This is a genomic window from Pleomorphochaeta sp. (assembly GCF_050031695.1).
Lineage (GTDB): Bacteria > Spirochaetota > Spirochaetia > Sphaerochaetales > Sphaerochaetaceae > Pleomorphochaeta.
Genome location: NZ_JBNAIC010000024.1, coordinates 1 through 107,806 on the forward strand (window position 1 = coordinate 1; position 107,806 = coordinate 107,806).

The following is a 107,806-nucleotide window of genomic DNA, read 5'->3' on the forward strand; positions in this document are numbered from 1 at the left end:
ACAAAAATAAACAGTCTTAATTTAGGCTGTTTATTTTTGTGTTAATTATAACTTAATATAATCAAAGAAAATAAATTAATATTTTTTAATTAAAAGTTATCCTTTATATCAAATAAATGTATATAAAACATTAAATATAGATTTAATAATAAATATAAGAACAAAGAATTTTATTAAAATAGGATAGGGGAAAGAAAAATATATGATTTGTAAGTGTCTAAAACTTTTAGTAAAATGATAATACTAATAATTTTTATCTCTACAAGGAATTATATTTATTTTTTGATCTATTAAGTTGAAAAGTGAATCTCATTAATGAAAAGAGTTGGTAAAAAATTATATATGATTTGTAAGTGTCTAAAACTTTTAGTAAAATGATAATACTAATAAGTTTTGTATATACAAGGAATTATATTTATTTTTTGATCTATTAAGTTAAAAATTGAATTTTAATAATGAAAAGAGTTGGTAAAAAATTATATATGATTTGTAAGTGTCTAAAACTTTTAGTAAAATGATAATACTAATAAGTTTTGTTTATACAAGGAATTAGGTTTATTTATTGATTAAGTTAGTTGAAAATTGAATCTAAAAAAATGTTGTATTATTCTTAAATTAAATATATTGAAATTCTATTGATTTAATTTATTTATAATTACAATCTAGTTTGAAAAACATTTGCTTTTATCTCTATAGATTAAATAAAAAAGGATTGACTTCTTTTATTAAGAAATCAATCCTTTTTATTTTATATTTTTAATATAAGTATTTAGTTAAAGAATAAATCAATATCATCTTCTACAGTGCCAATACCAGCAATGTTAAAATTATCAACTAATACTTGAGTTACGTTAGGAGATAAGAAAGCAGGTAGAGTTGGTCCTAAGTGAATATTTTTTACACCTAAGTATAATAAAGCTAATAATACAATAACAGCTTTTTGTTCGTACCATGCAATATTATAAACAATAGGTAAATCATTAATATCATCTAAGTTAAATACTTCTTTTAACTTTAAAGCAATTAATGCTAATGAATAAGAATCATTACATTGACCAGCATCTAATACTCTAGGAACTCCACCGATATCACCTAAATTTAATTTATTATATTTAAATTTAGCACAACCTGCTGTTAAGATTACAGCATCTTTAGGAAGAGCCTTTGCAAAATCTGTGTAGTAATTTCTACTTTTTGCTCTACCATCACAACCTGCCATAACTACAAATTTCTTAATAGCACCAGATTTTACTGCATCTACAACTGTATCAGCTAATTTAAATACTTGATCGTGTGCAAAGCCACCTACAATCTCACCTGTTTCAAGTTCTGTTGGAGGATCACATTTTTTTGCTTGTTCAATTATTTCACTAAAATCTTTAGTAGTAGCAAATTCGCCTTCAATATGTTTAACACCACCAAAACCAGCAGCACCTGTTGTATAAATTCTATCAACATATGAACCTTTAGGAGGTACAATACAGTTAGTAGTCATTAAGATAGGACCATTAAATTTTTCAAATTCTTCTTTTTGTTTCCACCATGCATTACCATAGTTACCAACAAGATTGTCATATTTCTTTAATTCTGGATAATAGTGAGCTGGAAGCATTTCACCGTGAGTATATACATCAACACCAGTACCTTGAGTTTGTTTTAGAAGTTCTTCAATATCTCCTAAATCGTGACCAGATACTAAAATACCAGGACGATTTTTTACTCCTAGATTAACTTTAGTGATTTCAGGATTACCATAAGTTTCTGTATTTGCAGAATCTAATAATGCCATTCCATCAACACCAAACTTACCAGTTTCTAAAGTTAAGGCAACTAATTCATCAACACTTAATGAATTATCTAATAATTTTGCCATTGCACTTTGCATAAAGATATCAACATCTTCATTTTCATGACCTAATGCATTAGCATGTTTTACATAAGCTGCTAAACCTTTTAAACCATAAGTGATTAATTCTCTTAAACTTCTAATATCTTCATTTTTAGTAGCTAATACACCAACTTCATCGCTTTTTGCTTTAACATCCATTTCTTCATTAGAAGAAACTGCGAAAGTAGCTGCATCGCTTAAGTTGTTTTTCTCTGTTAAATCTTTTACTAAAGAATTTCTAAAATTAATAGTTTCTGCAACTCTTGAATAAAATACGTCATCATCAAAATTAGCATTAGTGATTGTTGTAAATAAATTAATACTAATGTAATGATTGATAATTTTATCTACACTTTTACCTTCACTTCTTAATTTTGTTGTTACTTCACTTAAACCTTTTGTTGCATAAATTAATAAATCTTGTAGACCTGCAGTTGTAGAAGTTTTTCCACATACGCCTTTTTTTGTACAACCTGTACAACCGATAGTTTCTTGACACTGATAACAAAACATATCAAAATCCATAATTTTTTTCTCCTAATATTTATTAGATATTAATATAATATACTAAATAAGAAGATGTTTACGTTGCAAATACAACGAAAGTAAAGAAAATAATATAGAATAATTAAAAAGCTAAAAATAGTATTTATAATTAATATCTGTTATAATTGTATCATAGATAATGAAAAATATCTAAAAACTCTTTTTATTAGGAATATTAATGGAAAAGTGTAAAAAAATGTTTAGCTTATTTAATAAGAGAATTAAATTACTTTACCAAAATGGGTATACAAAATATCAGATTCTTAATGAACTGAAAGATTTTTATAATCTGCAAGATAAAGATATTTCAACAATAGATAATTCAAATAATATATTTGATAAACAATCGAAGCTTCAATTAGATAGAAAAATAGGTCAACATTTTTCAAAAGTAATTTATGTAAATGAAGCATTTGATGATAAATTTATAGAAATTAATGAGATTTGTAATAAAGTTAAATTTGATAAGCTATTAGAGTTTCAAATATTAGATGAAATGTTAGATAATCCTCGATTATCATTTACTAAAGATATAACACTCTCAAGTGCAATATCTATTTATGAAAAGCCTTTTAATGGAAAACCTATTAGTAAAAAAAATTATTTAGATTTAATAGCAGAAATAGGTAAGGACTGTAAAAATAGTAAAGAAGAGAATAATTTTGATGATAATTTATTATTATTTGAAAATGCTTTTAAGTATTTAGATTATTCAATTATAGAAATTAAAAATCGAATAGAAATATATCAAGAATTAACTCTTTTATTAGACAAAATTGCACAAATCTATGATTTTTCTGATGATGTATTAATTAAGTATTTCAACTTGTTTAGTGTTAACTTTTTAAAAGATTTAATTCAAATTAGTGATTATAATTATATACATGAAGTAATGAGAACTATATATTCTAATGTTTCATATAATACTTTTATTAATATTTTACCCATATTTTTAGAAAATTTCCCATTAGAATCAATTAATGATATTATAAATTGTTTTTATCAAGATGTTTTTATAAATAGCAGTGAAAAGTTCAGTGCTATATTAAATATAATTATTAGTAATAGTGGGAATAAGAGTTTGTTTTTAGAGAATTTAAATTCTCGAGATTTAATTAGTGACTTTGAAAAAGACTTATCAACTTTAGAATTTTCAATCAATTTTGAGGATATAAATAGTATTAATTATTATTTTGAGAAGATTAAATTAGATAAAGAATACAATTTATATTATGATATATTAGAAGATTTAAGAATAATAGTTAAAAATTTTGATAGAATAGAAAGACTACAGAAGAAAATTAATAATATAAATGAAAATAATTATAAAGAATTATTAATTGAAGTAGAACAATTAAATTATTTTAACAGAAAAGTTTATTCATGTTGTTTAAATAGAGTTTGCTATAATTTTTTAGATAAAAAAGAGTTTAACTTTTATTACTTATTATTATTAATTAATCTTGATTTAAAAGAAAAAGCAACAATATATTTTTATAACAATATTAAATATATTAATTATGAAAAAGCAGATGAATTATTTATTTATGCTAATATGTTCTTTGTATTAAATTATTTCAATTTTGCTTGTGAAATATTAATTAATTTAGAAAAATATATTAAACTTAATAAATCTAATAAAACATTGTCATTATATTCATATATTATTATAGAATTAGATTTAATAAATGAATTATTTATTTCAATTTCTAATAATAAAAAAATTGATGAAATATTAAATGAAATAGATATGAAGGAAATAATATGATTATAGATAGAATAGCAACTGTAAAAGATATAAAAATTGGGAAAGGTTATCCTATATCCATTCAAACAATGTATGATAGTCCTATTCCTTCTTCTACTAAAGAGTTAGATGAACTTTTAAAGAGAATGAATAATCTAAAGTTAATGGGTTGTGATATTATGAGATTTTCATACCCAAGTGATAATGATAGAAAAGCTTTTACATATTTAAATCAAAAGTCAAATATGCCATTAGTTGCGGATATACACTTTGATTTTAAATTAGCAATTGCTGCCTTAGAGTGCGGTTTTAGTAAAATTAGGATTAATCCTGGTAATATTGGAGCTAGATGGAAAGTTGATGAGGTTGTAAGAGCTGCTAAAGATCATGGTGCTGCTATTAGAATTGGATTAAACAGTGGATCTCTTCCTAAAGGAATAGGAGATCATACTTCTATTATGGTTGATAATGCTTTAAAATATATAGAATGGTTTGAAGAATTAGATTTTTACAATACTGTTGTATCTTTAAAATCAACAAATCTAGAAGAAACTAGAATTTCTAATGAACTTTTTGCACAAAAAAGTAATTATCCTTTACACATTGGTGTTACTGAAGCAGGTTCAGTTGTTTCATCTGTAGCTCGTTCAACTTGGGTTTTAGGTAATTTATTGAAACAAGATATCGGGAATACTATGAGGATATCAATTACTGGTGAAATTGAAGATGAAGTATTTGCAGGAGTTGAAATATTAAGAACTTTAGGGTTAAGAGAAAAAGGAATTAGGATAGTTAGCTGTCCACGTTGTGGTAGAAATTCTTTTGATTCTATTGGTTTTTTAAGAAGTGTTGAATCTGATTTATTAACTATAAACAAAGATATTAGTGTTGCAATTATGGGATGCCAAGTTAATGGACCTGGAGAAGCTAAAGAAGCTGATTTTGCTATAACTGGAATCGGGAAGAAAGTATTTTTGTATAAAAAAGGTAAATTAAGTTTAGAAGTTGATGTTAATGATGCTAAAAAAGCATTGTTAGAGGCGATTAATGGGGAATAATAAATTAATAATAAAAGGTGCTAGTGAGCATAATTTAAAATCAATAGATTTAACATTAGAAAAAGAGAAACTGATTGTAATAAGTGGTTTAAGTGGTAGTGGCAAAAGTTCTTTAGCTTTTGACACTATTTTTGCAGAAGGGCAGAGAAGATATGTAGAAAGTTTATCTGCTTATGCTAGACAATTTTTAGGGAGACTAGAGAAACCTCAGGTAGATTATATAGAAGGGCTATCTCCATCTATTGCTATTGAACAAAAATCAACTAGTAATAATCCAAGGTCTATAGTTGGAACAATAACAGAAATATATGATTACTATAGATTATTATGGGCAAGGGTAGGTATACCATATTGCCCTAAATGTGGTAGAGAAATAACTGAAATGAGCATTGACCAAATAATTAGTGCTATATTTCACTATGAAATAAATACCAAACTAATTATTAGTGCTCCTATTGCAAGAGGAAGAAAAGGCGAATATAAGAAAGTTTTTGAAGATGCACGAAATTCAGGTTTTCAAAGAGCTAAAATTGATAATAAAATGTGCTTTTTAGAAGATGTTGATCAACTTGATAAGAATTATAAACATGATATTGATATTGTAGTAGATAGATTAGTTTTAAAAAAAGAAAATAGATCTAGACTATCTGATTCTTTAGAAACTGCAATCGAAATGACAAATGGTTTAGTAAAAGTAACATATCTAGTTGAAGAAGATGGTGTAAAAAAAGAACACGAAGAGATATATTCACAAAAGAATAGTTGTCCACATTGTGGAATAACTTTTGCAGATTTAGAACCTAGATTATTTTCATTCAATAATCCTTATGGCGCATGTCCAACCTGTAAAGGGATTGGAATAGTTAGCGAATTTGATATCGATTTGATAATACCAAACTCAAATTTAAGTATTAATGAACATGCTATTAAAACACATAACCCTGAAGCTAATTGGAATAAATCAATGTTTTTAGCATTGTCTAAAAAATTGAACTTTTCTCTTGATACACCAATAAACAAATTACCAAAAAAAATCTATGATATTTTATTATATGGTTATAATAAAAAAATAATGGTTACATACAATAATGGTATAGATGGGGAGCAAACTTTTAGTCGTAAATATGAAGGGATAATAAACGAATTACAGAGAAGATATTATCAAACAGGTAGTATGAATATGAAATCTTGGTATGATTCATATAAATCTCATAAAACCTGTCCCACTTGTAAGGGGCATAGATTAAAAGAAGAAGCTCTTCATGTTTTAGTCGGTGATAAAAATATAATGGAAGTAACTTCGTATTCTATAAAAGATAGTATAATCTTTTTTAAAAACTTAAAGTTTAATGAAACTAAACAAAAGATTTCTCAAGAAATATTAAAAGAGATTAATAATAGACTTTCTTTTTTAGATAATGTTGGATTATCTTATCTAACTTTAGATAGAAATAGTGGAACATTAAGTGGTGGTGAAGCTCAAAGAATAAGATTAGCAACCCAAATTGGATCTGCATTAACTGGAGTTATGTATGTTTTAGATGAGCCATCCATTGGTTTGCATCAAAAAGATAATGAGAAGTTAATTAATTCTTTAAAAAAACTAAGAGATATAGGTAATACTTTAATAGTTGTTGAGCATGATGAAGCAACAATTAGGGAAGCTGATTATGTTGTAGATTTGGGGCCTGGTGCTGGAGTTCATGGTGGAGAAATTATAGCAGAAGGTACACCTAAAGAGATTGAAGAAAATCCATTATCAATAACTGGCCAATTTTTATCTAAGACACAAGAGATTTTAGTACCTAAAGAAAGACGTAAAGGAAATGGTAATAAAATAAGAGTTGAAGGGGCTAGCAAGAATAACTTATTAAGTATTGATGTTGATATACCACTTGGAAAATTAGTTGTAATTACTGGTGTTTCAGGAAGTGGTAAATCTACTTTATTAAATGAAGTTGTGGCTCCTGCACTTAGAAGAACTTTAAGTGGAAAGGGACATAAATATGATGGATATACTAAAATAAGTGGTTTTGAAAATATTGATAAACTAATTAATATTGATCAAAGTCCTATTGGAAGGACTCCTAGATCAAATCCAGCAACTTATGTTGGTGCTTTTACACCGATTAGAGAGTTGTTTGCATCTTTACCAGAATCTAAAGCTAGAGGTTATAAAAGTGGAAGATTTTCATTTAATGTGAGTGGAGGAAGATGCGAAAATTGTAATGGTGATGGTAAATTAAAAATAGAAATGCACTTTTTGCCTGATGTATATGTTAAATGTGATGTTTGTCATGGTAAAAGGTATAATAAAGAGACTTTAGCTATAAGATATAAGGGGAAAAACATTTACGATGTTTTAGATATGACTGTTGAAGAAGCTAAAGAGTTCTTTAAACCTTTTAATAAGATAAGAAGAAAATTAGACACATTAGATAGTGTAGGTCTTGGTTATTTAAAGCTTGGACAAAGTGCCCTAACTTTAAGTGGTGGTGAAGCTCAAAGAGTTAAATTATCACTAGAGCTTTCTAAAACAAATACAGGAAAGACTTTATACATACTAGATGAACCAACTACAGGTCTTCATTTTGCTGATGTTAAATTATTAGTAGATGTAATAAATAGACTAGTAGAAAATGGAAATACTGTTATTTTAATTGAACATAATTTAGATGTAATTAAAGCTGCAGATTATATAATTGATTTAGGTCCTGATGGTGGAGATGGTGGTGGAATGGTTGTCGCTACAGGAACTCCTGAAGAAGTTGCTAAAAATGAGAAATCATATACTGGGCAGTTTCTTAAAGATGTGTTGAAGAATTAGATTATGAAAAAAATATTAGCTTTTCTATCTATAATATTTATTTTTATTCAAAGTATATTAGCTACTAATTTAGCAGTTATATCACTTTCTGATGCAAGTGATGATGAGTTAGCTATGATGTGTGAAATAAGAGGTCTTGAAAGTAATCTTTCAAGATCAGAGATGATTTCACAATTAGAAAAGTTATTTATTGATGAATTTGGACAAGCTAGTGAAGAATTAGATATAAAAACAATTGAAAACTCTTTATCATTTACAATAAAAAATGCAAATACTTTAAAACTAATAAATGATAATAATTCAATTATTATTTTAGAAGGCAATGTTGAATTACTTTTTCAAGAAAAAGATGAAAGAAATAATACCATATATGCACAGAAAGTAATTATTGATAAAGAGAATACCAAATTAGTTGCTTTAATTAATGTATCATATGAGAGTGATCAATCTACAATAGGTTCCTTTTCCCAAGAAATTTATGGTGATATTATATCTTATGATTGGGATAAAGAAAAATTAATTGTAAATAGTGGGAGTATAACAACAGAGAAAGAAAATAGTGAAGGAGAAGCTGTAACCTTTTATGCTACATCTTCTACTATGAATATAGATACAGTTAACAGCTCTTTAGTTTTAAATGATGGTTTTATTTCTACAAATCAAAATACTGCTTACTTTTCTATTTCTGCAAAGAAAATTGCGATTCTAAATCATGGAGACATGTATTTTGAGGATGCCAAAATATCATTAGGCAGAATTGATGTACTGTATCTACCATATTTTTATTCTCCTGGTGCGACAATGCTAGGTAACCCTGCAATAGGTTATGAGTCTTCAAGAGGTGCTTTTGTTAATACTACTTTTGAAATTTTTGGATCATATCCAAATTTTTCATCAACAAGTTCTAATAGTTTTAATACATTTTTAGAAAGTGATGAAAATTCAAATGATTATGTTGATGGCCCTATTTATAGTGAGAGTGAAACTGAAGATGATTTAGAATTATGGGCAAAGAAAACAAGTAGTTATTTTGCCTTAATGTTAGACTCTTATGAAAATAATCCATATGCTATTGAAGATGAAGATAATGGTAGTGTTGCTCTATCCTATGCTACTGAATTGAACTTAATAAATAATTCTCTAAAAATACAATCAACTGCAATAACATCTATTGCAAGTGATGGAGTTGATGTTATTGATGATTCTTCTGATTATCCAATATTTAGATATGATATTGATTTTAAAACAACATTTGATTTTGAAAATGGAGAGATAGAGTTTTATATTCCTTTAATATCAGACCCTCAAGTTATGAAAACTTATGGCAATAGATTATCAACCTTTTCTATAGATGCTTTGTGGGATACAGATCAAACTTTTCCAACAACTTATAGTTCTGATATCAGTGATTATACAATGTATCTTACAGGTGAATATACATATACACCTAAAACTCTAAATTCTATTATTTCTGAAATTAAGATAAATGAAATAACTGTAGAAGTAGATTATGAATGGACAAGTGAAGATGATGTATATTCTTATTATATAGATGAAGTCACATTACCCGATATTGATTTTGATATGTCTGGCACCTTAATAGATATAAGTAATGAAAATATAGTAGATAATGAAAAAGATAATACAAGTGAAGAGGGAAAAGAAGATGATGGGGATGATACTTCATTATTAGATAATTTGTATGCTTCAACATATTCAACTAATGATGAGGATATAGATCCTTCTAGTTTTAGTATTGAATATGATTTAGACAATGATTTTTCTTCAACTTATGATAGTGATGATAATAAAGATATATATAATCAAACAACCTTAGATTTTGATATAGAAGGGAATTTAGAACCAGATATAATAGCCATTGATTCTGAATTAGAATTTGAATATATATATGATGAAGAAGATGATGATAGTGATTATGAAATAGAAACATCAGTTGATTTAGAAACTTCAAATATAATTTCATTTGAAAAAATAAACCTAAATTATTATTTTGATGCAATTTTATACGAATATGAATACACAGAAGATTCTGATGAAAGTTCAACAGAAATTACAGAATTTGAATTTAGTGAAGATTGTATAACAAAACATGAAATAGAGTTAATTGATACTTATGAAATTTATGATTTAGAAATAAGTCCTTCAATCAGCTTAGATTTGCCTCCATTAGATTGGGCACTAAAACCTTCAATCTTATTTGAAATTGATGATTTTTCAAATCAAACAACATTAACATTTGATATTTCATCTTCTTCTTTTGATTTTACTGAAATCGATAATGAATTAGAGTTTAAAATTGATAATGTAAGTTTTGATTTTGATATTAATTATGATGTTGAAGAGAGTGAAACCTCTACAAGAGTTATTGATCCATTAGAGCTTGATACAAGTATTGTTTATTATAATAAAGATAAAAATCAATATTTTTCACATACTAATAAATATTATGGCTTGTATGATGATAGTGATAATGATTATTTTAGTAAATTTAACTTTACATATAAAAACTCATATTTGATGACAAAATTAAATTTTTATAGTGAAGATGATACTTTAACTTTGGACTATCTAAAAAATACGATTTCATTCGAAAATTTAGAAAAATATTGGTGGAAAAACCGAATCGGATTAAATATTGATTTAGATATGACATTTAATTATAGTTATTCAGATATTTATTCTACTTATTTTAGTTTAGAAACTTCAATCTCTTATAGAATTGCAGAATTCTTACAAATAGATTTTAATGTAGAAACATCTAATTATAGTTTTTACCAATATTATGATGATGATGGAGTATTTAGTTTTAGTGATATGTTTAGTGATTTAATTAGTAGTTTTGATTTTATTAATGGAGGAGTTTATTCTACTCAATTTAATTTAGAAAGTATATCATTAGATATAACTCATATGATGGAAGATTGGGATTTACATTGCACATATGAGGGATCCGTTGTATTATCTAGTTATACTTATCAATGGGTTCCTAGTGTATCAGTTTACCTACAATGGAAGGCATTACCTGAGTTAACCGTTGATCAAAGTTTTTCTAACGATGGAGATGGTTGGGAATAAAATCATAGATGGACAAAAGATGGTAAAAAATATAGTAGTAGATGATTTATCAAAATTAAGAGTTATTTGTGGAGTTAATGATAGAAATTTAACATATATAGAAATATTGTTAGGAATAGAGATATTAACAAAAGGTAATTCATTATTTGTCGAAGATTTTGATGAAAAAAAATTAATAATTTTTGAAGCATTAATAAAAAAATTAGAATCATTAATAGTAAATAATAATCAAGAGATTAGTGAAAATGAAATCTTTATGGAATATCAAAGTTTAATTAATTCTCCAAGTATTGAAGACTTAGTTGAAGAAGGTTCATTGTTTGATGATTATAATTATATAAGTGTTAATAATAAAACTATTTTTTCTAAATCAATAAATCAGAGTAAGATGATAAAATCTATGTTTGAAAATCAAATTACATTTGCAATTGGTCCAGCTGGAACAGGGAAAACTTTTTTAGCAATTGCTTATGCACTTTCACAAATTACTAGTGGTAAAAAACAAAAGATAATTTTAAGTAGACCGGTAGTTGAAGCAGGAGAAAATTTAGGATTTCTTCCTGGAACTTTGAGTGAAAAATTGAATCCTTATGTTAGACCATTATATGATGCAATGGAATGGATGTTACCACCGTCTATTATAGAAAAGTTAGAATCCAATAAAGTGATAGAAATAGCACCTTTAGCATATATGCGGGGTAGATCATTACACAATAGTATAATTATTTTAGACGAAGCACAAAATACTAGTATTGAACAGATGAAAATGTTTTTAACTAGGATAGGTGAAAATTCGAAATCAATCATCACTGGAGATATTACACAAATTGATTTACCAAGAAATCATAAAAGTGGTTTAGTTCATGCGAATAATATTCTCCAAAATATAAGTGGACTAGATTTTGTTAATTTTTCTTCAAAAGATGTTGTAAGAGCTAAAATTGTTCAAAAAATAATTGATGCTTATAGTAAGGATAGTAATAGTGAGTAAGAAAAATCCAATTTTTCGTAACATAAAAGTAAAAGACAATGAATTTAATGTTAAAACAATAGTGGGCTTTAGTTTTTTATTTATATTAATTGTTGTTATATTAATCATCATGCCTTATGTAGTTTCAGGTAATTTAATAGGTTCTCATATTAGTTCTGATTCTTTGCAGGTTAAACAATTAGCCCCTGAAGATTTGTATGTAAAGAGAAGCTTTGAATATATAGATGTTGATAGAACACTTGAAAAAAAAGAAGCAGCTTTAGAGAAAGTGTATCCAATCTTTACTTATGATTTATCTAAAACTTATGGGATATTAGATAAAGTTGAAAACTTTACTTATAATATTCAAGAAGATGATATACAAGGGATGATTGATAATTTATCATCTTTAACTACAGAAGAGAAAGAGACTTTTAAAAATTATTATTTACAACTTAATAATAGTCAAAAAAGCATGTTATCTTCTTGGGTCTTTGAAATAAGTAGAAAAATCCTCAAATCAGGATATTTTAATAAAGACGAATTGGATTTGGTTATTGATGAGAATGAAAATAAGATATCTATATTAGGTGTATTATCAGATGGATTTAACATTGAGCAAATAAATATTTCGAATGTTTATGTGATTGAGAATTTAGTCAAAGAGAATAATCTAGTAAATATAATTAATGATAATATAAAAAATAGTAGTATTGTAAGTTCTATTCCAATTAAAATATTATATCTTTCAATTCAAGGTTTATTAGAACCTAATGTTCATTATGATTTATTATTAAGTGAAAAAGCAAAAGAAACCGCAGTTAATAATGTTAAAAATGTAACAGTATTTGTTCCAGCTAATACTAGAGTTTTAACAAAAGATTCAATTATTTCTGAGTCTGATTTAGAATTATTAAAGCAGGTTGAAGATCATAATGCTATCTTTTCTAATATTCAAATTTTTGCAAGGGTAATATTAATATTACTAATAACTATGTTTTCTTTATATTGGTTTTTATCTAGAACAGCATATACTTTTAGACGTGTACAATTTACTTATATATATTTAATAGTAATGAGTTTAACTTTAGTTTTCTCTGTTTTTATAACTAGATATTTCTCTAATTGTGAAATTAGAGTATTATCTCCCTTTCTACCAGTTTTATTTGGTACTTTCTTCTTAAAAAATACTACAAATAAAAAACGGTTTGGTTTTTTATTTACAATACAATATGCTCTTTACTCGACACTTTTCCCAGGTTCAACATTTTTTACGTTTTTTTATTTATCGGCAATAGGTGTTAGTTTTTTATATATCATACAATATAATAGTGATAGGATTTCTAGGATAATTAGTATATTTAAAGGTTGTGTAATTGCTATATTTATGACATTTATTTCTTATGCTATTCAAGGTTATCCATTTAGTGATTTATATTTATCAATTTCAATTGTATTAATTAATATTTTATTATGTTTTGTTTTAGAAAGATTTTTTCTACCCTTCGTTGATAATAAATTAAATATTCCAACTATATTTAGATTAGATGAACTTGGAAGAACCGATAATAAATTATTGCAAAGATTAAAAGCTAATGCTCAAGGTACTTATACTCATAGTGTAAATGTAGCAGATTTAGCTTATGAAGCTGCAAAAACAATAGGTGTTAATGCTGATTTATGTAAAGTAGCAGCGTTATATCATGATGTTGGTAAATTAGAACACCCTGAATATTTTACAGAGAATCAAGATGATAATTATAATAAACATGATGAATTAACTCCATCAATGAGTGGTTCTATAATTAGATCTCATGTAAAATTAGGAGTTGATTTATGTAAGGATGAAGGACTTCCTAAAGAGCTTATTGATATAATAAGTGAACATCACGGTAATGATGTTATTCAATATTTTTACAATGAGGCCGTAAAAGACAGTGAAAAAAATTATAATCGTGTAGAATTATTAGATTATACTTATAATGGAAATCCTCCAAGATCTAAAGAAAGTGCAATTGTGATGATTGCTGATAGTGTAGAAGCTGCTTCTCATTCACAAAAAACAAGTGCTCAAAAAGTTGGAAGATTAATTGAGACTATAGTGAATCAAAAACTAGATAGAGGTCAGTTAAATTCTAGCCATTTAGATTTAACTGAATTAGTACAAATTGAGAAAGCATTAGAGCAATCATTAGTTGGTAAACTTCATACAAGAGTTAAGTATCAAAATGATGCTGAAAAAACAAATAATAAAGAATAGTAATTGACTAATACCTATAGAATTATTAATAATTAAGAAGAGATAAAAATAGAAAATGAATAATATAATTGATATAGAATATAATTTAAAAAATTACGAAGAAGAAGCACCTATTCCATTAGTCGAGAAAATGGTTAATGATGTCCTATCTTATTTCTCAAAAACTAACGTTGAATTGTCAATTTCTTTTGTAAGTGATGATGAAATTCAAGAATTAAATAAAGTTTGGCGCAACAAAGATATGCCAACAGATATTTTATCTTTTGTTCAAGCTGATAATGTAGAAGAAATCGAATTTTGGCCATCTGTAGAAAATGATTCTACAGTTTTAGGTGATTTGATTATTTCTTTAGAAGCAATTAAACGAAATTGCATAAATTTTAACGTGCAATTTGATGAAGAATTAGATAGAATATTAATTCATGGTGTTTTGCATCTATTAGGATATGATCATAAAACAAATGATAGTTTAGAACCTATGTTATTATTACAAGAAAAAATTTTATCTAATATTAGGGAGCAATAAATTGGGGTTTTTTAACGAATTATTCAAAAAAAAGGATAATCAAAAAGAAGAATTAACCCAGGAGGCCGAGCGGGCTGAGCGGGAAACAATGATTAAGGGTATTGGGGAACTTGATGACATGACTGTTAAAGAAGTTATGGTTCCTCGTGTTGATGTAACTTTTGTAGATAGTGAAATTAAGTTGGAAGATTTTTATGACATTATTGCAAGAGATGGTTATTCAAGATATCCCGTTTCTGAAGATAATACTGATAACGTTATTGGTGTTTTATATACTAAAGATTTATTAACAAAAGATATTAAAAATAATTTTAATGTTAAAGAATTAATGCGTGAAGCTTTCTTTGTTCCAGATAGCAAACATTTAGATGATTTACTTAGAGAATTTAAGTTAAAAAAAATCCATATTGCTGTAGCTGTTGATGAATATGGTGGTGTTTCTGGTATTGTTTGTCTTGAAGATATTTTAGAAGTTATTGTTGGTGAAATCCAAGATGAATTCGATGAAGAAGAAGAAGAAATTAAACAAATTAATGAATCTCAATATTTGGTAGATGCAAGAGCTAGTATTGAAGATGTAAATGAACTTTTAAAATTAGATCTTGAGGATGAAGATTTTGAAACAATCGGTGGTTTAGTTTTTGAAAATTTTGGTAGAATCCCTGAAGATGGAGAAAGTATCGAAATTGAAGAAAATATATTTAAAGTTGAACAAATCGATGGACATAAAATTGAGAAGATTTTAATTTCTTTAAAACAAAATTAATAAATTTTTTTAATTGTTTTATAAACTTTATACACTTAAATTATTGTGAGTTATATAATTTCTTTTTATGTTCTTTTTTGAATATTAATTAGTAAAATTAGAATATAAAAATAATAAATTAGATATATTTTTATTTTTATGATAAATGATGTGTTGCGATTTGTTGCATTGTTGTCTTTTTTAACTAATTTATGCTTTTTTTCTGTTACTTCGTTGACCAATTTTGCAGATATTAGTATTATCTAGTCTATAAACTAACAATAAAATCTGGAGGATTTTCCATGAAGATTGCAATTAACGGTTTTGGTAGAATTGGACGTAACGTTTTTAAAATTGCTTCCAAGAACCCAAGTATTGAAATTGTCGGAATTAACGACTTAACTGACCCAAAAACTTTAGCTCACTTACTAAAGTACGATTCAACTTATGGTGTATATGACCATGAAGTAAAAGCTGGTGAACAATCAATTAGTGTTGACGGCAAAGAAATTCGTATTTATAAAGAACGTGATCCTAAAAATTTACCTTGGGGTGAATTAGAAGTTGACGTTGTAATTGAATCAACAGGTGTATTTAGAACTGCTGAAGGCCCAAGAGGCGGTTATAAAGATCATATCGTAGCTGGTGCAAAAAAAGTAATTTTAACTGTTCCTGCAAAAGATGAAATTGACCAAACTATTGTTTGTGGTGTTAATGATGATGAATTAGATTTAAACAACACTGCTTTCTCTAATGCTTCTTGTACAACTAACTGTTTAGCTCCATTAGCAAAAGTATTAAATGACTCATTCGGTATTGAAAAAGGTTTAATGACAACTATTCACTCATACACAAATGACCAAGTTATGTTAGACCAACCACACCCAGACCTACGTCGTGCAAGAGCTGGTGCTGTTTCAATCATTCCTACTACTACTGGTGCTGCTAAAGCTGTTGCAAAAGTAATTCCAGAATTAGATGGTAAATTAAACGGTTTAGCAATGCGTGTTCCTACTCCTACTGGTTCTTTAGTAGACTTAGTTGTTGAATTAGAAAAAGATTGTACTGTAGAAGAATTAAACGCTGCTGTTAAAGCTGCTGCTGATGGTCCTTTAAAAGGTATCTTAGAATACACAGAAGATCCAATCGTATCACACGATATCGTTGCTAACAATCACTCATCAATCTTTGATGCATTATTAACTATGAAAATGGGCGAAAAAATGTTTAAAGTAATGAGCTGGTATGACAATGAAATGGGTTATTCAACACGTGTTGTTGATTTAGCTCTTAAACTAGCTAAATAGTTTTAATTTCCCTAACACGGAGATAGCCTGCCTGTCATTATGCTAGGGCAGGCTTATTTTTTGAGGAGTAAAAAATGGTATTAAATACAATTAGAGATGCTAATTTAGATAATAAGAAAGTAGTTATTCGTGTAGATTTTAATGTACCTATCAAAGATGGTGTAGTAACAGATGATACTCGTATAAAAGCTGCTTTACCTACAATAAAATATTTATTAGAACAAGGTGCTACTCTTGTAGTAATGAGCCACAGAGGACGTCCTAAAGGTGAAAAGAAACCAGAATTTTCTATGGCTCCAATTGCAAAACGTTTTAGTGAATTATTAGAAAAAGAAGTTAAATTAGCTCCAGATGTTATTGGTAGTGAAGTTGAAGCTATGGTAGCTTCTCTTAATAAAGGTGAAGTTTTATTATTAGAAAACTGTAGATATTATAATGAAGAAACAAATAATGATGCAGATTTTGCAAAGAAATTAGCTTCATATGGTGATCTTTTTGTTAATGATGCATTTGGTACAGCTCACAGAGCTCATGCTTCAACAGAAGGTGTTTCTCATTTCTTACCTTCTTTTGCAGGTTTCTTAATTGAAAAAGAAGTTAAATACATGGGACCTTTATTAACTAATCCTGAAAAACCATTCGTTGCAATTATTGGTGGTTCTAAAGTTTCATCTAAAATTACAGTTTTAGAAAGCTTAGTAAACACTTGTGATACTATCGTAATTGGTGGTGGTATGGCTTATACATTCTTACAAGTTAAAGGTCATACAATTGGTAAAAGTTTATTAGAAGAAGATTATATCGAAACAGCAAAAAGTTTCTTATTAAAAGCTGAAGAAAAAGGTGTAAAAGTTATTTTACCTGTTGACCATGTTTGTGGCGCTTCTTTCAGTGAAGATGCTGAAGCTGTTGCAGTAGATAATGCTTCTATTGAAGGTGATCTAATCGGTATGGATATTGGTCCAAAGACAATTGAAGCTATTGTTAGTGAATTAAAAGTAGCTAAGAGTGTTGTTTGGAATGGTCCAATGGGTGTATTCGAATTTGATGCATTTAGTAAAGGAACATTAGAAGTTGCAAAAACATTAGCAGAATGTGATGGTATTACAGTTGTTGGTGGTGGTGATAGTGTTGCTGCTATTAATAAATTTGATTTAGCAAGTAAAATTAGCCACGTTTCAACAGGTGGTGGTGCTTCTTTAGAATTCTTAGAAGGTAAAACTCTTCCTGGAATTAAAGCTTTAGAAAAATAAAAGAGAGGAAATATATTATGAGAACCCCTTATATCGCAGGTAACTGGAAAATGAATTTAACTCCAAGTGAAGGTGTTAAATTAGCAAAAGAATTAGCTGAAGCAACAAAAGGTTGTAGTGCAAAAGTTATGGTAGCTCCAAACTTTGTTACTATTCCTGGTGTTATGGAAGTATTAAAAGATACTCATATCTTAGTTGCAGCTCAAAATATGAATGATAACGTAAAAGGTGCATTCACAGGTGAAGTTTCACCAGCTATGTTAAAAGATTTAGGAATTACTAATGTAATTTTAGGCCATAGTGAAAGAAGAGCAATTTATGGTGAAAGTGATGAATTAATCAACAAAAAAGTTCTATTAGCTTTAGCTGAAGGTATGGATGTTGATTTATGTATCGGTGAAACTTTAGAAGAAAGAGAAAGTGGTAAACTAGAAGAAGTATTAACTAGACAAGTTACAGAAGGTTTAAAAAATGTTTCAAAAGAAATGATGAGTCATATTACTTTAGCTTATGAACCTGTTTGGGCAATTGGTACTGGTAAAACAGCTACTCCTGAAGATGCAGACAGTGCTCATGCTTTTGTTAGAAGCATTATTGAAAAACTTTTTGATAAAACTGTTGCAGAAGATACAATAATACAGTATGGTGGTTCAGTAAAGGCAGCAAATGTTAAAGAATTAATGTCTAAAGAAAACATTGACGGAGCATTAGTTGGTGGTGCTTCACTTTCTGTAGAACAATTCTTACCTATTGTTTGTTTTGATAAGTAATTTTTCGGAGTAGAAAATATGGGTGTTTTAAACGTTATTCTGATGGTACTTTTTATCATCGTGAGTATTTTATTAGTATTTATTGTAGCAATTCAAGATGAACAAAGCGACGGTTTAGGCGGCGTATTTGGATCAGCGGCACAAAGTTCTTTTGGTTCTTATACAAGTCGTGTTGTAACTAAAGTTACAGCTATTTTAGGCGGAGTTTTCTTGGTTTTAGCACTATGCATCGCACTAGTTAATAAAGCTCCATCTGACTCAAATTTACTAGATTCAGTTGAAACTGAACAAGTTCAACAATCAGAATCATGGTGGACAGATGCACCTGCTGAATAAAGTGTTACATTACTAATACAGATAACCGATCGCCAACCGTGCGATCGGTTTCTACTTAAAAGTGAGGACAAAAATTATGAAAGTATGTGTTTTATATGCAGCAAAATCAAATAATACAAATCATATAAAAAATATAGCAAACGCAATTGCAAAAGGCATCGAACAGCAAAATCATATAGTTGATGTATTTGATATGAAACTTGAAGAAGGTAAAGTTGTTTCATATTATGATTACATTATTGTAGGTGCTGAAGGTATAAGTTCTTTTGGTGGGAGTATCCCTAAATTAGTTGATAGTTTTTTATCAAGAGCTGGTGCAATTTCTGGAAAAAGATGTATGGCTTTTGTGTGTAAACCTGGTTTAAGAAGTAATAAAACTTTGCAAGCATTGATGAAAGTTATGGAAGGGCAAGGGATGTATTTAAAAACTAGTGATATCATAAAAAAAGAACAACAAGCAACCGCAATTGGTAAAAGAATACATATTAAATAGGAGTCCTCAATTATGCAAACTAAAAAAATCATAGCATCATTAGCATGTTTATTAATAAGTGTAAATACTATTTTTGCTGCAGTTCCACTAGGAAAACCTGCTGCAATTGTAAAATTTAATGGTCAAACTTTCCCAATAACAGAAACTGAATTAAATACACAAGTTGAAAGTGTAGTTGCTATGTATAAAGCCCAAGGTCAAAATCTTAATGCATCTGATATTAAAATCAAAGTATTAGATTCTATGATAGATAATATTTTATTAGAAGCTGGAGCCGCTAGAGATGGTGTTGTTATAAGTGATAGTCAATTAAATCAGCTATTCTTACAACAAAAATATTCAATTGAACAACAAGCTGGTAGATCTTTTAGTGATAGTGAATTTGAACAAATTATTTCTCAACAAGTTGGTTCTGTCGATGAATATAAAGAATATCTAAAGTCACAATCAGTAATTAATCAATATTTATTATTAAAAAAAGGTAATAAATTTACAGGTGATAGCGCTCTTCCAACAGAAGATGAAATTAATGGTTATTATAGAGCAAATAAGAGTAGTTTAATTAATCCTGAATGTGTAAATATTGGACAAATTTTTGTTCCATTCAGTGATAATGATACAAATAATTCTAATGAAACATTGTTAAAGAAAGTAGCTGCTGATTTAAAATCATATAAAATATCTTGGAATAATGCTGTTTCAAAATATAATGAAGATGTATCTAATACAAAAAGTGATGGTGATATTGGTTGGTTAACTCAAGATGATGATCAAAATATTAAAACAGTTTTAGGATTAGAGTATTTTAATACTGCATTTGATTTAGATGTTGGTAAAACTTCTGATTTGATTATTACATCTCAAGGCTATCATATAATAAAAGTAAAACAACATTTAGATGCAAAATTCTTAGATTTAGATGATCCAATTAGTCCAGCTGACAGTACTACAGTTAGAGAATATATTACAGAGTCATTAGCAAACCAAAAGACTCAAATTCTAGCAGAGAATGCATTAATTGAATTATCACAAGATTTACGAGAAGATGCAACAATCACTTATTTAACAAAGTAAAATATACTTTAGTTGATTTAATCTCTAGCAGAAATGCTAGAGATTTTTTTATTTTTATAACATTTATGGATTGTAAGAGTTTCCATCATTTGTTACTATAAATACAATATATTTTAAGATTTTTAGTTATAAGGAATATTATGAAAACAAGACATAGAGCTCGTGAATTAGTATTACAATCATTGTATGAAATGGATATCAGAAATAATTTATCACTTGATAATATTGAAAATGATTATTTCCCTTGTTTAACACAAGCGGAGATTGATGATTTAGAAGAAGAAGTTAAAATTTATGCTTCTTTTCTTTTAAGAGGAACTCTATCTGAGATTGAAGAAATAGATAAATCAATTTCTGAATTTTCTTTTAATAGACCTTTAAGTAAAATCGATATAGTCGATAGAAATATATTACGTCTAAGTATATTTAGCTTACTTCAAAATGAAGTACATCCACATATTATTATTGATGAGGCTGTAAAGTTATCTAAAGATTTTTCTAGTGAAGTTAATTACAAATTCATCAATGGGATTTTAGATGCATTCCAAAAGAAGTATAAATTGGAGGCAAAATTCAATTGATTACTATCAAAAGTGAAAAACAAATTGAAGGAATTAGGAAAAGTTGCAAAGAATTAGGCAAACTTTTAGATATTTTAGAATCTGGATTTATTAAAGAGGGCATGAGTACTAAAGATATAGATGACTTTTGTTATGACTATATCATTAATTTAGGAGGTACTCCTGCTTTTTTAAATTATGGTGGATTTCCTGCTACTGCATGTATAAGTGTAAATGATGTGGTTATTCATGGTATACCTAAAAAATCACATAAATTAAAAAAAGGTGATTTGGTTTCTGTGGATTTAGGAATAAATCTTAATGGGTATATTTCAGATAGTGCACGTACAATCCCTGTAGGTGGCACAACATCAGCAGAAAATGAGAAATTATGTCAAGTAACTCGTGAATGTCTTGCTTTAGGGATAAAAGCTGCTAGTAAGAAAAATGCTAGAGTTAGTGATATAGGAAGAGCTGTATATAATCATGCAACAAAAAATGGTTATGGCGTTGTAAAAGATTATTGTGGTCATGGGGTAGGTTTAGAATTACATGAAGCTCCTGAAATTCCTAATTATGTATCACATTTATCACCTAATCCTAGATTAAGAGCTGGAATGGTAATTGCTATTGAGCCAATGATTAATATGGGGACTGGAAAGATTAGAGATAATTTTGAAGATGGTTGGACTGTAAAAACTGCTGACGGAAAACCATCAGCTCATTTTGAACATACAATAGTAATTACTAAAGATGGCGCAGAAATATTAACAAAGGCTTAGAGGAGAATTAATGAGTAAAGAATTCGTTAAAACAGATGATATTAGAGATGCAGCTTTAAAGCTTGTTCATAAAATGTATACACAAGATGGTTTTGTGCCAGATATTATTTATGCTTCCCTTCGTGGTGGTGCTTATATGGCAAATGTAATGAGTGAATATTATAAGATGGTAAGATTAAAAAATAATCAACGTCCTGTTTTTTATGCAGCTGTTGTTGCTAGATCTTATGGGTATCTTAGAACTCAATCAAAAGTAATTGTTGATGGTTGGACATATTCTCCTAATTATTTAAGAACTGGAGATAAAATTTTAATTATTGATGATATTTTTGATACAGGAAAAACTGTAAATGAATTAACTAATGTTGTTATGAGTAAAGGTATACCACGTGAAGATATTAAAGTAGCAGTATTTGACTATAAAGTTTTTGAAAATACTGATAAAGATCCATTACCAATTCAACCAGATTATTATTGCAGAAAGCATGTTATAGCTAAACCAGAAGATGAAGTATGGATACACTATAATTGTCATGAATTTATTGGCTTAAGCAGTGAAGAAATTGATTCACAATTTGAAGATGCTGAAGTAAGAGATATTTTACATGAAGTTCGTGGTGATAATGTATAATTATTAATTTAGGTCCCTAATTTATTTTAGGGCTTTTAATTTGAGATAAAAAAAATGAGATGCAAAAGCATCTCATTTTTATTTTATAAACTATTTACTAATCATCCATAGTTAAATCAGCATTAATTTCATTAGTGTAATTAGAGTTATCACTATCATCATCTTCTAAAATTGTAGCATCTTCAATTATCATAGTGTAATAACCGTTAGTATTTGTTCCAAGATAGAATACATATTCATTAATTGAATTGCTTACTTCTTTATAATAAACAATATCTGAAGTATTTGTAATAATGTTTGCAAAACCTTCACTTAATACTGTAAGACCGGAATCTGTATCAGTATCAGTTAAATCATATAACATTACATAATTAGAATCATCTGCTAATAATAAGAAATCTTCATCCTCAAAATACATATATGGAGTTAAATTATCAAACTCATATGAATCGTCAGATGCATCATAATAAGTGGTAACTGTTGTATCTTCAGTTTTTGGGTTATTTATATAAATTAAATCAGCATCACTTAAAACAGCATAATAATTAGTACCATCAGTTACAGCTGCAACAATTTTTGAATCTTGATCACTTTTAAAATTAGTAGTTGAATTATCTGTATCATCTAAGAAATAATAGTCATAAGTTGCTTCATCTTCACTATCATCATAATCAACTGTTTGAATAATCATATCTTCCCCCATAGGGATAGAAATAGCTAAGCTACTAGAATCTGGTATGTTAGTATTAGTTGCGGTTGAATCTGTGATTGCAGCTGTATCTGATAATTTTTGATAGTAATAATAATCGTCAATTATAGCTGATACATAACCGTTAGAGTAGAGAGTAAGTAATTCTCCGTCTTCTTCAAAACTAATTTCAGTTGGTGTTGGAGAAGCATCATCTGGATTAAAATAATAAAGAACCTTTTCTGTGTAATCATCTTTATCAAGACAAATGAAATAAATTTTTGAATCAGCATAATAAAGATTTTCAATGTTTAAATAATTTGAAGTATCTAATATTAATTCTCTAGAATTTGTATCATCATCATCACTATCATTATCTGTTGATAAATAAATACCGTCACTTTCTAATGAATATAGATTATCATTATCTTTAGCTGTTATTGCATTCATTTCATATTCAGTTTCTTCTTCTGAATTAACAATGTTTGATAAAATTCCGCTACTTGCATCAGTATCACAAGAAATAAGAAAAACTAAAGTTAATAAGCTAATTAATATATATTTGATTTTATTGTTCATATTTAATTCCTATATGTTAAAGATATTGTAGCAGGTGAATATGCTAAGATTCCATTATCTTCAGTTAAATCACTAGTGTAATTGATTTGAGGTACTGCATAGAAGCCTCCACTTAATCCAACACCCCAATTTTGGTCAAAATAATATGTTGTATTAAGTTTTAAAGTAGTAATTAGTGATGCTAAAGTTTGATCATCTCTGGTATTAAAAGATATTCCTAAACCATTAGTTATTGAGAAATCCCAAGTACCGTTTTGAATTGGAGTGTATGTGTGAGTAGCTAAAATAGGGACATTAGAATATAAAACATCACCATTGTCATAGTGAAAATCATATCCAACTTCTATACCTAGACTGCTTGTTTCATTATAGAAGAAATCGAAGTTGACAGAACCATATCCTCCAATATCTAAAACATCTAAACCAGAGTACCAATTAGATGTATGAGAAGTATCTGTAGTAGTAAAAAAATAGATAAAATCTGGAATACTTGGCCCAACATTAAAGGTTACTTTTTGATCTCCTTTTTGATAGAAAGTATCAGATGCAAAAATACTTGTCGAAAAAAGAGCTAATATAGCAACTAAGCATAAAAATTTATGTTTCATATATACCTCAAAAAATTATATTGTCAAAAATTATATCAATTAAGAATGCAAAATGTTACATAATTTATTCAATTGATAAATCATATATAGTAAAACATTTTTAATAATATTAAGCAATAATTAAACTATGTTCTTTTTGTGAGTTAAATCCCTAAAAATACAGATAGAATATTTTATAAAATATTAATTTATGATATAAAACCATTGTGAGGTAAATTATGATTGTTTTAAGCGGAAAAGAAGTATCTAATAATAAGTTAGAAGAGTTAAAAATTAATACTCAAGAATTTATTGAAAAGTATGGTAGAAAACCAACATTAGCAGTTATTTTAGTTGGTGAAGATCCTGCAAGTCAAACATATGTAGCATCTAAGAAAAGAGCTTGTGAAAGAATTGGTTTTGGACATAAGGATTATATATTAGAGGCAAATACCTCACAAGAAGATTTAAATTCATTGGTAGATGAATTAAATAATGATAAGAGTGTGGATGGCGTTTTAGTTCAAATGCCATTACCAAAACATTTAAATGAGCAAGAAGTAATTGAAAGAATAAAAAGTGATAAAGATGTTGATGGCTTTCATCCTGAAAATGTAGGAAAATTATTAATTGGTTTAGATTGTTTTGTTAGTTGTACACCTAAAGGTATTATGGCAATTTTAGATTATTACAATATTGAAACAAAATCTAAAAATGTTGTAATTATTGGAAGAAGTAACATTGTTGGAAAGCCAATGGCTTCCTTATTAATTCAAAAGGGAAGAGATGCAACAGTTACTATTGCTCATAGTAGAACTAAAAATTTAAAAGAATTAACATCTGCTGCAGATATATTAATAGCAGCAATCGGTAGACCTTTTTTTGTAACAGAAGATATGGTCAAAGATAATGCAGTTGTAATTGATGTTGGTATAAATAGAATTGAAGATAGTTCTAGAAAACGCGGATATCGTGTTGTGGGTGATGTTGATTATGAAAATGTAAGTAAAAAAGCAAGTGCAATAACACCTGTACCAGGTGGAGTTGGATTGATGACTATTGCTATGCTTATGGAAAATACAATTGAAAGTGCTATAAAGCATGAAGAGAAGGATATTAATGGCTAAATATAAAACACCAGAAAAAGTTGAAACCTATTGGATTGAAACTTATGGTTGTGAAATGAATATTGCAGAAAGCAATGCTATAAAAACAATGTTAGAGGGAGTAGGGATTACTCCAGCTAAAGATGACGAGAGTGCAGATTTAGCAATATTAAATACTTGTTCAGTTAGACAAAGTGCTGAAAATAGAGTATGGGGAAGAATTGGTAATTATTCAAGAATAAAAAAAGAAAGACCAATGATATTAATGATTATTGGATGTATGGCTGAAAGATTAGCTGAAGAATTAAAAGATAGTGCTCCTTGGGTAGATTATGTATTAGGAACAAACGATAAGCATAAAGTTCTTGATATTGCTACCGGTCAACACAATCTAGTAAAAGATGATACTTATTCATTTTTAGAAAATTATTATAAAGAGGGAGATTATTCCACTTTCGTTCCAATAATGAATGGTTGTAATAATTTTTGTACTTATTGTATTGTACCTTATGTTAGAGGGAGAGAAGTCTCTAGATCATTAGAATCAATAATTAATGAAGTAAAATTTTTAGATTCTAAAAAAGTTAAAGAAATTACTTTATTAGGTCAAAATGTAAATAGCTATCATTATGAAGATGAAAATAATAATGTTTATGATTTTCCTAAATTATTACGTGCAGTAAGTAAAGTATGTAACAATATTGAATGGGTAAGATTTGAATCACCACATCCAAAAGATTTTAGTGATGAACTTCTTCAAGTAGTTAAAGAAGAAAAAAAAGTTGCTAATCATTTACATATTCCTCTACAAAGCGGTAATTCAAGAATATTAAAATTAATGAATCGTAGATATGATAGAGAAAAATATTTAAGTATTATTGAAAAAGCAAGAGAAATTATTCCTGAAATAACTTTTGCAACAGATGTAATGGTAGGCTTTCCTAGTGAAAGTGAAGAAGAATGTTTAGATACACTTTCAGTAATGGAAATCTTAAGATGTAATGAAGCTTATATGTATTTCTGGAATCCTAGAGAAGGTACACCTGCTACTAAAATGGATGGCCAATTATCTGATAAAGTAAAGCATGAAAGATTACAAAAAATAATTGATAGACAACAAGAAATTTTCCACGAAGAAAAAGCTAAATATGCTCATGGTATTCATAAAGTATTAGTAACAAAAACTAGTAGGAATGATTCTTCACAAATGTTAGGCAAAGATGAACATAATCAAATGGTTGCTTTTAATATTAAAAATGCTATTACTCCTGGTGAAATAGTTAATGTAGAATATTTATCTGTTAATGGTAATACAATTGTAGGAAAACAAGTATAAAGTTCTTTATATTTTTATAAATAGATTTATAATAATTGTATGGATAGTGTTGAATATTTATATAATTTATTAAAAAAGAGTTCCCAGACTACGGTTTTAACCGGAGCTGGGATTTCTACTTTAAGTGGAATAAAAGATTTTAGATCTTCTAATGGAATATACTCAAAAGAATACCATCATTTAAGTGTTGAGGATATTTTGAACTATGATTTTTTCTTTAAAAGGCCTGATATTTTTTATTCATGGGCAAAGGATACCTGGTATGATATGGATTTAATAAATCCTAATATTGTTCATACAACTTTAACTAGACTTCAAAATCTAAATTTAGTTAATAATATTTTTACTCAAAATATTGATATGCTTCATTCCAAAGCAAATAGTAAAAATGTATATGAAGTACATGGAAGTATAAAAACACATCATTGTACAAAATGTAATAAGAAATATGATTATAAAGATATAATTAATGATGTTAAAAATGATAAAGTTCCTTATTGTATAGAATGTGGTGGTTTAATTAAACCTGATATTATTTTTTATGGAGAAAATCTAAATTCAATAATTATTGATAAGGCCGTTGAAAGTTTTTCTAATAGTGACTTAGCTATAGTTTTAGGGTCTTCCTTAATTGTTCAACCTGCTGCTTCTTTACCAATGTATACACTACAAAATAAAGGGAAACTAATAATAATTAATAGAGATTCTACCCCTTATGATAAATATGCAACTTTAAAATTAGATGATTTAAAAAGTATTTTTAGTGATCTTATTGAAATTATGTGATAAATCTATAATTTATTTTAATAAATGCTAATTTTGTTTAATTAATATAAAATATGTTTTCTTTTCAGAATGCTATATCTAACCTAAAATAAGTTTATGAATAATAACTTGGAGGTTATATGAAAAAAATTTTATTAACAATTTTAGCAATTTTATTAATTGCACCTACTTTTGTTTTTGCTCAAGGTGAAAAAGAAGAAGAAAATGTAACTATTGAATTCTGGACACACGAAGATGCAAATAGACAAATAATCGAAGATCAATACATTGCAGATTTCCAAGCTGCAAATGCTGATACTACTGTTAATGCAACACGTCAATCATCTAAAAAAATGATTGAATTAGTTCAAACTGCTTTTGCTGCAAATGAAGGCCCAACAATTTTCAATCTAGAAAGTCATAATGCTTATCCTTTCGTAGCAGCTGGAAGAGTTGCTCCTGTTAATTATGAAGCATTAGGTTATAAAGATGCAGAAGATTTAAAAGCACACTATATTGATGGTATGTTAGATCCTGTAACTTATGATGGTGAAATCTATGGTATTCCTTTTGAAGGCTTAAGCTGGTGTCTATATATTAACAAAAACGTATTTAAAGATGCTGGATTAAACCCTGATACTGATTATCCTAAAACTTGGGAAGAAATGGTTGAAGTTTCTGAAAAATTAGTAAAAAGAGATGGTCATATTATTGAAAGACGTGGTTTTGACTTCAGATATCCTTATTATTTGGAAATCTTAGTACCAATGGTAGAACAATTAGGAGGATCTTTATTCAGTGAAGATGGTAGTGAAGCTATTGTTGGAAAAGATGCTTGGGTTCATGTATTAGAATATATGCAAAATTGGGGTCCAAATGGTCAAAATCTAGGTTCTCCTACATACAAAAATGCAAGAAAACTTTTCAATGCTAACAATGATGATATTGCTATGTGTTTATCAGGTTTATATCAAGAAGCAAGAATTAAATATGATAACCCTGATTTCTATAACAGTGGTGAATGGATGGTAGTACCTTTCCCTACATTCGAAAATGCTGTTAATAACACTTCAGCTTCATTCTATGGTCAATTCTACATGGTTAATGCTGATGAAAGTGAAAAAACACAACAAAGAGCTTGGGAAATGATTGGTTCAATGGTAGCTAATGAACAAGATTATTTAACTGAAGTTAACTTAATTCCACCTACAAAATCATTAATGAGTAGTGAAACATATTTAAACATGCCTTATGCAGATGTATTCAATGGCGATATGGATAGAGCTCACCACTTATACTTCGGTGAAAATTCAACAGAAATTCAATCTTTATTAGGCACAGCTGTTTCAAATGTTATGTTACAAGATGTTAGCCCTGAACAAGCTTACTTAAACTTAAAAGCTTCTGTTCAAGAATTAATTGATGAAGAATAAAACTTTATAAAATGATATTGGAATTTAATTATTCCAATATCATACTATTTTAATTTTAAATATTTGGGGGACCTATGTCCAAAAAACAAAAAAAATATAGTATAGAAAAAAGAGAAGCTAGATACGGTTTTATGTTCACTATACCTTGTTTGGTTTTTTTTGCACTTTTTAGTTTTTATCCTATTATTAGTGCTTTTATTACTAGCTTAACTAATAAAGAAGTATTTTCAAGAACATCTAAATTTATTGGTCTTAAGAATTATATTTATTTATTTACTAAAGATAATGGTGGTTTTTCATTAGCAAATTCTATGAGAGCAACATTAACCTTTACTTTAGGGACTTTTATTCCTATGGTAATTATTTCATTAATTCTTGCTGTCTTGTTAATGCAACTTAGAAAAAATCGTTATAGGGGTTTTTTCCAAATTGGATTTTATCTACCAGCAGTATTATCTAGTGTTGTAGCTGCATCTATTTGGATGATTTTATTTGATCCAAGGGGATTAATTAATCAATTTAGTAATACACTCATGTTTACTTCGGGCCAAGACTATGGATGGCTAATTAATTCAAGAATGTTACAAATATCTACGATGATTGTTTACTTTTGGAAGTATATTGGGTATTTCGTTATATTATTTATAACAGGACTTGCATCAATACCTCCAACTTTATATGAAGCTGCAACAGTAGATGGATCTACTAAATGGCATACTTTTTGGAGAATAACATTACCATTATTAAAACCAACTGTTTTATTAGTTTCTGTTATGGCAATGCTTCAATGTTTGAAAACATTCTCAACTCAATATATGTTCCAACAAGGTGGTACAGCACGTCAACCAATTGATGTTATTACTATGAATATCTATTTTACAGGTATTCGTAACGGTAAAATTGGTAGAGCTAGTGCTATGTCAATTATTTTATTTGTAATCATGTTATTACTTACTTTACTACAATTTAAAGTAAATAATGCAGATGATGTTGAGTATTAGGAGATAGAGATGAATAAATTTGTTGGAAAATTAACAATTACAGAAGTTATAGTTTGGGCTCTATTAATCTTAGTGCTTGGATTTACTATACTACCAATTCTATTTATGTTATCAGCTTCTTTTATGGATGCAAAACAGATTTTGGCTATGCCTTTTTCTTGGATCCCTTCAAAAGAATACTTTACAACTACTGATAGAACATTTTTTACAAACTTTATAAAAGCAATTCTAGGAAATAACAATAATGCTATTTTCTTTAGAACTCTTTTTAATTCACTTATTGTTGCTATAACTGTATCTTTAACAACAGTTTTTTTAGCTTCACTATGTGGATATGGGTTAGCTAAATTTAATTTTAAAGGGAAAAATGCAATTTTCATGTCAATTATGGCAACAATGATGATTCCATTTGAAGCAATTATGATTCCTTTATATATTGTTACTGCTAATTTACATATGATGAATAGTTATAGAGGTCTTATAATCCCATTTTTAGTAAGTGCTTTTGGAGTTTTCCAAATGAGACAATATTTACTTACTTTCCCAAGTGAATTTTTAGATGCTTCTAGGGTAGATGGTTTAGGTGAGTTTAGAATTTATTTAAGTATTGTATTACCAAACTGTACCCCAGTTATTGCAACATTAGGTATTTTGAGTTTTAGAAACCAATGGGATAATTTATTATGGCCATTATTAGTAGCTCAAAAAGAAACTATGAAAACCATTCCATTATATATCACTAAATTTAGTGAAGAAAAACAAACCGATGAAGGTGCGATGATGGCTTGTGCTTTATTAGCCTCTATTCCAATGTTTTTACTATTTGGCTTTTTATCTAAGTATTTCTTAGGTGGAGCTGCTGTATTTGAATCTAGAAAAGGATAACCCTTCCTTTTTTAAAATAAATCACTCGTGCTATTACGAATTGCGAATTTTGTAATAGCACTTTTTTTTATTGGGAATCTCTGAATTTTTTTGGAGTAGTTTTAATAAATCTTTTAAAAATTTTAGCATAGTATCCTGGTGTTAAATATCCACATTTATATGCAATTTCATTAATATTTTCATTAGTATTAATTAATAAATCTATGCTAATGTTAATTCTATAAGAATTTAAGTAAGTTAAAAAATTAATACCAACTAATTCTTTAAATAATCTAGATAAATGAGTTTCACTTACATTTAAATATGTAGCAGCTTCTTGAAGGCCAATTGGCGACATATAATTATCTTTTATATATTTTATTGCATTATTAATTAAATGATTTTGTACAGAATCATTTAATTCAATTTTATTAATTTTATCTTTTTTATTATTTAAAATATCAAGGGATGTAGTAATTTTGTTTAAAGCTTTTTTTAAATCGATATCATCAATTGGTTTTAATAAATAATCTTCTACTCCTAATCTAATAGCATTTTGCATATATTTAAAATCTGAGTAACCTGATAAAATTATTGATTTTACGGGAGGCTCAATTTTATTTAGCATGTCTAATCCTGTTTGTCCTGGTAACTGAATATCTGATATTACTATATCTGGACATAAAGTATTGATAATATTTTGACCATCAATACCGTTCATTGCAGTTCCAATTAGTTCGAGGTTATTTATTTCATTGTTTATAATCATTGAGAGTTCTTCTAATTCAAATTTTTCATCTTCTATAATTACAACATTATATTTCATTAGGTTCTCCAAAATAATAATTTGATAAAGGTATCTTTATAGTAGCTTTTGTGCCACCTTCTTTAATATCACTAAATGATAAAGAAGCTTTGCCATTGTAAGCTAATTCTAATCGTTTATATACATTGTAAACACCAATATGTTCAGTATTAGAAAATAATTCTATATTATTCATGTATTTCTTATCTTTAAAGCCAATTCCATTATCAATAACGTTAATAAGCAAATAATTATTTTCTTTTTTAACTTCAATTTTAATAAACCAATCTCCCATTTTAGGACTCAATCCATGAATAATAGTATTTTCAACAAGAGGTTGAATAATTAGTTTTGGCGTTTGAATATTTAATAACGATTCATCTATATCATATTCAATATTTAATTTTTCATCAAATCTTATCTTCTGAATTGTTAAATAACTTTTAACAAGTTCAATACTTTTATCAAGTTCACAATTGGCGTTTTTGTTATAGATAGAAGATCTTAATAGCTTTCCAAGTTTTATAGAAATGGTATATATTTCTTTTTGATTGTTAATATTTGCAAGAGACTTAATTGTATTTAAAGTGTTAAATAAAAAATGAGGATTTATTTGTGATTGAAGAGCCGCTCTCTCTGCTTCATATATTCTTTTTTGTGATTCTTTTGTAGTTTGTAATAGATTAACAATTTGAATTACCATTTTATTAAAACTTTCATTTAATTCTTGCATTTCATAAATATTATTATCTTCAATGGTAATGGCTAAATTGCCTTCTTCAACTCTTTTCATGCTTTTAATCAAATTATCTATAGGTTTTGTTATTTGTTTAGTTAAAAAATAAGCTACTATAAGAGATAATACTAGGCCTATAAAAATAGCAATTATACCGAGAATTAATATCTGTTTATAATTATCATTAAAGGTTTGATCTTTGATATAATTTGCTATATAAAAAGGTGTTGTTGATATTTGCTTAAGTGATAAAACATAATTGTTATTATAAAAAGTTTTTTCACTAAATTCTTCATGACCTCTACTATTTAACCCTGGATAATAACTAAAAGAATAGAATTCATTTGCATTATCTAATTCTGCAGCTACATATGAATTAGTATCAACTAGGAGTGAAGTTGCAAGTGTTTTTGTTCCAATCATATCTTTAAAAATTTGCTCATAAATATTTATTACAACAAAACCTATAGGATTTTCATTTTCATCAAAAATATATCTAAGCATTATTAAAGAAACATTATTATTAAGAGAATAATTTTCATTTGCTAAAATTTTAGTATAATTAAAAGGTTTAGATTCCATTAATGGAGTAGCCATCTCTAATATTGTTGAATGGTTTCTTAAATCATATTCTATAGGAAAAGGATGAGTTGATAATTTTACCTCTCCATCAATGCTAGTTATTAATGCTTCAGCATAATAAGTATCACCTTTCATAGTTTGAAATAGTATATTATATATATCACTGATATAATCTTCGTTATTAACTAAATCTTTATTTCTAATTAATTCTATTATTTCTTCATTTTTGGAAAGTGAATATGCTTTATGCCTATAATCTTCAAATATCTCTTCTATTTTTATTTCTTGCATTTGTGTTTGTGTAGATAAATTTAATTTTAATCCATCTATTAGTTTTGTTTTAGCTAAAGTTGAAGAAACTATTGATAAAGAAATAATTGGAATTGCAATAATTATAAAGAAATATATAAATAATCTAGTATATAGTGTTGTTTTTACTTTTTTCATATGCGTACATATTAAATGTATATTTAATTGTTTGCAATATTAAATATATTAGCTTAATTAACTGTAAAAAAATATTACATCTTAATATTAATAAAAACTATGAATTATTGTTTAACTGTAAAACTAACTTAACATAAATTAAGTTATATTGATTGTTTTTATTGGTTTTTTTCTTAAAAAGTAACTTTTTATAAAAAAAATAAAGATATTTTTACTATAAATTATTAAAATAATATTGACTATGAAAACGGAGCATAGATATTGACATTTGTCAAAAATAAAACACTTCAATTAATAAAAAATATATTAAATGTTAAAATAGTAACAAAAACTCATATTTTTTAAATTTAACTGCATTAGAATAAAGTTTATATACCATTATATTTATAAATATATAATCAAATTAAAGCGTTTAAATAGCGTTTTAAAAAAAATCGATACTCTAGGTAATTTGACATATTAAAATATACCGTTTATATTTTAGTTGAAATAAATTATTTAGAATTGGATATATAATGGATATTCCATTTAGTTCAATATATTACATGGAGGGATTTCATGATAGTCGGTAAATCTATAAACAGGGTAGATGCTATGGCTAAAGCTAATGGTACAGCCAAATATGTTGGTGATTTAGTTGATTCTAATGCTTTAGTAGCTAGAGTATTACATTCTACTATAGCTAATGGTAAAGTTTTATCATTTGATTTAGATGATGCGTTAAAAGTTCCGGGAGTAGTTAAAATTGTAACTTGTTTTGACGTGCCTGATAAACAATTTCCTACACCAGGTCACCCTTGGTCTACACACAAAGCTCATCAAGATATTTCTGATAGAAAGTTATTAAATACAAGAGTTCGTTTTTATGGTGATGATATAGCAGCAGTTATTGCAGAAGATGAAATATCAGCAAATCAAGCATTAAGACTTATTAAAGTTGATTATGAAGAATATGAACCTTTATTAACATATGAAGATGCTATGAAAGAAGGTGCTAGAGCAATACACGAAGAAAAACCTAATAATGTAGTTGTACATAGTAACTATGAAATGGGTAATTATGATGAAGCTTTAAAAGAAGAAGGATTAATCAAAGTTGAAGGCGTATATGAAACACCTATTGTAAGTCACTGTCACATTGAAAATGCTGGTTCTTATGCATATATGGAATCAGGAAGAATCGTTGTAGTTTCTTCAACTCAGATTCCTCATATTGTAAGACGTGTAATTTCTCAAGCTCTTGATTGTGGAATGGGTAAAATTAGAGTTATAAAACCATATATTGGTGGTGGTTTTGGTAATAAACAAGATGCTTTAACAGAACCTTTAAATGCGTTCTTAACAACACAAGTTGGTGGTAGATGTGTTAAATTGTTCTATACTAGAGAAGAAACTTTTGTTTGTACTAGAACAAGACATGCTATGAAATTCTTTATTGAAAGTTATGTTAGAAAAGATGGTACTTTCGCAGCAAGAAAGATTAAAGCTTATTCAACTCAAGGTGGTTATGCTTCACACGCTCATGCACTTGTAGCAAATGCTGTAAATGGGTTTAGAATGATGTATCCAGTTGGTGCTGTAAAAGGTGATGCCTATACAGTTTATACAAATCTTCCAACAGCAGGTGCAATGAGAGCTTATGGTATTCCACAAATAGGTTTTGCTCTAGAAGCACACGTAGATGATATTTGTAAAGTAGCTAATTTTGATAAAGTTGAATTTAGACGAAAAAATATGATGCAAGTTGGATTTGTTGATCCTGTTACAACAATTGCATGTCATTCTTCAGGCCTTGAAGAATGTATAGTTCGTGGTAAAGAATATGTTAAATGGGATGAAAAAATAAAAGAGTATCAAAACCAAACAGGTGATGTTAGACGTGGTGTTGGTATGGCTTTATTCTGTTATAAAACAGGTGTATATCCTATAGCTTTAGAAACTAGTGCTGTTAGAATGGTATTAAACCAAGATGGTTCAATGCAAGTTCAAATGGGTGCAACTGAAATTGGACAAGGTGCTGATACAGTATTTGCTCAAATGGCAGCTGAATCTGTAGGTTTTACTTTAGATAAAGTTAATATGATTTCAACTCAAGATACAGATGTAACTCCATACGATACAGGGGCTTATGCTTCAAGACAAACTTATGTATCTGGTATGGCTGTAAAGAAAACTGGTCTTTCATTGAAAAAGAAAATTTGTGAATTTGCTGGTTATATGTTGAACAAAGATGTTGCAGATTTGGATATAGAAGAAAACTTTGTAGTACATGTTGGTTCAAGAGAAAGATTTTTATCTATGGAAGAACTTGCTATGGAAGCTTGTTATTCTTTAGAAAACTCTAATCATATTAGTGCAGAAGAAACTCATCACTGTTCAGATAATACATATGCATTAGGTTGTTGTTTTGCTGAAGTTGAAGTTGATATCCCTATGTGTCAGGTTAAGATATTAAATATTATAAATGTTCATGATTCAGGGAAAATTATTAATCCTCAAACTGCAAGAGGCCAAGTTCATGGTGGTATGAGCATGGGTATTGGATATGGATTGTATGAAAGAATGATTATTGATCCAAAAACTGGTAAAACTAATAATGATAATTTATTAGATTATAAGTTAATGACTGTTCTTGATACTCCTGATTTAGGATTTGATTTTGTTGAACCTGAAGATCCAACTGGACCTTATGGTAATAAAGCATTAGGTGAACCTCCAGTAATTCCAGTAGCACCAGCATTAAGAAATGCTGTAGAAAATGCAACAGGAGTTGCCGTTAATGCTATTCCATTACATCCACAAAGATTATTTGAAGAATTTAGTAATGCAGGCTTAATTAAATAGAGGAGACAAATTATGTATGATTTCAATAATATATATCAACCAAAAACAGTTGAAGAAGCTTTAAAAATGAAAAAAGCTCATCCTGAAGCTTTAGTATTAGCTGGTGGTAGTGATATTTTAATTCAATGCCGTGAAGGTAAATTAGCTGGTAGAGATGTTATCAGTATTTATCCTTTAGATGAACTTAGAGGAATATGTTTAGAAGATGATGGTACAATTTTAATTAGACCATTAACAAGTTTTTCTCATATAACTAATAATTTAATTATTCAAGAGAATATTCCTGCTTTAGGTGAAGCTGTTGATCAAATTGGTGGACCACAAATTAGAAATATTGGTACCATCGGTGGTAATATTTGTAACGGTGTTACTAGTGCTGATTCTGCTTCTACTTTAAAAACTTATGATGCTATTTTAGAAATTGCAAGTGTTGATGGTATTCGTATTCTTCCTTATGCAGATTTTAGTAAAGGTGCCGGTCGTGTTGACTTAAGAGAAGGCGAAATATTAACAGGAATAAGAATCAAAAAAGAATCTTATGAAAATACTTTTGGTAAATATATTAAATATTCAATGCGTAAAGCTATGGATATTGCAACATTAGGTTGTTCTGTTAATGTTCGTTTATCTAGTGATAAATTAAATATTGATAGAGTTAGAATAGCATATGGTGTAGCAGGACCTGTTCCACTAAGAGCAATTAATGCTGAAGCAGCATTAAAGGGCCATGAAGTAAATGCTCAATTATTAGAAGATGCTGCACAGGCTGTTATGGAAGATGTTAATCCTAGAAATTCTTGGAGAGCATCAAAGGACTTTAGAATACAATTGATTAAAGAACTTACAAGAAGAGCTTTAAAAGATTCTATTGAACAAGCTGGAGGTCAACTATAATGACAAAAGTAAAAGTTACATGTAAAATAAATGGCAAAATCCGTGAAAATTATATAGATCCTAGAGCATCTCTTTCTGATCTTTTAAGAGGTGAAGAACATTTACAAAGTATTAAACATGGTTGTGATGTAGGTGAGTGTGGTGCTTGTACTGTTGTAGTTAATGGGGAGACTTTTAACTCATGTATCTATATGGCTATTTGGGCTGAAGGTAAAGAGATTACAACTTTAGAAGGTTTATCTGATGAAGAAGGTAATGTAAGTGATATTCAACAAGCTTTTGTTGATGAAGGTGCAATTCAATGTGGATTTTGTACACCAGGTTTTATAATGAGTTCATTACCAATTATTGAAAGTGATAAAGATTTTACACGTGATGAAATTCGAAAACAAATTTCAGGTAATTTCTGTAGATGTACTGGTTATGATACTATTGTTACAGCAATTGAAAAAACTCATGATAAGAGAAAATCTGAAAAAGCTAATAATAAATAACTAAAAACACTTAATAATAAAAAAGGGGCACAGTTTGTGCCCCCTTTTCTTTCTGTTATGAAAGCATTATATTCTTATTTGAGGATTGAAATGAATAGACCTATAACTTTAATGATAAAACCCGCTTCTAGTATGTGTAATTTGAAATGTGATTACTGTTTCTATTTAGATGAAGAAAAAAATAGAGAAGATAAGCATAGAAAAATTATGACAAATGATACTATTGAAATAATTGTTAAAAAAACTCATAAAGAATCTAATATAATTAATTATATTTTTCAGGGTGGTGAGCCAGCATTAGCTACTCTAAATTGGTTTGAAAATTTTATTAATTTAGTAAATACTTATAAAAAAGATGGTGATAATATTTCTTATTCTTTTCAAACAAATGGAACTTTAATAGATGAGCCTTTTGCTAAATTTTTATCAGAAAATAACTTTTTAGTAGGTGTTTCTTTTGATGGATTTAGTAGAATTCATGATATACACAGAAAATATAGTACTAAAGAAAAAAGTTCTAGAGATGTTATAAATGGTATTAATAATTTAAGAAAGTATAATGCTGATTATAATGTATTAACTGTAGTTACCAATGAAGTTGCATTGAATATAAATAAAATATATTCAAGCTTAGTAAATGGTGGTGAGCAATATTTACAGTTTATTGCATGTTTAGATCCTTTTTACGAAGATAGTAATAAATTTTTAAATCCTAATACTTATGGTAAATTTCTAGTTGAATTATTTGATTTATGGTATGCTGATTTACGTCATGGTAAAAATATTTCAATAAGATTGTTTAATAATTTTATAGCAATTTTATTAGGCAATCCTCCTGAAGCTTGTGATATGAATGGGATATGTTCAATTCAATATGTATTTGAATCTAACGGAGATGTATTTCCTTGTGATTTTTATTGTTTAGATGATTATTTATTAGGTAATATTCTAGTAGATAATTATGATGATCTTGATAAAAAAAGAGAAGAAATAAATTTTGTTAAAAATCCTCCATTATTACTTGATGATTGTATCTCTTGTGAATATTTATATTTATGCAGAGGTGGGTGCCCAAGGTATAAAGATAGTAATAATAAATTTAAATTCTGTGAAAGTTATAAGTATTTATTTAAAAATAGATTAGACCAATTTAAAGAAATTGCAAGAATAGTTTCTAATAAGTAATTGTTTTACATATTGAAATTAATTGATTAATAGCATTCGTAATATTTTTATTTTTGTGTTGAATAATTGAATATTCCCTTCTTAAAGATACCCCCATTATCTCTTTTGTAACAATATTTGTGTTATTATGCAGTGAATCTTTCCATAAAGATGGAAGAATAGAAACACCTAAATTATTTTCAACTAATGAAAGAATAGCTTGTGTACTAGTGCTATCATTTTCAATCTTTATATTAATATTATTTAATATAAAAGCAGAGTCTATTAATGCTCTTACAGCACTATGTTTTTCTCTAAGAATTATGTTTTGATCTAATAAATCTTTTAGTACAATGTTATTTTTTTTAGCTAATGGATTTAGTTTAGATATATAAAGTAATAATGAATCTTTATAAAAATTAGTCGAAATAATACTAGAATCGAATATAGGTGTTTCTATTAATGCTATATCTATGGAATTTTCTAGAATTAAATTCTTTAAAGTTTTAGAATCTCTAATTGTTATATTGATTTTAACACTTAAATTTTCTTCGTTAAATTTTGTAATTATATAAGGTAAGATAAATATAGCTATAGAGGCACTACAGCCAAGGTTTAATACTTTTTTCTTATCACTATCTTTCATACTATATTCTAGATTGTTAACCTTATTTATTATGTCAGTTGCTTGATATAAGAAAATTTGTCCATCTTCAGTTAGAATAAGTTTTCTACTTATTCTATCAAATAATTTTATACCATAATAATTTTCAACTTCTTTGATTGCAAAACTTATTGAGGGTTGAGCTATATGTAATTGTTTAGATGCTTCAACAGTACTCTTATACTTACAAACTGCGATAAAAATTTTTAAATGTCTTAATGTCATAATAATTAACCTATAATAATTTTCTTATATATATTATTAATATATTATATTTTACATATATAAGCAAATAGTGTATATTAACATCGAAGGAAAAATATGAAGAAAAAAGATTATTTTAAATTATTTCGAATAATGTTTACATTAAGTGCATTCACCTTTGGAGGTGGTTATGTAATTGTATCATTAATGAAAAATGAATTTGTTGATAGATTAAAATGGATTGAAGAAGAAGAAATGCTTAATTTAGTAGCTATTGCTCAATCTTCACCAGGAGCTGTTGCTGTAAACGGATCTATTTTAGTAGGTTATAAGGTTGGTGGTATTAGAGGAGCTATTGTCTCTATTTTAGGAACTATTTTACCTCCATTTATCATTCTTTCAATAATTTCGGTTTTTTATAACCAATTTAAAGAAAATATATATGTGAGTGCTTTTTTAAAAGCAATGCAACCTGCTATTGCTGCAATTATTATCTCAGTTGTAATTCAATTAGGTAAAAACATAGTTAAGCAAAAAGAATTATATTTTATTATTATTATGGTATTGGCATTTATATTTACTTATTTTTTAAATATTAACATTATCTTTGTAATATTAGCATGTGCTGTTTTAGGTGGTGTTTATGCTCTATATAAACAAAAAAAGGAGGTTAAGTAATGACATTATTTGCTTTATTTCTTTGTTTTTTACAAATAGGTGCATTTAGTTTTGGTGGGGGCCTTGCTGCTTTACCTTTAATACAACAACAAGTAGTTACAATTAATAATTGGATGAGTATGAGTGATTTTACAGATCTTATTGCTATAGCTGAAATGACACCTGGTCCAATTGCCGTTAATAGTGCAACATTTGTTGGAATTAACTTATTTGGTATAGAGGGAGCTATAGTTGCTACATTAGGCTGTATTTTACCATCAATTATTTTTGTAGCTGTTCTAGGTTACTTGTATCAAAAGTATAAAAAGCATTATCTACTAGAAGGCGTTTTAGCTGGACTTAGACCTGCGGTAGTAGCTATGATCTTAAAAGCTGGTATCTCAATTTTTATCTTGGCAATTTTTTCACTTAATGCTCACTCTTTTAATGTTTATAATTTAATTATTTTTTTAATAGCTTTCTATTTTATTTATTTTAAAAAAGTTAATCCAATTATAATTTTATTAATTAGTGGTATTATCGGAGGTGGTTTTTATATACTATTTAATATCCCGATAGTATAATTACCAAATGTTTAATGCTTTTTGAAGTAATAAACTTACTATAGTAATCGCTAAAAAACAGCTAAATCCTAATGCAATAGGTTTGCCACTTTTCTTAATTAAAGAATATAAATCAGTGTTAAAACCTATTGCTCCCATAGCCATAATTATTAAAAATTTACTTACATTTTTCATTGATGAAAATATTTTTGGTGTTATATTATATTTCGTTAATATTGTTGTAATTAATGAAGCTAATAAAAAATATAATATAAAGCGTGGGAAAATATTAGAGAAGTTATAGGTGTTTTCTTTATTTTCTTTTTTAGAATAAATTATAGATAAAACTAATGTGATTGGTATAATTGCTAAAGTTCTTGTTAATTTTACTGTAATAGCTTTGTCTAATGTCATTGAAGATAGGTTAAACATGTTATCCCACGTAGAAGCAGCTGCACTAACAGAGGAAGTGTCATTTATAGCAGTACCAGCAAAAATTCCAAACGCATTACCAGTTGAAGTATCAAAATTTAATAAAATTCCAAGTTGAGGGAAAACTATAGCTGCTATTACATTAAAAAAGAATATTACAGATAGAGCAGTTGCTACTTCATCTTCTTTTGCATTTATAACTGAAGTTGTTGCTGCAATAGCACTTCCTCCACAAATAGAAGATCCAACCCCAATTAATGTAGTAATCTTTGAATCTATCTTTAAAATTTTACCTAAAGTATATGAAATTAATAATGATGTAGTAATCGTAGATAGTATTATTGGTAATGATTCTTTCCCTGTTTTCATTACCACAGATAAATTTAGTCCAAATCCAAGTAAAATTACAGCATATTGAAGCAACTTTTTAGAACAATATTTTATTCCTTTTAAATATTTACTTTTATCTTTTATTACTCTATTTAAAATCATTCCAATAATAATAGCAAAAACAGGTCCCCCAATTATTGGTAGAATTGTACCTAAATAAAAAGAGATTAACGCTATTATTAAACTTAATATAATACCTTTTTTCATTTTTCTTATATTTTCCTTATTTATTAATCAGTTATGAGTTGAATATATCAAATATCAGCAATAAAATAAAATAATTGTTTTTGATTAATTGATTAATAATATTAATTGATAAAGGAGTAGTAATGTTAGATTATAAAGTAAAAACTTTCTTAGAATTATGTAAGTGTATGAATTATCGGATAACTGCAGAAAGGCTTAATATGTCTCAACCGTCTGTTACACAACATATTCATTTATTAGAAGATTATTATAATCATAAATTGTTCTATTATGATAAAAAGAAGTTAATAAAAACAGAATCAGCAATAGTTTTAGAAAAGCATTTTCAAATCTTAGTGAATAATCAGCTAAATCTTGAAAGAGAGTTAAATGAAAAGGGTAAAGTAATAATTAATATAGGTGCTACTAAAACAATAGGTAATTATGTTATTAATGAAAAGATAATTAGCTTAGTGAACAATAATAATAAAGTAACCTTTTTAATTGATAATACAAAATCACTATTTGATAAATTACATGATAACCAATTAGATTTGTTAATTATTGAAGGTCTTTTTGATAAATCAAAATATGATTCTAGATTATTCAAAAAAGAAGCATTTGTTGGCATTTGTAATAAGAAACATGAATTTGCTAATAAAGAAATTGAAATTAATAAAATAATTGAAAAAGGTTTAGTTTTAAGAGAAAAAGGATCTGGTACAAGAAATATCTTAGAAAGAGAACTCTTTAAAAATAATTATACAATAAACAGTTTTAAAACTGTCCATTGTATAAGTAGTTTTGAGTTAATAAAAAATATAATTAGCGAAACTGATTATATAACTTTTGCTTATAAATCAATATTAAAAAGTGATTCAAATTTAGCAGAATTTAGAATATCAAATTTAAATATAGTTAAAGAATTTAATTTTGTTGCTTTAAAAAATACTGATATCGATAGTAAAATCAGTTGTTTTAATTCTTAGCTTTTAATACATATATTTGTGATGTAAAATCGCCAAAATCAGTTCCAGGAGTTATTTTACCTTTATAATATTCGCTTCTCATTGTTCCATTGAATGGTATTTCTAAATTAAAACCAATATTCATTAATTCATCCCCATAATAAACTGTACCATTAATTTCATATGCTATATCATCATCTAATCCTTTAAGCTTAATTTTATTTAATGGTGGGTTAGGGGTAGCCAAAATTTTATAATAAGCTAAAATAGCTGTTTTTTTATCCTTTGAAATTACCATCCATGAGCAAGTGCTATTTTTGAAAGGAGATTCTAATCTAATGAAATCTCCATATTGAATTAATTCTCTATACTTTTTATAGAATTTAATTTGATTTTTCATTTCATTGATTTCTTTTTCATTAGATTTTGTAATATCAAGTTCATAACCAAATGTTCCAAAATATGCAACATCCCCTCTGAATTTTAAAGAAGTATTACGACCAACTTGGTGATTTGGAATAGCAGAAACATGAGATCCCATAGAGTTAATAGGGTAAACTAAACTAGTTCCATATTGTATTTTAAGTCTTTCAGTAGCATCTGTATCATCACTACACCATGCTTGAGGGGCATAATACATCATACCTAAGTCAAATCTTCCTCCACCTGATGCACAAGATTCAAATAAAACATTAGGGAAAGTGGTAGTTAATTTTTCATATAATTTATACACCCCTAATATATATCTATGGAAAAATTCTCCTTGCTTCTTAGGTGATAATATGGCTGAATAAGGTTCAGTTATATTTCTATTCATATCCCATTTTATATAATCTAAATTCGTTTTTGAAATAATAGCAGCCATTTTTTCATAAATATAATCTACTATTTCAGGGTTAGAATAATCTAATACAAATTGATTTCTTCCATAACAACTAAATCTATTTGGTGTATTAATTATCCAAGTTGGATGGGTTTTATAAAGTTCACTTTCAATATTTACCATTTCTGGTTCAAACCAAAGTCCAAATTTTAATCCTAAATCCTTAATAGATTTTGCTAAATTCTCTATTCCATTAGGTAGTTTTTTTAAATTTGTATACCAATCCCCTAAGGATGTTGTATCATCATCTCTTTTACCAAACCAACCATCATCAAGTACAAATAACTCAACGCCAACTTCTTTAGCTTTTGTAGCTAGATTAATAAGCTTTTCTTCATCAAAGTCAAAATATGTACCTTCCCAGTTATTCAATAAAATTGGTCTTACTTTATCATGATATTTGCTCTTCATTACGTGTTTAGTAATTGTTTTATGGAATGTATTGCTTAATGAGTTAATGCCTTTATCACTATAACAAATTAATACTTCTGGAGTATTAAATATTTCATCTTTATCAAGAATCCAATTAAATGTAGATGAATTTATACCCATCTGTACTCTAGTATTTTTATAATTATCTAATTGTACATTAGCTTCAAAATTACCACTATATATTAATGAAAAACCATATGCTTCATTAACATTTTCATCATCACAATTTTTATCTTTTAATATAAGAGATGGGTTATGATTAGCACTACTAGCACCGCGTAAGCTTTCTATTTTTACTGTTCCAGGCAAAAGAGATCTTTCGTTAACGTGTCTTTCTCTTGCCCAAACTCCATCTAAAGTAATTAAATTAAAATCATTATTATCAAAATCTATATTAAATGATAAAGCTTTATTAAGACTTAAAACATCATTTGATTTATTAATAAAAGTAGTGCTTCTTGAAATAGAGTTTAATTTTTCAAATAAATGATACTTTAATATTATTTGATAATTTTGCACCTTGTCTTCTAATAATAATTCTAAAGTTGTAATTTCATTTTCATCAGTTGTATATGTAGAAGGTAAGCCCTTAATTTCTTCTTTACCTTTATATATTTTGTAGGATTGAAATATTGGATTGTTTGTTATTCTATTTAAAGAATCAGAAATTCGAAAAGCTTCACTTCTATAATCTCCTTTTCCAAAAACAGGATATTCTAATCTACTTGTTTCTAAAGAAAAGTCCATATCGTCTTCATAAATAGCTGGAGCTAAAACGCAACTCCTATGTACCATTAAATGAGAAAAGTCATCTCGATGTTTAATAGCCTTACCAAAATATAAATTACCTATATGCTTATTTTTTAAAACTGAAATAATGTAGCTAATATTACCATTAGTTAAGTGAAATTCTAAATTTTTAGTATTGTTAATAAATATTGACATAAATGCCTCCAAAATATAATAAACGCGTGTTTATTGAAGATTATCATAAAATAAATTTTTGTCAATATTATATTTTCTATTTTACTGAAGATCCTTCATAAATTTTACATGAACAGGTTTCATGAATATTTGAAGAAGTAAAAATAGCATTAACAGTTTTTTCTGCTAACTCTTTTAAATCAAAGTAAACTGATGTAAGTTTTAGGTTATTTTTATAATTTAGTTTATCATTATCAAAGCCAATTAAAGATATATCTTCAGGGATTTTTAAATTTTTTTCATAAATAGCTTTCATAGCACCATATGCCATTATATCGTTACTACAAATTATAGCAGTTATATTTTTATTATTAAGTATTTTTTGTGTTGCAACGTATCCATCATATTCACAAAAATAACCCTTTTGCATTGAATTTGGTAATAAAGGTAGGTTGTTTTTATTCATTGTATCTATGAAACCATTACGTCTTTCAATAGATGAAAGTCTTGTATCGCCTTCTAAAAAACCTATATTTTGATGTCCTAATTTTATTAAATATTCAGTTGCTGTAGAACATGCTTGATAATTTAAGCAATTAACAGTTTTAATTTTGCTATCTTTGTTAAATTCACTATCAAATATATCAATTGCAACAATATTATAATTAGCTTTATGTAAATTAATTATTTGTTGATCTCTGTAGTCAAAACCAACATATATTCCACCTCTAATAAAGTTGTTTTTATAGTTGTTTTCTAACTTTACTAAATCTTTTTCATTATCAATTACATTTACTAAAACTAATTGATTTCTTTTTTTACATTCTTTTATTATAGAAAAAATGATTTGTGTATTGTAGGGAGAATTTAAACCAGACCAAGATGAATCAGTTTTTGTTGTAAATAAATCTGAAATAACCAATTCTATAATATCATTTGTATGTCCAGCTAAAGCTTTAGCAGAATAGTTAGGAGTGTATCCGTATTTATCAATTATTTCCATAACCTTTTTTTTTGTTTTTGAAGGTACATTGTCATAATTATTAATAACTCTAGAAACTGTACTTCTAGAAACTCCTGCTAATTTTGCAATCTCTTTGCTATTCAAAACATACTCCTAAATGCGTGTTTATAATATTATTATATTTAAACATTAAAATTGTCAATGAATCTTTATAAATGTAAAATTTTTGATATTTTTTTTAAGAAGTGTTAGACATCTAATAAAAATAGTGGTATACCTTAAAAGAGCTATGAGGTCTGATTATGTTTTATAAAGCTGGTGAACAACCTGGAAAAGGAATATATTACTGTACAAATGATTTTGAAAAAATAATACTGGATAGTGATAGTGATATTTTACCAAGTTGTCCTAAATGTGGTAATGATTTATATATAAAAGTTGATTAATATTATTTTTTATTTTCAGTATATTTTTTATGGGTATGTTTATTAAGTTTATCTGCTAATTTCATAAAAATATCTTTATCTTTTTCTATATATATTGGTTGGGTAGCAAATGTTGTATAATTAATATTTTTAAAAAATGAGATTAAAATAAATAATCCTATGAAAAATGTTAATGTTGAAGCTATTGTAAATCCATATCCAGCATATTTTATTGGTTGATGAAATGTAAAATAATATGAAAAACTGCTGTTTAATACAAAGAAAATAATAGCAACTATGCTAGCTTTTGCTCTTCTTTCAAAATATAGTAATACTAATATTATTACAAAAGCAAAAATATTAAACATAGTTCCAATTGCTGTTATTTGGAATATATTTCTAACTAAATAATTAATACCTAATTCTTTAAAAATTGGTTTAGATACTAAAATAAAAGTAATAGTTATTAAAATTTGAAATAAAAAAGTATAAAATAAATTATATGAAAGAGATCTTCTCATAACTCTTCTAGATAAATCAATATTTTTGTATGTTTCTGCTGAATTAGCTTGTCCATAATAATTTTTATAAGTTATATAAAATTCAGTTTCAATAATAACAAAAAATAAAACTAGAGTAGGTATTGTTGTTAAATAGGCAATAAATACAGCATTATCATAATAAGGTGCAAAAATAAAAGTATTATATATTTTTATCTGATATGTGCTAAACCACATAATAATATTATCACTCCATAGTCCTAATGTATAAAAGAAACCAACAAAACCAATAGCTTTATATTTACCTAAATAACTTATATAATCAAACTTATAAACATCACCATGGAAAAAAGTAGAGAATAGATTAAATAAAAATAAAACTAATATTGTGCTAAGTCCTATAACATAGGCAAATAGATAATTACTAGAAAGTTGTAAGTTTTCAAAAGGAATAGGGTAATCATTGAATATAAATATTAAAGCAATAGTGATTATTCCACCTATTAGATATGCTTTTGCAATTAATTTGTAATTTTTTACTGCACTTAGAAATATCATTAATATCCATATCATAGAAATAATAATAAAAAGATATGAAGAAATAATTTTATAGTATATAGGTATAGGTTTATTATAATAAAAAACAATAGAAATTATTAAGCTTAATACTAAAGTAAGATTGTTTACTCCAATAAAAGTAGATTTTACTCTATCATATTTTTTTTGGTATAAATTATCAGAAATGTATCTTGTAACTACTAGTTGAATTGGCGAAACTAATATTTGTGAAAAAATGAAACTATATACTATTGTTGCTGAAAATAGATTCCTCTCATCTATAGTAGCATCAGATAATCTTAATAATAATAATAATATATTAATTGATAATACACTTAAAATCCAAGGACCAGCAGCTATGAAAGATGAGTATAAATAAGCTAAGGCCCTATTAGTAAAGGTCTCTTTTTGAAACATCCTCTTTAGTGCAAAACCAATTCCTGCCATTTTTTTATACCACCTTACCTTATATGTTTTTTATATAATCTATCATAAATATCTCTATAGCTTTTTATTAAAACTTTATCATTATAAAGTCTTTTTACCCTTGCTAATCCATTTTCTCCCATTTCTTTTCTTAGTTTTGGGTTTTCTATTAATTTTAAAATAGCTTTTGCTGTATCACTAGGAGAAGCTAATTTTGTTACTATTCCACAATCGCCTTCAAAAGAATCTTTTTCTAATAAGTCTCTACAGCTACCTACATCTGTAGAAACAAAAGGTATTTTAGCAGCCCAACCTTCAAGTATAACTAAAGGTTGACCTTCAGAAATAGACGTTAATACTAAAATATCAATTTTTCCTAAATATTCTTTTATATTTACTCGTCCAGTAAAGATTATAGATTCTTCAAGATTTAATAGGTTTACTAGATTTTTACATTGTTGATAATAAGAAGGATCTTCGTCTGTTGGCCCCATTAAATAAAATATAATTTCACCTTCATATCTTCTTTTTACTATGCTAAAAGCTCTTATCATCGTCATTATGTCTTTTATAGGAACAACTCTAAGAATTGCTCCAACTATTATACCTTCGTGTTCAATTTTTTCTATATTTAGATTGTCATAATTAATACCATTAGGAGTAATTTCAGTTTTTTTTCTTTGAACTCCAAGTTTGATTTGTATATCTCTATTTGCATTAAAAAGGGAGGTGATTACATCAGCTCTTGAATATGCTGCATTAGATATTGAATAAAAGAAATCAATCCAGAACTTTTTATATATTCCTGTAACCCATTTAGCTTTTAATAATTCTTCTTCTCTTTCTCTTCCATATATACCATGCTCAGATAAAACATATGGTTTATTTGTTTTGATTGAGAACGATGTGGCTAAAATACCTGCATAACCTGTTGAAGAGGAATGAAATACATCAGCACTTTCACTTTCTTCTTGAATTAAATATATTAATGGGAGTAACATATTTCTTATAGTCCAAAAAAAGATATTAAAAATTTCTTTATCATAAAATTCTTGATAAAATTTTACTGTTTCATAAAAGAAAAATTTACTTTGTAAAAAATCAATACATGTTCCAACTCTTTTTTTATGCTTGAAGAAATTTACAATAAATTGCCAATCAACATCTTTTTTAATTCTAATCATTTTGATTAATTCTTTTTTTTCATTTTCAGATAATCTTGGATTTTTTTTAATTGTTTTGTGTTTAATCTTTAAAAAATCATCTAGAAAAATAGTTCTAACTTTAACAACATTATCTGGAATTTTGTATTTGTATTCTATTGTTTCTTTACTACTTGGCATTATTGAGACAATTTTGAAATCATGTTCAGGGAATGCTAATATTATTTGATTTATCCAACTTGATACACCACCAGCGATGTATGGATAAGATCCTTCTGCTATCATACATATAGTCATATTATTCATTCTCCTCAATAAAAAAATCTCTTAATTCTATTAATTTATCACTATTGTTTAATAATTTATCATCTATCTTTATTAATTTATCTTTTAATAGATTGAATTCTCCTTTTTTGTATAAAATATTTAATGTATTAATTTGTGTTTGTTCACTTTCTCCGTATTCTTTAATGATTTTTTCGTTAATTAACTCAGCATTATTTAAGTCAATAATTTGAATATATGTTTTAAATAATTCGCTTAGAATTTCTAATGTATAAGTATTATTCTTTAATTTAATATTTAATACATCAATATATTCTTGTCTAAATATATTAATACTATCTTCTTCAATGAGTGTTGAATTAATATATACTTTATAAGAATTTATTAGCTGATCTAAATATACCTCATTTTTACTGTTATTATATTTTTCTCTTAAGTAACTAATATTATTAGTTAATTCATTCTCTTTGCTGTTTAATAATGTTGCTGAATAATGTTGAACTTCTTTATCGTCAGATTCTAATCCTTTTTTTAAAATATTAGCATTGTTAATTCGTACAGAATATTGAGAGTCAATTAAAACTTCTTTTTTTCTATCAGGATCCATGTAGGATAGCATATCAATAAAACTCATTGTCTTGATTTCTTTTTCGTATTCAATTCTATTTTTTGATATATTTTCTAATTTTGCATCTATCATTTTCTCATAATCCATAATTAATTCATTATCACTAAAGAAATAATTTAAACTGAAATAAAATAAGAAATAAATAAAAGGCCCAATTATTGGCATAAATAATATTATATAGAAGGGGAGTTCATGTTTGTTGTTATCAATTTTCTTGTTAAGTTTCCATGAAATTGTATATATAACTACATGAAGAATTAAAATTATTAATAAATAATCTTGAGTTATAAAAAGAAATATAAATATTAATATATCTACTATCATTAACAAGAATAATAATAACTTTTTCATTAGCCCTCCAATGTTTTTAATTCAATTTTTGTAAGAGAATCATTAAAGTTATATTTTATTTTATCTTCTAAAATGAAAGAAAATGATTTCTTAGTGGCTGGCATTAAAAAAGTTAATGTATTGTTTTTGATATTATAATAAGCTATATCTACAGGGCGTAAAGTTTTTTGAACTAGCGTATCAATTTCTTTTATATCTAAATTTTTTACTCTATAAGCTAATAGGCAATAATCCATACCAAAATTATATTTTCGTCTTCTTTCAATTTCAATCCTCTTTTTGAAGAATGGAGCTGTTACTAATTTAGTGTTTTCTATATAAACTGTTTCTAATAAGTTTTCTACATATGTAGCTTTATCTAATGCTCTATTAATCCAATCAATAATTAATTGGAAAAGTTGGAAAGCATATTCACTAATCATGTCAAATTTCATACCTTTTATATTAATTACGGCTATTAGTTCGCCATTTCTAATTAAAGGAGCTGACATTAATGGAAGGTTATCATTTTTAGATTTACTAATGAACTTAACAACTTGTTTTTCATTATTTACTTTCTCAAACCATGTACAATTGGCTGCATCTATTGAATTTTTATCGTCTTCTACATCTCCATAAGTAATTTTAAGACGTAAGTAATTATTTACTTTATCAAAAGCGTATAGTGAAACATTCGTTACATGTAAATATTTTTTTAATACACCAATTGTTTCTGTGTATATATCTTCTGTTTCAAAAGTTTCAAGTTTTGTAGCTATATCATATAAGCTAATAATACTATCATCAGCACCGATGATTTGTTTTTTTAATTCTTGTTGAATCTTGTCTAAAGTTTCAAAATCTTTTTCAAGGTTGTAGTTTTCTTTTGTAAGAATTTGTATTTGTTCATCTTTATCTTTTTGTTTTCTCTTATTATTATCTCTAAATGCACCAAATATAAAAGCTATCCATAAGAAGAGTAATGGATATTTATAATATTGAAAGTTATTAATAAGTAAAGAAAAATCATCATAAAGTTGATAAAAAGTATAAATATAAAAGGAGCAAGAAATAATAGAAGAAACTGTTCCTAGTTGGATTCCATAACGAAGTCCCATTGCCATTGCTAAAAATAATAAAGGGTGAGGGTTTAAAAATAAATAAATATTTTGATTTGCTGGTCTTAAATAAAAGAATACATAAATTATTAAATTAATTAGTATTGTTTCTAATATGCTTACAACAGCTCTATATAATTTGCTTTCGGTAGGAATCAATATTTCTCTCCTAATATTTATTGTGCGAATTCTCCGTTATAACTAACTAAGGAAACATTTGATACACCTTCAATTTCAGATATATCTTGTATAAAATCAGTTCCCATTCCAGATAATTTTACTTCAACTGTTAATTCAATTAATCCTCTAGAAATAGTTTTAGATTTTAAAGTATAGTACAACTTATTTAATTCTGATGTTACATTTTCAGTTGCTTCATTATTATGATGCACAATAAGTAAATATATATTATTAGTATTTTTAAATTTAAGTAATAAGACTAATACTAATCCAATAAGTAATGAACTTAAAATTGATAAAGCATAAAGCCTTGCACCTGATGTTATTCCTATAGCAATAGCCCAAAACATGAATACGATATCTAACGGTTCTTTTACAGCTGTTCTAAATCTTACAATACTTAATGCACCAACCATACCTAAGGATAAAACTAAGTTAGAACTAATTGTCATTATTATTTCTGCTGTAATTAATGCCATTATAACTAAGGATACATTAAATTTATGACTGTACACATTACCACTATAAGTTTTCTTGTATATGTAAAACATAAACATACTTACTATTAGTGTAACGGCAATTACACTTATTATATCAAAAACTGTAAAATTCCCCAAAAATGATGATTGTAGGGCGCTGTTTTTGATTATGTCATTAAAATTAATCATTAAAAACCTCTCTTCTTTATTGTATTATATCTCTACATAGCAAAAATTTCGATACTGATAGTCTAGTTAAATTATATGGTTCTAGAATACTCTTAATATGCGTTGGTAAAAAGTTATTATATTTCACTTCTAAAATTCTAGAATACATTGGTGGAAGTTTATGTGTTATCATAGAATCTGAAAAAATATCTTTTTGTGGTTTAACTGCTTCAAGTTCAAGATCAAATGTAATTCTAACTTCATTATATGGAAGGGTAAAAGCTTCTCTATAATAATCTACAATAACTTTTGGTCTTAATAAGTTGTTCCTCGTCTCTATATAATAGCTACGTTTAACTAAGTTATCACTAAATGCATAATCATTAATATCACCATTATATAATCTATAATATTCTTCTTTATTGATGTCTGTTCCAATTTTATTTGTAAAATCTTGAAACTTCTTTTTTATTTCTAACTTTATTCTGTTATCTGAAAAGTTATAAATTCTAACTCTATATTTTTTTCTTTCTGATATCCCTGATAATTTTTCATAAAGTGCATTTTCATAAATATCATCAAAATATACACTTCTTATGTGATATCCTTTATTGTCTATTGAATTTTTATCTAAGTTCATGACTTTTGTTAATGAGTGTCTAATTCTCATATAATCATCGTATTCAACTAGGAATTTATGTTCATGTCTTAATTTCATAATTGCTCCTAATAGACATAAAATTCTTTTACACCATAATTATAAGTTATAGCCGTTTCATTTAGATATATATCAAAAGCATCACTAGTATTCCCATTAATATCATAAACTAGAACTTTATAATAATATCTACCGGGAGTTAATTTTTGTATTATTAATTCATTATCTTTTAAATTTATCTCCTTATATATTGTATTTTCAAAATCAGGGGTATCACTAATCTCAAAAGAATAATATATTGGATCTTTTTGGAAATCATATGATTCTGTCCAACTAAATTCAATAAAATTACCATTAATGTATGGGGTACTTAAGAAAAATGGCATTGGTCTTTCAATACTTTTATAAAAATTATTAATATTATTGTTTACTTGATTTTTTAAGTTGTTTATTGCTTGTGGTATCTCTTCATTACTCAAACTACTTTCTAGTGAATTGTCAGGAGCCCTTGTTAAATACTCATAGATAATTGGCTCGAATTCAGAAACATAAGTATCAATTTTTTCTTGATTGAATATTAATCTTAATTCTTCAACTTTGTTTATCAAATCTTCATAATTTTGATCATTTTTTAAGAATCTATTTATTAAAATAATTCCCCAATAGTTAGATATACCTGATTGCCAAATTGCTCTATCACTGTCATATCCACCCATAGCTTTATCATAATCCCAAGGTAAGAAATACCAAGTAGGGGAGTTTTCAGGACTGTAAATAAAATAATTTCTACTTTGTGTATCAATGTTATCCGTTATTATATTTAAGGCTAGCCAAGTTAATAAATTTTCTTTATCAAAATGTTCATCTATTACAGTATTAATGTTTATATTATAGTTATTAACATCATCTAACATGTTTAATAGTTTTTCGTGATTATCTTCACCTTTTATTTCTAATATTTCTTCAAAATCATCTTCATCATAATCAAAATCATCAACATTTAATAAAACGTCATTATATCTTCTAAATTCAAAATTTTCGATTTTATAAAGATAACCTTTTTTATCTAGATTATGATTTTCTAAATAATCTTTATCTATATTTTCTATTTGAGTAAACAACCCATAATCTACAAAATCATTTGTATAATCACCTTCACTGAAATCTTTTACAAAAAGGTGTACAAATTGAGTTCTTGCACTTGTAATATTTGGGATATCTTTTATCAACTCAAAAGTTAATTTGTTTCTAATTCTCAGATCATCAAAAGGGTGTTTATTTAAATTTACTGTAGTATATCCATTCCAAGGTGCTTTTGAATTTAAACTTACTTTATATGATTTTAGAGGAGAAAGTCTTGCAGACTGGCCTCTTAGTTTCATTGTTGCATTATAATCACTTTGTCCATAACCATAATAACTGCTTTTTAACTCTCCATTATATCCTTCTTGGAAAATAACTTTTAACTCCCCATCTTCATATTCTCTGTTCTCTAGGGACACTGAATTAATTTGGGAAAGTGTATAATTATATTTCTTATCTGATTTTTTAGGTTCTAAAACAGTTATATATATTTCTTTTATTTCATTAAAATTATCATTTAAATAAATGCTCTCATTATCAACTATTGTTGTATCTACTTTCTCTTCATTCGAGCAAGAAAGTAATAATGTATTAAAAATTATAATTATAACAATGAAATATTTTTTTTTCATTTTTCCCTCTTATCTAACTATTATATCCCATTTAGAATATCTATTTTCCATTTGGCTAAAAATGTAGTTCCAATTCATTTTTTTAACAAGTTTCCTATTTATTTCTTCATTGCTAAACGAAATTATATATACATTTGTCTTATATAGTTTAGCATATAAAAAGAGTTTCATAAATTTAATAATCGATTTTTTTTCAGTATTTATGAAGGGTGAGTCGAAATTTTCCCATAAAATTGCTGAAATATAATTTTTGCTAGTGCTAAAATAGCTTTCTAAACTTCTGTTTTGCATAATATATATATTTGGATATCTATTTTTTATTTTAATTAATAATTCTTTATAGCCTTTTAATAATTTAGATTGAAGTTCAATATTTGAATTATAATAATCAATCCAGTCTAATGTATCTAAGAATATTCCATCCATATTCTTAGATAAAATTCGTTTATCTATATATTTTAAAAGAATCTCTTGAAAATGTTCAGAAGATAAATCTCCTAAATAATTTTTATCATCTAAAGATTTTATCTTTTTATTATTAGAATCTGTTAAATAATCATTTTCTTCTAAATACGCTATTAACTCATCATCCCAATATCCAATTTCAACTAAAGAAATATATCCTATAACTTTAGAGTTGTTTTGATGAATTGTTTCAACATCACTTATCTCGAAAAAAGAAGCTTCAACAATATTTAAATCATAATTACTCATATCTGCTAATATATTGTTATTAATTTTATTGTAGTAAATACGAAAGGTTTGAGATGTTTGTTTATATGATAGAATTTTAATTATAAATGATATAATTATGATAAGTATCAATAATACTAATGATATATTTATATTATTTTTATCAATCATTTTTTATCCTTTTTTGTATATTTTACAAATCTAGTATAACCGATATTATACTATGAAAAAAATAAAGATGGTAAAAAAAAATAAAAACCACTAATTATCACAATTAATGGTTTTTTTGGAGGTGGGGGGATTCGAACCCCCGTCCTAACGTGCCACCCACTGGCGTCTACAAGCTTAGTTAATGATTTAAAGTGTCGAAATAAATTGGCTCATTAACAAACCTCTTTATAACCAAGTTGACTTAATTGTCCTTCTACACCATCAACACTTGTAAAAGTAAGCTCTTGAAGTCTTACAAGATACTTAAAGCTAAGAGCGGCACTCTAAATAACTTGTACGCAACTGCGACTAAGCAGCGAAAGCGTATTCTGCAGTTTCGAAGTATTCTTCGTCTTTTTTAGCAGTTAATTTGTTTTGCTAGTTTTAGGAGTTGGCGCTCCGCTTGCAACCACTGGCCTGATCTACGCCAGTCGAAACCGGTACACCCCCTTTCTTTATCAAAGGGTGTATTAATAATTTAATCAATTATTTAATTATTTTCAATGATAATTATTGAATTTATGATAAAAATTAATTCTTTTTATATATTTTTTAGAATATTATCCTATTTCTTAAAATGAAATTAAGTTTTTTTTAATCAACAATTAATATATATTTAATAAAAAAGTTATTTTATGCATAAATATGCAAAAAAAATGCAAAAAAAATAAACAAATTAACATAAAAATATGAACTTGTAATTTTATATAATTACTTACAGATAAATAAAATAAGATGATACAAATTAAATTAAGTTAAAAAAATGTTAATTATATTATAGAGCTAATTAAAAAATTGTAAATTGATTATATGTTCAATAATTATTTATTCTTAGTCTAAATTAATTTTAGAGGAGATAAAATTTATGAAAAAGATTATTGCTACAATTTTATTAGTACTACTTATTGGTTCTACTTCAGTATTTGCCAATGGTTCTAAAGAAACTTCAGACACAAAGAGTGAAGAAAAGACAGAATTATTATTATGGTTACCACCATTTGCTTCTAGCAGCGATGCATTAGATGAAACTTTTTGGAGTGAAACACTACAACCTTGGGCAGAAGAAAATAATGTTGATTTATCAATTGAAATTACACCTTGGGGTGGTTATGAAGAAAAATATTTAACTGGTTTTGCTTCAGGTGATGGTCCTGATGTTGGTTATATGTACATGCAAATGTTCTATGATTATATTCAAATGGGTGCTTTAGAAGATTTAGATAAATATTTCACTCAAGCTGAAAAAGATGAATATTACTATTATGACCAAGGAAATATGATGGGTGGTCAATATTGTTTACCATTTATTGTAGGTAATGCTCGTGTTTTATATGCTAACCAAGACATCTTAGATCAAGCTGGTGTAACTGAATTACCTGTAACTTGGGATGATTTTATTGAAGTTTGTTTACAAATTAAAGAAAATGTACCTGGTGTTATGCCTTTTGCTCAATCTTGGGCTGATCCATCAATTGGATTATTAGATGATAATTTCTTCCCATACTTCTGGCAAGCTGGTGGACAAATTTATAATGATGAAGGAACTCAACTAGCATTAACAGATACTGATGCTGCTTATGTTACAGCAAATTTCTTACATGATTTAAGATTCAAATATGATATTATTGATGAAGCACAACTCGGTATGACTAATGCAACAGATGAATTTATGCAAGGTAAAGCTGCATTTGTATGTATCGGTGCTAATAAAGCTAAATCTTTTGATGAAGCTGGTGTAAACTGGACTTTTGTACCATCACTAATGAAAGAAACTAAAGGTATTTGGGTTGCATCTGACTCATTAATCATGAACAGTGCAAGTGAAAATAAAGAATTAGCAGCTTCATTAATGAAAAAAATAACAAGTGCTGATGTAATGGCTAAATATCATACTGAAATTGCACAATTTACTCCAATCTCAAAATCAGAACCTTATAATGATAATCCAGCATTTAAAGAAATGTATGAAACAGAAACTGAATTCTTCCATACATTACCTGTTGCTAAAGCTTCTGCAACAATCTTTGATAATTTATGTAAAAATTTACAATTAATGATGATGGGCGAAATCTCACCTGAAGAAGCTATTGATAGAACTGTTGATTATTCTAAAAACGTTCTTTAATTAATATTTTAAATTATCTAGGAAAGAGGAAACTCTTTCCTAGGTATTCATTTTTGGAGTTATAAGTTTATGAAAAATAAAAAAGATGCTATAATGGGTTATTCATATATATTGCCAAGTTTTATATTAATTAGTGTGTTTTCAATCATACCAATATTTATGAATATTTATTATAGTTTTACTCAATTTAATGTTATTCAAAGTCCAAATTGGGTTGGTTTAGCTAATTATGCTAGATTATTAAAAGATCCTTATATAGTAGCTTCTTTAAGAAATACCTTACTATTTACATTGATTACAGTTCCTTTACAGACTATTTTTGCTCTTATTATTGCAGCATTATTAGCTAGTAGTTTTCAAAATAAATTAGGTGGTTTTATTAAAAGTGCAATGTTTGTTCCTGTAATTGCTTCAGCCGTACTAGTAGGTACTTTGTGGTCTATTTTTTTAGAACCTTATGGCTTAATGAATTCTATATTAAATTTCTTGCATTTACCGTCTGTTAACTGGTTAGGTGGTAAAAATTCCTCTCTTCTTTCTGTTTGTATGGCAACTGTTTGGAAAAATGTTGGATATTTTTTAGTAATATATTATGCGGGAATAATGGATGTCCCAAAAGAATTGTATGAGGCTGCAGAAGTTGATGGAGCTTCAAAAATACAACAATTTATTCATATTACAATTCCATCGCTTTCTTCAGTAACATATTTGATAGTTACACTTGGCACAATTTGGTCTTTCCAGGTATTTGATATGGTATTTACGATGACAAATGGTGGCCCTGGTATGTCGACTGTAACTTTAGTACTTACAATATATAATGCTGCATTTAAGAGTTTTAATATGGGATATGCTGCTGCTATTGCTTTATTAATGTTTGTTTTAGTTATAGTTCTACAGGCACTTCAAAAGAGATTTTTAAGTGAAAAAGGAGAAAACAAATAATGATTAAATCACATAAAAAAAGTATTTCATATTATATAATATTAGTTTTATTGGTATTTGGAGCTTTAGTTGCTATATTTCCATTCTTTTACATGGTTTTAATTTCTTTAACACAAAAAGATATGTTAAATTTTGATTTTTCTAATACAACTTTTAATTTAGTTAATTATGGAAAAGTAATAGCGGGATTTAATTTATTAGTAAATTTAAAGAATTCAATTATTATAACAGTATCTTCTTGTATATTAAATGCAATTATTTGTTCAATGGCTGCTTATGTTTTTGCTAAAAAAGAATTTCCATTTAGAGACAAAATATTTGCAATATATTTAGCTACTTTAATGATTCCAGGACAGGTAAAAATGATACCAACTTTTGTAATTATTAAAAATTTAGGACTCATGAATACTTATATAGCATTAATCCTTCCAATAATTAATGCATTTGGTGTATTTCTAATTCGTCAATTTATGGTTAATGTTCCTGATGATTTATTAGATGCAGCTAGAATTGATGGTTGTGGAGAAAATAGGATATTTGTATCAATTGTTATTCCTTTAGTAAAACCTGTTTTACTTTCATTAACAATATTTACATTTATAACAAGTTGGAATGATTTCTTATGGCCTTTAATCATTGCATCAAAACCTGCAATGAAGACTTTAACTCTAGCAATTGCTGCTTTAAAAGGATCATATTCAACAAACTATGGTTTAGTTATGGCTGGAGCAACATTTAGCTTTTTACCTCCTTTTATATTATATGTATTTTTACAAAAGCAATTTGTAGAAGGTATAGCATTAAGTGGAACTAAAGGATAAAAATATGGCAAATTATGAATTTTATTTAACTTCTTCTTTGGAAAAAGTATTTACAAATAAAAGAGCTAAAGTATTAACAAATGATACTTTTAGCATGCTAAAGAATGATAAACTTAATTTACAATTAGTATATTTTTTATCTGATGCTGATAGAAAAGCTAGAAACAGATATTTTAAGGTAATTATTGAGTCAAAGTTAAATTATGAAGTCAAAGATGTAAATTTAGTTAAGTGTGAGTATTTAGCAACAGAAAATAGGGATAGGTTTTATTTAGATACTACTCCAGGATTATATCCTGATTTATTAACTGATAACAAAGGCTTAATAAAACCGCTTCCCGATCAATTTAAATCTCTTTGGATATCATTTATTTCTGATAACAATTCTTTTAGAGATATTATATCAATTAAATTAGTTGAAGTATTATTAGAAGATAACACTGGTAATGTAATTGAAACTAATAATATTGTTTTTGAAAAAGAAATAAATATTAATGTAATTGATACTCAATTAATTGATTTACCAATAAAGCATACAGAGTGGTTTCACACCGATAGTATTGCTAATTATCATCAAGTAGATATTTTTAGTGAAAAGCATTGGCAATTAATAGAAAAATATATAGAATTTGCAGCTAAAAAATCAGATGTTAATATGCTATTAACTCCGATTTTTACTCCATCTTTAGATACAGATATGAATAAGGAGAGAAAAACTGTTCAATTAGTTGATGTAGAATATGTAAATAAGAAATATACTTTTAACTTCGAAAAGCTAAATAGATGGTGTGGGATTTGTAAAAAATATGGTATTAAATATTTAGAAATAGCACACTTTTTTACTCAATGGGGTGCAAAATATACTCCAAAAATAGTAGTAACAACTACTGATGAAAATAATAATAAAAAAAGGGAAAAGAGATTTGGATGGCATGTAAAGGCAACAGATAAAGAGTATAGAGTCTTTTTAAAAGCTTTTATCCCTGAGTTAATTAAAGAATTAGTAAATATGGGATACAATAAAGATAATCTATATTTTCACATCTCAGATGAACCTAATCTTGATTGTATAAAAGATTATGAGAAAGCAAAAAATCAAGTAAAAGATATTTTAGGTGAATGCAATTTAATCGATGCTTTAAGTGATTTTTCATTCTATGAAAAAGGATTGGTTGAAACTCCTATTCCATCAAATGATCATATAGAGCCATTTGTAAATAATGTAGATGAATTATGGACTTATTATTGTATAGCACAAGGAAAATTAGTACCTAATAGATTTATTGGATTACCATCTTATAGAAATAGGGCTATGGGAATTTTGATGTATCTTTACGATATTAAAGGATTTTTACACTGGGGCTTTAATTATTATGAAAGTGAAAATTCAAGAAAAACAATTAATCCGTTTATTACAACTGATGGAGAATGTGCTTTCCCCGCAGGAGATCCCTTTTTAGTGTACCCAGGTCCAATTACCTCTATAAGAAATGAAGTTCAAATGGAAGCTTTTAATGATTTAAAACTATTAAGAATATTAGAAGAAAAGACTTCAAGAGATGAAGTAATAAATATAATAAAGGGTAGTGAAGAGTATAATTTTACATTTAAAGATTATCCTAGAAATAACGAATATTATTTAAATTTAAAAGAGAAAGTAATAAGTATAATTAATATGTAATAGTTATTGATTAATATAAAAAAAGTATTTTATATTATTAAGCATATGAGAAAAATAAAGAAACATTTAGGCTTAACTCAGTCTAGATATAATACGTTTAAAACAATGATGAGTTTAGGAGTCATTGTATTTCTCATATGCTCTATTCTTTTCACGATTTTTTTTACTAGAATAGAAAAAGAGTTAAAATCAAATTTTAAAGATGTAAATGATTATTTAGTTACAATTGTACAAAATCAATTCCAAAATTCTCTAAACTTTTCAACAAGTGTAATATTAGATCCAGCAAATCAAAAAATAGCTGAGAGTGATTTTGACAAGTCTGATTTATATAACTATTCTCTTAGATTAAATTCTTTTGTAACAACAAATCCTTTAGTGGATACATTATTTGTTTATTATCCAAAATTTGATATAGTAGTCTGTGATTACGGTATATATACTTTAAAAGAGTTTTACCTAACACAATATGGATATCAAAATAAAAACTTATATATGAATTGGCAACAAGATTTAATTCTTTCAAAACAGACAGGTTTTTCTTATAATTCAAATTTTGAAAATAAAATCTTTTATACAAGAATTTCAGAACCACGTGATGCAGAAAATAATCCTAAAAATGAACAAATTATAAACTTTTCATTTGACTTAAAAGGATTAACTATTGAAGATAATAAAGCTTTTGTAGATGAACTAGGTTTTATAATTGATGATGAATTAATTTTATTGAAATCCAATAATCTAAATAGTATTAATCAATATTTAAATAATGATGAAAATTACCTTTTAGATAATTTGTTGATAAATTATCAAGATAGTTTAATTTACAAAAATATATTACCTTATTCTAATATTTCACTAATAACAAGTATGAATTTAGAATCTTATAAAGATAGTATGTTTTTCTTGATATTAGCTTCAATTCTTACATTAATAATTACCTTTTTAATAGCTATTACATATTCTCTAAGAGCGAGTAAGAATATTTTACAACCATTTAGAGAAATTGCTTATAGGTTATCTCCAAATAAATACTCAAAAGATTCACTTGTAATAATAAATGATAAAATAAATTCTTTACTAGAAGAAGAGTCTTATAAAGATGAAATAATATTAAAACAAACACTAGATATTCAAAATGTATTTTTATCAAATATTGTTTTTAATGAAATGGATAAAAATTATTTTAATTATTTAATTAATAAAAATGACATTGTTTTCCCATATTCAAGCTTTGTTGTATTTGTTTCTATTAATAAAAAAGCAAATGATTTATTAATAAATACAAGTGAAGAATTATTTTTTGATATCCCTTCCCAAATCAATTTAATTGAATACAATGATGAATTAATTGGAATTATCAATATTGAAGAAGATCAAGAGATTAAAGATAGTATTATTGTTGAATTAGAAGCTTATCTAAAAATTAATTCAATTGCTTTAAATAAAGTTAAATTTTGTATAAGTGATTTATTAATATCAATTTACGATATTCATTATGGATATGTTCAATGTAAATATATATTAGATAAAAAGGAAGGTTTTTCATCTTTTGTTGATAATTCAACTATTATTGTACAAGATTTAAAAAAATCTTTTGAGAATAATGATATTAAGTTATATAAGGAATGTATAGATAAAGTTTTTAAAGAAAACCAATACTTACCTTATGATTTATTATCAAAATTAATTTTTGAAATAAAACAATATGATAGTGGAATTCAGATCAAAGTAGATAATAATAGGGTTAGTAAAGATGAATTTATGCCATTGTTAAGAGGGAAATCTAAAAATAATGAGTCCTATAATTCTATAGTTACTAATGTAAATAATATTATTAGTAGATCTTTTAAAGATGTAAATCTTGGCTTATTCAGTATTAGTGAAGAATTAAAAGTTAGTAATACATATATTTCTTCAGTCTATAAAGATCATTGTGGTGTTGGTATTGTTCATCAAATTAATAAAAAAAGAATTGAATTTGCAAAATCATTATTATTAACAACTGATATGAGTGTAAAAGAAGTTGCTCTAGCTTCAGGGTTTTCAAGTGATATCTCCTTTATTCGAGTTTTTAAGAAAATGGAAGATTTAACACCTGGAAAGATGAGAAAAAAGAAAAAAAGTTAATTATAATTTTTAAGATATTTTATAACAAATAAATTTTATAATTATTTATTAATGACGAAACTTTATAATAAATTTAAATTAAAAAGATGTATAGAATTTAATAAATTCACCCATAAAGGTGATACATTTCATCAATATGTTTAATATCTATTTAATAGTTTGATCATTATAATTAAATTATGAAAACTAGAAAAATACAATTGAAAATAGACTCATTAATTACAGCTATTGCATTAATTCTTGCAGTTATATGTCTTTCTATGATTTCAAAACTTACTATTGATAGTTCAACTGAAGTGTTTATGCCAATCAATAGTGAAGCAGTAAAAACTAATGATATTATTGAAAGTGAGTTTGGTTCCCTCGATGCTATAATACTTGGAATTGTTAATGAAAAAAATTCTATATTAAATAGTAATAGTTTATTATTAATAGATTCCTTAACTAATCAAATTGAAATGCTAGATGGTGTAAATTCTGTAAACAGTATCACAAATCTTAGTCATATAGAAGACGATGAGTTTGGATTAGAAGTTGTTCCTCTTTATGAAGGAGCTGATACTAAATCAATAAAGATGATGTCTAATAAACTTAATAATTGGCCTGAAATATATGAGGGAACTTTTATTTCAAAAGACAAAACAATGGCATCAATTATTATAACAATAGATAAAGAAATTGAATATTCAAAACAAAAAGATCTTATTGACTCAATTCTCTCATTTACAAAGGAGAATTCTCATAACAGTGAAGAATTTTTACTTATTGGGATTCCCATCGTAAAACAACAAATAAATGAATCTTTAGTAAGCGATATGATAAGACTATCTCCTATTGTTGGGCTTCTTATATTACTTGTATTAGCTTTAACATTAAAAAAAATATCTGGTGTATTTCTTCCTCTCCTTACTCTATTTTTAAGTGCCTCATATATAATTGGAATTATGGTCATTTTTAATATAACTTTTACAATGGCCACGATGCTAGTGCCTGTACTCCTTTTAATTGTTGCTAGTGCTTACACTATTCATGTAATGAGTCATTTTTATGAAGAGATATTAAGTTATAATGGCCATATTACCTTCTCTCAAATAATGGTTATAATTAATTCTGTTATTATAAAGAATAAAAAGCCAATTATTCTTGCAGGATTAACTACTGCAGCAGGATTTTTAGCACAATTAACATCTCCTTTATCCCCTTTTAGAATGTTTGGATTATTAAGTGCAATTGGAGTAATAATTTCACAAATTGCTTCTCTTTTTCTTCTTCCATCCTTTTTAAGATTGACTTATAGAAATGGTATTAACAAAGAAATAATAACAAAATGGAAGATAAGAGATGAAAAAGGATTCAAACAAGTTTTTTCAAAATATATATCAAATCTTGTAATTAACCATAAGAAATCAATTATTCTTTTATCATTAATTTTAGCAACAATTACAATAATATTAGTTCCAAATATTAAAAGTGGAACTAATATGATTAATTTCTTTAGAAAAGATAGCACAATCGTAAAACATACCAATTTATATAATGAAAAAATGGCCGGAAGTGGTGTTCTAAATATAATGATTTCAAACAAAAGTGAAAAAAGAATATTAAATCCTACTTTCTTAAATGCTTTAGAAAATTTTGAAAAAGAAATTGAACAATTTTCTCAAGTCGGGAAAATACGAACTATTGTTTTATATGTTACAAGGATGAATTATTTGTTAAATCAAAAAAGTATTCCTTACCAAAAGAGCGATAAAGTTGAAAAAGAATTTGATTTTTTCAGTGATTCATTTAGTTTAGAGGATAATACAACAGAAATAATTGAAATTCAAACTAACCAAAATGATATAGAATATGATACTGAAACATTTAGAGAAATTCCAACAGATCCATTAAAATATGGACTTGAAAGTGAAGAAGATTTAACTAATCTCATTAGTCAATATTTAGTTCTTTACTCAGGAAATCTAGAATATTTGATAAATGATTCTATAGAGCCAGATAAAACTAATATTACTATAACTCTATATGATACTGAGAGAGAAAAAGTATCACAAGTTATAGATTTTATTTATAAATATTGGTCTAATTATACTGATTATGAAATTGCAGTAGGTGGTGGAGAAGCAATAAGTTTAGCTCTTACAGAACTAGTTACTAAAAGCCAAATATATTCACTTATAGCATCACTTTTTATAATTTTTTGTATTCTTTCTGTTTTATTTAAAAGCATCAAAATTGGACTTATTGGATTGATACCCGTAGGCTTTGCTCTCATGGGTATATTCTTAACTATGTCTTTATTAGCTATTCCTCTTGATATAGTTACTTCTTTATTAGCAGCTCTTGCTATTGGAATTGGAGTTGATTATGCAATTCATTATATATCAGCATATAGAAGAATAGTTAAAATAAATAAAGAAATATCATTTTATAATTCGATAATGAACACTACTGGAAATGCAATAATAATTAATATGCTCTCAATTACTTTGGGCTTTGTGGGTCTATCATTTAGTAAATTTATACCAATACAACAGATGGGGATTCTGTTTTGTATTTCAATGTTTGCAGCTGGTATTTCTAGTATCACAGTATTACCAATTGCACTCAGTCTTTTTGATAATCAAATAATAAGGAAGGTGAAAAATGAAAAATAATTATAGTAAAAAAATATTTATAATCTTAATTCTTTTCTCTTTAATACTAAAATCTTTAAGTGCCCAAATTAATGCACATGAAATTATGAAAAGAGTATCTGATACTCAATCCTACAACAGTGCAGCATTAGATATCATACTTATTCTAATAGATAAAAACAATGAGGAAAGGGAGAGAAGAATTCAAACTCTAACAAGATTGAAGAATGGTGATAAAGAGAGTATTACTATATTCTTATCACCAGCTAGTGTAAAACAAACAAGGTTTCTTACAATAGAAAAAGATGGAAAAGATGAACAATGGATTTATTTACCTGCACTTAAACAAAGTAAAAGAATATCAAGTGGGGAGCAAACAGGATCTTTTATGGGATCGGATTTTTCTTATGCTGATATGAGCTCTACAACTTTTAATCATGATGAGGCAACACATACTTTTATAAAACAGGATATATATAATGATAGAGAAGTGTATGTAATTGAATCGATTCCTAAAATAGATTCTAACTATGGAAAAAGTATTGTTTGGGTTGATAAAGAAACATTTCTACCTATGAAAGTAGAACTTTATGATAAAAATAAAACAACTCTTTTAAAGCAACTTAATACTAAAAAAATTGAATTAATAGATAATGAATGGACTGCATCTATTATGGAAATGGAAACCATTTCAACAGGTCATAAAACTCAAATTAAAATTGTACAAGCTAAGTATAATATTTCAATTCCTAGTGGATATTTTTCAATTAAATTTTTGAACACAGGGAGGATATAATGAAAAAAATAATCACAATTTTCTACTTAAGTACTATTTTTTTATCAACTATAATAGCTAGTGACGGATTTGATTTTATCTTTGATGATGAAAAAAATTATGAAGAAGAAGATTCATCATCATTTGATATTTATGGTGATATTTCTTCAAGGGTAGAGATATTTAGCTATAGTAATAAATTTTTCGAAAATGAAATAAATCCTTTTGCTAATCTTAATTTAATTTTTGAATATAATAACCCATTTTTATTGGGATATGCTAATATTTATATACCTGCTTTAGATGAGGATAATGTGACTTATAAAGATATGGTAAAGGAACTCTCACTTTCTTATTTTATCCCAAATGGAAAAATTCAGGCAGGTTATTTTGTTCATAGATGGGGTAGTGTTGATACAGTTAGAGTTGTTGATGTAATAAATGCAAATGATTATTCATCGGGTTTATATATCAATCAACTAGAAATGAAAATTAGTGAACCTATAATTCTTACTCAATTTTATTTAGGTAATAAACTGTTAGAATTCATTTATAAACCTATTTTTACTTCAATAAAAATAGCTTCAAGTGGAAGATGGAATATTGAAGATGAGGTTAGTAGTCTTTTAATTATTAATGATTCTACTAATATTATTGAACCAAATACTAATACGCTGGAATACGGCTCAATTGGAATCAAATATGCTATGCCAATAAAATCTATTGATGCAGCATTTATGTATTATAGAGGATATTTTGAAATCCCTGGATATCAATATACTATAGTTTTAACACCTTCACCTCCTTATGAGGTTATAAGTATAGAGACGATTTATACTATGATGAATATATTTGGTAGTGAATTTACATATTTAAAAGGGCCTTTTACTTTTGCTAGCGAAGTTGCTTTATATTTAAGTGAAGACTTTAATTCAACAGAGGAGAGTTTATATAATAATAGACTTAGCTATACAGTATCAGTTAATTATAAAATTAAGGATACAACAAGTTATGTGACATTAAGTTATAATGGATGTAGTATTTTTGGTTATGATGATACAAATTTATTAGATGTGGATACGGCCTCAAATCTAGAACAAAATCACAATATTATATTAGCTTTGCATGTACCACTTTTTATGGAGAAATTATTAGTAGAAGCAGGTATTACATATCAAATACCTACAAAAGGGTATGTTGTTTTATCTAAGATAGAATACAACTTAAAAGATGATATTACATTGAGAGTAAATGCTAATCTATATGGAACTTTTGATAATAATGAAGATTCATTATATAAAACCTTTGATAATAATGATTCTTTATCTTTCTCAATTAATTATCAATTTTAGCAATGAAAATGAAATTATTAAAAAATCATCTAATTGTTTATAAATAATTTGAATTGGTTTTTTTATAAGTGTTATAATAAAACATCTGATTTAGAAAAATGGAGGTTAGGATGTTTATTATAGCCGATATACTTTTATTTTTAACAACTTCTCTTGTTCTTTCTATTACAGCATTATGTTTACTTACTTACATAAGAGCAAAAGATAATTATTCCTTAAATTTTCTTAGTATATTAATACCTCTTGCTGCACAAATGCTATTAACACAATTTTATACATATATTCATCGTCTTTTCCCCGATTTATTAAAATCAAATACGAATTATAAATTATTTGCCATTTGGGCTACTTGTATTTCAATTATATTAACAACATTGTTACTATATGCTTTAGCCAATTTTTTAATTAAGCTTCTACCTCTTACAAAAGAAAAAAATAATACGGCCCTTATTCTTATGCGATTAGTAATTTTATTATTTTTTATTATAAGTATAGTTATTATTTTACTTTTTAGTGATTTAGATATCATTACTGCTATGAAAATTACGTTTAATTATCATTTCTTTGCTGGAAGTTACTTAATGGTAATATTAGGAGTCTTTGCTTTTTATTATAAAAAGTTTGTAAAAGGATGGGAAAAAGAAAATTTACTATCAGGAATGGTGGCAACTTTTTTCCCATTAATAATAACTTTTCCAATTGATTTAATATTTTTCAGAGAAAATACTTTTAAATTAGCTTACTTAAGTTATTCATGTTTTTCAGTATATCTTTATTTCTATATTTCTAGACAGTATTTTCAAAAATATGAAAAACCTATAGAAAATAAAGTTGTTAATACTGAATACTTAAAAGAGGCAGGAATTAGTACTAGAGAAAAAGAAGTTTTATTATTGCTTTTTGAAGGAAAAACTTCATATGAAATTGCATCAGAGCTGTTTATATCTAATAATACTGTAAAATCACACATTAAACATATTTATAAAAAGTTAAATGTATCGACTCGTGTTCAATTGTTTGTTCTTCTTTCTAATAAAAAGTATTAGTAGTTTTGAATTAATAATTATTATAGCTAATATATATAATAAATTTATTAATTTATGTTAAGATTGACAAAAGTTTAATATTTTGAGGAATTTTTTGATGGGTATAGCAGCAGAAGTTGTATTTACAATGATAATTTTATTAGTCATTGGTTTTTTTATATATGATAGGCCTTGGGCAGGTGATAAAGCTGTTGCTTTGATTAGTAAATTATTAATTAATGTAAGTTTACCTTGTATGCTTTTATATAGCATGGTAAATTCAGTTACAAAAGAACAATTAAGTACCTTTGGAATCTTGATAATTATTACAATGATAATTATTATAATAACTTATTATTTTTCTTTTTTAATTGCTAAAATAATCAAAGTAAAAAAGGGTCGTCAATGGACTTTTGCCATGATGGGAAGTCTATCTAATTCTGTTTTTATTGGGTTACCTGTTTGTAGTATGATTTATGGTGTAGAAAGTGTTCCTATTGTAATGCTTGGTTTTACAGCAGGTAGTTTTATTACTTTAACATTAGGGATATCAGGGATTATAAAAGATGCGACTGAGTTAGGAGTTGAAAATTCACATTTAAATGCTATTACTCAAATTAAAAATATGTTTTTAAATCCGATAATGTTATCATTGATAATTGGCCTTTTGTTAAATATACTTAATATTAAATATTTCCCAAGTTTGAATAATGCTCTTAAATATATCTCTGATACTACAACTCCATTATCTTTGTTATTTATAGGTATGTTTATGAGAACTATGAAATTAAAAGAATTTTTACCCGATAAAGATACTTTTGCAGTTTTAATAATAAGATTTATATTTGCTCCTTTATTAGCATATTATATATATAAAGGTTTTAATTTATTAGGAATGAAAATTGATGACTTTAGTATTAATGTTTTAGTATTACAAATTGCTTGTTGTGTATTAACAATGACTTCTATTTTTGCTATAGAATATAAAGCTGATGGTAAATTTGCAACAAAGAGTGTTGCATTAAGTAATATAGTGTTTTTGTTCGTTTTACCAATATATATAGTTTTGTTAACTTAAAAAGGAAAATTTTATGACTGTATTAATTATTCATGGATCGCCTAGAAAACAAGGTTGTTCTTCAAGTATTGCAAGAAAAATTACAGATAAATTAAATCCTGATAAATTATTAGAAATAGATTTACAAAAAGAAAATTTGCCATATTGTAAAGGGTGCTTAAATTGTGTTTATAAAGGTATTGAATATTGTCCACACAGTGAACAAACTCTTTCTTTTAAAGAAAAAATATTAGAAGCAGATACTATAATAATAGCAACTCCAGTTTATATTCTACACATGTCTGGGCAATTAAAAACATTTATTGACCATTATCCAAGTATGTTTTTGATTCATAGACCAGAGAAAAAAATGTATAATAAGCAATTAATTGTTATCGCTACAGCTGCAGGTCCAGTTTTTAAGCAAACATTAAAAGAAATAAAAGAATGTTTTACATTTTTTGGAATTTCTAGAATATATAAATTAGGAGTTGCTGTACAAGCAGAAAATTATAAAAAAATAAAACCTAAAAAGATGCAAGAAATTGATACTAAAATTGATAGAATCATAAAAAAAGTAAAAAGAAATGAAAAGTCAAAAAAAGTTTCTATTAAAATAAGAGCATGGTTTTATATATCTAGAATAATGCAAAATAAAGTTAGAACTAGTGATGCTGATTATGATTATTGGGATAAGAATAATTGGTTTAAAAAAGAGAGACCGTGGCAATAAAGTTTTTTTTCTTTAAATAATAATTTTTCATGATACAATTGTTTAAAGAAGGAAAAATTATGAATGAGACTCAAAACAAAGTAAAATTTGTTGAAAAATTTACTTATAGTACTGGAATTCTAGGCCAAAATTTAATATATAACATGATGGCAATGTATATATTGTTTTATTTTACTGATATTTTATCAATTCCAGCATCAATAGCTAGTTTAATAATAATTATTGCAAGCTTATGGGATGCAATAAATGATCCAATAATGGGGATGATTGCTGATAATACAAGAACAAAATGGGGTAAATTTAGGCCCTATCTTATATTTGGTTCGTTTTTTATAGGTATAATAACAATACTCTGTTTTTCTAACAGAGCTACCAATATGACTTCAATAATTGCATATGCTGCTATTACTTATATATTATGGGGAATGATTTTTACTTCTTGTGATATACCAATTTGGGCTTTATCCTCTGTTGTATCTGATAAATCTGAGACTAGAGATCAACAAGTTACTTTTGGAAAAGTTGGAGCTACAATAGGGGTTGTTATCTCATCAGTATTATCTGTTCCAATATTGAATATTTTTGGTGGAGAGAGAAGTCAAAATTCTTATTTTTATCTTGCATTAATATTTGCAGGAGTAGGCTGTATATTAATGTTTATAACCGGTTTGTTTTCGAAGGAGAGAATAATTGCTCCTGTAGATAAGACTCCGTTTAAAGAAAATATAAAAACTGTTGTAAATAATAAACCACTTTTATTATTAATGATAGCTTTATTTATAGTAAATTTCATAAATAGTATAAGACAAAGTGTTCAAATATATTTTGCTGTTTATACTTGGGGTGATGCTAATTATATGACTTTAATTGGTTTATCCTTAGTTATAGGAATGTTAATTGGAATGATTATCTCGCCATTTCTTTTAAAGAAATATAAAAAAAGAAATATATACATTTATACTTGTATAATTGCATCAATTGTCTGTGTAATTCCTTATTTCATTGATTACTCTAATATTGTACTAGGTCTTATATTTATAGGTTTTTCATTCCTATTTAGTGGTATAGCTATGATAGTTACTACTAGTATGTTAATGGATACGATTGACTATGCAGAGTATAAAAATAACTTTAGAAGTGAAGGTATTGTTTTTTCAATGAATACGTTTTTAACTAAATTAGGTGCAACTATTTCAAGATTAATTTTAGGTGCAAGTTTAGTTATTTTAAAATATGTTGAAAATGCCCCAAAAACTCCTAAACTACAATCCGGTTTTAGTTTTATGGTTTATATTATTCCAGCAATAGCCTTTTTATTAGCAATTATTCCAATTTATTTTTATAAATTAGATGAAGATGAATTGAATAAAATAAAGAATACCTTAGAAGAAAGGAGACAAAATAATGAAAAAAAATAAATTATCGAAGCAAAATAATTTATTGAATAAATTATTCACAGCACCTAAAATTGAAGATGCTAAGTGCGTATTATGTGTACAACCTCATAGTGATGATAATGAAATCGGTATGGGTGCAACTATCAAAAAGTTTGTCGACAATGGTTGTGAAGTTCATTATTTAACAGTTACTGATGGCCGTCTTGGTACTACTAATCCTAAGAAAGATTTAAATGAATTAAAGAAAATTAGGAGAAAGGAAGCAACAAAAGCTGGAAAATCCTTAGGTGTAAAAAATTTTCATTTTATGGATTATAAAGATGGAACTTTGAAGAATCCAAGAAAATTAAGTTATGAAATCTGTGAATTAATTAGAGAAATCAAGTGTGATTATGTGTTTGTATGTGATCCTTATAATAGTTATGAAGCCCATTTGGATCATATTATTGTAGGTCAAGCAGTCTCTCAAGCGGTCCTTAGTGCATCTTTAGCATATTATCCTGAGAAAACTAAAACAAAACCCTTTGAAGTTAAATGTATTGGTTATTATTTCACTTCAAACCCAAATACTTTTATTAATATAGATAATGAGATAGAAGCACAGTTTGCTGCAATGAGCATGCATTCTAGTCAAATAAATGAAAAAATGTTAATGCTATATAAAGGTTATCTATCAAATCAATATGTTGGGTATTCAAAAGATATGGAATGTAATTTTGCACAAGGGTTTAAATTATTATCACCACTTCATCTTCACTGTATAACTGAGGCGAATCTTATATCATAAAAAAAAAGCACTATGGTTTGAAAAATAATTTTCAATACATAGTGCTAATATATTATATCAAATTTATACTTCTTGTTGAGCTAAACAGGTAGCCATTATTCTCTTTTCATCATATCTTGTTAGTGCAAAACAAGCTAAGATACATAAAACAGCTGCTGTGGCTGCTGCTAATCTATAACCAGATGTACCATTTGCAGCAAATCCGGTAAATATTAACATAGCTAATGATTGACCGAGTTTAAATGCAAAAGTTCTTGCTGCAAAGAACATTCCGTTTCTATTTTGTTTGGTATTAATTTCATCTTCTTGAGCTACATCAGCTACCATAGCTTGTGGTAAGATTCCAAGAATTGCCATTGAAATTGAAGCTATTGCTACAATTAATACTCCCCAAGCAAAACCACCAAAACCTATAATGCCAGATAGAGCTGTTAGAGTATAATCAATTGCAAATATAACAAATGCTGCCATAACCATTTTCTTTTTACCAAACTTTGGTGCAAGAATATTTACTAAAGGATACCAAAGTAAAGATAAAGCAGTCATTAGTACAAATAATGTTGCACTATGGCTTTCTTGTAAGTTCATTAATGAAACGACAAAGAAAGGAAGACCAGTTTGGAAAATTGTAAGTGCTGTAAAATATAATACATCACTGTAAACAAATGTTCTAAAATCTTTATTATTAAATGTTGTTTTTAAAGAAGTAAAAGCATTTTCATTATTTGATTCAACTTGTTTTAATTTTCTTTCGTCAATAAAGAAAGTTGGGATTAACATTAAGATACAAGCAATTATGGATAAAGAGCCAAAAGTAATTCTCATAGCTGTAACACGAGAAAAGGCTGGTGTTAACATATTCCAAATAACAGGGGCTACATAAGCTAGTGAAGTACCTACGATAAATGTTAATGATATTGCTGTGCTTACTGCAATTCTACTTTTTTGATCATGTCCAATAACAGGTATTAGTGCATTATAAGGTGTACAATATATTGTCATACAAAGATAAAAACCTAGTAACATTACTAATAACCAAATAACATTTATAGATGATATTGTGTTTTTTGGAGCAAAAAAGACAAGTGTGGTAACAATAGAAAAAGGTATTGCGACTTTTCTCATAAAAGGAATTCTTTTGCCTTTAGGATTCTTAGATTTATCACTTAAATTAGCGATATAAGGATCTGTAAATGCATCAAATATCCTTCCAACAAATGTTATTAATCCAATAATAGTAATAACCTTTAAAATTACATTTCCTTGCTGAATAAATAATATTTGACCAGCTTCAATTGATTCAGCAGATGGTTGATAAAAATATACTAGCCAGTTAGATATTATTCCAGCAAGCATTGCCCATCCCATTTGTCCTAAAGCAAAAATCCATATAGTTGCAGTCATTTTAACTCCTCTTGCAATAACTTATTGCTACTTTTATTAGTGTATCTATTTTATTTTCTGTTGTAATTAATGAATCTAGAGGTATGATAGTTGGATTTACAGCACCTTTTATACAAGTTTGTAATAATGATGAAGTAATTGAAAAATAAAAAGCATCAAAATCATCAATATTTTTAAAAGTGGTATCAATTAACCCTTTTTTATATATTTCTTTAGCAATTTTATAAAAAGATTTATATAATTCATTATAAGTTTTTTCGGTTTCACTATCCATTTTGTTGTATTTAAAATAATTATCAAATTCAGCTAAAAATTTCAAAAAGGATTTATTATCTTTAAAAAATATTACATAGCAATTTAATAATTCTTCAAATTCTTCAATTGCTGTTTTTTCTTTAAAATCAATATTATTTACGATTTCTGTAACTTGGTTAGTTAATAAAGATAATTTTTCTACAGCACAATTAGAAATTAAATTATTCTTATTTTTAAAATATCTATATATAGAAGCAACACCTATATTTGATTTTTTAGCAATTTCATTGAAGGTTACATTCATAATCCCTTTTTCTACAATTAAAGTGAAAGTTGTATCTAAAATATTTTCAATATTTTTGTTCTTATAGTTTTTCATTGTGGAAGAAAAGGTTTCCATTGACAGCTCCTAATATGTAGTGATAGTATAACTATCATGTTGATAGTAATACTATCACATGTTAAATGTATTGTCAAAAAAAAAGAGGAAAATTATATGGAAATTTTTTCAAATAAGATATCAAAGAAAGATGAAAACAAAGCAAAGAAAACTTATTTAAAAAATAAGAAGAAATTTGGAGATGATTCTAATGCTAATTATCATCTTAAACTTATGAAAAATGATGTTTTAGATGATTTAAATACATATAATTTAAAACTAGCAAAGGATAAATTAACTCTTAATGTTAATAATCCTGTAATAATTGGAAATATAAGAATGGGTTTTGGTCATTATAGAATAGCTATGGCTATGTGTAGCGCAGCAAAATATTTAAATAAAACACCATTATGGATGGATTTTGCTTCATTTGAGGGTACAACTGCTTCAAAACTAATTAGTCATCAAAATGATTTATATAGTATGGGATCACGATGGTCTCAAAAATATAAACTTTTTAACAAATTTTATTGGGAACCTTTAAACAGTGTAGGATTTGCTAAATTGAGTTACAATGCAGGGGATTTATATAATGCTAAATTAATGACTCCTTTATTTAATGATTTAGATAAAGATATTCCATTTGTTGGAACACATGCTTGGAGTGCTCAAGCTGCAATTGAAGCAAAAATGGAAAAGGTTGTAAATGCAATACCTGATAATTGGCCAATGGCACTTCATTTTGCACCAGGCGCTCTAAATACTGTTCAAACTCATTCCTCCTATTTAGGTTATCGTACTCTTAGAAACATGAGTGATAAAAAAGTTGTTAATCTAAAAAATGATGATATAAAAATGGTTGGACATTATATTGACCATGAATTAGTGTCAAATATTGAAATTGATTGTAATAGAAGAATTCACAATGCTAAAACAAATAGTAAGCCTGTTGTTTTACTTACAGTAGGGGGCGCTGGAGCACAAGCTGATCTTTATGAAAAAATTATACTTAGTTTAAAGGATAAAGCTATTGTATTAATAAATGTTGGTGATCATAAAAAGGTATTAGATTCTATGAAGGAAAAATTTAGTGATGCTGTTATTCATAGTGGATATTCAGATATTAAAAAATTTGTTGTAACTGATAATATGCATCTTTTTTACGATGAAGATATTTTTAGTGCCGTTTATACTACTAATTTATTAATGCGAGTTAGCGATCTATTGATTACAAAACCAAGTGAATTAGCTTTTTATCCGATTCCAAAATTAATGCTTAAAAGAGTAGGTGGTCATGAAAAATGGGGTGCTGTTCATTCTAGTGAAGTTGGAGATGGTACTTATGAAGTTGAAACAACTGAGCAAACTATTAATATGCTAAATTTATTAATCGACTATCCTGTAACTAGAATAAGTTTAAATGAGAATATTATCCAAGCTAATAAAATTGAAATATACAATGGAGCGTATAAGGTAATTGAAGAAGCTTTTAATAGGTAACTCCTTTATTGATATATAATTAAGCACTAAATAAATATAATTTTTTTTATATTTGTTTAGTGCTTTTTTATTGGTTTTATAAAAAGTTTTTTTAATATTTAGAAGTTACTTTTTATTAGAATATCTAAAAAAAATATAATAAATCCATTATATTTTAAAAAACTAGTTGATAATATCTCTATTATTGTTTTATAGTTATTTTATCAAAATTGTTGCGTTTTGGTGCAATGTGAATTAATATAAATTTAAAGAGAGGATGAAATTATGAAAAAATTATTAGTTACAATGATTATCTTAATGTCATTGAGTATGTCTGTTTTTGCAAGTGGGCAAGCAGAAGCTGAAAAAGTAGATGAAGAGGTTGTATTAGAATGGTGGACTTGGGATGCTGATTTAAAAGATAAGAATCAAGAGATTATTGCTGAATATCAAAGTACTCATCCAAATGTTACTATTAATAATACTATTGTTAGTACAAAAGAATATTGGACAAAAATTAGAATTTTAGCTAACCAAAATAAATTACCAGATGTATTTACAATGAGTTCAAGTACATTAGAAGAATGGGCTGAAAATGGTTTAGCTTTAGAATTAGATGATTTAATTGAATCTGATAATACTAGAGATGTATTTTATTCAGACCTTTTAGAAGCTGTAAAAGATGTAAGTGGAACTGACCATTATTATGCTCTTCCTTTTGCATTAGTAACAACTACACTATATTATAATAAAGATGCATTTGATGCAGCAGGACTTGATTATCCTGATGATGATTGGACTTGGGACGAATTTAGATCTGCAGCAAAAAAATTAACAGTAGATAAAGATAATGATGGTAAAACTGATCAATATGGTTTCTGGTTCTATGGTAGATATGCACATGTTGAATCTTGGGTATATGCAAATGATGGTAATTTATTAAATAGAGATACTATGAGATTTGAACCAGATGCAGCAGCTCTTGAAGCTTTAGAAATGTTAACTGATTTAGTATTAGTTGATAAGAGCGCACCATCTCAAAAAGATATGAGTTCAGTTAGACAACAAGATGTATTCCCTATGGAAATGGCTGCTATGTGGATAGATGGTTCTTGGAATATTGATAATAACAGAAATGTTGCTGATCCTAACATGAATTGGGGAATTGCAAAAGTTCCTACAGGACCTAGTGCAGAAAAAGGTATAACTTATGCATGGACTGATTCATATGCACTATCTCCAAATACTGAAAATCCAGAAGCTGCTTGGGAATTTGCTAAATATGTTGCAGGTGAAGGTGCTGATTTAGGCATGTACTTAGCTGGTAAAATTCCTTCATATAAAGCTTTAGCTGAAAGTGATGAATTTGCAGATGAAACTAAACTTCCTGTAGAAATGAATGTATTAACAGAACAAGCTGCAAGTGAAATGAGAACATCATTTACAAAAGGTTGGAGTGAATGGAGAGGTTATGGTGCTGCAGAAGCTTTAGGTTTTAACGGCTTAATTGATGGAGTAATTAATGGCGAAATGTCATTAGATGAAGCACTCATGAAAGGTGAAGAATCTATCAATACTGTATTAGCTAGATATTATTAAAAATAAGTCTAAATGATTTTTATATGGCTACTTTTGTAGCCATATATGTATTTTAAGGTAATAAAATGAAAAAAAACAAATTATCTTGGCATGGCAGATTTACACCATGGTTATTCTTATTGCCAACAATTATTGGATTAATTGTATTTAGATTAGTTCCTATCGTATGGGCTTTTATATTAAGTTTTTCAAGATGGTCGTTATTAGGTTCTCCTAAATTCATAGGTATATCTAATTATATAGAAGCTTTTCATACGGATACTTTTCTTCAAACTTTATCAAATACAGTAGAATTTTCAATTATTTATGTAGTTGGTTCTATAATTTTTGGTTTATTATTAGCTGTATTAATTAATGTTAAAGCTAAGTCTATAGCCTTTTTTAGAGCAGTTATTTATTTACCTGTTGTAACATCAGCTGTAGCAGTTGGAATAGTATGGAATTGGATATTAGGCCCTAATGTTGGATTATTACATACAATACTTGAATCAATGAATATTAGTGCCCCTTATTGGTTGGGTGACCCAAAATTAGCTTTATCTACAGTTGCATCAGTTCAAGTTTGGAAAATGGCTGGATATAGTATGATATTGTTTTTAGCTGGATTACAAGGAATATCGGCTCAAACTATAGAAGCTGCAGTAGTAGATGGTGCAAATGGTGTACAAAGATTTTTTAAGGTAGTTTTACCAATGTTAGCGCCTACAGTTTTCTTTGTATTAACTGTTGCAATAATTGATTCCTTTAAAAACTTTGAATTAATTTATGCGATGACAAAAGGTGGTCCTCAAAATGCTACTAATACTTTAGTTTATGATGTTTATTTAAACGCTTTTGTATATTACAGAGTTGGTTATGCATCGTCTGTGGCTTTTGTATTATTAATTTTTGTAGGATTATTAACAATAATGAATTTCTATATTAGAAAGAGATGGGCAAGACCATTAGATTAGGAGATAGAATTATGAGTAAAAAAACAAGAGCAATTCACCCCTTTAGATTGGTATTGATAATAATTGCATCATTAGTTGCAGTATTCCCATTTTTATGGATGGTACAAAATTCATTTAATACAGAGCAAAATATATTTTCAAAAGGTGTTTTTAAAATTCCAGATTTATTATTTAAATCAAATATGTTTGAAAATTATAAAGTTGTAATAGGGCAATATAATTTTGGTAAATATACATTAAATTCAATATTTGTTTGTGTCCTTGCATCTCTTGGTCAAGTAATTATTTGTACCCTTGGTGGCTTTGTATTTGCAAGAATGAAATTTAAAGGATCAAAATTAGTTTTCACATTATTGTTGATTACTTTAATGGTGCCTGTTCAAGTAACAATAATTCCTGAATACTATATAATGATGAAATTAAATTGGTTGGATACTTTCTTACCATTAATAGTTCCTTCTTTCTTAGCTGGGGCTTTTGGTACTTTTATGTTAAAAGAATATTTTGAACAAATTCCTGATGCTTTGCTAGATGCAGGAATAATAGATGGTGCAAATGCTTGGAAAATGTACATTTATGTATTCTTACCACAATGTTCAGCACCTGCTGCAACATTATTTATAGTTGCTTTTATGAATAACTGGAATGATTTATTAAGACCTATGTTATATTTAACAAAAGAAAATTTGTATACTGTAACTTTAGGATTAACACAATTTCAATCCCAATATTCAGCTAAATGGAATTTATTATTAACAGGTAGTGTTTTATCTATCTTACCACTAGTTATAGTATTTATTTTTGCACAAAAATATATAATTGAAGGATCTGTTACATCAGGAATTAAGGGATAAAATGAAAAGCGAAATTGTTGAAATTCAACTAGAAGATAATAATATACAAAAATATCAAATTATAAGTGGTTTTAATTGGGAAGATTTAATATTTAAATCTCCCCCTTTTAATATTAAAACTATAAAAGCTATGGCAAGATTATATGAAGTAAATATAATACCAGAAAATCCTAAAAAATATGGAAACCTTATATTTTTTCATTCATTAGAAGATTTTAAATTAGATAGAAATACTGATATTGGTTTTATTTATAATAATCAAGTTTTGCTTAATTATTATTTTAATAAAGCAAATGATAATAATGAAGTAGAAATGATAAATGGAGTATTATCTTTTAAAGATGAAAAAATAAATAATATTTATAAATATTTATTAAAAAACAATTTAGTATCTACTACTAAAGGGGAAAAAGAGGATATTACTTTTTTTCCAGTTTCTTCAGATATGGGATATTTATCTAGTTTAGAAGGTACAAAATTATCTGTAAATAGCCATTTCTTTTTAATGGATGAAACAGATTTGGATTCTTTATATGATGAACTTGGAACTCCACATGGTTTATCTATTTATAGATCAAATGTTTATTTACCACCTTTAAATCATCGAGAATGTTTATTAATAAATTACAATGGAGAAGTAGAATTAAAAAAATTAACTATAGATGATCTAGAAGTAAAAATAGGGAAACATAATTTTATTCCTAATATAAATGCTTCTTTTTATTCAAGACCAAAATATAGGGTTACGCCTAAATGTGAAGGGGTAGCTATAGTTATAGTAAAGAACAAAGTTGTAGGGATAAAAGATAAAGGTGAAGTTGTAATTCCTATGGCAGGTTTTGTAATTCAAACTGATTCTTCTATTGATTTAGAAAATTTAGAAGTTGAATTTAATTTTACTGAACAATATATGTTTGGTGTACAAGTTGGACCAACTATGGTTTCTAATTTTAGGCAACTTAAAGATTTTGAATCTCCATTTTATCGTGGAGAAGGCACTCTTTTTCCTTCAACTGTATATCCCTTAGATTATAATAATGGAAGAGCTGCTAGAATTGGTCTTGGTGTTAAAGATGAATCTCCTATATTAATTTGGGTAGAAGGTGCTGGAAAGTTAGGCCATATAAAAGGAAAAGAAAGCTGTGGTGCGTCTCTTTTAGAATTTTCCAAATTTTGCAAAGACTATGGAATAAAAGATTTAGTTAATTTAGATGGAGGTGGCTCCGCCCAGTTAATATTCAATGGAAAGAAATATCTAAAGATTGCAGATAGGCATACTGATAAAGTTACTGAAGCAGAAAGACCTGTTCCTTATGTATTAGTTATTCATTAATCTTTTTTATTTTTAGAATAATAAATTTAGTTAAGTTAAATAATAAACTTAACGATATTATAAAAATTAAAATCCACTTTATATTTGTAAAAATGGTACAAGGATATATATAAAGTGGATTATTTGAAAAGAGAAATCTTGCTGTGAGTAAATTTTCTAACATATCAAAAATGAAAATTATGACTATTAATTTATTAATCTTACTTGAATTATATAAATTTTGATTAATATTAAAGAAAAAAAAGCTATATGATAAAGGCCATATGATGTCAAAAAAGAATGTCATATATAAATATGAATTTTTTTCTTTTATAGAAAAGTTATTACTGATTTCAATAAATTTTGAAGGTGTTATTAAAAAATGGACTTCAGCTAATTTAAAAGAAAAATTGTTGTTTATAAATTTATAAATCATAAAATAGCTTATTAATAATATAATAAATGAAATTGATAGCATTATAGATTTTTTTTTCATAGTAATTCTCTTTATTTATAGTTTGTTCAAAAAAAGTAATATATCACTTAATACATTTTCTTCAATTGTAATATCAATTGTATTATATTCATATATTTCACCAGTTTCACATTTTTGTAAAAGATGATTATAATCTTGGTACAAGTTTATTTTATATTTAGTATTAAGATATTTCTTATATTCAGATATATTTGTTTCAAAATTTACTTGTGTATCTTTACTTCCTTGTAATATTAAAGTTGGAACTCTTATATCTTTAATATACTCTCGTGGATTTATTTTTAAAAACTGAACATTCCAATCAGAATTTAAAATATTAAAAACATCTATAGCACTGTCTTCAGTGTTCCCAAGTAAAATTAAATAAGGTAGAACTATTTTTTCTTTTTCTTTTATTGATAAATTATCATTAGATAAAGATGATGTTACTTCATCAATTTTCTTTTCAAAAAAATCTAATGTTGATCTGTCTGCTTTTTTATTTATTAATAAATTCATAACTTGAGATTTATAAATTTCAGAACCACTTATTGATGGAGCTGCCATCAATATAATTGAATCAACTTCATTAGCTATGGCTTGTGCTACTATACCTCCTTCGCTATGTCCGAATAAAATGATTTTATCAAAAGAATAGTTATTTTTAATATAATTTATTTGAGATTTAATATCATCAATAATATCAAGCGTTGTATGATGTGATATATCTTCACCATTAAATCCATAATCATCACATCTTAATGTAAAATAGCCATTGTTTGTTAAATAATCACTGATAACAAAGAAAGGTTTATGATAAAATATTTCTTCATTTCTATCCTGAATACCACTTCCTGAGATAAAAATAATTATTTCATTTTTATTTTCAGGATTATTAGGTTTTGTTAAAGTCCCAAAATATTGTCTATTATTTTCTTTATTGATAATAGTTAGATTTTCAATCTCATAGTTTAATGAAGTAGGTGTTTGTTTTCTTTCTGTTTTGATGTTTAAACGCTTTTCTGTTTTAATTAATTTTATTTCATATGATGTATAGTTTTGAGTAAAAGTTCCAATTATATAATTTTCTTTTATTTCCCCTTCAATTTCAAATTTCAAAGATTTATTAGTGATAGAAATTTGATTATTGTTAGTGGTTTCATAATCTACTTCAATGTCAAAAACATTTTGACTAGGAGATGAAAAATAACCTTTGTTATTTTTAAATTCTAAAGTTAAAGGTAATGAATAGGAATTTGTAATTTGTAATGTAGTCTCATAATATCCATCAATAGAAACATTACTAATATTAACTTCTTTTTCAATCTCTGGTGTACCACGAGAAAAAATAGGTATGCTAATAACTAAAATTATTAAAAAAAGAAAAATATTTTTCATAAACAACCTCTAAGTAATTATATCATATTTTTTATATAATTGGATTTTAGTCAATTTTTATATTAGATAAGTAATTATTGTGTGTATTTTGGATGTATATTGTTGACAATGTTAGAAATAATGTAGAAAATAATTAAATAATTTTGAAGGGGATTTTTTGTGGATACTAAAAATTTGATAATTAATGTTGCTAGGGATATTTTTTTAGAAAAAGGGTTTAAGAAAGCAAATATTAGAGATATTGCTAATGGAGCTCAAGTTTCTACCGGTGCTATTTACGGTTATTTTGAAAATAAAGAAAAATTATATGAGGCAACAATAGGCCCATTACCTAGAGAATATTATTACAAATATTTATCTGCGGTAGAAAAGATTAATAAAAAAGATTATTTAATTGCTCTAAAAAAAATAAGACGAAATCATTTTGATGGAATAGAATTGTTTTTAGATTATGTATATGCTGATCCTATTGCTTGGAAATTAGTTGTTAAAGGTAAAGGGACTAATTATCATAAACATTTGAATGTTATTATAAATAAAGAAATTGAAGCCTTTTCGTGCTTTTTAGATGTACTAGATGAAAAAAATGTTAATTATAAACGCCCAAATCAAAATGTTGTAAATTGTTTAATTACTAATTTAGTTAAAGATTTAATTCAAGTAATTACTCTTGATCTTGATAGAGATGAAGCATTAGACTTTTCTAATCAAATAGCTTCTTTTTTCTTTCAAGGTTGGATGAATTTATTAAATATTAGTGAGTAATTAATTTTGTTAGATTATTTATTTATTTCCCATTTTGTGTTATTATTCTTTCTACACAAGTAATGGAGATTTTATGGATAATTTATTAAAAAAACTTGATGATGCAACAAGTTATATTAGTCAAAAGATAGGCGATAAGAAAATTGATATCGCAATGGTTTTAGGTAGTGGTTTAGGTGATTTAGCTAATGAAGTAGAGAACCCAACATTTATTCCTTATTCAGAGATTCCAAGTTTTCCCAAATCAACAGTTGCAGGACATGCAGGACGTTTAGTTATTGGTGAATTAGAAGGAAAAACTGTATTATGTATGCAAGGTAGATTCCATTATTATGAAGGTTACAATATGGATATTGTTGTTTTCCCTATTCAAGTAATGAAAAGATTAAATATATCTAATTTATTATTAACAAATGCTGCTGGTTGTACTAACAAAGATTGGACACCTGGTGATTTAATGATTATTAAAGATCATATTAAATTAATTGCTGATAATCCTTTAAGAGGCGCTAATTATGAAGAATTAGGCCCTAGATTCTTTGACATGTCAAATGCATATGATAAAGATTTAAGAATTTTTGCTAAAAATATTGCAGAAGAATTAAATATTGAAGTTAGAGAAGGTGTATACCAATTATTTACAGGTCCATCTTATGAAACACAAACTGAAGTTAAATTAGCAAAAATGTTAGGTGCTGATGCTGTAGGTATGTCTACTGTTCCTGAAGCTATTTCAGCTGCTCATATGGGTATGAAAACTTTAGGTATTAGTTGTTTAACTAATATGGCTGCAGGTATTTTAGATCAACCTCTAAATCATGAAGAAGTATTAGAAACTAGTTTGAAAGTAAAGACAAAGTTTACATCTTTAGTTAAAGAAATAGTAAAACAATGGTAGATTATAACACAATAATTAATAGATTAGGCCTTCAACCTCTAGAGGTTGAAGGTGGTTGTTTTAAAAGAGTAATCACATTAAAAAATAATCATGAAGAAGAAATAGGTAGTTGTATTTATTATTTAGTAACTCCTAAATCTTATTCTTCACTTCATAAAGTTTTAAAAGATGAAATTTGGTATTTCTTAGAAGGGGACCCTTTATTACAGATTCAATATAATGAAGAAACAGAGGAATTTTCTTCTGTGATTATTGATAAAGCTTCTAATGGTGGGACTCCAATGCATTTAGTTGAAAAAAATGTTTGGCAATCTACTATTTTAAAAGACGGTGGTAATTGGGCATTAGTTGCAACAACTGTTATCCCTGGGTTTAGTTATGAAGATTTTGTTCATTATAATGATGATATTGTAAATACAATAAGTGATTTTTGTGATATTGAAAAATTTATTTATAATTAAAAATAAGGAAATATTTTAATGAAAGCTTTAGTGATAGGCGGTACAAGTAATATTGGTATAAGTATTATTGATCAATTATATAATGAAAATTATGAAATTGAATTTACATTTTCCAATAATTTAAGTAAAGCGAACGAGATAAAAAATAAGTATAACTTAAAAAGTTATCAAATAGATATTACACAAGAAAATCAAGTTAAAGAATTATTTGATAATGTTTGTAATATAGATTTATTGGTAATAGTATCTGGTATTTTTACTGTAGCTTCTCAACAAGAATTATCTTTAGATGATTTTAATAAAGTTATAGATATAAATATAAAAGGAACTTTTTTAATAGTAAAACATTCTATTATTTCTATGAATTTAAATAGTTCTATAGTAATGATTTCATCTACCAATGCTTATCATCCTGGTTTTGGTAACACAGCTCATTATGATGGCTCAAAAGGTTTTGTTTTATCTTATACTAAGAGCTTAGCTAGTGAATTAGGACCTAATAAAATAAGAGTAAACGCTGTAGCTCCTGGATTAATTGAAGCTCCATATTTACATGATAAGGATAATCCTGTATTAAATATGTTCTTAGATAGAGCTATAATAAAAGATACCGTTAAAGCTGAAGATGTTGCTTTAACCGTTTCTTTCTTAGCTAAAAATAAAGCTATTGATGGTCAATGTATCGTTGTTGATTGTGGATATTTAATAGGTTAAATGTCGTTTTCAATTTCTTGAAGATTGAAAGGTGTAGTTTGATATACAAAATAATTCAACCAATTGCTAAATAAAAGATTCGCATGTGATCTCCAACTTACAATTGGTTTTTTTGTATCATCATCATTTGGGAAGTAATTTATTGGTATTTGAATATCTAAACCTTTATTTTTATCTCTAAAATATTCAGCTTTTAATGTATCTCTATCATATTCACTATGTCCCGTAATAAAAATATGTTTACCTTTATTGTTTGAAATTGCATAAATTCCTGCATCTTCAGATTTAGCTAATATTTTTAAATCATGACATTTATTAACATCTTCTTCTCTTATTGTTGTATGTCTACTATGAGGAGCTGGGAATATTTCATCAAATCCTCTTAATAATATTGGATGTTTATATACAACTTTATGTTTATAAATCCCGAATAGTTTTTTATCAAGAGGTACTTTATCAATATTGTAATGATAATATAAACCGGCTTGAGCTCCCCAACAAATATGTAGGGTAGAATGAACATGTTTATTAGACCATTCCATTATTGTACATAATTCATTCCAATAGGTTACTTCTTCAAAAGGCATTTGTTCTACAGGGGCTCCTGTAATAATCATACCATCATAATAATTATTTTTTATTTCATCAAAGGATCTATAAAATGAGGACATGTGGTCTAAACTCGTATTTTTAGATTCATGTGTAGACATTTGAATTAAATCTAATTCTACTTGAAGAGGAGTGTTCCCTAATAATCTAGATAATTGAGTTTCCGTATTTATTTTAGTCGGCATTAAATTTACTAATGCGATTTTCAAAGGACGAATATCTTGAGTATAAGCTCTATATTCATCCATAACAAATATATTTTCACTTTCTAATACTGCTTTTGCAGGTAAATTATTAGGGATTCTTATTGGCATATTATTTTACCTTTTCTAATGCTTGATCAATATCATTGATAATATCTTCAATATCTTCAATTCCAACACTAAATCTAATAAAGTTTGGACTGATACCGCAATTAACCAATTGTTCATCAGTTAATTGTCTATGTGTAGTTGATGCTGGGTGAAGAACGCTAGTTCTTGCATCTGCAACATGTACAACAATTTTAGCAAGTTTTAAACTATCCATAAATACTTGAGCTGCTTCTCTTCCACCTTTTATTTTGAAAGATACTACGCCGCTACTATATCCTTTATAAAGATACTTTTGAGCTCTATCATAAGATGGATCATTTTCTAGACCAGGGTAGCTAACAGAAACTATGTTGTTTTTTGTCTGTAGATGTTTAGCCACTGCTAAAGCATTCTCACTATGTCTTACTATTCTAAGAGCTAAAGTTTCTAATCCAAGATTTAATAAAAATGCTGTCATAGGCTGAGGGGTTGAACCTAAATCTCTCATTAATTGAGTTCTAGCTTTTACTATGTAAGCAGCTTTACCAAATTGTTTTGTATATATTACACCATGATAAGAATCATCAGGAGTAGTTAATCCAGGATATTTATTATCTACATTCCAATCAAAATTACCTGAATCTACGATTACACCACCAACAACTGTTGCATGTCCATCCATATATTTAGTAGTAGAATGAATAACAATATCAGCACCATGTTCAATTGGTCTACAAAGAATAGGGGTTGCAAAAGTATTATCGACAATTAGTGGTATTTGTAACTTATGCGCAATATTAGCATATTTTTCAATATCTAATACATATAATGCAGGGTTTGCTATAGTTTCACTGAAAAATAGTTTAGTTTTATCGTCAACTAGTTTTTTTATTTCATTCTCATCCATATCTAATGTAATAAAACGAGTTTCAATACCCATTTTCTTTAAAGTTACTGAGAAAAGGTTTGTTGTCCCACCATAAATTGTAGCAAGAGATAATATATTGTCTCCAGCTTCAGCAATATTTAAAACGGAAATTAATGAAGCAGCTTGTCCTGAAGATGTACACATTGCACCAACTCCACCTTCTAAATCTGCAATTTTCTTTTCAACAGCATCTACAGTTGGGTTTGATATTCTTGTATACATATGGCCTTCTTTTGTTAAATCAAAAAGTTGTGCCATTTCTTGAGAACTATCATATTTGTAAGTTGTGCTTTGATAAATAGGTAATTGTCTTGGTTCACCATTTTTAGGTTCATAACCACTTTGGATACATTTCGTATTAATTTTATAGTTCTTCATCTTTTCCTCCAGAAAAATTGATTAGTTAAATCTAACATACCTTTAATTGATAGACAATATATATAGAAAATAATTGTATAAAAAATGTATAAATATTAAAATAATACATACAAAATTAACACCAAGCTGAATATATACCATTTTTTTTAGCTACATAAACTCTTTGATCATACAATTTGGATAAAACGTCTTCATTGAGTAAATCTTCTTTATTCCCTTTTTTATAAATTTGACCATCTTTCATTAATATTATTGTTTGTATTTCGGGTAATATTTGAGATAGTTCATGAGTTATCATGATAATAGTTTTTCCATTATTAATAGCATTCTCAAGAGCTTTTCGATAATGAGAACGGGAGGGAAAATCTAAACCACTTGCTGCTTCATCAAGTAATAGTAAATCAGGGTTATGAACTAGAGCTCTAGCTAATAATACTCTTTGAGCTTCTCCTGTTGATAAAGTATTCATACCTTTATCAACTAAATGTTCACAGTAATTATTTTTTAAACTAAATAAAGTTTTATCAATGTGTTCTTTTGTAATTCTGTGATGGAAATCAATACCAATTGATGAGAATATACCACTTGTAACAACATCTTTTACAGGATATGTAGTATTACACATTTGAAAAATTGTTTGAGATACAACACCTATATGCTTTCTCAATTCTTCTTTGCTTAAATTTTCTTTTCCAAATCTATTTATATATAATTTTTCATTCCAAAGAGGATGTATTTCCATTGAGCAGACATTTAAAAGAGTGGATTTCCCAGCTCCATTGGGACCTAGTATTGCTACATGTTCTCCCTTTTTTATCGAAAATGAAGTATCTTTTAAAATTAATTTATTATTTCTTCTTACGCTAGCATTTTTTATTTCAATTAGTCTTTCCATATTCTATAAAATATCATTATTAATAAAAAAAATTAAGTGAAATTGATATTTAATTTATAAAAGGTAAAATATTGGTTTCTTGAGCTTTTCTAATACTTTCTAATGCATTGTCTTCTATATGTGAATAAATATCAGAAAGTTGTTCTGTTGAGTGACCAATAGTTAATCTTAATATATACTCATCAACACTTCCTCTAAGCAATGTGTTAGCCATATGTCTAAGTGAGTGAAATGATATATTTCTACTTTCTATTTCTTCTTTAGTTAAAGTTTCAGACCTTATTATTGCTTCTTTGAATTTAGTACTAAAATAATGTGAAGATATAACACTATTCTTTTTTTTACTCCAAAAAACTAATTCTCTATCATCTAATATATTTAAATTGTTATCAGCATGTTTAATTAAGCTTTCACAAAGTTGAATAGGGCAAGGTACAATTCTTGTTTTTTTACCCTTAGGGATTTTATTTTTTGCAATATTTGCATAAGCTCTATCAATTATTATAATTCCATTTTTAATTTGTATTTTTGTTAGTGCTCTTAACTCACCACTTCTCATACCTGTAATTAATGCTAAACTTACTGCTAAATATATAGTTTTATCTTGCTGTGTTTTTAAATGGCTAATTACTTTAGAAATTTCATCATTAGTTAAAATGCCTCTAACTTTAATGTTTTTTCGAATTGGATCTACTTTTGTAAATTGATTTTGTTTGATTAAATTATCTTTTTTAGCATATTCTAATGCTTGTGAAAAAGAATTCATAATTTGATTGATTGTTGTAGAGCTTAATTTATTACTATGTATGAGTTTAGTTTGAATATCTTCTAAGAAATTAATATTAACATTATTGATTGAAAAACTATCATCAATAAGTGGAAGTAAATGATTTATTATTAAATTTCTACGTGTAGAAACATAATCAGGTGATATGGAATCTTTATCCAATAATAATTTACGACTAAAATACGGACTTTTTTCATAATCAAAGAACTTTAGTAAATACTTTTTTAAATTTTTTTCTTTATGATTTGTGAAAATAATATCATTGTCTAATGCTTTTTGAGCAATTATATTAGCTTCATTTAGCCTGGTAACATGCTCAAAGCCTAAATTAAGCTTTCTTTTTAGTTTATCAATGCTTTTTTTTGTTCCACGCTTGTTAGTTATTGGATCTCTGTACATGACGTAAAAACTAAAATTTTCTTTATTTTTTATTCTACATAGTGTAAATGGTGTGGCAGTCATATATATATCCTTCTTATAAGCTTGTTCAATTTTATTATCTTTGTTCAATTATATGCTCAATTATTCAATTTGTCTATAATTTTAAAACAAAAAAATATTTTGATAAACCACTTAAATAGGTGATTTACATAGCTTAGACTAAAAATTTTATTTAAATAAGTACTTACTTATATAAAGTAAGTACAAAAAATCACTATACAATAAATTTGATTGCATAATGTAAGAATATACAATGTATATTAATATTTATACGTTGTAAATTTTTATAAATATTTTGAAATAAGAAGATTAAAAAAAATAAATTATATTATATAAAAGCTTGTAATATAATTAAATAATACAATTTAAGTAATCATTTTTAAGCTTAAATATGAATATATATTCATAGAATAAAATACTAATAAATATTTATATACATATTTTTATACAAATGTTATATACACTTTTTTTGATATTTAAAACGATAAAAAAATATCGATAAAATTGAAAGGTTATAACAAATTTTGAGAATATTGAATTAAATTTAAATAATATCAGATATAGTATTTACTATGTCTGAGATTAAAGAGAATAGTATATTTATTTATTGTTTAATTATCTTAGAATACTTAAATCTAATATTTTATTATTAATTTACTCCTGGACCAGAAAGAGAAGATGTTGAATCACCATTTTCTTGTACTTTGATTTGAGAGCGAATTCTATCATGAAGTATGCTTACATGTGAAATTAAGCCAATAGTTTTACCTGTTTTTGTTAGATTGTTAATTGCTTCAAGCGATTGTGTTAATGTCTCTTCATCTAAAGTTCCAAATCCTTCATCTAAAAATAGGGTTTCAATAGAAACTTTTTTGTTTAGTAGCTCACTAAGTCCAAGTGCTAAAGAAAATGAGATTATAAAGGTTTCTCCACCTGAAAGGTTAGTAACAGGTCTTTTTATTGCTGCACTGTATTTATCTATAACTCCAAGATCTAGTGATGATTTGTTATCTTCTCTGATTCTATATAGTTCATATCTTGGAAATAATTCAATAAGCTTATTATTAGTATTATTTATTAAATAATCTAATGTGATACCTTGTGCAATTGTTTTAAACTTTTTACCATCGGCACTTCCAATTGCAGTATTTAAGATACTCCATTTATTTACTATTGATTCTTGATTATTAATTATTTCTTGTTTTTCTTTATATTTTGAAAGGTTATCATTATTTGTTTTCAACTCTTGCTCTATTATAGTTTTTTGAGTTATTGATAAATCTCTATCTCTTAATAACTGATTATGTTTCTCTTTAGCAGTTTCTTCACTAATTTCTATTTTTTGAGTTTGTAATTCAGATTTTTCTTTTTCGATATCTTTTATAAGGGTATTAAATTCTAATTTTTGATCTTCATAATTTTTAATATCTTCTTTTAAAGATTTTAACAAATTAGATTCAATATTAAATGAAAGGGCAATATCTAGTGATTCTATATTCTTTTCTTTTAATAAAACTAATATATCTTTTGATAATTTAGTTTTTTCTTGATTATAAGAATTAGCATTTTCTTCTTTATGTTTTGTTGTAGTATTTAAAGAAATAAGTTTTTCACTGAGTGGAGTTAAATTAGTACTATTTTCATTTAGTTTATTATTTAGTTCTTTTACAATATTAGTTTGTTTTTTTATTTCTATATCACAATTTTTATCTTGGAATAAAGTTGTTCTCTCTGTTTTTAGGTTTTGGATATTATTTACTAGAATGTTTTTATCGTTATTTAGGTCTTCTATCTCTTTTAGTGATTCTTTTTCATTTAATTTATCTTTTTGTATTTCTTTATTTAAGGTTTCTATATCTTTTTTTAAAGAAGTGTGTTGCTTTAAATTTTCATTGAATAAAGAGAATGATTTAGTTAAATCTTTGTAATTGAGTGAAATAATATAATCATCTAAATTGGAAATTATTTCTTTTATTTCTTTATTTAACTTATCAATTTCTGTTGTAGCTTTATTTATATTATTCTCGTTTTCCCCTTTTAGTCTTTCAGCAATCATAAGATTTGCTCTTGCTTTTTCTAAAAGGGGCGTGTTTTCATTTATTGATATGTTTAATGCCTTTAGTTTCTCTTGTTTTTTATCTAATTTATCTATATTTTCAATAATAGTTTTTTGTATTGTATTTAATTCAGATTCAAAAGAATCAATAGAATAAATTTTTGCAGATAATTCATTAATTAAGGACTTTTCTATTTGATTAAAGTTATAGGTTAATGCATTTAATTCTGAAGTGATATTTGATATTTTTGTAATAATATCATCGTTTTCATCAAGGAGTTTTTGATATTTTTCTTTTGCTTTATCTAATCTAGTTGTATCTCCACTTGTTATGCTAGGGTGTTCTATTGAACCACAGAGAGGACAAATTTCACCTTCTTTAATAAGATGAGCATAACATTTAAGTCCAACAATTTCTTTTTCTAATTCTATAATTTCTTGTTGAGCTAGTATTTGTTGTTGATAGGATTTTGATTTTTCTTCTAATTCTTTTTCAAGATTAGTCTTAATATCAATTTCTGCTTTATTTTCATAATACTTTTTATAATTTTCTTTCATTTCCTCTAAAAGACTTCGCTGATTCTTATATTTAAGTAATATCTCAGATATTTCTTCATATGTATAATCAAACTTTTTTATTTCTTCTTTTAGATCAGAATTCTCTTTAATAAAATTGTTAAATATTTTGTTTTTATCTTCAAAGTCTTTTAAAATAGTATCTCTCTTTTTTTCCTCTATTTTTATTTCTTTTTTATTTTCTTCTAATTTAGATGTTTTTGAAAAATATATATCCAAATTTTCTAATATGAAATCTTGTTTGTCTTTATATTTATTTAGATGATCATTTTCTTTTAAATATTTATCTACTATTTCTAATTTAGTTGTTTTTTCAGCTAAAGATGAAGAGTCTTTTTCTATTTTATTAGTCACAATAGAGTAATTATCTTGTTTGTTTTTTATATTAGCTTTAAGTAGTTCAAGTTTTGAATCTTCATCTTTAATTTTAGAATCTAATTCTCTGACCTTTATTACTATCTTATTTAATTGTTCTAAAGATGTTTCTTCTTTTTCTCTTTCCTTAGTTAATGTTACTTTTTCTTTTTCTAAATTGTCTTTTATTTCTATAGTTTCAGCAATTTCTACCTTTAAAGCATTGATATCTTGTTTTTCTTTATTTAGTTTTGTTTCAATATTTTTTACTGTACTATCTAATTCAATTATTTCTTTAGCATTTTGATAGTTTTCAATCTTTTTTATATTAGATTTATAATCAGCTTTTTGAGTCTCAATTTTACTTTTTATAGTTGATAGAGAATTTTCTTTATCTTTTAAATCATTTAACTTTTTATAATATTCAAGTATTAAATTTATAGAATTGATTTCAATATCTATATCTTTGATATTTTTTTCATATTTTTTAATTTCATTCTTTTTTATATCTATTTGTTCATTGCTTAATAGTTGGATATCACCTAATTGCTCTTTTAAGTTATTGAGGTTACTTTTTTCTTCTTTTTCATGCTCATAAACTTTCTTGCTTATCTGAGTATATATTTGAGTACCTGTTATTTGTTCGAGAATATCAGCTTTTTCATCATCTTTAGCTTTTAAAAACTTATCAAAACTTCCTTGTGCTAACATGACTGTTTTACTAAATTGATTGAAATTTAATCCAATGATTTTTTCAGTGGCTTCTTCTAATTTAACAGTTTTAGAAACTAAATTTTCTTCAGTATTAATATTAATTAATGATTGAGTTTTACCTCTTAGATTTCCTAATGGAGATTTTCTAGATTTATGCTGTTTAAAGGTTGCTATATATTTTACACCTTTTGTTGAAAAAATAACTTCTGAACTACATTCTCCACTATGTTTATTCATTAATTCATTAGTGGTGCCTGTGATTTTACCTTGTCTTGTAGTCTCTCCATATAAAGCTAGTGTTATAGCATCAAAAATAGATGATTTTCCACTACCTGTTTTTCCTGTTATTAGAAAGATATTTTCACGTGTAAGTTCAGGATTATCAAAATCTATTTTCCAACTTCCTTTTAAAGAGTTAATATTTTCAAATTTTAAACTATGTATTTTCATTATCTCTATGCTTCCTCTGCTTTAACTTCTTCAATTACTTGATCAAATAATTTATAAATCTCTTCATCTTCTATTTTCCCTTCTTCAACATCAACAAAGCTCATGTTAAAGATTTGTTTTGGGGTGAGGTTTTCTAGTGATACTTTCTTATTAAAAGTATTACTTACTGAGATTTTACTTTCTATTCTGATAATTAATATTTTAAAGTTGTTGTCTAACTTATTTACATAATCTTCAATTTCCTCATTTATAGATGTTTCTATTGTTTTGTTTTTATATATTATCTCTAGATAGATAGGATCTTCTTTATAATCTAGTTCTATACTTTTATCTAATTCACTTAGTTTATTTTTTATATCTTCAATGCTAGTTGCTGCTATTTGTTCTAGATGTAAAAATTTAGGTAGAATAATTTTCTCTTTTGTAAATTCTTTATTATTAAATTCTAGTTTGATTATTTGCTTTTTAGTTTTTTCACCAAAGTTTAAAGAAATAGGGGAGCCTGAATACACTATTTTCTCATCTTTATTGACTATTTGAGGTTTATGTATATGTCCAAGTGCAAAGTAGTCGATATTTTTTGGGAATGTGTTAGCGTTTATGCTTTTAAGTTTTCCAACATATATATCTCTATGTTTTTCACCTTCTATTTCAGTATTGCTTTTACTTCCTGATGCAAACAAATGCATTAATGATATTGTTGGTAGTGTTAAATCTAAATTATCAACAATATATTCATCAATTTTTTTATAGTGCTTGATTAGTGCATTCTCTAATTCTTTTTCAATATCGATGATATTATCACTTTCTAAATTTGGCTTTAAATCTTTTTCTCTTAAGAAAGGAATTGCAACTATATTACAATAAGGTTTATTGTTATTTGCTAGCGTGAAAACTTGATCTTCAACTTTTATAGATGTAATTATATGTATATTTTTGAATTTCAAAAATGGTGTTGCTAAATCTAACATAGAGGCTAAATCGTGGTTTCCACTTATTATAACTGTGTCTTTTAGTGTTGATATTTTTGATAATCTTTCTAGAAAATCATAAAATATTTTCTGTGTTGTTACACTTACATATGTTGTATCGAATATATCACCACTTATTAGTAATAAATCTATTTTTTCATTAATTATTGTATCAATTAGAAAATTAAATAAATGCTCATGTGCAAAAATAATTTTATGCTTGTGTAAGTTTTTTCCTATGTGTAAATCACTTGTATGTAGAACTTTCATATAAATTACCTCGATAATTATAATAATTATACTTCAAATACTTCTATTAAGCATTATAAATAATATATTTTTTAAATGGTATAATTAAAAAAAGCCCTTAAAATCTTATATTATTAAGATTAAGGGCTATGTAGATTTTTCTTTAAAACTTATTAATAATATAGTAACTCAAAGCTTCCTAGGCTTGAATTAAAACCAAATTGGAGATTATCTATATCATCAATATTGAGAGGCGAATTTAAAATTATTTTAGTAAATTCATCATTGATTGTTATCTCAGTTGTTCGTCCAGAACAATAAGTTCCATCAATAACATTAGATTGAATCCAAAACGTGTCTCTATTTATAAATTCATTTGCAATTTCACCTGATATGGATTCACCTGCTTCTTTCCAATTGAAATCAATTTCAGTTAATAAATCATTTTCTATAACAAAAGTAATGTATGGTAATGGAACTATAAATTCATCATCGTCATTTTTTAATTTGTAAAGAGAATAGATATATTGGCCTTTAGTTTTACCAGTATTGTCTTTTAATTTCCAAATACCTGGACTTAAAATATTATTATCATTAAAACTTTTGTAGTATTTAACTGAAGAAGAATTAGGATAACAAGAACCTAATTCATATTCAGTGTTCCCATCAGAGCTTTCTAGAGTTGCATCTCCTGAATTATTTAAATATGAATGAGTTATAAAATCTAGTCCATAGCTATCAATACTATATGTATAAGTATCATCTCCATTTACTACTTTATTTAAATTTCCTTTAAGGTTATATGATGATTTGCTAAAATTATGTGTGTCTAGATTAATATAATGATTTTTAATAATTTTTAGAGAGTCATCCATTTCGCTAATTACTTCTAATTCATTTATGTTATAAGAAAAGCTGGATGCAACATCTTCTAAACTTGTTTCAGAATTTACTTCATCTTCTATAGCTTCCATAGTTCCCAAATCTAAATTTTCATTTATTTCATCGATTGGGAACATTATTAATCCATCAAGACTAATATATCCAACTATTTGCTTTATTTTATCATCTTGAGATAAATCCATAACTAAAATTATGTATTTATCATAATTATTATTTATATTAACACTAAAACTTCCATCGTCATTAACTTCAAATTCACTCTTATCATAAAAAATATCAGGACTAATCGAAAAGTTATAATCAGAGTAGATTGGTAGTAACCAAAGAGTATAGTCTGTTGATAAAGTTGGACTTATAGCACGGCTCACTGCAGTTGGGAAATTTCCTTTTATATTTAGATTTTTATAAACAGAATCATCATCTTCATTATTTTCTGAAGTTGAATTATTAGTATTTTCTTGGTTATTTTCATTTTCAGTATTTGAAGTCATTGAAAAATCACAACTAATTAATACTACTAATAAAATATTTATTGTAATTAACAATAGGTATAGCTTTCTTTTCATCACAATCTCCTAGAACTTATATTAATAATATTATAAGTTAACTATTTTTCATTTATCAATATTTTTGACATTTAAAATGATTAATTTTTTAGTTTTTTTTATTAAAAAGAGGCTTTTATAATGTATTTGTTATTGTTTATTTTAAGATTTATACATATTTATATAAAAAAAATAGCCTTATTAGATTTTTTTATTTGTCTATTAAGGCTCTTTATTTAAAAATATAATTTAGTAATGTAATAATTATTTACCAATTTCATCTTTAATTGATGAATTTTCAGGTATTACTAAGATTTTTACATGCTTTTTCTTATCTGGACCTGTTAAAGTGCCAAAGCCTTCTTCAACAATATCATCTAAAGCTATTCTTTTTGTAATTAATCCTGTTGTATCAAGTTTTTTATCACCAATTAATTTAATAACATCAGCAAAATCATTATCATTATAACAAATAGTTCCAACAACATTTTTTTCTGTAAGTACTAAATCATTTAAGTTTACTTGAATATCATGTTCCCAAATACTAGTTATTACAAGCATCCCTTGGTTTCTAACACTGTTTAATAATAGTTGGTAGCATTGTTGAGAACCTGTTGTTTCAAAAGCAACATCTACCATTTTACCATTAGTAAGTTTTTTAATTTGTTCAACAACATCACATTCGTTTGGATCTAATACAATACAACCTTCGTTTTTAGCATATTCTTGTCTAATTGATTTTCTTTGTACAACATATATTTCACTAGCACCCATTGCTTTTAAACATTTGATTGTAGATAAACCGATTGTTCCAGCTCCTGATACAATAGCAGTTTGACCAGCTTTGAATTGACCTTTTCTAAGAGAATGGTATGCTACAGCAATTGGTTCTACTAAAGCTCCATCATCAAATGACATAGTATCTGGAATTTTGTGAACTAATTTTGCTTTAAATTTAGTATAATCTGAAAAAGCTCCATCTCCTGATAAGCCTTGGAATCCAATTGTATTACAAGTATTGTAGAAATCTTCTTTACAAGGTTGACAACTTTCACAGAAATAAAGAGGTTCAACTGCTACTCTATCTCCAACTTTTAAATTAGTTACATCTTTACCAATTTCACTAACTATACCAGAATATTCATGTCCCATTGTAATAGGAGCTTTTTGTTTTGAAACAGGATGAGCTTCTTTAATTGGAATTAATCCTGCATCAGCTAAATAGGAGTGTAAATCTGATCCACAGATTCCACATCCTTGTACTTCAATTACTACTTCATCATTTTTTGGTTCTGGTTTTTCAATATCCACAACTCTAACATCTTTAATATCAAACCATCTTGCAGCTTTCATTATTATTCTCCATTAATTATAAAACAATATTTTGTATTCAGTATATTGTTATCTATAAGTTTTTATCTAATATAATATAAGAATATGATTAATACAAGCTTAAATATAATGATTTTATAAAAAGTATAATTTTTTAAAGAATATTTTATATACAAAAAATAATTTTTTGTATAAAAATTAACAAAGTATAAAAAGTTTAATTTGAGGCTGATTTTATTTTAAAATAATAGAAATGTTTTAAAGTAAGAAGAGGATGGTGAAAAAGCATTCTAGGTCCTGAAAATCTCATAATTTTTTTTATTAGTGCGGATTCTTTTTCCCCGTAACAATGGATAGGGCAGTTAGAACAAAATGTTTTAGTTGCCATAAATGGGCAATTGTCTAATCGCTTGTAGGCATAATTTAGTATGTAATTGCAAGAAGGACATAGTTCTTTTGTTTTATGATTTTTTTTACAATAAATTGTAATCATTTCTTTAACTATTTTTTTTTCATTGTTTCGCTTTTCTTCAATATCTAGCATTTTTCTCTCTTTACTTTTTAATTTAGTATATATCAATTATACATCTGATTAAAAGTAAAATCTTAGATTTTAATTATATATGTTATTTTAAAATTATAATATTGACTGTTTTAAATGTTATAATTAGTTTTAATTATTATTAAATTGTCCATAAATTTCATAATTACAATATATGCATTTATTATTCTTTATATGGCTTTCAGTTTCTTTAAATATATTATCGCTGTTATTTCTATTTGATATTAATGTTTTATTACAATTTGGACAAATTGTTGGTGTAGATATTATAGAGTTACCGCCATATATATATGGTATATTAAATTGTTTTATTATTGATATTGTTTTTCTTAAATACTCTTCACTTGTGGCTTTTGTACCTTCCATTTTGTAATTAGGGAAAAATCTAGAAATGTGCCAAACTTTTACTTTTAATTTTTCTAAAGTCTTTGCAAGATTTACTATGATATCTTCAGTGTGATAATCTTCTAATAATAAAGAAGTAACTTCAACATGTTTTTTATTATCTATTAAATACTTTATAGAATTAACTACACAATCATAATTTCCTTTACATATTTCTCTATAATATTTTTCATCACCTTTTAAATCTATATTAAAAGCATCTATTAATGGTGATAGTCTTTCTAAAGCTTCAGTTGAAAAACTTCCATTTGTAACCATTATTGTTTTAATTGAATTTTTCTTTGCTAAAAGCGCACAATCTATTACATAATCTTGCCAAACTATTGGTTCTGTGTAAGTAAAACTTATTGATGGTGTTTTATATTTTTTTGCAAGTTCTATTAATTTAGTTGGGGGTATATATTTAGAAGTATTGGTTTTATCTGTTTGGGATATTTGCCAATTTTGGCAGAAATCACATCTAAAATTGCATCCAGCCTGTGCTATTGATAATGATTTTGTTCCAGGAAGAAAATGATATAGTGGCTTTTTTTCTATAGGATCAATTGCAATTGCTTCAATAAAACCATAATTAGTACTAATTATTTTATTATTAATGTTTTTCCTAACTCTGCAGTAGCCAACGTTATCTTTTTTGATATCGCAATGTCTATAACAAAAATTACATATCATTTTATTATCCTATATTATATTAACTAAATACTTCAGCTTGGAATGTTAAAAAATCTGCGTCTTTAGACTTGTAAGCATTTTTATCTAATCTTGCTTTTCTACATAAGGCTTTTAATAATTCATCTTTACTCCAACCAGTTTCATCTGCTACTTGAGGTAAAAAAACTGCTTTTTTATTATCCATTGCTATTATTATTCCATCTCTTGATAATTTAAATTCTGATAAGTCATTTATTAGTTGTGGTTCGCTTAATACAGAAATTTCTATATCTATAAATTCAAATTCTTCTTTAACTAGTGGGGGAAACCTGTAGTCATTAAATGCTGCATCTAGAGTTAAATCTATAATTTCTTGGTAAAGGGGTTTTATACCAAAGATATATCCTATACACCCCCTTAAAGAGCCTTTTTCTTTTAGGGTTACAAATGCTCCTCTCTGTTGATTAATTGAAGTTGCATCTATATCTTTATAAGATAAACCTAAGCTTTTAGATAAAGTGTTTTTAGAAAGCATTAATAATAAGTTTTTATCTTCTCTCGTCATTGTTTACTCCAGCCAAGTGTTAAATAGGAAACAAAATTATTATCGTATATAGTTTTCTCAAGAGAATTAGATTGACCTAAAATTTTTCCTTTTAAGTTTTTTATTCTAGCCATTTCACTTATTAATAGCATAGGAGCAATTCCACATATAGTTGCTTTATCATCATAAGAGATCTTTCTAGCCGAACTAATATCACCAACTATAAGTTTGTTTGCAATTTCTCTATCATAAATTGTAATTTTTTGTATTAATTCATCATTTATTTTATTACCAAGTGGAGTGTAGCCAAAATTTGATCCATAATGAGTAAAGTCACTACTTGCTATTACTGCAGTTGAATCATCAATATTTTCTAGAATCTTAGTTGCATATTCTTTTATGGTTTTTATATCAGTAAATTCATTTATGTGAGCACAACATAGTTTGGTATTCTTCATTTGTGCAATAAAGGGAAGGATCATTTCTACAGCATGTTCTCTAATTGTAGCATTTTCATAATGCTTTTCAAATATTTCTAAATTAAATCCTTTGATATCCCCATAAGGTGTTTCAAACTTTTCAAAGTTACCACTACCTATGATATTTTTTTTTAACATATAATAATGGGACGGGGTAATTAGTAATATCTTTTTTATATCTAGACTTAAATTATCAAATAATAATTTAATTAATGATGCAGAATAATGTAATCCAGCATGAGGGACAACACCAAATATGTATTTATTATCTTTGTTAGGTGTTATTCTCACAAGTTTATCTAATTCGTCATTATCACTAGGGTACCAAGTTCCTCTATATCTTAATTTTCTATACATATATTTATTATATCACTAAGTTTTATAAAAGAAAGATTTAGATATTTGAGTATTAAATAATAACTAAGAAATTAAGTAATATTAATTTCTTTGATTAAAGGGTCTTATTGCAACTACTATTATTCCAATAATCAATAAGAAAAATCCCCACCAAAAACCACCGTCATAACCTTTTGATTTATTAATACTACGTGTTATTAATCCACAAATAATGCAAAAAATAAGTCCGCCTGAAAATAACATAAAATATACCCCTTAGTTTTTTTATCTTAACATTGATAATTAATTTTTGTCAAAATAATGTATACTTAGTTATCAATGAAATAATATAAAGGAAGGGGTTATGTCTAATATTGTTTATATAGGTGTTAGTATTGATGGTTTTATTGCGGATAGAGATAATAAAATAGATTTTTTAGAAATAGTTGATAATCCAAATAATGATGATTTAGGATTTAATGATTTTATAGAAAGAATTGATGCTATCGTTATGGGTAGAAATACTTTTGAAACTGTTTTAAGTTTTAATATTGATTGGCCTTATCAAAAACCGGTATTTGTATGTTCTACAAAATTGAAAGAAAGCCCTCCCTCATTAATTAATAAAGTATTTATTATTAATAAAAATCCTAAAGATATCGTATCTTATTTAAATAATAAAGGATTTAATAATTTATATATTGATGGTGGGAATAATATACAAAACTTCTTAAGTGAAGATTTAATTGATGAAATGGTTATTTCACGAATTCCAGTTTTATTAGGAAGCGGGGTGCCTTTATTTAATTATCTACCAAAACATTTAGAGTTTAAAGTTGAAAAAGTAGATTTATTACTGAATCAAATTGTTTCAACGACTTATATAAGAAAAAAATAATCTGCTTCATATTATTTATATTTATTTAATTACTTTGGTATAAATTTACACTAATGGTAATTTTATATGCGCGATTTGTTATATTAATCAAAAATTTTCACATAATTATTAATATTGTAATAAACTGAAACATTTATGTTAATTTAATAACACTATTGACTAAAATATAACAATAAGTTATATTGGTTAAAAGTTAAGAAATTATACACTTATTCTAAATACGGGAGTAGAAAATGAAAAAATTATTAGTATTAACAATGGTTATGGCAATTAGTTTATCAACTATTTTTGCAAGTGGTTCTAGTGAAGAAGCTACAACTGAAAACGCTGTACAACCTTTAAGAGTTGCAATGGAATGTGGTTATGCTCCATATAACTGGACTCAAACAGATGATTCTAATGGTGCTGTTCAAATAAAAGATTCAAATGATTATGCATATGGTTATGATGTAATGATGGCAAAAATTGTTGCTGAGGGATTAAATCGTCCATTAGAAATTGTTAAATTAGATTGGGATTCTTTAGTACCAGCTGTTCAATCAGGAACTATTGATTGTGTTATTGCAGGTCAATCTCCAACTCCTGCTAGAAAGCAAATGGTTGATTTCACAGATCCTTATTATTATGCATCTGTTGTATGTATGACATTAGAAGATAGTGATTATGCTGATGCTACAGGAAAAAGTGATTTAGGTGGTGCTTCTTGTACTTCTCAATTAGGTACTTTATGGTATGATACTTGTTTACCTCAAATTGAAGGTGCTAATATTCTTCCAGCTCAAGAATCAGCTCCTGCTATGTTAGTAGCATTAAATAGTGGTAGAGTAGACTTTATCTGTACTGATATGCCAACTGCTCAAGCTGCTTTAGTTGCTTATCCTAATATGAAAATATTAAGTTTTGTTGGAACTGATGATGATTTCGAATTAAGTCAATCTGATATTGATATCAGTGTATCTGTTTCAAAAGATAATCCAGAATTAACACAAGCTATTAATGATATTTTAGCTACAATGGATGAAGATGACTATAATGAAATGATGGCTGAAGCAATTTCAGTACAACCATTATCAAACTAAAATAAAAAAAATATAAGATAGGAAGAGTTAATCATGAGTATTGCTGATATGAGCTTTATACAACGGATGATATATATCGTTCAAAATTACAGTGTATCTTTATTAAAAGGTGCTGGTGTTACAATGACTATTGCTATAATCTGTACAGCTTTGGGTTGTATAATAGGATTTGGCGTAGGTATTGTTCAAACAATTGAGTTAAAAAGGAATTCGAGCCCAATTAGTAGATTTTTAATAAAGCTTGTGAAAACTATCCTATCTATATATGTTGAGTTCTTTAGAGGGACTCCTATGATGCTACAAGCTGCCTTTATATTCTATGGTTTTAGTCAATTATTTGGTATTAACCTTGGAATGTGGAGAGCTGCTATATTAATTGTTTCAATTAATACAGGTGCATATATGGCTGAAACTGTAAGAGGTGGTATCCTCTCTGTTGATATTGGACAAACTGAAGGTGCTAAAGCTATTGGTATGAATCACTTTCAAACAATGACTAATATAATATTGCCACAGGCCCTTAGATTAATAATGCCACAAATAGGTAACAACTTAATTATTAATATTAAAGATACTTGTGTATTATCTATTATTGGAACAGTTGAATTATTCTTTACCTTTAAAAGTATCTCTGGTGCATTATATACTTACTTTGAAGCAGCAACAGTAACTTTGATTATTTATTTTATCTTAACCTTTATCAGTTCAAGAATAATGAGATGGTTAGAAAATAAAATGGACGGTCCTGCTAATTTTGATTTAGCAACAACTGATACACTTGCTTATACTAGTGGATTAAATAAAGCTGCAACAACAAGGGAGAGACTATAATGAATGAAATATTAAATATTAAACACTTATCCAAAACTTTTGGAAATAATGAAGTTTTAAAAGATATTGATTTTACAGTTAGTAAAGGGGATGTTACCTCCATTATTGGAGCATCCGGAAGTGGTAAATCAACACTTTTAAGATGTATTAATCTTTTAGAAACTCCAACTTCTGGTGATGTTCTATTTCATGATGTTAAAGTTGCTGAAGGCGGAATGAAAGAAGAAGATTATAGAGCAAAAGTTGGTATGGTTTTTCAATCTTTTAATCTTTTTAATAATCACTCTGTATTAAGCAATTGTATGCTTGGTCAAATAAAGGTTTTAAAGAGAAATAAAGAAGAAGCAAAAGTTCAAGCTCTTAAATATTTAGAAAAAGTAGGAATGGCTCCTTATATTAATGCTAAACCTGCACAACTTTCTGGTGGACAAAAACAAAGAGTAGCTATAGCTAGAGCTCTTGCAATGGATCCAGAAATATTATTGTTCGATGAACCAACCTCAGCGCTTGATCCTGAAATGGTAGGTGAAGTTTTAGAAGTAATGAAAACCTTAGCAAATGAAGGTATGACTATGCTTGTTGTAACTCATGAAATGTCATTTGCTCGAGATATATCATCACATGTTGTATTCATGGCTGATGGTAAAATAGAAGAAGAGGGTACTTCTAAAGATATTTTCTATCAACCCAAAAGTGCAAGAACAAAAGAGTTCTTAACTAGGTTTAGAGAAGATAAACAATTAGATTAATTATTTATATAAAAAAAAGAAGCAAATTTATTTTTGCTTCTTTTTTTATAAGGTATTAAATTAATCCGCATCAACTTCTTCAGCCTTTTGACCGTCTTCTATTACGAAAGAGTCAAAAGGATTATCTCCATATCCTTTATATTTTACTGTGAAATTAGCCCCATCATCATATTCGATATATGTGTCTTCTTTTTTGTCATAGTTATCCGTATCAACATATATAGTTAAATGTAAGGTAGCCTCATTAGCTAAATTAGGTAGATTAAAAGTTACTTCTTCATCTGGTGCGACACTTACTCCAGTATCTAATGCATCATAAATTATTGCCATTTTTGAATTTGCAGCAGCATAAAGTTCAACTTCAATTGAAGATATTGTTTCATCACTATCATTTAATATAGTCATTTGTGAATCACTTGTAGTAAATAGACTACAACTGCTTAAGACGAATGCTAATAGTAAAGTATTTAGCAAAACAATTTTTTTTTTCATAAATAATACTCCTTTTAGTTTTTTGTTTATGATATATGTTGGTAATTATACAATAAAATAGCCATTTGTAAATAATTTTATTATATCAATAATAAAAACAATATAAGGAATTTGTATTTATAATTTCAAAAATTGCTTATTATTTATTGTAATTCTATATCTTAGTAAGAGTTATTTAAGAAAGAGATTGTTGTTAAAGTAAATAAAGTTTAATAACAATAAATAAAAAAATATTTTATTTTAAGTTAATGTTTCTATCTTTGAAAAATTATACATAAATAATAATTATTGTAAAAAATAAATAGATATTTTAAATTAACCCTAGTTTTTAGGTTCATTAAGATGTTTTATAACTAAAATTGAATTAATTAATTTTGTAAATAATCTTTTATTATCTTTTTTTATTTTGCAAGCTGAACACGATCTAATAATTTCTTCAGAATGACTTTTTGTCATAATTTCAATTTCATGAATAGAATAATACATTATCTTTCTCCTTTAATATATATTACATACTTATATTAGATATTATTCTAATATAAGTCAAGTTTAATTTTACAATATATTAGATTATTTTCTAATATATTTGATATTTATTGTTAGAATACATTTAGAATTTTAATAAAATTAAATATATAGCCCATTTTTATAGAGATTATGACAAAATAACCAATATGTATTAGATTGATTTCTAATATATCTTGTTAAATCTAATTTTATATACTATAATTTATTTATGAAATTAATTAATAATGAAGCTGTAGATTTTATATTTGCAATGAATCGGTTTGGGATTAGAAATAAAGAAATACATTTAGAATATCCATCGATGGAAGAAATAAAAGAGTGGTGTATTGAATCTGAAAAAAAGTTATCTCCTTTTTTATTAAATGATATTACTCTTATCTTTGAAAAAACTATTATTATATCTTTATATTTTTTTATAAAAGTTCATGAAAATAATAATATTAAAACTGCACAAGATTTTTTATCTTTTTTAGATTCATTTGAAGCTAATCAGTTTAAATCTGATATAATAAATAGATTTTTAGATAAATCAATTAATGAACTAACTGTTGATAATATTTATAATCAAATAATTAATGATGGTTTACATCCAGGATATGATGAGAGAGAGGAAGCTGAATTATTATTTGGTTTCTTAAATGAAAGTGATAATTTTTTAAATAGACTTAAAAGTACTTATGATCAATTCTATAATTTTGTTTATAAAGAAAGTAAAGATAAGTTTAAAAAAATAGAAACTGAAAAATACAATTGGCATTTAAAAAGGATGAATGACAATGCTATTAATTATTTAAAAGATTTAGGCTTAAATAGTATTATTAATGAAATTGAAAATGTCGAAAATTTACATTATTATTTTTCATTTTTTGCAGATAATGATGTATCAGCACTTTGGGATTCAAAAAATATAATAATTGGAGCTTCAACCGATAATCGAATAATTCAAAAATCAGCAAAAAAGAAAACTGAATTATTGTTTAATTGTTTAGGCGATCCAAAAAGACTAGAAATTCTTAGATTAACTTCAAAAAGACCTTGGTATAGTAGTGAACTTGCATCTCATTTTAATTTAAAACCTGCAACATTATCTTATCATATTAGTAAATTAGTTGATGCTGATTTATTAACTATACAAAAAGGTAAATCAAAAAGGTTTTATTACACATTAAATAAAGAAACTTATAAATCTTATTTAGAGTTTGCTTCACAAGATTTATTAGGAGTATACTGAGACGAGTTACTAGACAGCAAAAAAATAATTTCACGAATCCTTGTTAGTTTATCCCCAAAGGAATAATATATTAATTATGGGTAGAAAAAGAAGGACAATAAGCAAAGACACTAAACTAAAGGTTGCATTAGAA

At 26.4% G+C, this 107,806-nt stretch carries 93 protein-coding genes and 1 other RNA gene; 58 read left to right on the forward strand and 36 right to left on the reverse strand.

What is annotated here, in order from left to right:
• Positions 1-769: 769 nt before the first annotated feature.
• The gene (gene hcp / locus ACPKM0_RS04985; RefSeq protein ID WP_472473890.1) at positions 770-2,413 is read right to left on the reverse strand and encodes a hydroxylamine reductase; all 1,644 of its coding nucleotides are present in this window, start codon (positions 2,411-2,413) and stop codon (positions 770-772) included.
• Between the two features lie 199 nt (positions 2,414-2,612).
• On the opposite strand from hcp, the gene ACPKM0_RS04990 reads away from it, so the two are divergent.
• From ACPKM0_RS04990 to ACPKM0_RS05070, 17 genes are all read left to right on the forward strand, one after another.
• On the forward strand, positions 2,613-4,202 hold the full coding sequence (locus ACPKM0_RS04990) for a hypothetical protein (RefSeq protein WP_472473892.1): 1,590 nt from the start codon (positions 2,613-2,615) through the stop codon (positions 4,200-4,202).
• Positions 4,199-5,239 carry a (E)-4-hydroxy-3-methylbut-2-enyl-diphosphate synthase gene (gene ispG, locus ACPKM0_RS04995; RefSeq protein ID WP_472473894.1) on the forward strand — a complete coding sequence of 347 codons (1,041 nt, stop codon included), beginning with the start codon at positions 4,199-4,201 and terminating at the stop codon, positions 5,237-5,239. Before ACPKM0_RS04990 ends, ispG begins: the two co-directional genes overlap by 4 nt.
• The gene (gene uvrA, locus ACPKM0_RS05000; protein ID WP_472473896.1) at positions 5,229-8,066 is read left to right on the forward strand and encodes an excinuclease ABC subunit UvrA; all 2,838 of its coding nucleotides are present in this window, start codon (positions 5,229-5,231) and stop codon (positions 8,064-8,066) included. Before ispG ends, uvrA begins: the two co-directional genes overlap by 11 nt.
• 3 nt (positions 8,067-8,069) lie before the next feature.
• Complete coding sequence (locus tag ACPKM0_RS05005; RefSeq protein ID WP_472473898.1) at positions 8,070-11,162, forward strand: hypothetical protein; 3,093 nt, start codon at positions 8,070-8,072, stop codon at positions 11,160-11,162.
• On the forward strand, positions 11,149-12,153 hold the full coding sequence (locus ACPKM0_RS05010) for a PhoH family protein (protein WP_472473900.1): 1,005 nt from the start codon (positions 11,149-11,151) through the stop codon (positions 12,151-12,153). Before ACPKM0_RS05005 ends, ACPKM0_RS05010 begins: the two co-directional genes overlap by 14 nt.
• Positions 12,146-14,392 carry an HDIG domain-containing metalloprotein gene (locus ACPKM0_RS05015; protein ID WP_472473902.1) on the forward strand — a complete coding sequence of 749 codons (2,247 nt, stop codon included), beginning with the start codon at positions 12,146-12,148 and terminating at the stop codon, positions 14,390-14,392. Before ACPKM0_RS05010 ends, ACPKM0_RS05015 begins: the two co-directional genes overlap by 8 nt.
• 55 nt (positions 14,393-14,447) lie before the next feature.
• Positions 14,448-14,918 (forward strand): rRNA maturation RNase YbeY, encoded by a 471-nt coding sequence (gene ybeY, locus ACPKM0_RS05020; RefSeq protein WP_472473904.1) that lies wholly within the window; start codon positions 14,448-14,450, stop codon positions 14,916-14,918.
• 1 nt (position 14,919) lies between these two features.
• Positions 14,920-15,684: a hemolysin family protein gene (locus ACPKM0_RS05025; protein ID WP_472473906.1), complete on the forward strand. Its 765-nt coding sequence runs from the start codon at positions 14,920-14,922 to the stop codon at positions 15,682-15,684.
• Positions 15,685-15,965: 281 nt separating this feature from the next.
• Entirely contained in the window at positions 15,966-16,970 is a 1,005-nt protein-coding gene (gap, locus tag ACPKM0_RS05030) for a type I glyceraldehyde-3-phosphate dehydrogenase (protein ID WP_472473908.1), read from the forward strand.
• A gap of 74 nt (positions 16,971-17,044) precedes the next feature.
• Positions 17,045-18,223: a phosphoglycerate kinase gene (locus ACPKM0_RS05035; RefSeq protein ID WP_472473910.1), complete on the forward strand. Its 1,179-nt coding sequence runs from the start codon at positions 17,045-17,047 to the stop codon at positions 18,221-18,223.
• Positions 18,224-18,240: 17 nt separating this feature from the next.
• Complete coding sequence (gene tpiA / locus ACPKM0_RS05040; RefSeq protein WP_472473912.1) at positions 18,241-18,993, forward strand: triose-phosphate isomerase; 753 nt, start codon at positions 18,241-18,243, stop codon at positions 18,991-18,993.
• Positions 18,994-19,035: 42 nt separating this feature from the next.
• A complete protein-coding gene (secG, locus tag ACPKM0_RS05045; protein WP_472473914.1) occupies positions 19,036-19,329 on the forward strand; it encodes a preprotein translocase subunit SecG in 294 nt (97 codons plus the stop codon).
• A gap of 76 nt (positions 19,330-19,405) precedes the next feature.
• Positions 19,406-19,822: a flavodoxin family protein gene (locus ACPKM0_RS05050; RefSeq protein WP_472473916.1), complete on the forward strand. Its 417-nt coding sequence runs from the start codon at positions 19,406-19,408 to the stop codon at positions 19,820-19,822.
• Between the two features lie 12 nt (positions 19,823-19,834).
• On the forward strand, positions 19,835-20,896 hold the full coding sequence (locus ACPKM0_RS05055; RefSeq protein ID WP_472473917.1) for a peptidylprolyl isomerase: 1,062 nt from the start codon (positions 19,835-19,837) through the stop codon (positions 20,894-20,896).
• Between the two features lie 140 nt (positions 20,897-21,036).
• Positions 21,037-21,477 (forward strand): transcription antitermination factor NusB, encoded by a 441-nt coding sequence (gene nusB / locus ACPKM0_RS05060; protein ID WP_472473918.1) that lies wholly within the window; start codon positions 21,037-21,039, stop codon positions 21,475-21,477.
• Positions 21,474-22,238, forward strand: coding sequence for a type I methionyl aminopeptidase (gene map, locus ACPKM0_RS05065; RefSeq protein ID WP_472473920.1), 765 nt, complete (start codon positions 21,474-21,476; stop codon positions 22,236-22,238). Before nusB ends, map begins: the two co-directional genes overlap by 4 nt.
• Before the next feature lie 10 nt (positions 22,239-22,248).
• On the forward strand, positions 22,249-22,869 hold the full coding sequence (locus ACPKM0_RS05070) for a phosphoribosyltransferase (RefSeq protein ID WP_472473922.1): 621 nt from the start codon (positions 22,249-22,251) through the stop codon (positions 22,867-22,869).
• 97 nt (positions 22,870-22,966) lie between these two features.
• Here the strand turns inward: ACPKM0_RS05070 and ACPKM0_RS05075 are convergent, their stop codons facing one another.
• Positions 22,967-24,136 (reverse strand): hypothetical protein, encoded by a 1,170-nt coding sequence (locus tag ACPKM0_RS05075; RefSeq protein WP_472473924.1) that lies wholly within the window; start codon positions 24,134-24,136, stop codon positions 22,967-22,969.
• A 2-nt stretch (positions 24,137-24,138) separates the two neighbouring features.
• Positions 24,139-24,744, reverse strand: coding sequence for a hypothetical protein (locus ACPKM0_RS05080; RefSeq protein WP_472473926.1), 606 nt, complete (start codon positions 24,742-24,744; stop codon positions 24,139-24,141).
• A gap of 218 nt (positions 24,745-24,962) precedes the next feature.
• Between ACPKM0_RS05080 and folD the strand changes: the two genes are divergently transcribed.
• From folD to ACPKM0_RS05110, 6 genes are all read left to right on the forward strand, one after another.
• The gene (gene folD / locus ACPKM0_RS05085; RefSeq protein WP_472473928.1) at positions 24,963-25,850 is read left to right on the forward strand and encodes a bifunctional methylenetetrahydrofolate dehydrogenase/methenyltetrahydrofolate cyclohydrolase FolD; all 888 of its coding nucleotides are present in this window, start codon (positions 24,963-24,965) and stop codon (positions 25,848-25,850) included.
• The gene (miaB, locus tag ACPKM0_RS05090; RefSeq protein ID WP_472473929.1) at positions 25,843-27,165 is read left to right on the forward strand and encodes a tRNA (N6-isopentenyl adenosine(37)-C2)-methylthiotransferase MiaB; all 1,323 of its coding nucleotides are present in this window, start codon (positions 25,843-25,845) and stop codon (positions 27,163-27,165) included. Before folD ends, miaB begins: the two co-directional genes overlap by 8 nt.
• 39 nt (positions 27,166-27,204) lie before the next feature.
• Entirely contained in the window at positions 27,205-27,951 is a 747-nt protein-coding gene (locus ACPKM0_RS05095; protein WP_472473931.1) for an NAD-dependent protein deacylase, read from the forward strand.
• A 119-nt stretch (positions 27,952-28,070) separates the two neighbouring features.
• Positions 28,071-29,363, forward strand: coding sequence for an extracellular solute-binding protein (locus ACPKM0_RS05100; protein WP_472473933.1), 1,293 nt, complete (start codon positions 28,071-28,073; stop codon positions 29,361-29,363).
• A gap of 74 nt (positions 29,364-29,437) precedes the next feature.
• Positions 29,438-30,364: a carbohydrate ABC transporter permease gene (locus tag ACPKM0_RS05105; protein WP_472473935.1), complete on the forward strand. Its 927-nt coding sequence runs from the start codon at positions 29,438-29,440 to the stop codon at positions 30,362-30,364.
• A gap of 9 nt (positions 30,365-30,373) precedes the next feature.
• Positions 30,374-31,249: a carbohydrate ABC transporter permease gene (locus ACPKM0_RS05110; protein WP_472473937.1), complete on the forward strand. Its 876-nt coding sequence runs from the start codon at positions 30,374-30,376 to the stop codon at positions 31,247-31,249.
• Positions 31,250-31,316: 67 nt separating this feature from the next.
• On the opposite strand, the gene ACPKM0_RS05115 is transcribed toward ACPKM0_RS05110, so the two are convergent.
• Both ACPKM0_RS05115 and ACPKM0_RS05120 read right to left on the reverse strand, forming a co-directional pair.
• A complete protein-coding gene (locus tag ACPKM0_RS05115) occupies positions 31,317-32,054 on the reverse strand; it encodes a response regulator transcription factor (protein ID WP_472473939.1) in 738 nt (245 codons plus the stop codon).
• Positions 32,044-33,798, reverse strand: a complete 1,755-nt coding sequence (locus ACPKM0_RS05120; RefSeq protein ID WP_472473941.1) for a sensor histidine kinase — start codon at positions 33,796-33,798, stop codon at positions 32,044-32,046. Before ACPKM0_RS05120 ends, ACPKM0_RS05115 begins: the two co-directional genes overlap by 11 nt.
• A 558-nt stretch (positions 33,799-34,356) precedes the next feature.
• On the opposite strand from ACPKM0_RS05120, the gene xdhA reads away from it, so the two are divergent.
• The 4 genes from xdhA to ACPKM0_RS05140 all read left to right on the forward strand — a co-directional run bounded on the left by xdhA (position 34,357) and on the right by ACPKM0_RS05140 (position 39,215).
• On the forward strand, positions 34,357-36,642 hold the full coding sequence (gene xdhA / locus ACPKM0_RS05125; protein WP_472473942.1) for a xanthine dehydrogenase subunit XdhA: 2,286 nt from the start codon (positions 34,357-34,359) through the stop codon (positions 36,640-36,642).
• Between the two features lie 12 nt (positions 36,643-36,654).
• On the forward strand, positions 36,655-37,536 hold the full coding sequence (gene xdhB, locus ACPKM0_RS05130) for a xanthine dehydrogenase subunit XdhB (protein ID WP_472473944.1): 882 nt from the start codon (positions 36,655-36,657) through the stop codon (positions 37,534-37,536).
• On the forward strand, positions 37,536-38,030 hold the full coding sequence (gene xdhC / locus ACPKM0_RS05135) for a xanthine dehydrogenase subunit XdhC (RefSeq protein ID WP_472473946.1): 495 nt from the start codon (positions 37,536-37,538) through the stop codon (positions 38,028-38,030). The genes xdhB and xdhC overlap by 1 nt, the downstream gene beginning before the upstream one ends.
• 90 nt (positions 38,031-38,120) lie before the next feature.
• On the forward strand, positions 38,121-39,215 hold the full coding sequence (locus ACPKM0_RS05140) for a radical SAM protein (protein WP_472473947.1): 1,095 nt from the start codon (positions 38,121-38,123) through the stop codon (positions 39,213-39,215).
• Here ACPKM0_RS05140 and ACPKM0_RS05145 read toward each other — a convergent pair.
• A complete protein-coding gene (locus tag ACPKM0_RS05145) occupies positions 39,205-40,083 on the reverse strand; it encodes a LysR family transcriptional regulator (RefSeq protein ID WP_472473949.1) in 879 nt (292 codons plus the stop codon). The two genes, ACPKM0_RS05140 and ACPKM0_RS05145, sit on opposite strands and share 11 nt — an antisense overlap.
• A gap of 96 nt (positions 40,084-40,179) precedes the next feature.
• Here ACPKM0_RS05145 and ACPKM0_RS05150 point away from each other — a divergent pair, with 96 nt between their 5' ends.
• Together ACPKM0_RS05150 and ACPKM0_RS05155 are read left to right on the forward strand one after the other, a co-directional pair.
• Entirely contained in the window at positions 40,180-40,740 is a 561-nt protein-coding gene (locus tag ACPKM0_RS05150) for a chromate transporter (RefSeq protein WP_472473950.1), read from the forward strand.
• Complete coding sequence (locus ACPKM0_RS05155) at positions 40,740-41,303, forward strand: chromate transporter (protein WP_472473952.1); 564 nt, start codon at positions 40,740-40,742, stop codon at positions 41,301-41,303. The genes ACPKM0_RS05150 and ACPKM0_RS05155 overlap by 1 nt, the downstream gene beginning before the upstream one ends.
• On the opposite strand, the gene ACPKM0_RS05160 is transcribed toward ACPKM0_RS05155, so the two are convergent.
• A complete protein-coding gene (locus ACPKM0_RS05160) occupies positions 41,304-42,311 on the reverse strand; it encodes a YeiH family protein (protein WP_472473953.1) in 1,008 nt (335 codons plus the stop codon).
• A 122-nt stretch (positions 42,312-42,433) separates the two neighbouring features.
• Between ACPKM0_RS05160 and ACPKM0_RS05165 the strand changes: the two genes are divergently transcribed.
• A complete protein-coding gene (locus ACPKM0_RS05165) occupies positions 42,434-43,279 on the forward strand; it encodes a LysR family transcriptional regulator (protein WP_472473955.1) in 846 nt (281 codons plus the stop codon).
• Here ACPKM0_RS05165 and ACPKM0_RS05170 read toward each other — a convergent pair.
• Together ACPKM0_RS05170 and ACPKM0_RS05175 are read right to left on the reverse strand one after the other, a co-directional pair.
• The gene (locus ACPKM0_RS05170) at positions 43,269-45,518 is read right to left on the reverse strand and encodes an alpha-galactosidase (protein ID WP_472473956.1); all 2,250 of its coding nucleotides are present in this window, start codon (positions 45,516-45,518) and stop codon (positions 43,269-43,271) included. The two genes, ACPKM0_RS05165 and ACPKM0_RS05170, sit on opposite strands and share 11 nt — an antisense overlap.
• A 76-nt stretch (positions 45,519-45,594) precedes the next feature.
• Positions 45,595-46,605 (reverse strand): LacI family DNA-binding transcriptional regulator, encoded by a 1,011-nt coding sequence (locus ACPKM0_RS05175; protein WP_472473958.1) that lies wholly within the window; start codon positions 46,603-46,605, stop codon positions 45,595-45,597.
• A 158-nt stretch (positions 46,606-46,763) separates the two neighbouring features.
• On the opposite strand from ACPKM0_RS05175, the gene ACPKM0_RS05180 reads away from it, so the two are divergent.
• On the forward strand, positions 46,764-46,907 hold the full coding sequence (locus ACPKM0_RS05180) for a zinc ribbon-containing protein (RefSeq protein ID WP_472473960.1): 144 nt from the start codon (positions 46,764-46,766) through the stop codon (positions 46,905-46,907).
• Positions 46,908-46,909: 2 nt separating this feature from the next.
• Here ACPKM0_RS05180 and pelG read toward each other — a convergent pair whose 3' ends face one another.
• From pelG to ssrA, 9 genes are all read right to left on the reverse strand, one after another.
• Positions 46,910-48,391, reverse strand: coding sequence for an exopolysaccharide Pel transporter PelG (gene pelG / locus ACPKM0_RS05185; RefSeq protein ID WP_472473962.1), 1,482 nt, complete (start codon positions 48,389-48,391; stop codon positions 46,910-46,912).
• A gap of 14 nt (positions 48,392-48,405) precedes the next feature.
• Entirely contained in the window at positions 48,406-49,830 is a 1,425-nt protein-coding gene (gene pelF, locus ACPKM0_RS05190) for a GT4 family glycosyltransferase PelF (protein WP_472473964.1), read from the reverse strand.
• Position 49,831: 1 nt separating this feature from the next.
• Positions 49,832-50,797, reverse strand: coding sequence for a hypothetical protein (locus ACPKM0_RS05195; RefSeq protein ID WP_472473966.1), 966 nt, complete (start codon positions 50,795-50,797; stop codon positions 49,832-49,834).
• Entirely contained in the window at positions 50,797-52,053 is a 1,257-nt protein-coding gene (locus ACPKM0_RS05200) for a GAF domain-containing protein (RefSeq protein ID WP_472473968.1), read from the reverse strand. The genes ACPKM0_RS05195 and ACPKM0_RS05200 overlap by 1 nt, the downstream gene beginning before the upstream one ends.
• 17 nt (positions 52,054-52,070) lie before the next feature.
• Complete coding sequence (locus ACPKM0_RS05205) at positions 52,071-52,742, reverse strand: DUF4956 domain-containing protein (protein WP_472473970.1); 672 nt, start codon at positions 52,740-52,742, stop codon at positions 52,071-52,073.
• A gap of 16 nt (positions 52,743-52,758) precedes the next feature.
• Positions 52,759-53,439, reverse strand: coding sequence for a polyphosphate polymerase domain-containing protein (locus ACPKM0_RS05210; protein WP_472473972.1), 681 nt, complete (start codon positions 53,437-53,439; stop codon positions 52,759-52,761).
• Between the two features lie 8 nt (positions 53,440-53,447).
• Positions 53,448-55,094 carry a CotH kinase family protein gene (locus ACPKM0_RS05215; RefSeq protein WP_472473974.1) on the reverse strand — a complete coding sequence of 549 codons (1,647 nt, stop codon included), beginning with the start codon at positions 55,092-55,094 and terminating at the stop codon, positions 53,448-53,450.
• A gap of 9 nt (positions 55,095-55,103) precedes the next feature.
• Positions 55,104-55,958: an endo alpha-1,4 polygalactosaminidase gene (locus ACPKM0_RS05220; protein ID WP_472473975.1), complete on the reverse strand. Its 855-nt coding sequence runs from the start codon at positions 55,956-55,958 to the stop codon at positions 55,104-55,106.
• Between the two features lie 113 nt (positions 55,959-56,071).
• Positions 56,072-56,447: a transfer-messenger RNA gene (gene ssrA, locus ACPKM0_RS05225) on the reverse strand.
• Between the two features lie 415 nt (positions 56,448-56,862).
• Between ssrA and ACPKM0_RS05230 the strand changes: the two genes are divergently transcribed.
• The 13 genes from ACPKM0_RS05230 (at position 56,863) to ACPKM0_RS05290 (ending at position 73,461) form a co-directional block, all read left to right on the forward strand.
• Positions 56,863-58,122, forward strand: coding sequence for an ABC transporter substrate-binding protein (locus ACPKM0_RS05230; RefSeq protein ID WP_472473977.1), 1,260 nt, complete (start codon positions 56,863-56,865; stop codon positions 58,120-58,122).
• 69 nt (positions 58,123-58,191) lie between these two features.
• Positions 58,192-59,067, forward strand: coding sequence for a carbohydrate ABC transporter permease (locus ACPKM0_RS05235; RefSeq protein ID WP_472473979.1), 876 nt, complete (start codon positions 58,192-58,194; stop codon positions 59,065-59,067).
• Positions 59,067-59,888 (forward strand): carbohydrate ABC transporter permease, encoded by an 822-nt coding sequence (locus tag ACPKM0_RS05240; protein ID WP_472473981.1) that lies wholly within the window; start codon positions 59,067-59,069, stop codon positions 59,886-59,888. The genes ACPKM0_RS05235 and ACPKM0_RS05240 overlap by 1 nt, the downstream gene beginning before the upstream one ends.
• Before the next feature lie 4 nt (positions 59,889-59,892).
• Positions 59,893-61,569: a DUF4091 domain-containing protein gene (locus ACPKM0_RS05245; protein WP_472473983.1), complete on the forward strand. Its 1,677-nt coding sequence runs from the start codon at positions 59,893-59,895 to the stop codon at positions 61,567-61,569.
• 45 nt (positions 61,570-61,614) lie between these two features.
• A complete protein-coding gene (locus ACPKM0_RS05250) occupies positions 61,615-63,699 on the forward strand; it encodes a helix-turn-helix domain-containing protein (protein WP_472473985.1) in 2,085 nt (694 codons plus the stop codon).
• A gap of 179 nt (positions 63,700-63,878) precedes the next feature.
• Positions 63,879-66,356 (forward strand): efflux RND transporter permease subunit, encoded by a 2,478-nt coding sequence (locus ACPKM0_RS05255; protein WP_472473987.1) that lies wholly within the window; start codon positions 63,879-63,881, stop codon positions 66,354-66,356.
• Positions 66,346-67,131 (forward strand): outer membrane lipoprotein-sorting protein, encoded by a 786-nt coding sequence (locus ACPKM0_RS05260; protein ID WP_472473989.1) that lies wholly within the window; start codon positions 66,346-66,348, stop codon positions 67,129-67,131. Before ACPKM0_RS05255 ends, ACPKM0_RS05260 begins: the two co-directional genes overlap by 11 nt.
• Positions 67,131-68,462: a hypothetical protein gene (locus tag ACPKM0_RS05265; RefSeq protein ID WP_472473990.1), complete on the forward strand. Its 1,332-nt coding sequence runs from the start codon at positions 67,131-67,133 to the stop codon at positions 68,460-68,462. The genes ACPKM0_RS05260 and ACPKM0_RS05265 overlap by 1 nt, the downstream gene beginning before the upstream one ends.
• Positions 68,463-68,572: 110 nt before the next feature.
• The gene (locus tag ACPKM0_RS05270; RefSeq protein ID WP_472473992.1) at positions 68,573-69,508 is read left to right on the forward strand and encodes a helix-turn-helix domain-containing protein; all 936 of its coding nucleotides are present in this window, start codon (positions 68,573-68,575) and stop codon (positions 69,506-69,508) included.
• 97 nt (positions 69,509-69,605) lie between these two features.
• Positions 69,606-70,565, forward strand: a complete 960-nt coding sequence (locus ACPKM0_RS05275; protein ID WP_472473994.1) for an AEC family transporter — start codon at positions 69,606-69,608, stop codon at positions 70,563-70,565.
• Positions 70,566-70,578: 13 nt separating this feature from the next.
• Positions 70,579-71,277, forward strand: a complete 699-nt coding sequence (locus tag ACPKM0_RS05280) for a flavodoxin family protein (protein WP_472473996.1) — start codon at positions 70,579-70,581, stop codon at positions 71,275-71,277.
• A 59-nt stretch (positions 71,278-71,336) separates the two neighbouring features.
• Complete coding sequence (locus ACPKM0_RS05285; protein WP_472473998.1) at positions 71,337-72,695, forward strand: MFS transporter; 1,359 nt, start codon at positions 71,337-71,339, stop codon at positions 72,693-72,695.
• Positions 72,682-73,461, forward strand: a complete 780-nt coding sequence (locus tag ACPKM0_RS05290) for a PIG-L deacetylase family protein (RefSeq protein ID WP_472474000.1) — start codon at positions 72,682-72,684, stop codon at positions 73,459-73,461. The genes ACPKM0_RS05285 and ACPKM0_RS05290 overlap by 14 nt, the downstream gene beginning before the upstream one ends.
• 63 nt (positions 73,462-73,524) lie before the next feature.
• On the opposite strand, the gene ACPKM0_RS05295 is transcribed toward ACPKM0_RS05290, so the two are convergent.
• Together ACPKM0_RS05295 and ACPKM0_RS05300 are read right to left on the reverse strand one after the other, a co-directional pair.
• On the reverse strand, positions 73,525-74,865 hold the full coding sequence (locus ACPKM0_RS05295) for an MFS transporter (protein WP_472474002.1): 1,341 nt from the start codon (positions 74,863-74,865) through the stop codon (positions 73,525-73,527).
• A 1-nt stretch (position 74,866) separates the two neighbouring features.
• Positions 74,867-75,520 (reverse strand): TetR/AcrR family transcriptional regulator, encoded by a 654-nt coding sequence (locus tag ACPKM0_RS05300; RefSeq protein ID WP_472474004.1) that lies wholly within the window; start codon positions 75,518-75,520, stop codon positions 74,867-74,869.
• Positions 75,521-75,616: 96 nt separating this feature from the next.
• Between ACPKM0_RS05300 and ACPKM0_RS05305 the strand changes: the two genes are divergently transcribed.
• From ACPKM0_RS05305 to ACPKM0_RS05325, 5 genes are all read left to right on the forward strand, one after another.
• Positions 75,617-76,999, forward strand: coding sequence for a DUF6937 domain-containing protein (locus tag ACPKM0_RS05305; RefSeq protein WP_472474006.1), 1,383 nt, complete (start codon positions 75,617-75,619; stop codon positions 76,997-76,999).
• Positions 77,000-77,263: 264 nt separating this feature from the next.
• Positions 77,264-78,577, forward strand: a complete 1,314-nt coding sequence (locus tag ACPKM0_RS05310; RefSeq protein ID WP_472474008.1) for an ABC transporter substrate-binding protein — start codon at positions 77,264-77,266, stop codon at positions 78,575-78,577.
• Positions 78,578-78,642: 65 nt separating this feature from the next.
• A complete protein-coding gene (locus tag ACPKM0_RS05315; RefSeq protein ID WP_472474010.1) occupies positions 78,643-79,530 on the forward strand; it encodes a carbohydrate ABC transporter permease in 888 nt (295 codons plus the stop codon).
• Positions 79,531-79,541: 11 nt separating this feature from the next.
• Positions 79,542-80,384, forward strand: a complete 843-nt coding sequence (locus tag ACPKM0_RS05320) for a carbohydrate ABC transporter permease (RefSeq protein ID WP_472474012.1) — start codon at positions 79,542-79,544, stop codon at positions 80,382-80,384.
• A 1-nt stretch (position 80,385) separates the two neighbouring features.
• Positions 80,386-81,717 carry a phosphodiester glycosidase family protein gene (locus ACPKM0_RS05325; RefSeq protein ID WP_472474014.1) on the forward strand — a complete coding sequence of 444 codons (1,332 nt, stop codon included), beginning with the start codon at positions 80,386-80,388 and terminating at the stop codon, positions 81,715-81,717.
• A 490-nt stretch (positions 81,718-82,207) separates the two neighbouring features.
• On the opposite strand, the gene ACPKM0_RS05330 is transcribed toward ACPKM0_RS05325, so the two are convergent.
• Positions 82,208-83,569: an alpha/beta fold hydrolase gene (locus tag ACPKM0_RS05330; RefSeq protein WP_472474016.1), complete on the reverse strand. Its 1,362-nt coding sequence runs from the start codon at positions 83,567-83,569 to the stop codon at positions 82,208-82,210.
• A gap of 159 nt (positions 83,570-83,728) precedes the next feature.
• Here ACPKM0_RS05330 and ACPKM0_RS05335 point away from each other — a divergent pair, with 159 nt between their 5' ends.
• From ACPKM0_RS05335 to ACPKM0_RS05350, 4 genes are all read left to right on the forward strand, one after another.
• Positions 83,729-84,334: a TetR/AcrR family transcriptional regulator gene (locus ACPKM0_RS05335; protein WP_472474018.1), complete on the forward strand. Its 606-nt coding sequence runs from the start codon at positions 83,729-83,731 to the stop codon at positions 84,332-84,334.
• 73 nt (positions 84,335-84,407) lie between these two features.
• Positions 84,408-85,232, forward strand: a complete 825-nt coding sequence (locus ACPKM0_RS05340; protein ID WP_472474020.1) for a purine-nucleoside phosphorylase — start codon at positions 84,408-84,410, stop codon at positions 85,230-85,232.
• Positions 85,226-85,693, forward strand: a complete 468-nt coding sequence (locus tag ACPKM0_RS05345; RefSeq protein ID WP_472474022.1) for a cupin domain-containing protein — start codon at positions 85,226-85,228, stop codon at positions 85,691-85,693. Before ACPKM0_RS05340 ends, ACPKM0_RS05345 begins: the two co-directional genes overlap by 7 nt.
• A gap of 18 nt (positions 85,694-85,711) precedes the next feature.
• Positions 85,712-86,407: an SDR family NAD(P)-dependent oxidoreductase gene (locus ACPKM0_RS05350; protein ID WP_472474024.1), complete on the forward strand. Its 696-nt coding sequence runs from the start codon at positions 85,712-85,714 to the stop codon at positions 86,405-86,407.
• On the opposite strand, the gene metA is transcribed toward ACPKM0_RS05350, so the two are convergent.
• From metA to ACPKM0_RS05415, 13 genes are all read right to left on the reverse strand, one after another.
• On the reverse strand, positions 86,404-87,330 hold the full coding sequence (gene metA / locus ACPKM0_RS05355; RefSeq protein ID WP_472474026.1) for a homoserine O-acetyltransferase MetA: 927 nt from the start codon (positions 87,328-87,330) through the stop codon (positions 86,404-86,406). The two genes, ACPKM0_RS05350 and metA, sit on opposite strands and share 4 nt — an antisense overlap.
• A gap of 1 nt (position 87,331) precedes the next feature.
• On the reverse strand, positions 87,332-88,615 hold the full coding sequence (locus tag ACPKM0_RS05360) for an O-acetylhomoserine aminocarboxypropyltransferase/cysteine synthase family protein (protein WP_472474028.1): 1,284 nt from the start codon (positions 88,613-88,615) through the stop codon (positions 87,332-87,334).
• A 115-nt stretch (positions 88,616-88,730) separates the two neighbouring features.
• Complete coding sequence (locus ACPKM0_RS05365; RefSeq protein WP_472474029.1) at positions 88,731-89,510, reverse strand: ABC transporter ATP-binding protein; 780 nt, start codon at positions 89,508-89,510, stop codon at positions 88,731-88,733.
• 49 nt (positions 89,511-89,559) lie between these two features.
• Positions 89,560-90,759, reverse strand: coding sequence for a tyrosine-type recombinase/integrase (locus ACPKM0_RS05370; protein ID WP_472474031.1), 1,200 nt, complete (start codon positions 90,757-90,759; stop codon positions 89,560-89,562).
• 628 nt (positions 90,760-91,387) lie between these two features.
• On the reverse strand, positions 91,388-94,888 hold the full coding sequence (locus ACPKM0_RS05375) for an AAA family ATPase (RefSeq protein ID WP_472474033.1): 3,501 nt from the start codon (positions 94,886-94,888) through the stop codon (positions 91,388-91,390).
• Between the two features lie 5 nt (positions 94,889-94,893).
• Positions 94,894-96,129 (reverse strand): metallophosphoesterase family protein, encoded by a 1,236-nt coding sequence (locus ACPKM0_RS05380; protein ID WP_472474034.1) that lies wholly within the window; start codon positions 96,127-96,129, stop codon positions 94,894-94,896.
• Between the two features lie 152 nt (positions 96,130-96,281).
• Positions 96,282-97,577 (reverse strand): hypothetical protein, encoded by a 1,296-nt coding sequence (locus ACPKM0_RS05385; RefSeq protein ID WP_472474036.1) that lies wholly within the window; start codon positions 97,575-97,577, stop codon positions 96,282-96,284.
• Between the two features lie 243 nt (positions 97,578-97,820).
• A complete protein-coding gene (locus ACPKM0_RS05390) occupies positions 97,821-98,909 on the reverse strand; it encodes a 2,3-butanediol dehydrogenase (RefSeq protein ID WP_472474037.1) in 1,089 nt (362 codons plus the stop codon).
• 196 nt (positions 98,910-99,105) lie between these two features.
• A complete protein-coding gene (locus tag ACPKM0_RS05395; RefSeq protein WP_472474038.1) occupies positions 99,106-99,432 on the reverse strand; it encodes a nitrous oxide-stimulated promoter family protein in 327 nt (108 codons plus the stop codon).
• Positions 99,433-99,561: 129 nt separating this feature from the next.
• On the reverse strand, positions 99,562-100,527 hold the full coding sequence (gene amrS / locus ACPKM0_RS05400; protein ID WP_472474040.1) for an AmmeMemoRadiSam system radical SAM enzyme: 966 nt from the start codon (positions 100,525-100,527) through the stop codon (positions 99,562-99,564).
• 19 nt (positions 100,528-100,546) lie between these two features.
• Positions 100,547-101,071, reverse strand: a complete 525-nt coding sequence (gene amrA / locus ACPKM0_RS05405) for an AmmeMemoRadiSam system protein A (RefSeq protein WP_472474041.1) — start codon at positions 101,069-101,071, stop codon at positions 100,547-100,549.
• Positions 101,068-101,886, reverse strand: a complete 819-nt coding sequence (amrB, locus tag ACPKM0_RS05410; protein ID WP_472474043.1) for an AmmeMemoRadiSam system protein B — start codon at positions 101,884-101,886, stop codon at positions 101,068-101,070. The genes amrA and amrB overlap by 4 nt, the downstream gene beginning before the upstream one ends.
• Positions 101,887-101,967: 81 nt before the next feature.
• On the reverse strand, positions 101,968-102,129 hold the full coding sequence (locus ACPKM0_RS05415) for a hypothetical protein (protein WP_472474045.1): 162 nt from the start codon (positions 102,127-102,129) through the stop codon (positions 101,968-101,970).
• 100 nt (positions 102,130-102,229) lie between these two features.
• Between ACPKM0_RS05415 and ACPKM0_RS05420 the strand changes: the two genes are divergently transcribed.
• The 4 genes from ACPKM0_RS05420 (at position 102,230) to ACPKM0_RS05435 (ending at position 105,422) form a co-directional block, all read left to right on the forward strand.
• Positions 102,230-102,763: a dihydrofolate reductase family protein gene (locus ACPKM0_RS05420; RefSeq protein ID WP_472474047.1), complete on the forward strand. Its 534-nt coding sequence runs from the start codon at positions 102,230-102,232 to the stop codon at positions 102,761-102,763.
• Between the two features lie 233 nt (positions 102,764-102,996).
• Positions 102,997-103,842 (forward strand): transporter substrate-binding domain-containing protein, encoded by an 846-nt coding sequence (locus ACPKM0_RS05425; protein WP_472474049.1) that lies wholly within the window; start codon positions 102,997-102,999, stop codon positions 103,840-103,842.
• Between the two features lie 33 nt (positions 103,843-103,875).
• A complete protein-coding gene (locus ACPKM0_RS05430; RefSeq protein WP_472474051.1) occupies positions 103,876-104,673 on the forward strand; it encodes an amino acid ABC transporter permease in 798 nt (265 codons plus the stop codon).
• Positions 104,673-105,422 (forward strand): amino acid ABC transporter ATP-binding protein, encoded by a 750-nt coding sequence (locus tag ACPKM0_RS05435; RefSeq protein WP_472474052.1) that lies wholly within the window; start codon positions 104,673-104,675, stop codon positions 105,420-105,422. The genes ACPKM0_RS05430 and ACPKM0_RS05435 overlap by 1 nt, the downstream gene beginning before the upstream one ends.
• 60 nt (positions 105,423-105,482) lie before the next feature.
• On the opposite strand, the gene ACPKM0_RS05440 is transcribed toward ACPKM0_RS05435, so the two are convergent.
• Together ACPKM0_RS05440 and ACPKM0_RS05445 are read right to left on the reverse strand one after the other, a co-directional pair.
• The gene (locus ACPKM0_RS05440) at positions 105,483-105,914 is read right to left on the reverse strand and encodes a hypothetical protein (RefSeq protein ID WP_472474054.1); all 432 of its coding nucleotides are present in this window, start codon (positions 105,912-105,914) and stop codon (positions 105,483-105,485) included.
• 321 nt (positions 105,915-106,235) lie between these two features.
• Entirely contained in the window at positions 106,236-106,400 is a 165-nt protein-coding gene (locus ACPKM0_RS05445; protein ID WP_472474056.1) for a hypothetical protein, read from the reverse strand.
• Between the two features lie 250 nt (positions 106,401-106,650).
• On the opposite strand from ACPKM0_RS05445, the gene ACPKM0_RS05450 reads away from it, so the two are divergent.
• The gene (locus tag ACPKM0_RS05450) at positions 106,651-107,673 is read left to right on the forward strand and encodes an ArsR/SmtB family transcription factor (RefSeq protein WP_472474058.1); all 1,023 of its coding nucleotides are present in this window, start codon (positions 106,651-106,653) and stop codon (positions 107,671-107,673) included.
• Positions 107,674-107,806: the final 133 nt, after the last annotated feature.

Bases quoted from the DNA above. Each gene is read 5' to 3' on its own strand.
- hcp (WP_472473890.1), bottom strand. From the start codon at position 2,413: ATGGATTTTGATATGTTTTGTTATCAGTGTCAAGAAACTATCGGTTGT.
- ACPKM0_RS04990 (WP_472473892.1), top strand. From the start codon at position 2,613: ATGGAAAAGTGTAAAAAAATGTTTAGCTTATTTAATAAGAGAATTAAA.
- ispG (WP_472473894.1), top strand. From the start codon at position 4,199: ATGATTATAGATAGAATAGCAACTGTAAAAGATATAAAAATTGGGAAA.
- uvrA (WP_472473896.1), top strand. From the start codon at position 5,229: ATGGGGAATAATAAATTAATAATAAAAGGTGCTAGTGAGCATAATTTA.
- ACPKM0_RS05005 (WP_472473898.1), top strand. From the start codon at position 8,070: ATGAAAAAAATATTAGCTTTTCTATCTATAATATTTATTTTTATTCAA.
- ACPKM0_RS05010 (WP_472473900.1), top strand. From the start codon at position 11,149: ATGGTTGGGAATAAAATCATAGATGGACAAAAGATGGTAAAAAATATA.
- ybeY (WP_472473904.1), top strand. From the start codon at position 14,448: ATGAATAATATAATTGATATAGAATATAATTTAAAAAATTACGAAGAA.
- gap (WP_472473908.1), top strand. From the start codon at position 15,966: ATGAAGATTGCAATTAACGGTTTTGGTAGAATTGGACGTAACGTTTTT.
- ACPKM0_RS05035 (WP_472473910.1), top strand. From the start codon at position 17,045: ATGGTATTAAATACAATTAGAGATGCTAATTTAGATAATAAGAAAGTA.
- tpiA (WP_472473912.1), top strand. From the start codon at position 18,241: ATGAGAACCCCTTATATCGCAGGTAACTGGAAAATGAATTTAACTCCA.
- secG (WP_472473914.1), top strand. From the start codon at position 19,036: ATGGTACTTTTTATCATCGTGAGTATTTTATTAGTATTTATTGTAGCA.
- ACPKM0_RS05050 (WP_472473916.1), top strand. From the start codon at position 19,406: ATGAAAGTATGTGTTTTATATGCAGCAAAATCAAATAATACAAATCAT.
- ACPKM0_RS05055 (WP_472473917.1), top strand. From the start codon at position 19,835: ATGCAAACTAAAAAAATCATAGCATCATTAGCATGTTTATTAATAAGT.
- nusB (WP_472473918.1), top strand. From the start codon at position 21,037: ATGAAAACAAGACATAGAGCTCGTGAATTAGTATTACAATCATTGTAT.
- ACPKM0_RS05070 (WP_472473922.1), top strand. From the start codon at position 22,249: ATGAGTAAAGAATTCGTTAAAACAGATGATATTAGAGATGCAGCTTTA.
- ACPKM0_RS05075 (WP_472473924.1), bottom strand. From the start codon at position 24,136: ATGAACAATAAAATCAAATATATATTAATTAGCTTATTAACTTTAGTT.
- ACPKM0_RS05080 (WP_472473926.1), bottom strand. From the start codon at position 24,744: ATGAAACATAAATTTTTATGCTTAGTTGCTATATTAGCTCTTTTTTCG.
- folD (WP_472473928.1), top strand. From the start codon at position 24,963: ATGATTGTTTTAAGCGGAAAAGAAGTATCTAATAATAAGTTAGAAGAG.
- miaB (WP_472473929.1), top strand. From the start codon at position 25,843: ATGGCTAAATATAAAACACCAGAAAAAGTTGAAACCTATTGGATTGAA.
- ACPKM0_RS05095 (WP_472473931.1), top strand. From the start codon at position 27,205: ATGGATAGTGTTGAATATTTATATAATTTATTAAAAAAGAGTTCCCAG.
- ACPKM0_RS05100 (WP_472473933.1), top strand. From the start codon at position 28,071: ATGAAAAAAATTTTATTAACAATTTTAGCAATTTTATTAATTGCACCT.
- ACPKM0_RS05105 (WP_472473935.1), top strand. From the start codon at position 29,438: ATGTCCAAAAAACAAAAAAAATATAGTATAGAAAAAAGAGAAGCTAGA.
- ACPKM0_RS05110 (WP_472473937.1), top strand. From the start codon at position 30,374: ATGAATAAATTTGTTGGAAAATTAACAATTACAGAAGTTATAGTTTGG.
- ACPKM0_RS05115 (WP_472473939.1), bottom strand. From the start codon at position 32,054: ATGAAATATAATGTTGTAATTATAGAAGATGAAAAATTTGAATTAGAA.
- ACPKM0_RS05120 (WP_472473941.1), bottom strand. From the start codon at position 33,798: ATGAAAAAAGTAAAAACAACACTATATACTAGATTATTTATATATTTC.
- xdhA (WP_472473942.1), top strand. From the start codon at position 34,357: ATGATAGTCGGTAAATCTATAAACAGGGTAGATGCTATGGCTAAAGCT.
- xdhB (WP_472473944.1), top strand. From the start codon at position 36,655: ATGTATGATTTCAATAATATATATCAACCAAAAACAGTTGAAGAAGCT.
- xdhC (WP_472473946.1), top strand. From the start codon at position 37,536: ATGACAAAAGTAAAAGTTACATGTAAAATAAATGGCAAAATCCGTGAA.
- ACPKM0_RS05140 (WP_472473947.1), top strand. From the start codon at position 38,121: ATGAATAGACCTATAACTTTAATGATAAAACCCGCTTCTAGTATGTGT.
- ACPKM0_RS05145 (WP_472473949.1), bottom strand. From the start codon at position 40,083: ATGACATTAAGACATTTAAAAATTTTTATCGCAGTTTGTAAGTATAAG.
- ACPKM0_RS05150 (WP_472473950.1), top strand. From the start codon at position 40,180: ATGAAGAAAAAAGATTATTTTAAATTATTTCGAATAATGTTTACATTA.
- ACPKM0_RS05155 (WP_472473952.1), top strand. From the start codon at position 40,740: ATGACATTATTTGCTTTATTTCTTTGTTTTTTACAAATAGGTGCATTT.
- ACPKM0_RS05160 (WP_472473953.1), bottom strand. From the start codon at position 42,311: ATGAAAAAAGGTATTATATTAAGTTTAATAATAGCGTTAATCTCTTTT.
- ACPKM0_RS05165 (WP_472473955.1), top strand. From the start codon at position 42,434: ATGTTAGATTATAAAGTAAAAACTTTCTTAGAATTATGTAAGTGTATG.
- ACPKM0_RS05170 (WP_472473956.1), bottom strand. From the start codon at position 45,518: ATGTCAATATTTATTAACAATACTAAAAATTTAGAATTTCACTTAACT.
- ACPKM0_RS05180 (WP_472473960.1), top strand. From the start codon at position 46,764: ATGTTTTATAAAGCTGGTGAACAACCTGGAAAAGGAATATATTACTGT.
- pelG (WP_472473962.1), bottom strand. From the start codon at position 48,391: ATGGCAGGAATTGGTTTTGCACTAAAGAGGATGTTTCAAAAAGAGACC.
- pelF (WP_472473964.1), bottom strand. From the start codon at position 49,830: ATGACTATATGTATGATAGCAGAAGGATCTTATCCATACATCGCTGGT.
- ACPKM0_RS05195 (WP_472473966.1), bottom strand. From the start codon at position 50,797: ATGAAAAAGTTATTATTATTCTTGTTAATGATAGTAGATATATTAATA.
- ACPKM0_RS05205 (WP_472473970.1), bottom strand. From the start codon at position 52,742: ATGATTAATTTTAATGACATAATCAAAAACAGCGCCCTACAATCATCA.
- ACPKM0_RS05210 (WP_472473972.1), bottom strand. From the start codon at position 53,439: ATGAAATTAAGACATGAACATAAATTCCTAGTTGAATACGATGATTAT.
- ACPKM0_RS05215 (WP_472473974.1), bottom strand. From the start codon at position 55,094: ATGAAAAAAAAATATTTCATTGTTATAATTATAATTTTTAATACATTA.
- ACPKM0_RS05220 (WP_472473975.1), bottom strand. From the start codon at position 55,958: ATGATTGATAAAAATAATATAAATATATCATTAGTATTATTGATACTT.
- ACPKM0_RS05230 (WP_472473977.1), top strand. From the start codon at position 56,863: ATGAAAAAGATTATTGCTACAATTTTATTAGTACTACTTATTGGTTCT.
- ACPKM0_RS05235 (WP_472473979.1), top strand. From the start codon at position 58,192: ATGAAAAATAAAAAAGATGCTATAATGGGTTATTCATATATATTGCCA.
- ACPKM0_RS05240 (WP_472473981.1), top strand. From the start codon at position 59,067: ATGATTAAATCACATAAAAAAAGTATTTCATATTATATAATATTAGTT.
- ACPKM0_RS05245 (WP_472473983.1), top strand. From the start codon at position 59,893: ATGGCAAATTATGAATTTTATTTAACTTCTTCTTTGGAAAAAGTATTT.
- ACPKM0_RS05250 (WP_472473985.1), top strand. From the start codon at position 61,615: ATGAGAAAAATAAAGAAACATTTAGGCTTAACTCAGTCTAGATATAAT.
- ACPKM0_RS05255 (WP_472473987.1), top strand. From the start codon at position 63,879: ATGAAAACTAGAAAAATACAATTGAAAATAGACTCATTAATTACAGCT.
- ACPKM0_RS05260 (WP_472473989.1), top strand. From the start codon at position 66,346: ATGAAAAATAATTATAGTAAAAAAATATTTATAATCTTAATTCTTTTC.
- ACPKM0_RS05265 (WP_472473990.1), top strand. From the start codon at position 67,131: ATGAAAAAAATAATCACAATTTTCTACTTAAGTACTATTTTTTTATCA.
- ACPKM0_RS05270 (WP_472473992.1), top strand. From the start codon at position 68,573: ATGTTTATTATAGCCGATATACTTTTATTTTTAACAACTTCTCTTGTT.
- ACPKM0_RS05275 (WP_472473994.1), top strand. From the start codon at position 69,606: ATGGGTATAGCAGCAGAAGTTGTATTTACAATGATAATTTTATTAGTC.
- ACPKM0_RS05280 (WP_472473996.1), top strand. From the start codon at position 70,579: ATGACTGTATTAATTATTCATGGATCGCCTAGAAAACAAGGTTGTTCT.
- ACPKM0_RS05285 (WP_472473998.1), top strand. From the start codon at position 71,337: ATGAATGAGACTCAAAACAAAGTAAAATTTGTTGAAAAATTTACTTAT.
- ACPKM0_RS05290 (WP_472474000.1), top strand. From the start codon at position 72,682: ATGAAAAAAAATAAATTATCGAAGCAAAATAATTTATTGAATAAATTA.
- ACPKM0_RS05295 (WP_472474002.1), bottom strand. From the start codon at position 74,865: ATGACTGCAACTATATGGATTTTTGCTTTAGGACAAATGGGATGGGCA.
- ACPKM0_RS05300 (WP_472474004.1), bottom strand. From the start codon at position 75,520: ATGGAAACCTTTTCTTCCACAATGAAAAACTATAAGAACAAAAATATT.
- ACPKM0_RS05305 (WP_472474006.1), top strand. From the start codon at position 75,617: ATGGAAATTTTTTCAAATAAGATATCAAAGAAAGATGAAAACAAAGCA.
- ACPKM0_RS05310 (WP_472474008.1), top strand. From the start codon at position 77,264: ATGAAAAAATTATTAGTTACAATGATTATCTTAATGTCATTGAGTATG.
- ACPKM0_RS05315 (WP_472474010.1), top strand. From the start codon at position 78,643: ATGAAAAAAAACAAATTATCTTGGCATGGCAGATTTACACCATGGTTA.
- ACPKM0_RS05320 (WP_472474012.1), top strand. From the start codon at position 79,542: ATGAGTAAAAAAACAAGAGCAATTCACCCCTTTAGATTGGTATTGATA.
- ACPKM0_RS05325 (WP_472474014.1), top strand. From the start codon at position 80,386: ATGAAAAGCGAAATTGTTGAAATTCAACTAGAAGATAATAATATACAA.
- ACPKM0_RS05330 (WP_472474016.1), bottom strand. From the start codon at position 83,569: ATGAAAAATATTTTTCTTTTTTTAATAATTTTAGTTATTAGCATACCT.
- ACPKM0_RS05340 (WP_472474020.1), top strand. From the start codon at position 84,408: ATGGATAATTTATTAAAAAAACTTGATGATGCAACAAGTTATATTAGT.
- ACPKM0_RS05345 (WP_472474022.1), top strand. From the start codon at position 85,226: ATGGTAGATTATAACACAATAATTAATAGATTAGGCCTTCAACCTCTA.
- ACPKM0_RS05350 (WP_472474024.1), top strand. From the start codon at position 85,712: ATGAAAGCTTTAGTGATAGGCGGTACAAGTAATATTGGTATAAGTATT.
- metA (WP_472474026.1), bottom strand. From the start codon at position 87,330: ATGCCAATAAGAATCCCTAATAATTTACCTGCAAAAGCAGTATTAGAA.
- ACPKM0_RS05360 (WP_472474028.1), bottom strand. From the start codon at position 88,615: ATGAAGAACTATAAAATTAATACGAAATGTATCCAAAGTGGTTATGAA.
- ACPKM0_RS05365 (WP_472474029.1), bottom strand. From the start codon at position 89,510: ATGGAAAGACTAATTGAAATAAAAAATGCTAGCGTAAGAAGAAATAAT.
- ACPKM0_RS05370 (WP_472474031.1), bottom strand. From the start codon at position 90,759: ATGACTGCCACACCATTTACACTATGTAGAATAAAAAATAAAGAAAAT.
- ACPKM0_RS05375 (WP_472474033.1), bottom strand. From the start codon at position 94,888: ATGAAAATACATAGTTTAAAATTTGAAAATATTAACTCTTTAAAAGGA.
- ACPKM0_RS05380 (WP_472474034.1), bottom strand. From the start codon at position 96,129: ATGAAAGTTCTACATACAAGTGATTTACACATAGGAAAAAACTTACAC.
- ACPKM0_RS05385 (WP_472474036.1), bottom strand. From the start codon at position 97,577: ATGAAAAGAAAGCTATACCTATTGTTAATTACAATAAATATTTTATTA.
- ACPKM0_RS05390 (WP_472474037.1), bottom strand. From the start codon at position 98,909: ATGAAAGCTGCAAGATGGTTTGATATTAAAGATGTTAGAGTTGTGGAT.
- ACPKM0_RS05395 (WP_472474038.1), bottom strand. From the start codon at position 99,432: ATGCTAGATATTGAAGAAAAGCGAAACAATGAAAAAAAAATAGTTAAA.
- amrS (WP_472474040.1), bottom strand. From the start codon at position 100,527: ATGATATGTAATTTTTGTTATAGACATTGCGATATCAAAAAAGATAAC.
- amrA (WP_472474041.1), bottom strand. From the start codon at position 101,071: ATGACGAGAGAAGATAAAAACTTATTATTAATGCTTTCTAAAAACACT.
- amrB (WP_472474043.1), bottom strand. From the start codon at position 101,886: ATGTATAGAAAATTAAGATATAGAGGAACTTGGTACCCTAGTGATAAT.
- ACPKM0_RS05415 (WP_472474045.1), bottom strand. From the start codon at position 102,129: ATGTTATTTTCAGGCGGACTTATTTTTTGCATTATTTGTGGATTAATA.
- ACPKM0_RS05420 (WP_472474047.1), top strand. From the start codon at position 102,230: ATGTCTAATATTGTTTATATAGGTGTTAGTATTGATGGTTTTATTGCG.
- ACPKM0_RS05425 (WP_472474049.1), top strand. From the start codon at position 102,997: ATGAAAAAATTATTAGTATTAACAATGGTTATGGCAATTAGTTTATCA.
- ACPKM0_RS05430 (WP_472474051.1), top strand. From the start codon at position 103,876: ATGAGTATTGCTGATATGAGCTTTATACAACGGATGATATATATCGTT.
- ACPKM0_RS05435 (WP_472474052.1), top strand. From the start codon at position 104,673: ATGAATGAAATATTAAATATTAAACACTTATCCAAAACTTTTGGAAAT.
- ACPKM0_RS05440 (WP_472474054.1), bottom strand. From the start codon at position 105,914: ATGAAAAAAAAAATTGTTTTGCTAAATACTTTACTATTAGCATTCGTC.
- ACPKM0_RS05445 (WP_472474056.1), bottom strand. From the start codon at position 106,400: ATGTATTATTCTATTCATGAAATTGAAATTATGACAAAAAGTCATTCT.
- ACPKM0_RS05450 (WP_472474058.1), top strand. From the start codon at position 106,651: ATGAAATTAATTAATAATGAAGCTGTAGATTTTATATTTGCAATGAAT.